Below are 110870 nucleotides of genomic sequence, written 5' to 3' on the forward strand. Positions count from 1 at the left end.
AGTCCGCCCCGAGGGCCGCGTAGTGCCGTGCGGCGACGTCTGGGCCAGGCCGGGACAGCGCGATCGTCGGCATGTGCGGCACGCCGTCGCGGGCGAAGCAGGCCACCGTGACGTCCTTCTCGGTGGCCGCGCGCCAGGCCGCTGCGTCGGTGCCGAGCGAACGGACGCCGTGGACGCGCAGCAGCCGCTGGCAGTGCGCGAACGCGGGGCGCCGGTGCGGCGGGATCTCGTAGACGACCACCGTGTCCGTGATCACGGCGCGCCCGTCCGCCTCCAGCCGTACGAGGCCGTTGCCGCCGGCCTCGATGCGGCCGGTGCCGCCGAGCCCGTCGGCGTCGTCCGTCATGAAGTGCCGCGCGTCCACCAGGACGGGTTCCCGGCCGGTCAGCCTCCGGACGGCGGTGGCCATCGCGTCCCGGGTGCCCTCGGTCGAGCCGTGGTCGGTCAGAAGAACGAATTCTCGTCGGCTCATGCCGTCATGGAAGCGATGCGGGCGCGCACGGGACAAGGAGGCCTTGTGCGCCATTCACGCGTCGCGGTGGCCGAAATCGCATCCGCCGTGAGCCCGATCCGGCCCGCCGCCGTTAATCCGGATGCGGGCCCCCGCCCGCCCGGGTACCCTCGGCCCCATGTCCACGCCCCGAATTTCCTAGCTGACGGACCCGCCTCCACGCCACCCGTGTGTCCGTTCGCTGTTTCGGAGCGTTATCCCATGATCACCACCCGTGGTGTCGACGTGCGCGTCGGCGCCCGTCTCCTCCTGTCCGACGTCAGCCTGCACATCGCCCCCGGCGACCGGATCGGCCTGGTCGGCCGCAACGGCGCCGGCAAGACGACCCTGCTCGCCACGCTCGCCGGCGAGCTGGCCCCCGCCGCCGGCACCGTCACCCGCACCGGTGCGGTCGGCTACCTCCCGCAGGACTCCCGCGCCGCCGACCCCGCCGTCACCGTCACCGACCGCATCCTGTCCGCCCGCGGCCTCGACGCCGCCGTCCGCGCCCTGCGCACCGCCGAGGAGGCGATGACGCTGGCCGAAGGACCGGCCGCCGAGCGGCGGGCGATGGACGCCTACGTGCGGGCCGAGGCCGCGTTCCAGTCGCGCGGCGGCTACGCGGCCGAGGCCGAGGCCGCCCGGGTCGCGGCCGGGCTCGGGCTGCCCACCCGCGTCATGTCCGGCCCGGTCGGCGCGCTGTCCGGCGGCCAGCGGCGCCGGGTCGAACTGGCCCGGATCCTGTTCGCCGACCACGGCACCCTGCTGCTCGACGAGCCCACCAACCACCTGGACGCCGACTCCGTCACCTGGCTGCGCGGCTTCCTGGCCGGCCACCCCGGCGGACTCGTGCTGATCAGCCACGACATCGGCCTGGTCGCCGACACCGTCAACCGGGTCTTCCACGTCGACCCGCAGCGCGCCACCATCGACGTCCACAACACCGGCTGGCGGGCCTACCTCACCCAGCGCGAGGCCGACGAGCGCCGGCGCGCCCGCGAGCGGGCCAACGCCGAGCGCAAGGCCGCCTCGCTCAACGCCCAGGCCGACAAGATGCGGGCCAACGTCGCCACCGCGACCGCCGCCCGCAACATGGCCCGCCGCGCCGACCGGATGCTCGCCGACCTGGAGCCCGTCCGCCAGGCCGAGCGCGTCGCCCGGATCCGGCTGCCCGAGCCCGAACCGTGCGGCCGCATGCCGCTCGGCGCGGTCAGCCTCGCCAAGGCCTACGGCGGCCGGCCCGTCCTCGGCGGACTGGACCTCGCCGTCGACCGCGGCTCCCGGCTGGTCATCCTCGGCCTCAACGGCGCCGGCAAGACGACCCTGCTGCGGATCCTGGCCGGCCACGTGACCCCGGACTCGGGCCGCGTCGTGCCCGGCCCCGGCCTGCGGCTCGGCTACTTCGCCCAGGAACACGACACCCTCGACCCGGCGCTCACCGTCCGGGACAACCTCGCCCTGGCCGCCCCCGCCCTCACCGACGGCGAACTGCGGCGCGTGCTCGGCGCGTTCCTGTTCAGCGGTGACGACGCCGACAAGCCCGCCGGCGTCCTGTCCGGCGGCGAGAAGACCCGGCTCGCGCTGGCCGGACTCGTCCACTCCGGCGCCAACGTGCTCCTCCTCGACGAGCCCACCAACAACCTCGACCCGGCCTCGCGGGCCGAGGTCCTGGGCGCCGTCGGCACGTACCCGGGCGCGATCGTGATGGTCACCCACGACCCGGGCGCCATCGAGGCCCTCCGCCCGGACCGCGTCCTCCTCCTCCCGGACGGCGACGAGGACCTGTGGAGCGACTCGTACCTGGATCTCGTCGGCCTCTCGTGACGCCGGCGCCCGGCGGCCCCGGTCCCGCGACGGACCGGGGGCGCCGGGCTCGGGGTCACTCGGGCTCGGGCCTTGCGGGCTCGGGCCTTCCGGGCTCAGGCCCTGCGGGTTCGGGCCTTGCGGGCTCAGGCCTTCCGGGCCTCGATGAGGAAGCGGGCCGAGTGCGCGACGAACGGTCCGTCCGTGCGGATCAGCGCGTCCAGTTCGCGCAGGCGCTCGTGGTACGCCTCGACGGTGAAGCCCGGGACCATCCAGATCACCTTGCGAAGGAAATACACCACCGCGCCGACGTCGAAGAACTCCATCCGCAGCCGCTCCGAGCGCAGGTCCACGACCTCCAGCCCGGCGGCCCGCGCGGCGGCGCTCTCGTCCTCGGGGCGGCGGCTCCTGCGCGCCTCGGGCTGCGGGCCTATGAAGTACTCGACCAGCTCGAAGCCGGAGGCCGGCCCGACGTGCTGCGCGAGGTAGGTGCCGCCGGGCCGCAGCACCCGGGCGATCTCCGCCCAGTGCACCCTCACCGGGTGCCGGCTGCTGACCAGGTCGAACGCCCCGTCCGCGAACGGCAGCGGCGGCTCGTCCGGGTCGGACACGACGACAGCGCCGAGCGGGTGCAGCAGCTTCGTCGCCCGCGCCACGTTCGGCGGCCACGACTCGGTGGCCACCATCACCGCCGGGAAGTTCCCCGCCCCGGCCAGCACCTCACCGCCGCCCGTCTGGACGTCGAGCGCTGCGTCGACCCGCGCCAGCCGCTCGCCCAGCAAGCGCTGGTAACCCCAGGACGGCCGCTCCTCGGTGGCCCGCCCGTCGAGCCAGGAGAAGTCCCAGCCGTCCACGGACACCGCTGCGGCCTCAGCGATCAGATCCTCGAAGGTGCGCATGCCCGTATCCTCGCCCGCACGCCGCCGCCCGGCCAGCCGGTCGTGCCGTCAGGCCCCCGCCGCCGCGCTGATCCTGCTCACGAACCCCGGCACGATCCGCAACCCGCCCGCCGCGATCAGCCCGGACACGTCCTGCGCCCCGCCGGCGTCCGCCTCGAACGCGACCACGACCGCCGGCACCTCACCGCAGCTCCGCTCGACCAGCCGCAGTTCCTCCGGCGTCGGTGCGCGGAACACCGGATCGTGGAAGTCCGCCGGGCACGCGACGTAGAGGGGATCGTCGAACACCAGCTCCAGCCCGTGGTGGTAGCCCAGGTCGTACCCGGCCGCCAGCCGCAACTGCCCAGGCCGCCAGGAGAACACGTCCCAGTCCCACCAGGACCCCTCCGGCAACTCGATCGTGTCCAAAACCGCTGTCCTCCGCCCCTCGACCGGGAGAGGATGATCCCATGTCGAACCAGCAGCCCGAAGAACCTCCGTACGGCCACTGCGTGGTGGCCAACGTGGCCGGGCAAACCACCCACGGCAGGGGCGGGCTGGACCTCCAGCGCGGCCTGAAGCACTTCGCGCCCGGTGCCAAGCTGTGGATCGCCCCGCCGCGCTGGGACCTCGGCGGCGGCCAGGTCGTGGTCGCCGGGCGGCACCGGGCCAACAGCCGGCGGTACGTCACGCTCGTCACCGACATGCGCCACCTGGAGAACTTCCGGTCCCAGGAGGTCTTCAGCCCCGCCCTGCTGCGCGCGCTGACCCGACAGGGCCCCGGCGAGCCCCGTGGCCTGTGGACCGCCGAGCGGGCCGAGGAGTTCGCGACCCACCACAACGTCCCGCGCCTGGAGGTCCGACTCGACGGCCACTACACGGCAGCGTTGGCCACCGTCCCGGAACCGCCGCCGATGGAGCTGGAGCACGACGGCAGGACGTACTACCTCGCCCACCTCAACGCCAACAGCGCCCGGTACTCGAGCCTGCCTCCGCCCGAGGAGCCCGCATGTCGATGAGCCGATCCCCCACCGGCCGGTTCTACGACGAGTTCGCGGCGGGCTACCACCTCCTCTACCCGGACTGGGAGGCCTCCGTCGCCCGGCAGGGCGCCGCCCTGGACGGCCTCGTCCGCGACCGGCTCGGCGACCGCCCGGCCACCGTGCTCGACTGTGCCTGCGGCATCGGGACCCAGGCGATCGGGCTCGCCGCCCTCGGCCATCACGTCACCGGGACCGACCTCAGCCCGGCCGCCGCCGCACGCGCCACCCGTGAGGCCGCCGGCCGCGGTCTCCGGCTGCCCGCCGCCGCTGCCGACATGCGCCGGCTCCCGTTCCCCGACGCCACGTTCGACGTCGTCGTGTGCGCCGACAACGCGCTCCCGCACCTCCTCACCGCCGACGACGTCCGCGCCGCCCTCACCGACATGCGCCGCACCCTCCGCAGCGGCGGCCTGCTCCTCCTCACCACCCGTCCCTACGACGACCTGCGCCGCGGGCGCCCGACCTCCACCCCGCCCCAGACCACCGAACGCGACGGCCACCGGTCCGTCATCTTCCAGCTCTGGCACTGGCACGAGGACGGCGAGCGCTACGACCTCGAACTCTTCCGGATGGCCCCGGACGCCACCGGCGAGTGGCGCACCGAAGTACACCGCTCCACCTACTGGGCGCTCACCCAGTCCCAGTTGACCGCCTTCGCCGCCGAGGCGGGCTTCATCGACCCGACCTGGGCCCCGCCGGAGGAGACCGGCTTCTTCCAGCCGGTGCTCATCGCCCGCGTGCCCTGACCTGAGCCGGCAGCCCGGCGGCTGCCCCCCGCCCCCCGGTTTGCCGGATCGCCGGATCGCTCCGCGCCTCTGCTCATCGCCTCCCGTCCACGAGGGCCGCCACCGCCTCGGCCACGCGGGCCGCGCCCTGCTCGCCCGCCATGCGCCGGGCCGCCGCCTCCGCACGCGTGCGGTGTGTCCGGTCGTCGACGGCCAGGCGAACGGCCGCCGCCAGGCGCTCCGCCGTCAGGTCGGCGTACGGGACCGGTCGCGGGGCCGCGCCGGCGGCGGCCAGACGAGCGGCCCAGAAGGGCTGGTCCGGCGGGGTGGCGGGGCGGCTCAGGTCTCGCGCTGCGGGTGGTACTCGGACTCGGGTATGCCGAACGTCCACGCGACCCCGGCCCGGGCGGTGCGGGTACTGGGCGGCACCCGCAGCCAGTAGGTGCGGAAGGTGCCGTCCGGCTCGGCCGTGGAGTTGACGACCTCGACCATGACGACGGGCTCGTCGCCGGGCATGACGATCCGCCACAGGACGCCGGTCTCGTCGCGGTGGAGCGGCTCGGCGCCGGCGTCGGCGAGGTAGCGGTCGTAGCCGTAGTGCTCCAGCAGGACCCGGCGCAGTTCGGCGTTCTCCTCGGTGCGGATCCGCTCGACGGTGATGTCGGCGAGGCCGGCCAGGAACTCGGCGGGGACGGGCATGCCGCGCCAGGCGTACAGGGCGAAGCCGTCGGGGTGGGCGAGGGCCGGGCCGTCGGCGCGGTCGAGGCGGCCGGCCTCGTCGCGGTGGAGCTCGACGGGCCGCTCGCTGATCAGCACGACGTCCCCGTAGGGCCACCACCAGCCGGCCGTGCGGGCGGCCTCGGCCAGCGGGGCGACGGCGCCGTCGAGCGCCCCGGCGGCCTCGAAGGCGGCGAACCAGGGCGCGTCGTGCGGTCCGCGGACGGCGTCGAGCAGCGCGAGGCGGACGGTGGTGCGCCGGGCACGGGCCGTCCGTTCGTCGTCGGACGGCGCGCCGGGATCGGTCTCGGGGGCGAGCCGGTCGAGGACGGCGTTGCGCACGCGGTCGGCGAGCGGGGTGGTGACCGGGCCGAGTTCGCCGCCGGTGAGCGCCCAGTGCGCCGCCCAGCCGGCCGCACCGACCCGCTCGACAGCACGCCTCCGGGCCTCCTCCCAGGCCCGGGTGCGGACGGCCTCGCGGACGCTCACCGCGCCGGCCTCCCGCAGCTCCAGCGCCGCCTCGGCGGCGGCGAGCGGCGAACCGTACCAGCGGACGCCGGCGGGCTCTGGCAGCCCGGCCGCGCGGTAGGCGGCGCGGACGGCGCGCTCGGCCGCCGCGCGGTCGTCCGGGCCGGTGGCGGCCGCCGCCGCGCGCCAACGGGCCGTCGCCTCGGCGGGCCCGACAACCAGGTGGGTCGCGCTGTTCTCCATCACGTGCTCCGATCCCGGCCGGGCTCCCCGCCCGGCCGTCTGCGTCCGTACCGTCCTTCCGTCCACCGGCCGACCGCCGTGCGGTCAGTCGGCGACCACCCGCACCGCGCCCGGCGCGTACTCGCGCTGGCGCACCACCCGGTACCAGCCCTTGGGCAGCGGGATCGCCGCGTGCTCCTCGTGCACGACCCGCCCGCCCTCGGGCAGGTGCAGCCAGCCGGCACCGAACGGCCCGGCCTCGCGGCGCAGCGCCCCCGGCCCGACGACGGCGTGCGCGTGGCCGGTGACCTCGCCGAGGGCGAGCACCATCCGGCCGCGGGCGTCCCGCGGCTGCACGGCCAGCCCGGCCACCCGCGCCGGCACGGCGGCCTCCCCGACCGGCACGATCAGCACGTCACCCTGGCGGTACATCGGCTCTCCTCCCCCACTGCACGACGGACACCGGCGAACGCCGGAATCCGAGGCTCCACCGTCACTCTCCGGAGCCACAACCGGAACATAGGGCAAGGGTCTGACATCGACGCGGAATCTGCGGTGCTGGATGCGCATCGGAACCTCACGGGAGAATTCGGACGGAACTCGTCGAAACGTGAAATCGCCCACGCGAGAGGCCATTTCCGGCGCAGCGGAACCGGTGCTTCGCCCCCCGACGAACAGCGATCGCGGCATCCTGACCGGACGGTTCCGGCCCCCGGCGGCCGGGGCCCGCGCGCTCACGGGTGCCCCCGCTGCGGCGGATTGTCGGACCCGACTGGTAGACACGTGTTCGGCCCGACACCCGAGGAGCAGCGCCATGACCGTCAACGACCACATCGAGGAGTTCCACGGCCTCCCCGTCTTCGACTTCGCCGAGGCGGTCGAGCGGGAGGAGGCGGCCGCCGGAACGCTGCCGCAGGCCACCGCGGTGGCGTGGAAGGTCGGTCTGGACTACGACTCCGAGGGCACCTTCGGCGAGCGGTGGCAGCGGTTCCTCGACACCGTCGACACCGCCCGGGTCACGGCCGTCGTGATCGGCCAGTGGTTCACCGAAGGCCCCGAGCCGTTCAGCGACGACGCGCTGGCCGCGATCACCGGCTCGGCCCACCGGCTGCCCGCCCTGCGCGCGCTGTTCGTCGGGGACATCACCTACGAGGAGAGCGAGATCTCCTGGCTGGAGATGTGCGACGTCACCCCGCTGCTGACGGCCTTCCCCCGGCTCACCGAGCTGGTGGTGCGCGGCGGCACGGACCTCGAACTGGAGCCGGTGCGCCACGAGGCGCTCACGGCGCTGCGCTTCGAGGCGGGCGGCCTGCCCGTCGAGGTCGTCCGCGCCGTCGCCGCCTGCGAACTGCCCGCGCTGGAGCGGCTGGAGCTGTGGCTCGGCGTCGAGAACTACGGCGGCGACGCCACACTCGACGACCTCGCTCCCTTCCTCGACGGCTCGCGCTTCCCCGCGCTGCGCCACCTCGGCCTGCAGAACAGCGAGTTCCAGGACGACATCGCCGCCGCCGTGGCCCACGCGCCGGTCGTGGCCCGGCTCGCATCGCTCAACCTGTCGATGGGCGGCCTCTCCGACCAGGGCGCGGGCGCGCTGCTGGAGGGCCAGCCGCTCACCCACCTCCGCGTCCTCGACCTGCACCACCACTACCTCACCGACGAGATGCAGCAGCGCCTGCGCCAGGCCCTCCCCGACGTCGAGATCGACCTGTCCGGCGGCGGCGACCCGGGCGGCCGCCGGCGCTACGTCGCCGTGGCCGAATAGCCCCGGCCGAGCAGCCGTCACCACCACCCTCCACCACCCGACCCCGCCAGGAGCGGACATGACCGTCGACCACCACCCCGGGCGCTTCCACGAGCTGCCGATCCACGACTTCGAGCCCGGCGCCGCGAAGCGGCCCGCCGCCGGCGCCGTCGCGTGGCGGCTCTCCCTGGAGTACGACGCCCCGCACGACTTCGCCGCCCTCTGGGAGACGTTCCTCGACACCGTCGACCCGGCGGCCGTCCGGGCACTGGTGATCGGTTCCTGGTGGCAGCGGGACTACGAACCCGTCAAGGAGGCCGTCGGCCTCCTCGCCGACGCCGCCGAACGCCTGCCCGCCCTGGAGGCGCTCTTCCTCGGCGACGTCACGTTCGACGAGTGCGAGATCTCCTGGCTGGAGATGTGCGACGTCACCCCGCTGCTGACGGCGTTCCCCGCCCTCGGCGAGTTCACCGTGCGCGGCGGCACCGGCCTGGCGTTCAAGCCGGTGCGCCACGACCGGCTCCGGTCCCTGCGCTTCGAGGCCGGCGGCCTGCCCGCCGAGGTCGTCCGCGCCGTGGCCGCCTGCGAACTGCCCGCGCTGGAGCGCCTGGTGCTCTGGCTCGGCGTGGACGAGTACGGCGGCGACGCGACCCTCGACGACCTCGCGCCCTTCCTCGACGGCACGCGGCTGCCGGCGCTGCGCCACCTCGGCCTGGCCAACAGCGAGTTCCAGGACGAGATCGCCGCGGCCGTCGCGCACGCACCCGTCGTGGCCCGGCTCGAATCGCTCGACCTGTCGATGGGCGTGCTCACCGACGAGGGCGCCGCGGCCCTGCTGGAGGGCCAGCCGCTCACCCACCTGCGCGCCCTCGACCTGCACCACCACTACCTCACCGACGAGATGCAGCAGCGCCTGCGCCAGGCCCTCCCCAGCGTCGAGATCGACCTCGGCGATGCCGAGGACGCCGACGAGGACCCCGACGAGCGCTACGTCGCGGTGGCCGAGTAGCGGGCGGGTGACGGCACGATGACGACGCGGCTGACCGTCCTCGGCAATCCGGGCCACCGGCGGGTAACACTGTTCGCCGCCGCGGCCCGGGCCGCCGGCCTGCCCGAGCCCGCCGTCCTGCCCTGGCTGGACGTGCTGCGCGGCGGGTACCGGCTGCCCGAGGGCGCTCTGCTGCGGATCGAATCGCCCGGCGAGGAGCCGGCGGTGGACGAACTGCTGCGCGGCCCGGCACTCGGCCCGTCCTACGCGCCCACCCGCGTGGAGGGCACGGCCGCCTGGTACGCGGGCGTGATGTCCGCGCTGCGCGCCCTGGCGGCCCGACCCGGCGTGCGGCTGCTCGGCGATCCCGAGGAGATCGCCGTCATGTTCGACAAACGCCGGGCGCACGCGGCGCTGGCCACCGCCGGGGTGCCGGTGCCCCGCGCGCTCGACACCACCGGCCTGACGGGCTGGGGCGAGCTGCGCGAGCGCGTGCGCGGGGCCGGCCTGCACCGGGTCTTCGTCAAGCCCGCGCACGGCTCCTCCGCCTCGGGGGTGGTGGCGCTGGAGTTCGGTCCGCGCGGCCAGGTGCAGGCCACCACGTCCGTCGAGCCGGCCGGCGGCGAGCTGCACAACTCGCTGCGGGTGCGGCGCTACCGCGGCGAGGCCGAGGTGGCCGCGATCGTCGACCGGCTCGCACCGGACGGGCTGCACGTCGAACAGTGGGTCCCGAAGGCGGCGCAGTCCGGCCGCTCGGCGGACCTGCGGGTCGTCGTGGTCGCCGGCCGGGCCACCCACGCCGTGGTGCGCACCAGCGCCCAGCCGATGACCAACCTGCACCTCGGCGGCGCCCGGGGCAGCCTCGACCTCGCCCGCGAGGCCGCCGGGCCCGCCTGGCCGGCCCTCCTGGAGACGGCCGAGCGCGCCGCCGCCTGCTTCCCCCGCTCGCCGATGGTCGGCGTCGACGTCCTGCCCGTCACGGGCTGGCGACGCGCCGTGGTCGGCGAGGTCAACGCCTTCGGCGACCTCCTGCCGAACCTCACCGGCCTGCCCGGCGGCCCCGCCGAGGGCCTCGACACCTACGGCGCCCAACTGGCCGCCCTGACCGCCACCCCGACCGCCGCCCACCCCGGAACGACAGAACGATGAATCACCAGACGCCCGGCACGCACGCACACCCGGACCCCGACATGAACGCCGTCGTGGGCACCCACGACCTCCTGCTCGTCACGCTCGACACCCTCCGCTTCGACGTCGCCGAGGAGCTCGCCGCCGCCGGCCGCATCCCGCACCTCGCCGCGCACCTGCCCGGCGGCCGCTGGGAGCGCCGCCACGCGCCCGGCAGCTTCACGTACGCCTCCCACCAGGCGATCCTGGCCGGCTTCCTGCCCACCCCGGCCGCGCCCGGCGGCCCGCACCCGCGCCTGTTCGCGGCCCGCTTCGCCGGCTCGGAGAGCACCGCCCCGCGCACCTGGGTCTTCGACGCCCCCGACCTGCCGACCGCGCTCGGCGCGGCCGGCTACCGGACGGTGTGCATCGGCGGTGTCGGCTTCTTCAACAAGCAGGGCCCGCTCGGCTCGGTGCTCCCCGGCCTGTTCCAGGAGAGTCACTGGACTCCGGAGATGGGCGTGCCCTCGCCGACGTCGTTCGAGGCGCAGGTCGCCCGGGCCGAGCAGGTCGTCGCCGAACAGCCCGCCGGACAGCCGCTGTTCCTGTTCCTGAACGTCTCCGCGCTGCACCAGCCGAACTGGTTCCACCTGCCCGGCGCCACCCGCGAGCACGGCGACTCGCGCGCCAGCCACGCCGCCGCGCTGGAGTACGTGGACGCCCACATCGGCCGCCTGCTCGCGGCGATGAGCGCCCGCCGCCCGTGCTTCGCGATCGTCTGCTCCGACCACGGCACCGCGTACGGCGAGGACGGCTACACCGGCCACCGGATCGGCCACGAGGTGGTCTGGACGGTCCCGTACGCCCACTTCACGATCCCGCGCCGCTCCGCGGTCCCCCGCGACTCCACGATCCCCCACCACACCGCGGTCCCCCGCACGAGCACCACCGAGGAGCCCGCGGCATGACGACGGCACCCCCACGCACCGAATCGCCCTACCAGTCGTACGTCTACGCCTACCCGCACAAGACGGCGTACCGTCCGCTGCCCGAGCGCCCGGCGCTGGCCGAGCTGTGGGCGGGCGAGGCGCAGCACGCGCTCTCGCTCTACCTGCACATCCCGTTCTGCGAGGTGCGCTGCGGCTTCTGCAACCTGTTCACCCGGATCGGCAGCCCGGAGGGCCTGACCACCGCGTACCTGGACGCGCTGGAGCGCCAGGCCGACGCCGTCCGCGGGGCACTGGACGCCGACGCCCGGTTCGCGGTGGCCGCGTTCGGCGGCGGCACGCCCACGTACCTGACGGCGGGCGAGCTGGAGCGGCTGTGCGACATCGCCGAGCGGCACATGGGCGCCGACCTGCGGGCGATACCCCTGTCCGTGGAGGCCTCCCCCGCCACCGCGACGGCCGACCGGCTGGAGGTCCTGGCCGCCCGGGGCACCACCCGGCTGAGCCTGGGCGTGCAGTCCTTCGTCGACGCCGAGGCCCGCTCGGCGGTCCGCCCGCAGAAGCGCGCCGAGGTCGAGGCGGCCCTCGGCCGGATCCGCGCGGCCGGTTTCCCGGTGCTCAACATCGACCTCATCTACGGCATCGACGGCCAGACCGAGGCCAGTTGGCTGCACTCGCTGGACGCCGCGCTCGCCTGGCAGCCCGAGGAGCTGTACCTCTACCCGCTGTACGTCCGCCCGCTCACCGGACTGGCCCGGCGCGGCGAGCAGGAGAGCCTCTCCTCCTGGGACGCCCGCCGGCTCGCGCTCTACCGCACCGGTCGGGACCACCTCCTCGCGCACGGCTACGAGCAGGTGTCGATGCGGATGTTCCGCCGCGCCGCGTCCCCGCAGGCGGGCGTGAGCGAGTACGCGTGCCAGACGGACGGCATGGTCGGCCTGGGCTGCGGGGCGCGCTCGTACACGTCGCGGCTGCACTACTCCTTCGACTACGCGGTCAACGCGACCGAGGTGCGCGGCATCATCGACGACTACGTCGCCACGGCGGACTTCCACCGGGCCGAGGTCGGACACGCCATGACCGGCGACGAGCCACGCCGCCGCCACCTCGTCCAGTCGCTGCTCCAGGCTCAGGGCATGCCGCTGGCCGACTACCGGGCCCGGTTCGGCGGCACGCCCGCCGAGGACTTCCCCGCCGAGCTGGCCGAGTTCGCCGAGCGCGGCTGGCTGGCCGGGGACGATGCGCGCCTGGTGCTCACGCCGGAGGGGCTGGCGCACTCGGACGCCGCCGGGCCGATGCTGTTCTCGCCCGGGGTCCGGGCGCTGATGGCGGGCTACGAGGCGAAATGACGTTCCTCGGCATGCCGTCCCCGCCTGCCACCGAACCTCCCGCCGACGACTCTGCGGGCGACTCGGCGAACGCCGCCACCACCGGCGCCCCGCGGGACCTCACCCTCCTCTACCGCGGCCCGCTCGCCTCCTGCGACTACGACTGCCCGTACTGCCCGTTCGCCAAGCGGCGCGACACGCCCGAGCAGCTGCGCGCCGACCGCGCCGCGCTGGAGCGCTTCACCGCCTGGGCCGCCGGGCGGGCGGGCACCGGCGACACGCTGTCGCTGCTGTTCACCCCGTGGGGCGAGGGCCTCGTGCGGTCGTGGTACCGCCGCGCGCTGGCCGAGCTGAGCCGGCTCCCGCACGTCCGCCGCGTCGCGATCCAGACCAACCTCAGCTGCCGCACCGACTGGCTCGCCGAGGCCGACCTCGACAGCCTCGCCCTGTGGGTCACCTACCACCCCGGCCAGGTCACCCACGACCGCTTCCTCGCCAAGTGCCGCGAGCTGGACGCACTGGGCGCGCGCTACAGCGTCGGCGTGGTCGGCCAACCCGAGCACCTCGCCGAGGCGCAGCGCCTGCGCGCCGCGCTCGCCCCGCACGTCTACCTCTGGATCAACGCCGCCGAGGGCCGCACGTACACCGACGCCGAGGCCGCGCAATGGGCCGCCCTCGACCCGCACTTCGGCTACAGCCGGCACGCGCACCCGAGCGCCGGGCTCCCCTGCCGCACGGGCGAGTCCGTGCTCTCGGTGGACGGCGACGGCACGGTACGCCGATGCCATTTCGTCCGGGACGTCCTCGGGAACCTCTATGACGGCAGCTACCGCGCCCGACTCCGCTCCCGCACCTGCCCGTTGCCGGTCTGTGACTGCCACATCGGCTACGTCCACCTGGAGACGCTGCCGCTGTACGAGGTCTTCGGCGCGGGTGTCCTGGAACGGGTGCCGGCGAAGTGGCCACCGGCAGCGTGAAGCGTCGCCGGAGCGCGTGCGCGCCCACGCTGCGCGACGTCCCGGCGACACCCCGCGCACACCTCACGCACACCCCACGCACACCCCGCAGCGGCGCTCCGCAGCAGCGTTCCGCCCGCCGCGCGGCCACGCCCGCACCTCCCTAGCCTGGTAATCAGGAGGAGGCGAACCACCATGCTTGGAGACGGACCGCTGCAGGCAGTCATCCCCGCCAGCGACCTCGGCCGCGCCAAGGCCTTCTACACGGACGTGCTCGGCCTCAAGCTCACCAGGGAGGACGAGGAGCAACTCACGTGCGATTGTGGCGGCACCGAGTTCACGATCTACCACACCCCCAGCGGCGGCCAGTCCGCCCACACGCTCGCCAGCTTCAAGGTCGGCGACCTCGACGGCGAGATGGCCGCTCTGCGCGAGCGCGGCATCACGTTCGAGGAGTACGACTTCCCCGGCCTGAAGACCGTCGACGGCGTCGCCGAGCGCGACGACATGCGCGCCGCCTGGTTCAAGGACAGCGAGGGCAACATCCTCTGCGTCGCCCAGCGCACCGACACCTGATCACCACCGCGCGATTCACCCCCGCGAATCACCCCTGCGAATCACCCCTGCGAACCCCTGGAACTGGCACGACCTGCCGGACTGCCGTCCCCGGAAGCCGATCGCGCTCCCGCGGACGGCGGTTCGGTAGGGTCGGGCCATGAGCGAGCAGATCGTCCCGCCCTTCGGCAGGTTCCCCGTCGTCCGCGCCGCGCTGGACGTCCACGACGAACTCGCCGCGCCTGTCGCGGACTCGCTGAAGAACTGGGACGCCCACGAAGACGGCCAGGAGGCGGCGCGCTCGGTGCTGTACGTGGACACCGACCCCGACAAGGCGGACACCGCCGTCTTCTGCGAGACCTACGGGACACCGCTCGAATACTCGGCGAACTGCGTGGTGGTCGCCGCCAAGCGCGGCGGTGAGGTCACGCTGGCCGCCGCCGTCGTCCTCGCGACCACCCGGCTCGACGTCAACCAGGTGGTGCGGAGGCACTTGGGGGCGCGCAAGGCGTCGTTCGCGCCGATGGACACCGCCGTCGCCGAGACGGGCATGGAGTACGGCGGCATCACCCCCGTCGGACTGCCCGCCCACTGGCCCCTGCTGATCGACGCGGCCGTGGCCAAGGCCCCGCACGTGCTCATCGGCAGCGGCCGACGCCGGGGCAAGCTGATCCTGCCGGGCCCCGTCCTGGCCCGCCTCCCGCACGCCGAGGTGCTCCCCGGCCTCGCGACCTGAGCCCGCCCGCACGGGACGGAGCACCCTCCGCACGCCGATAGGCTGCCAACGTACTGCCGGACACCGGCAGGGGCCCGACACGGGGCTTCGGTCGGACGACGAAGGCGGAAGGCACGATGGAAGACCTCGGCGACAAGGTGCTGCGCGTGCTGGCGCGGCTGCGCCTGACCACCGTCTACGTCCTGCTGCTGACCGCGACCGCCGCCTGGCTCGCGAGCCAGAGCCATGCCGGCCGGGCCCGCTTCGTCCGGCACAACAGCAGCAACGTCCACCACATGGAAGTCGGCAAGTGGTGGACCCTCTTCACCAGCGGCCTCGTGGTCGACGGCGTCCCCGCCTGGGCCGGGATCGCCGCCGTCGCCGCCGTGCTCGGACTCGCCGAGTGGCGGTGGGGCGCGCTCCGGGCGGGCGCGGTCTTCGCCTTCGGGCACCTCGGCGCCACGCTGCTCACCGAGGGCGCGATGTGGGTCATGATCACCACCGGCATCCCGGGCGCGCTCTCCCGCGCCCGTGACGTCGGGATCAGCTACGGCCTCGTCGCCACCGGCTCCTGTCTGCTCGCCCTCGGCCCCAAACCCCTGCGCCGGTACGGCCTTCCGGCGCTCGCCGTCGCCCTCGCCGCGGCCTGGGCCGTGGACCAGGAACTCGCCGACGCGGGCCACCTCATCGCCCTCGCCCTCGGCGTGCTGGCCTCCCGCCGGCCCTGGCTGCGCAGGCGCGCCGTCCGGGCACCCGCCGGAGCCGCCCCCAGGCGCCTCCACCGCGCGGCCGCCGGGTAGTCGACGGGCACCCGCGGTTCACCTCCCGCCGCAGCTCGGCCGCTATCATGCGCGGACGTTCGATTGGCTGCACCGCCCCGCCGGATGACAGCCGCTCAGCACAGTGGAGGGGACCGGATGTTCAACACCGACGGCACCAGTGGGACGGACGTCCCGACCGATCTCCGGACGGACCGCCCGCACCCGGCGCGGATCTACGACTACTGGCTCGGCGGCAAGGACAACTTCCCCTCGGACCGGGCCGCGGCCGAGCACGCCATCGCCGCCGCGCCCGACATCCCGCAGGCGGCCCGCGAGAACCGCGCCTTCCTGCGCCGCGCCGTGCGGCTCTGCGTCGAGGCCGGCGTCCGGCAGTTCATCGACATCGGCTCCGGCCTGCCCGCCCGCGGCAACGTCCACGAGGTCGCCCAGGAACTCGCCCCGGACGCGCGCGTCGTGTACATCGACAACGACCCCATCGTCCTCGCCCACGGCCGGGCCCTGCTCGCGGACAACCGCAGCACCACCGTCCTGACCGGCGACCTCCGGGACATCGAGGAACTGCTGGACCGCTCCGAACTGCGCTCCCTGATCGACCTGTCGCAGCCCGTCGCCGTGCTCATGCTCGCCGTCCTGCACTTCGTCGACGACGCCCAGGCCGCGTCCGCCGTCCGGGCCGTGCGCGAGAGAGTCGCCCCGGGCAGCTACCTGCTGGTGTCGCACAGCACCGCCGAGGGCAACCCGCAGCGGGCCGAGGAGGTCGGCAAGACCTGGCAGAACGCGACGTCCCGGATCAACGGGCGCGGCCGGGCCGAGGTCGAGGCCTTCTTCGACGGCTGGGAGCTGCTGGAGCCCGGCGTCGACTTCGTCCCGCTCTGGCGCCCGGACGGCTCCACCGCGAACACCACCCGCTGGATGTACGCGGGCGTCGGCCGCAAGTCCTGACCCCGGCGACCACCACCGCGGCCCCGCCCGACGGCACCGACCACCGCCGCGACCCCGCCCGACGGCACCGGTCCGCCGGGCGGACCCGGCCGCCACTTTCGTATTGTCTTGCGCTACTCTGCAAACCTATGCCAGGGTGACGGTGTCGGACACCAGTGCCGAAACGTCCCACACGTCGCTAGTTCGAAGGCCCGCGCGCCGCGGGTCCAGGGGTGCACGCATGTCGAAGGTCTTGAGCAAGCTGCCGGTCGGTGAACGGATCGGCATCGCATTCTCCGGTGGGTTGGACACCTCCGTCGCGGTCGCGTGGATGCGCGAGCACGGCGCCGTCCCCTACGCGTACACGGCGGACATCGGCCAGTACGACGAGCCGAACCTCTCCGACGTGCCCGCGCGCGGCCGCGCCTACGGCGCCGAGCAGGCCCGCCTCGTGGACTGCCGGGCCGCGCTGGTCGAGGAGGGCCTGGCCGCGCTCGCGTGCGGCGCCTTCCACATCCGCTCCGCCGGGCAGACGTACTTCAACACCACCCCGCTCGGCCGCGCCGTGACGGGCACCCTGCTGGTCCGCGCCATGCAGGAGGACGAGGTCTCGATCTGGGGCGACGGCTCCACCTACAAGGGCAACGACATCGAGCGGTTCTACCGCTACGGCCTGCTCGCCAACCCCAGCCTGCGGATCTACAAGCCGTGGCTGGACCAGCGGTTCGTCTCCGAGCTGGGCGGCCGCAAGGAGATGTCCGAGTGGCTCGCCGAGCGCGACCTGCCCTACCGCGACTCCGCCGAGAAGGCCTACTCCACCGACGCCAACATCTGGGGCGCCACCCACGAGGCCAAGCGCCTGGAGTACCTGGACGCCTCGATCGAGATCGTCGCCCCGATCATGGGCGTGCCGTTCTGGGACCAGTCCGTCGACATCCCGGCCGAGGACGTCACCGTCGAGTTCGAGTTCGGCCGCCCGGTGCGGATCAACGGGCGGGTGTTCGCCGACGACGTCGAGCTGGTGCACGAGGCCAACCGCATCGGCGGCCGGCACGGTCTCGGCATGTCCGACCAGATCGAGAACCGCATCATCGAGGCCAAGAGCCGCGGCATCTACGAGGCGCCCGGCATGGCCCTGCTGCACACCGCCTACGAGCGGCTGCTCAACGCCATCCACAACGAGGACACCCTCGCCACCTACCACACCCAGGGCCGCCGCCTCGGCCGGCTGCTGTACGAGGGCCGCTGGTTCGACCCGCAGGCGCTCATGCTGCGCGACAGCCTGCAGAAGTGGGTCGGCCAGGCCGTCACCGGCAGCGTGACCCTGCGCCTGCGCCGCGGCCAGGACTACTCGGTGCTCGACACCCAGGGCCCGAACTTCAGCTACCACCCCGAGAAGCTGTCGATGGAGCGCAGCGTGGACGCCGCGTTCGTCCCGGACGACCGCATCGGCCAGCTGACCATGCGCAACCTCGACATCGCCGACTCGCGCAGCAAGCTGGAGCAGTACGCCACGCACGGTCAGCTCGCCCCCTGGAGCGGCCTGATCGGCGAGCTCGCCCCGGGCGGCGCGGCGCCGATCGCGGCGGCCAGCCAGGACGCCGGGGCGGTCGCGGCCGAGGCCACCGCGCTCGATCAGGCGGCCATCGAGTCCGGCAACGACTGATCCCCGCACTTCCCCGCCCGAGGGCCGTGGCACCGCGTGTGCCACGGCCCTCGGCCGTGTCCGAAGCCGCCCGCGCGTACCCGCGCAAGACGTCGCGCCGGCGTCTCGCCGGCGTCGTGCCGACGTTGTGCCCACGGCGGCCCGGGGCGGACCATGGACGGAGGAGGACCCCGTCGTCCAGAGCGGGAGCGGGGATGGGTGAGGCAGTCGGTGCGATGCTGGCGTCGGCCGCGGGCATCGCGATCGGCCCGCGTCCGCTGATCGCGGCGATCCTCATGCTGGCCGCTCCGCGCGGTCGCGCCAACGCGCTCGCCCTGACGGCGGGCCGGGCGGCCGCCCTGGGCGCGATCGTGGCGGTCGTCGTGGCGGTCGCCGTGACGGCCGGCAGCAGGCCGGCCCCCGGAGGCGAGCCCACCTGGTCGTCCTGGCTCAAGCTCGCGCTGGGCACGCTGCTCGTGCTGCTGGCGCTCGGGCAGTGGCGGGACCGGCCGCGCGAGGGCCACGTCACCGCGCCGCCGGGCTGGATGCGCTCGGTGCGCCGCTTCACCGCGGGTCGATCGGCCCGTCTCGGGGCGGCCCTCGCCGCCGCGAGCCCGAAGGACGTCGTCCTGGCCGTCGGCGGCGCCGCCTCCGTCGCCGCGAGCCCGACGAGCGGCGCGGGCAAGGCGGTGGCCGGCACGTTGTTGGTGCTCATCGCCTCGCTGTGCACGCTGCTGCCGCTCGCGGTACACCTCCTGGGCGGCGACGGCTCCGCGCGCACCCTGGGCGAGTGGAAGGCCTGGATGTCCGCCCACCACACCGCGATCACGACGACGGTCCTGGCCGTGCTCGGCACCACCTACCTCGGCGACGCCCTCACCGGCCTCGCGTGAACCCGCGCGAGCCGGGCAGACCCCGCGCGAGCCCGCAGACCCCGCGCGAGCCGGGCAGACCCGCCGTTCCCGAACGACGCCGCTCCCCCAAGAGCCGCGCGGTGGCCCGTATCCACCACTTCGACCGAATGTGCGCGGGTCTGACGGTTGATGACATACTCCTCTGCGCAATACCCGGCGCTGCCGTTACGACGCCGGGCCGACATCCACGGGGGACACGAACGTCCATGTCATCGATACGTCGTACCCAGCGCACCGCGCGCGCCGCCCTCGCGGCGTCCACGCTGACGCTGACGCTCCTCGCCACCTCCGCCTGCGGGCCGGACAACAGCTCCAGTGACGCGGCGGCCACCACGGCCGCGACCGCGGCCGCCACGAGCGCCGCGGCCACCGCCGCCGCGAGCGGCAAGGCGCCCGGGCTCGGGCTGCCGGCCAACCTCGACGACCTCAAGAAGTGGAAGACCGCCGACTGGGAGAAGTGGGCCAAGGACTACGCGGCCCCGGCCGTCGCCAAGGGCTACTGGACCGTCGAGAAGCTCCTCGCCGCCAAGCCGGTCGACCAGCTGAAGCCGCCGGCGACCACGCCCACCGGCCAGCCCACCCAGGCCCCGCAGCCGACCGCGCAGCCCACCGGCGCGAGCACCCAGCCGCCCGCCGACGGCGGCAACGACGCCCCGCCGCAGAGCGTCGAGGCCCAGGCGGACGCCCACCCGTACGCCAAGAACCTGGCCGTGTTCGGGAAGATCTTCTTCGACAAGCCCGGCGCCGCGACCCTCGACCCGGGCAAGCTCGGCCAGCACTACGTGTGTTCGGGCACCGTGGTCGCCGACCCGGCGCACCCGGGCAAGAGCAACCTGGTGTGGACCGCCGGGCACTGCGCCCACCAGGGCAAGGGCTCGACGTTCAACGAGAACATCGTCTTCATCCCGGACTTCAACGCGGGCGGCGCCGTCAGCGGCGGCAAGCGTCCGACCGACGTCTCGCAGTACGCGCCGTACGGCGAGTGGGGCGCCGTCAACCACGTGACCTCCCCGGTCTGGGAGGCCGAGGGCGGCGAGGTCGGCCCGGCCGCCCAGTACGACTTCGCGATCCTGCGGGTGAAGCCGGAGAACGACACGGGCAAGTCGCTGGAGGAGACGGTCGGCGGCGCGGTGCCGGTCTGGTTCAACGCCCCGCGCGACCAGCTCAACATCACCAACTACGGCTACCCGGCCGCTCCCCCGTTCGACGGGCTGGAGCTGAACCACTGCCCGGGCGGCAAGCCGTCCCGGATGTCCTTCGACCCGTCGCGCCCGCCGATGCTGGCGATCGGCTGCTCGATGACCGGCGGTTCGAGCGGCGGCGGCTGGCTGTCGACCAAGGACGGCAAGCCGGCCCTGGTCAGCAACGTGTCGGTCGGCAACGACGCGCTGAAGTACCAGGCCGGTCCGTACCTGGACGACGTGGCGGCCGGTCTGTTCGACTTCATCTCCAAGAAGGGCTAGCCACCGGCTGCCCACGGCGATCGGCCCCCGCCCCCACGTCACGTGCGGGCGGGGGCCGTCGTCGTCAGCGGATCCGCGCCGGCCCCCTCCCCCGCACCGCCCGCACGCCCAGCCGGCCGTCGTCCGCCCGGGGGCTCACCGCGGCCGGTATCTCCCGGAGCGTCAGCACGATCTCGCCGTCGAAACGTTCCGCCAGCAGCCGCACCAGCTCCGCGGCCCCGTCCGGCCGCACGTCGGGGGCGAGGGCGGGCAGCCGGCCCGGGGCGCTGAGGTCCTGCGCCTGGACGGCCCAGCGGGCCGCGTCGCCGTCCTCGCCCTCGGCCGCGTAGTGCACCGCCAGGCAGTGGACGGCGAGTTGGTCGCCGTACTGCGCGGCGATCCGCCACCAGAAGACGGCGTCGGCGGTGCGGTCCATGCCGTACAGCAGGCAGCCGAGGGTCCGGAAGGCCGCCTTCTCGGCGAGCTCCAGGTCCAGCGCGAGTTCGCACGGCTCGACCGTGCCCGCCACGCCCCAGCACAGGTGCCGCAGGTCGCGCCGGAGTTCCGCGCGCCCCGCGCCGTCCCGGCGGGCCGCGCCGGTGCGGCGGCCGGCGGCCGGGCGGACGGTGCGGTCCCGGCCCGTGCCCGGCCGCTCGGCGGCCGGGCGCCCGCCCTCGGGGCCGTCGGCCGCGAGCCGGTCGGCGAGGCGCCGGGTGAAGTCCGCCGGGTCGTGGTCGCGGAACTCCCTCTCCAGCCCGGCGGAGTCCGCCCGCAGCAGGTCGCCGAGGTTCATTCCGCCGCCCGCCCCTCGCCCGACTCGCCGCCGCTGGCGTGCTCCAGCAGGTACTCCAGGTGCCGCCGCCCGAGGCTGTAGTAGGTGCGGGCGGTGGTGTGCGCGATGCCGAGCGCGCGGCCGATGTCCGGGTAGGAGAGGCCCGCCTGCCGCAGCCGGACGACGTCGGCCTGGACCGGGGCGCTGCGCGCGAGTTCGTCCATCGCCCAGTCCAGGGCGTCGAGTTCGGCGAGTTCCTCCAGCTCGTCCTGGCTGGTGTCCGGGCGCCGCTGGGCGATCACCCGGAGCCGCTTGCGCTCGGCGCGGTGGCGCTCGCGCAGGACGTCCACGATCGCGTCCTTGAGGACCTTGAACGCGAAGGCCCGCGGATCGGCGCTGGCCAGGGCCCTGCGCCAGTTCTGGTAGAGCACGGCACCGGCGTTCTGGACGGCGTCCTGCGCGTCCTCGCGGTGGCGCAGCCGCTGCTGCGCGTACCGGAGGTAGCCGGGGTTCTCGCGGGTGAAGAAGGCCTCGAAGTCGGCCGGAAGGCCGTCGAGCGGGTCCGTCCGCACGTCGTGCTCCTCGCCCGGCCCGGGGGTGGTCGGCACGCGCTTCCCCTTTTCGGTGAGTCGGTCGGCCGGCCCACCGGTTGGCACGCCGACGGCCCCGCGGGGGGCTCGTGGTGTAACCGTCCCGGAGCAGCGGGTTGTTGACCCGAAGCGGTGGGCAATAATCGACCGCTTCCGTTCACTTCCGGACACCCGCGCTGACCTGCCGGTTCCGGCCCGTCCGACCTACCGGCCCGACGGTACAGTGACGCAGATCACACTCAAGGGTTTCGCCGACTTGACCCGCGGCGCGCGGCCCCACTCGACCGACCACACCGGACCCGGCAGGGCCGGGCCTACTCGACCGGTTCGACGGCCGCCGAGTCCAGCGCCGCGGTCACCTGGTCCAGCAGGACGCGCAGCGCGGCGAGGTCCTCGACGGGCATCCCGGTCGCGGTGAGCAGCCGGCGCGGCACCTGCCCGGCGCGCTCGCGCAGCGCGACGCCCTCCGGGGTGAGCGCGACGGTCACCGACCGCTCGTCCTCCGGGCTGCGCTCGCGGCGCACCAGGCCGGCCGCCTCCAGCCGCTTGAGCAGCGGCGACAGCGTGCCGGAGTCCAGCCGCAGGCGCTCGCCGATCCGCTTGACCGGCAGTTCGCCGTCCTCCCACAGGACGAGCATGACGAGGTACTGCGGATAGGTGAGCCCGAGGTCCTTGAGCAGCACCCGGTAGACGCCGCCGAAGGCGCGGGAGGCCGCGTTCAGCGAGAAGCAGATCTGCTGGTCGAGGCGGAGCAGGCGCTCGTCCGACGCGGCGGGGGGTCCGGGAGGCGTGGTCATGCACCCATGGTACCGATCGGGTTCACGCGATTGAGTTGTGCGCAATTGAATTGCGTGCTCTACTTGTCATCGGCAGGACGCCGCAGCGGAGCACCGCAGCGGGAGCGAAGCCGGAAGAAGCAGACCAGCAGGAACAGCAGAAGGGAACGCATCATGGACGCGCTCTACACCGCAGCCGCCACCGCGAACGGCCGTGAGGGCCGCGCCGTCAGTTCCGACGGGCAGCTGGACCTCGCCCTGGCGATGCCGCCCGCACTCGGCGGCAGCGGACAGGGCACCAACCCGGAGCAGCTGTTCGCGGCCGGCTACGCGGCCTGCTTCGCCAGCGCGCTGGGCCTGGTCGGCCGGCAGGCCCGGGTCGACACCAGCGAGGTCTCGGTGACCGCCGAGGTCTCCATCGGCAAGGACGGCGCCGGCTTCGGCCTCTCCGTCGTGCTGCGCGTCGAGCTGCCCGAGTCGCTCGCGGGCGAGAACGGCGAGCTGCTGGTCAAGCAGGCGCACGAGGTGTGCCCGTACTCCCGCGCCACCCGCGGCAACATCCCGGTCGAGCTCGTCGTCGAGTAGTCGTCCGGCCGCCGCCCCGCCCGATCACCCGATCACGGCAGCGAGCAGCCGCGGCGAACCGCCGCCACGGACCTCCGGGGCCCGCCGCACACCCCCGATGCGGCGGGCCCCGGCCCGTACCCCCGCCTCACCCGCCCGGACCCGGACCCGGCCCGTTCGCGGACCGCAACGTGTCCAGTCTGAGCCGGTACTCGTCCGCGTCGATCTCCCCGCGGGCGAACCGCTCGGCGAGCAGCTGCTCCGGGGTCGGCCCCGTCATCCCCGCGCGAGGCGCTCCGGCGGCCGCCGCGCCCTGCGGCAGCGGCCGGTGCGAGCGCGAGACGTACCGGGACAGGGCGACGGCGGCGAGCACCAGCAGCACCAGGACCAGCAGCATCACGAGCACCATCAGGCCGATGCCCCAGCCGCCCAGCCCGTGGTGCACGTACCCGTGCCAGTGCCTCATCGGGACCTCCTCCTCCGGCCACGGCGGGCCTGTCGAGGTGACTGTCGCCAGTACCACCATCGTGCGCCCGCGGACCCCCGAAGCGCGCTGAGGAAAGCGTGAGAAAACGTTCCGGCGCCACCGGCGCTCCGGGCCGGGGTAGCGTTCGGCCCATGGACCACCACACACCGGCCGGCGAGCGCTCCGCCGAGCAGCTCGTCGCCGCAGGGGTGCTCCGCCGCCACCCGGACGGCCGCCCGCACCCCGCGCTCGGCCACTCGCCGATCTCGTACGTCTCCGCCGCGCTGTGGGCCGAGCTCACCGCGCTCGCCATCGCCCCGGCCGCCGCCGAGGCCACCGCCCGCGCGCTGCTGGACACGATCGCCGCCGACGCCGTGGACGCGGCCCTCGCGCCGGGCAACGAGACCGCCCCGCGCGACGACCTCTACGTGACGCACCCCGCGCACATCGGCCGGCACCGCCGGGTCGTCTGGTTCCAGCGCTCCGGCCCGCGCGGCCCGATCATCGCCACGTTCCCGCCCGAACACCGACCGAGCTGAACGCCCCGAGCACCCCGAACACCCCGACGGCTCCGGGGCTCATCTCTCCACGGTCAGGCTGTGGCACACCCAGCTGAGCCGGTCCGGCCCGCCGACCGCCGGCCGGTCGTGGTACACCCCGTCCGCGACCGACAGGTTGACGATCAGGTACGCGTGCCAGCCCGCCCCGACCCCGTGCAGGTCGGCGTACACGAGCTCGTCCCCGACGTACCAGTCCACCGAGTGCGCGCCGAACACCACGCGCATCCCGAAGGTCGCGCCCGGGCCGATGCCGCTGCCCTCGCCGTGCCAGTACCGGAACCCGCCGCGGACGTGGTTGGAGACCTCCAGGAGGTCAGGGTGGTCCGGGTGGTACTCGAAGACGTCCACCTCGTTGCCGCCGTCCCGCCAGGTCCAGATCGCCGGCCACGCGCCGACGTCGACGGGCAGCGTGACGAGTGCCGACAGCTCGTCCCCGGTGCGGACCTGGAAGCCCTCGGGACTGCCCTCGGTGGTCAGCAGGCTGCACGTCCACAGCCCGCCCGCGTGCCGGCGGGCAGCCGTGAAGACGCCCCCGGGGCAGTACGAGCGGCTGAGGTAGTCGAGTTTGTGGTCGCTCCGGTTCGTCGGCCCCATCCGGGGATACGCGCTGCTGCGCCCGGCGATCCACTGCCTGGTCGAAGTGAAGTCCGCGTCGAACACGACTGCCACGGCCGCCTCCCCGGTGCTCCGCCGACCCGGCAGTCCTGCCCGCCGGGCACACAGAGTGAGTTACCCGATACGCTCCGCAGTATGCGGAGGTGAACCGGGCTATCCGGGCCCTTCCCACGGGCACCGTCAACTCCAGCTTTCCCGCCCGGAGTTGACGGCGAACCATCAACCGACGACGGCGGTCGCGCCCCCGGAGTCGAGCCGGTCGGTCACCGACACCACGCCGTCCACCGAGCGGCACAGGTTCAGCACGATCGGCACGAGGTGCGGCTCCGGCACGGTGCCGCTGAGCACCACCCGGCCCTGGTCGACCTCCACGCCGATCTCGGCCGGGCTGACGCCGTCGATCCGCCCGAGCACCTCCTCGACGATCTCGCGCCGGATCACCCGGTCCTCGCGCAGGAACACCCGCAGGAGGTCCCCGCGGCTCACCATGCCGATCACGCGGCCGTCCTCGTCCAGCACCGGCAGGCGCTTCAGCCCGTGCCGGCTCATCAGCCGGGCCGCCGCGACGACGCTGGTGCCGGGCGTGGTGCAGACCGGCTGCGTCGTCATCAGGTCCGCCGCCGTGACGGTGCCGCCGGGCCCCGCCTGCGCCGACTCCGGGGCCGGCAGCAGGCTGCCCGTGTCCTCCTGGGCGGCGAGGGTGCGCAGCAGGTCCGCCTCCGAGACGACGCCCAGCGGCCGGCCGTCGGCGTCGACCACCGGCACGCCGGTGATGTCGTAGTCGGTCAGCAGCGCGACGATCTCCCGGAAGCCGGTCTCGGGCGCGACCCGGACCACCGGGCTGGTCATCACTGATTCGACGGTGGCATGCCGCAACGCAGGTTCACCTCGTCCAACGGGTTCCTCCGGACGGTTCCTTCCGGCCGGTACCCGCAGCATGGCCCCCGACGGCGGCGATCGCCAGGGGCCAAGGGGCCGAACGGGTGGGACCTACGGCCCCCGGTCCGAACGCGGTGCCGACAGCGGAGGGCCGGGCCCTCGCCCCCGGGCCCCGCGCACCGGTCCGCCCGCCCGAGCGGCGATCCGCCGGCCCGAACGGCGCAACCATCACATGATCGACTCGTTGGACCGTCCACCACGACACGATCATGCTCCGGGGAGGGCACGTTGGCAGGACCGACGGACACCGCCGCGCAGCCGTCCCGGCACCCGGTGGCCCAGGCCGAGGCCGCCCTGGTCCGCCACTACCGGCGGCTGGCCCGGCTCGCCTACCTCGCCCTGCCCGCCGACCGCGACCGGCACAGCCGGGTGCTCGCCGCACACGCCGCCGTCCAGCGCGCGCTGCCGTCCCGCTGGACCCGCCGCTCCGGTCCGGCGGACGGCGTCGACGACGACCCCGTCTACGGCGAGCTCCGCCACCGCGTCCTGCTCGCCGCCCTGCGCCCGCACCCCGCCCACCGGCTGCTGGTACCCCGCGCGTGGGGACTGCGGCTGTTCACCCCGCACGGCGACGAGGCGGACGCGGAGCTGGACCGGGCGCTCGCCGGGCTCGCCGCGCCGGCGCGGGTGGCGTTCGCCCTGCGTGCGGTCGAGGAGCTCACGCCGGAGCGCGTGGCGGAGGTCCTGCGCCGTGCGGGAGTCGAGCGCCCGGAGGACGCGATCGAGGCCGCCGCCGGCCTGCGCGCGGACACGGAACCGCCCTCCTTCGACCCCTGCGCCGTCCGCGTCCAGGCCACCGACCTGCTGCGCCGTCGCCGCGCCCGCACCGCCGCGCTCGCCGTGGCCGTCCTCGGCCTCACCACCACCGCGGCCGTCCTCGGCGGCGGCTCCGGCGTCACCCCGCCGAGCCGCCCGCTGGTCGTCGCCCCGGCCGGCTCGGTCGTCGACCCGGCCAAGCTCGGCCACGTCCCGGCCGACCAGTGGCAGCACACCGCCCGGCTCGACTTCACCGCCTGGCCCGCGCGCGGCGACCGCCGCGACGACGACGCCCTGCTCGGCCGCGCCCTCGCCGCCTGGACCCACCCCGGCGCCCGGACCCGTGTCGAGCCCGGCGCGGACGCCACGCCGCCCGCCACCACGCCGAGCCTGCTGTTCGCCGGCACGGTGGACGGCACCGCCGTCGTCGTCCTGTACGACGGCCCGCACCTCGCCCGCTACACCGACGGCCCCGGCGGCGGCCTGGACCTCGCCCGCGCCGACGACTCCGACGTGACGACGGCGGGCGCCGTCGTGCTGCGCCGCCAGGGCACCACCGCCCGCTATCTCCTGGCCCCCTGGGTGGACGCCGCCGAGACCCGACGGATCGACCAACCCGACGCCCCCGCACACGCGTTGGACCACCCGGACGGCATCACCGCGGCGGCACCGACCGGCGCCCTCGCCGATTGCCAGGGTGCCACCGTGCTCCAGCTGCACTCCTCCCCCGTGGTCGCCGAGAAGCACACCTTCCTCCTCGCCGACGTCGGCGGCCTCGTGCCCGCCCACCTCACCTACACCCCGCCGCCCGCCCAGGGCACCCCCACCCCCACCGGCGGCCCCGGCCCTGCGCGCGCACCGCGCGAGGCCACCGGGCCGGACGCGCTCGTCGCCTGGGCGCACGGCGGGTGTGCCGTCCCGGACGCCACACCCGGTGTCAAGCAGCTCGAACTCTGGGCGTTCGCCGTCCAGCCCCTGCCGCAGAACGCGGGCACCGCGGCCTGGACGTGCCTGCGCGCCGACCGCTGGAACGGCGACGGCAGCGCCGCGACCACCGTCCTGCTGCCCTCCGCCCGCGGCCCCCAGCGCACCGGCGGCGGCCAGGGCCGGGCGTGCAGCCGCTTCGAGCAGGACACCGTCGGCTCCACGTGGTGGCGCTCCCCGCAGGGCACCCAGTTCCTCCTCGCCGCCGGCAGCCGCCGCGTCACCCGGCTCACCGTCAAGGGCCCCGACTGGTCCGCCGACCGCCCCGCCCCGGACCACACCCTCGCCCTCGAACGCCCGGCCCCCGCGACCGCCCAGGTCGAAGCCGTCCTGGACAACGGCGCCCGCATCACACCACTGCGCTGACGGCCCTTCCGCCGGCCGACCTCAGCGCCCGACCGCCGACTCCGCCTCGTAGTCCGGCAGCTCGACACTGCTCACCTGCTTGCCCAGCGCCAGCATCCGGTCCAGCACCCACCGCCGGTTCAGCAGCGCGTTGCGCACCCGCAGACCGGCGGCGGTGCGCGGCGCCAGGAACGGGCCGGTGCGGTCCCCGCCCTTCTGGCACCCCTGGGCATAGCCGCGCAGCAGGCGCTCGTAGCGGGCGAAGGCGGTGCGGTGGTCGCCGCGCGCCCGGGCCAGCTCGCCCGCGAGGACGTACGCGGCCACGACGGCGGTGCCGGTGCCCATCCCGCCGATGGTGGCACCGCAGGCCGCGTCGCCGAGCAGGCCGATCCGCCCGGCCGACCACTCGGGGACGTCGGCCCGGCTGATCGAGTCGAAGTACAGCTCGGGCGCGGCCCGCAGGCTCTCCAGGAGCCGGGGCACCTCCCAGCCCAGGCCGTCGAACGCGGACCGGACGAATTCCTTCTGCTGCCCCGGGTCGTGGCGGTCGTGAACGAGCTCGGGGGACGCGAAGAGGAAGAAGGCGCCGGCCCGGGTCGGGTCGCGGTGGTCGGCGCCGACCGCGGCGAGCCGGCCGGGCACGTTCAGCCCGACCGAACCGGGCGCCAGGCCGGTGTCGTTGGGCAACTGCCAGGTGGCCGCGTAGTAGCCGAGGTGGCGGACGTACCGATCCTCGGGGCCGAAAGCGAGGCGCCGGACGGTGGAGTGCAGCCCATCGGCGCCGATCACGAGGTCGAACTCGCGCTCCGCGCCGCGCCGGAAGGCCACCCGGACCCCGTTCGGCGTCTCCTCCAGCGCGGTGATCGAGTCACCGAAGACGTACTCGGCGCGGTCGGAGCTGCGCCGGTGCAGCAGTTGGGCCAGCTCGCCGCGCGGGACCTCCACGTCGCCGCCCGCGAACTCGGCGGGCAGGTGGAGGAGCCTGCGCCCGTCCGGGCCGACGAAGGTGATCGGACTGCCACCGGTGCCGAGCGCGCGCAGCTCGTCGAGCACGCCCATCCGTTCCAGCACGGTCAGGTGGGTCGTGCCACGGAAGTCGACGTCCTGCCCGCCGCCGCGCAGCGCGGGGGCCAGCTCGACGACGGTGACGTCGAAGCCGTACCGGCCGAGCCAGTGGGCGAGGGCAGGGCCGGCGATGCTCGCGCCCGAGATCAGGACCTTGGTGCTCACGGGAAACCACTCCGTCCGGAACGAGTCCACAACTGCGTCCATCAGACACAGTTACATTGCTGTGTACGGTAGACACAGTTGATTCCGGACGCAAGAGCCCGAGGAGCGGACGTGGCGGCAGACGTGGACGAGCCGGCGAACGAGACCGTCCGGCTCCTCTGGGGCCCGCCGGCCAAGCCCACGCGCGGGCCGAAGCCGGCCCTCAGCCTGGAGCGGATCGCCGCGGCGGGCATCGAGGTCGCGGACACGGAAGGCCTCGGCGCCGTCTCGATGCAGCGCGTCGCCGGTCTGCTCGACTACACGAAGATGGCGCTCTACCGGTACGTCCCCGGTAAGGCCGAACTCGTCGCACTGATGGTCGAGTTCGCTGTGGCCGAGCCGCCGGCCGGACCGGCGGACGGTCACTGGCGGGACCACCTCGCCACCTGGGCCCGGGAGTTGACACGGTCGTTCGTCGCCCACCCGTGGCTGCTCGACGCCACCGTCGGACCCCGCGTGATGGGCCCGAAAGAACTCGCCTGGCTGGAGCGGGTCGTGTCCGCCCTGGACGGCCACGGTCTGACCGGCGCCGAGCGCATGGACGCCGCCGTCCTGCTCGCCGGACACGTCCGCGGCATCGTCCAGCAGGCGCGCGCCGCCGGGGCGGAGGGCTCCCCCGAGGCCCGACTCCTGACCATCCTGGGCGGGCTGGTCCGGCAGCATGCCGACGACTACCCCGCCCTCGCCGCCGCGATGGCCGAACCGGGCGGCCGGGACAACGCCCTGGACTTCGGCCTCGCCCGGATCCTGGACGGCCTGGCGGCCCTGATCGAGCAACGCGCCGCCCGGCCGTAAATCCATTCGAAGCGGCCGGGGAGCGGTCGCTACGATGCCGCCCCATGGCGATGTTCGTGCACCTGACCTCGACCGCGGACGCACCGCGGGTCCGCCGCGCCGGCATCCGGGCCGACAGCCGCGGCCAGGGCGGCGCGCGCGGCGTGTACTGCTTCCCCGTCCTGCCCTCGTACACCCTGACCCACCAGTGGCTGCGCGAGCTGGCCCGGTTCGGCAGGCCGGGCGGGCTCGTCGCGGTGCACGTCCGCCTGCCCGACGACGAACCGGTCCTGGCCGGCCACTACCGGGACCGCGCCAAGGACGCCCAGCTCCCGATGACGGCCGCCGAGGCGGTGCACCGGATCCGCGCACTGCCGGACCCGCGCGGCTGGGAGGTCTTCCTCTCCCGCGCCGTGGCCTCCCGCGAGATCCACCGGATCCGCACCGCCCCGCAGGTCACCGGCTGGCGCTACGTCCCGAACGCCCACGGCACCCGCCCCTGCACGTGCTACGGGTGCCGGGTCCTCGGCGGGTACGGCAGCCGCCGCCTGCGCGAACGCAATCCGCACCCCCTGGACGGCCCGCCCCCACCCGCACGCGTCCTCCTCGCCCGCATCGACGCCGCCGGCACCCCGGGAGACCCCGCCCGGCTCCGCGACACCCTCCACTGGTTCTCCCTGCGCCGCCGGGGCCCTGTCGAGCGCGTGGCCCACCTGGCCGACCACCCCGCCCCCGAGGTCCGCCAAGCCCTCGTCCAGGCCCTCAACGCCTGGTCCACCCCCGGCGCGCGCGAGCTCGTCACCACCCTGGCCGCCGACCCCCACCCCGACGTCCGCGAGGCAGTCGCATGGGCCGCCTACAACTGGACCACCCCCGGCACGCGCGAACTCCTCACCACCCTGGCCGCCGACCCCCACCCCGACGTCCGCGCGGCGGCCGAGGCGGCCCTGGAGGACTGAACCCGTCAGTACCCCTCCCGCACCTCGAACACCCCGCCGCTCCAGTACACGGTGGGGTCGTCGGCGTCACTCGGCCAGTCGCTCTGCAGGTAGCGGCGGCCGCGGCCCAGGGCGCCGGCCTGGTGCGGGGTCAGGCGACCCTCCATCAGGTCGGCGGCCTCGGCGTCCGTGACGGGGAGCACGGTCCGGTACTGGGCGTCGTTGGAGGCAGCCCAGTCGACGTACTCGGTGAAGACACTCACGAAGGCCTGCGAGCAGAGCTCGCAGCGCTTGACGGAGACGATGAAGTGCGAGTCGTCCTGGATCATCTTCTCGATCCGGACCCCGCTGTAGCTGTGGTGGTGCTCCCGCGCCACCAGCGCGTCCTCGGCGCAGCACGCCTCACACCCGAAAGTCGCGAACTCCGTCATGCCGGCCCCCGTGAACGCTCGACCCGTTGGGGGCACATCGTACTCAGCGGGGCGCGCGCACTGCCGCCGCGCAACCGCCGGTCGGCGCCACGGCCGCGAAGTCCTCGTCCGTGCACGTCCGTTGCCCTAGCGTGGCGGGACGCACGCCGTCGAGCCCGGGGTCGTCCGGGGGTTCCGGGAGTGACATGCCGAAACGCCGTTGCCCGCGGCCGCAGTTGGTGCTGCTCGCGTTCCTGCTGACCGCCTGCGGCGGCACCGGAAGCGCCACCACCGGCCCGGCGACGCTCGACTGGTACAACTTCCCGGACGACTCCGGCGCCCTCCAACAGGCCGCCGACGCCTGCAGCCGGGCCTCCGGCGGGCGCTACACGATCCGGTACGACAAGCTCCCGCGCACCGCCGACGGCCAGCGCCAGCAGCTCGTCCGCCGGCTCGCCGCGCACGACGCGGGCGTGGACATCATGGGTCTGGACGTCACGTGGGCCCCGGAGTTCGCGGAGGCGGGCTGGATCCGCGAGTGGACGGGTGCGCAGAAGGACGAGGTCACCGCCGACACCCTCCCCGCCGCACTGGAGACGGCCACCTGGAAGGACCGCCTCTACGCCGCACCGTACAACTCCAACACCCAGCTCCTCTGGTACCGCGACGACCTGACCCCCACCCCGCCCCATACCTGGACCGAGCTGCTCGCGCAGGCGGACGCCCTCGCCAAGCAGGGCAAGCCGCACTACGTCGAGGTGCAGGGCGCCCAGTACGAGGGCCTGACCGTCTGGTTCAACACCCTCGTGAGCAGCGCCGGCGGCTCGGTCCTCACCCCCGACGCGAGCGCGCCGGCGCTCGGGCCGCCCGCCGTCACCGCGGCCGGCGTCATCCGCGACCTCGCCCGCTCCCCCGCCGCCGACCCGTCGCTCGCCAACCAGATGGAGGACCAGGACCGGCTCGCCCTGGAGTCCGGCACGGCGGCCTTCGAGGTCAACTACCCGTTCGTCTACCCGGCGATGAAGGCCGACCGCCCCGACCTGTTCCCCCACTTCCGCTGGGCGCCCTACCCCGCCGTCACCCCGGACCGCCCGGCCGCCGTCACGATCGGCGGCATCGACCTCGCCGTCGGCGCCTACGGCCACCACCCGGACCTCGCCCACGAGGCGACGCTCTGCCTGCGCAACCACGACAACCAGCTCGTCAACGCGCTCAAGGGCGGCCTGCCGCCCTCCCTCCGGAGCCTGTACACCGCGCCGGAGCTGACCGGCAGCTACCCCTTCGCCGCCGACGTCCTCACCGCCCTCGACAACGCCTCGCTGCGCCCGCGGACGCCCGCCTACCAGAACGTCTCGATCGCCATCGCCCACGCGCTGTCGCCGCCGTCCGCCGTGGACCCGGAACGCACCGTCGCCGACCTGTCCGGCCAGATCAAGGACGCACTCGGCTCGAAGGGGCTGATCCCGTGACCGCACCGCCGCCCACCGCACCGACGCCTGCCGCACCGCCGCCCGCCGCACCGACGACCACCGCGGCCAAGGCGTCCGCCGGCTCCCGCGAGGAGCGCCGCCTCGGGTGGCTGCTGTGCGCCCCGGCCGTCCTCGTGATGGCGGCGGTCACGGCCTACCCGGTCGGCTACGCCGTCTACCTCTCGCTCCAGCGCTACGACCTGCGCTTCCCGCAGCACGCCCGCTTCGTCTGGTTCGACAACTACGCCGCCGTGCTGTCGAGCCCGTACTGGTGGCAGGCGCTGTGGGTGACGGTCGTGATCACCGTCGTCTCGGTGACGGTCGAGCTCGCGCTCGGCCTCGCGCTCGCCCTGGTGATGCACCGGACGGTCCTGTGGCGGGGCACCGTCCGCACCGCCGTCCTGGTGCCGTACGGCATCGTGACGGTCGTCGCCGCGTACTCGTGGCAGTACGCCTGGACGCCGGGCACCGGCTACCTGGCCGCCCTGCTCCCGGCGGGCAGCGCACCGCTCACCGACCACTGGCAGGCGATCGGTCTGATCATCCTCGCGGAGGTGTGGAAGACGACGCCGTTCATGGCGCTCCTGCTGCTCGCGGGCCTCGCCCTGGTGCCCGAGGAGACGCTGCGCGCCGCCCAGGTGGACGGCGCGGGCCCGGCGCAGCGCCTGCGCCTCGTCGTCCTGCCGCTGATGAAGCCGGCGATCCTCGTGGCGCTGCTGTTCCGCACGCTCGACGCGTTCCGCGTCTTCGACGACATCTACGTGCTGACCGGCGGCTCCGACAACACCGGCTCGGTCTCGATCCTCGGGTACGACAACCTGTTCACCGCCCTCAACCTCGGCATCGGCTCGGCGATCTCGGTCCTCGTCTTCCTGTGCGTGGCGGCCATCGCCCTCGTCTTCGTCACGGTGTTCGGCGCGGCGGCGCCGGGCGCCGGGGAGGACGGCCGGTGAACGCCGACACCCGCCGCCGGTCCGCGTGGACGATCGTCAACACCGTCGTCGTGCTCTACGCGCTGTTCCCGGTCTGGTGGATCGCCGCGCTCTCCTTCAAGGATCCGAGCACCCTCACCGACGGCGACTTCGTGCCCCGCCGCTGGACGCTGGAGAACTACCGCGGCATCTTCCGCACCTCCGAGTTCACCCGCGCGCTGCTCAACTCGGTCGGCATCGCCGTCATCGCGACCACCGTCGCCGTCGTGCTCGGCACCATGGCCGCCTACGCCGTCGCCCGGCTGCGCTTCCCCGGCAAGCGGCTGCTGATCGGCATGTCGCTGCTGATCGCGATGTTCCCGCCGATCTCGCTGGTGTCGCCGCTCTTCGACATCGAGCGCGTGCTGGGCCTGTTCGACACCTGGCCCGGTCTGATCATCCCGTACACGACCTTCTCGCTGCCGCTGGCGATCTACACCCTCTCCGCGTTCTTCCGGGAGATCCCGTGGGACCTGGAGAAGGCGGCCCGGGTCGACGGCGCCACGCCGTGGCAGGCGTTCCGGCTGGTCATCGCCCCGCTGGCGGCGCCCGGGGTGTTCACCACGGCGATCCTGGTCTTCATCTTCTGCTGGAACGACTTCCTGTTCGCGATCTCGCTCACCTCCACCCGCGCCGCGCGGACCGTCCCGGCGGCGATCGCGTTCTTCACCGGCAGCTCGCAGTTCCAGCAGCCGACCGGGTCGATCGCCGCGGCGGCCATGGTGATCACCGTCCCGATCGTGGTCTTCGTGCTGCTGTTCCAGCGGCGCATCGTGGCCGGCCTGACCGCCGGCGCAGTGAAGGGGTGACGGATGGCCGAGCTCGTCCTGGACGGACTCACCAAGCACTACCCGGACGGCGCGGTCGCCGTGCGGGGCGTCGATCTGACCATCGCGGACGGGGAGTTCGTGATCCTGGTCGGCCCGTCCGGGTGCGGCAAGTCCACCACCCTCAACATGATCGCGGGCCTGGAGGACATCACCGCGGGCACCCTGCGGATCGGCGGCCGGATCGTCAACGACCTCGCACCGAAGGACCGGGACATCGCCATGGTGTTCCAGAGCTACGCCCTCTACCCGCACATGACGGTGCGTCAGAACATGGGCTTCGCCCTGCGGCTGGCCGGGGCGGACAAGGCGGAGATCGCCCGCAAGGTCGAGGAGGCCGCCCGCGTCCTCGACCTCACCGAGCACCTGGAGCGCCGCCCGGCACAGCTCTCCGGCGGACAGCGCCAGCGGGTCGCGATGGGCCGGGCGATCGTCCGCGCGCCGAAGGCCTTCCTGATGGACGAGCCGCTGTCCAACCTGGACGCCCAACTGCGGGTGCAGATGCGCACCCAGATCTCCCGCCTCCAGCGCCGCCTCGGCACCACGACGGTCTACGTCACCCACGACCAGGTCGAGGCGATGACGCTGGGCGACCGCGTCGTGGTGATGCGCGGCGGCGTCGTCCAGCAGGTCGGCCCACCGCAGGAGCTCTACGACCGCCCGGTGAACCTGTTCGTCGCCGGCTTCATCGGCTCGCCCGCCATGAACGTCCTGGACGCGACCCTGGAGGAGGGTGTGCTGCGCACCGCGCTGGGCGAGCTGCCCCTCGACGACCGGCTGCGGCGGCGGCTGGAGGAGGCCGAAGCGCCGCGCCGGGTGGTCGTGGGCATCCGCCCCGAGCACTTCGAGGACGCTGCGCTGCTGGAGCAGCGGCGCGGCGGGCGGACGGTGACGGTGGGCGTCGAGGTGCTGGAGTCGGTCGGTTCGGACGTGTTCGTGCACTGCACCGCGCGGAACGGTGCCGGTTCGGGCGCCGGGGCCGGCCCCGAGGTGGTGGCCCGGATCGGCACCGCGACGCGGGCCGCCGAGGGCCGCCCCCTGGAGCTGTGGGTGGACACCGCCCGGATGCACGTCTTCGACCCCGGCACGGGCGCCGCGCTCACCTCGGCGGCCCGCTGACCAGCGGCGCGGCCCGCCGAGGTGCCCGTCCGGCCGAATCGGGCGATCATGGGACGGACCCCGACGGGGCGGCCCCGCCCGAAAGGTGGACTGCGATGTTCCAGCTCCTGTGGATTCTGCTCATCGGCTTCGTCCTGGGCGTGCTGGCCAAGCTCATCCTGCGCGGGCCGCAGTCGATCCCGTGGTGGCTGACGATGCTGCTCGGTGCCGCCGGCGCCTGGCTCGGCAACGCGGTCTCCGGCTGGGTCGGCGTGCGCCACACGTCGGGCATCGACTGGATCCGGCACATCCTCCAACTGGCCTTCGCGGTGGCGCTGGTGGCCTTCGTCGCACCGGCCTGGTCCAAGTCCCGGCCGAGCCGTTAGGGGCCTCGTCCGGCTCCCGGCCGAGCGGCCCGTCAGCCGACGTGCACGGCCGGGCGGCGGCCGCGGTCGGGCTCGGCCTCGCGCAGCACCTCGCGGGTGACCGGCGCGATCTCGCCCTGCCCGAGCAGGAAGAACCGCAGGAACTGGGCGAAGGGGTTGCCCTCCGTCCACTCGAAGTAGATGTGCGGCTGCTGCCCGGTCAGGTCCCTGACCCGGAGCAGCAGCGCCGCCAGCGCGTTCGGCACGCTGGAGCTCTCCAGCGCGAGCACCCGGTAGCGCTCGTGCAGCACCTCGCCGTGGACGGTCAGTTCGGCCTCGAAGTCGGACGGGTCGAGCACGGTGACCTCGACGAAGACGAGGTCGTCCTCGGCCGGGATGTCGTTGTCGGCGCGGATCTGGCGGATCTTGTCCCGGTACTCGGCGAGGTCGCGGCTGTTCGGCTCGTTGGCGATCAGCCGCAGCGGCCGGTGGGTGTAGTCGCGCACGAAGCGCTCGGCCGTCTCGTCCAGGACGACGTCGGTGACGCGCAGTTCGAAGGCGCGCTTGAGCCGGGAGAGGAAGGAGACCAGCATGATCCCGGCGATGAAGCAGGCGCCGATCTTCACGCCGTCGGACCGTTCGACGACGTTGACGACCGTGGTGTAGAGGAAGACCGCGGCGATCACCGCGAAGATGACGGTCCAGCGCTTCTCCCTGGCCTTGCGCGCGGCGATGGTGACGGCGACGGCGGCGGAGCTGATCAGCACCAGCACGCCGGTCGCGTAGGCGCCGCCCTGCGCGTCGACGTTGGCGTCGAAGATCCAGGTCACGAGGAAGGCGATCAGGGTGAGCACGATGACCGTCGGCCGCACGGCGCGCGCCCAGTGCGGGGCCATGCCGTAGCGGGGCAGGTAGCGCGGCATGAGGTTCAGCAGCCCGGCCATCGCGGAGGCGCCGGCGAACCAGAGGATGGCGATGGTCGACAGGTCGTAGACGCTGCCGAAGGCGCTGCCCAGGTTCTCGTGGGCGAGGTAGGCGAGCGCCCGCCCGTTGGCCGGGCCGCCGGTCTTGAAGGCGTCCTTCGGGATGAGCAGCGTCGTGATGAGGCTCGTGGTGATGAGGAAGACGCTCATGATCACGGCCGCGGTGGTGAGCAGCTTGCGGGCGCCGCGGATCCGCCCGATCGGCTTCTCCTCGGTGTCGTCCGGGTCGCCCTCGATGTGGGGCATCACGGCGACACCGGTCTCGAACCCGGAGAGGCCGAGGGCGAGTTTGGGGAAGACGATGAGCGCCACGCCGATCATCGCGAAGGCGTTGCCGTGCTCGGCGGTCAGCCCGTCGGTCCAGTCGCCGAACACGTGCGGGGTCTTGAACAGGTGCCAGATGCCGTTGACGACGACCACGACGTTGAGCGCGAGGTAGACGGCGACGAGCACGACGGCCAGGCCGATCGCCTCGCTGAAGCCCTTGAGGAACACCGCGCCGAGCAGGGCCACCAGGATCAGCGTGAGCAGCACCTGCTTGCCGGACAGGGCGCTGTGCAGGTGGGGGTTCTCGATCAGGTGCGCGGTGGCGTCGGCGGCCGACAGCGTGATGGTGATCATGAAGTCGGTGGCGGCGAAGCCGAGCAGCGTCAGCACGAAGAGCTTGCCCTGCCAGAACGACAGCAGCCGTTCCAGCATGGCGATCGAGCCCTCGCCGTGCGGGCTCTCGACGGCCACCCGGCGGTAGACCGGCAGCGCGCCGCAGAGGGTGACGAGCACCAGCACGACCGTCGCGACCGGCGAGAGCAGGCCGGCGGCGAGGGCCGCGATGCCGGGCTGGTAGCCGAGGGTGGAGAAGTAGTCGAGGCCGGTCAGGCACATGACGCGCCACCAGGCCGCGCCCTTCTCGTGCGGGGCCTGCGCGTGCGGCCCGGGGTGCTGCTTGGCCATGTCCGCCAGGCCTTCCAGCATCCAGGCCCGGAACCTCGTGCCGCGTGTCGGAGGGGCCACCCCCGGGTCGGCCGTACCCGACGAAACCACGTACACCCCTGTCCATGACTCGTGTCGATGTGTCGATGACGCGGCCGGGCCGCCACGGCTCCTGACCCCCTGGCCGCCGGGCGGACGGCCCGGTCAGGCTAAGGGACCGGACCGCCGCCGCCGCGGAGCCGCACGACCGGACGCGCCGGGGAGCCCCCGGACGGCCCTCTCCGGTGGCGCACGGGCGCGGGACGTGCGGCGAGGGCGCGCGAACCCGTCGCACGCCCGGCGCGGCGGGTGCGAGACCATGACCGGAAAGAGTGAGGATGTGCGCGCGCCTTGACGCACGGGCGAGCGGGTAGAGAACACCGAGACGGGCAACCGGGAGGCCGACGTGGCGGACCAGCGGGCGGAACCGAGCCGACGAGGGGTCCTCGGTCTGGGCCTGATGGCCGCGGCCCTCACCTCCTGCGGCACCCACCACTCCGACGAACCCGCGAGCCCCGCGCCCTCCCCCGACCCCGCCGGCGCGACCCCGCAGCGGGCCGGCCTCAAGGACGACCACCGGCCCGAGCAGTCACTGCCCGGCAACGCCGACTGGGAGATCACCAACCCCGGCCCGGCCGGCGCCATCGAGGGCTTCGCCGACCGCGTCAGCGTCCTGCCCGGCGAACCCGTCGGCCTGCACGTCTCCACACCGGCCGCCGCGTTCACCGTCTCCGCCTACCGGATCGGCTGGTACGGCGGCGCCCGCGCCCGCCTGGTGTGGCGCCGCGAACACGTGCCGGGCGCCAAGCAGCCCGCGCCGCACGTGGACGGCACGACCCGCACCGTCCTCACCGGCTGGCAGCGCACCCTCGCCGTCGACACGGCCGGCTGGCCCGAGGGCGCGTACCTGCTGCGCCTGGACGCCGAGGACGGCTCCGGCCAGCGCTACGTCCCGCTCACCGTCCGCTCGGCCGTCACCGCCGGGCGGACCGTCGTGGTGAGCGCCCCGGCGACGTGGCAGGCCTACAACGAGTGGGGCGGGTACAGCCTCTACAACGGCCCGACCGGCGGCCTCGCCACCCGCTCGCTGAAGGTCGTCTTCGACCGCCCGTACGACTACGACCACGGTGCCGGGCTGTTCCTGGTCTACGAGGCGCCGCTGGTCTCCTTCGCCGAGCAGCTCGGCATCCCGCTCGCGTACACGACCGGGATCGACGTGGCCCGCGAGCCCGCGCTGCTGCGCGGCGCCACCGCCGTCCTGTCGCTCGGTCACGACGAGTACTGGTCCCCCGAGCAGCGCGCCAACGTCGTCGCGGCCCGGGACGCCGGCACCAACGTGGCCTTCCTGGGGGCGAACTGCTGCTTCCGCCGGGTCCGGTTCGAGCCCACCGACCTCGGGCCGGACCGCACGGTGGTCTGCTACAAGGACGCCTGGGCGAGCGACCCCGGGTACCAGGCGGGCGCACCGGCCACCACCGACTTCCGTACCGGCCCGAGCGCCGACCCGGAGAGCTCGATGCTCGGCGTCATCTACGACGGCTACCCCGTGGACGCGCCCTACGTCGTCGGCGCGCCCGACCACTGGGCCTTCGCGGGCACCGGCGTCGCCGCGGGCGCGTCCTTCCCGCACCTGGTCGGCGTCGAGTACGACAAGGTGGACACCGCCTTCCCCGTCCCGCGCCCGATCGAGGTCATCGCCCACTCCCCCGTCGTCTGCGAGGGCCGCCGCTCGCACGCCGACACCGCCTACCACACCGTCCCGAGCGGCGCCGGGGTGTTCGCCACCGGGACGATGCGCTGGGTGGAGACGCTCGACGCGCGCGGCCCCGGGGGCACCGGCGCCGACCACGGCATCGACGCCAAGGCCGGCGACCTGGTGCGCAAGGTCACCGAGAACGTCCTGCGCGCCTTCGCCGCCGGCCCGGCCGGCCGCACCCACCCCGCGAGCGACAACCTCGCCGCCGTCTACGGCGGGAAGTAGCCCCGGCGGTCCATCGTGGTCGAACCGACCTCCGACGCCGCCTCACCCGCCCGCCGGCCGGGGCCCCGGGACCGGGCCGTCCCCCGGCACGGCTACACTCGCACGGTCCGATCAGCAGATCACGGACGCCCGTGAGGCGGGGCACGGGGTCCGGCCGGAGAGCGCGGGTAGGGAACAGAGCATGGTCGAGGCCTCCCCCAAGGTCGTTGTCGTCGTCCCCACGTACAACGAGCGGGAGAACCTTCCGGTCCTGGCGGGCCTGCTGGCACAGCTGCCGGTGCCGAACCTGCACCTGCTGGTGGTCGACGACAACTCCCCGGACGGCACCGGCGAGCTGGCCGACAAGCTGGCGGCCGGCGCGGACGGCCGGATCGGCGTCCTGCACCGCACCGAGAAGGACGGCCTCGGCCGCGCCTACCTCGCGGGCATGGCCCGCGCCCTCGACGAGGACGCCGACGTCGTCGTGCAGATGGACGCCGACCTGTCGCACCCGGCCACGGCGATACCCGAGATGGTCCGGACCCTCCTCACCGGCGACACCGCCGTGGTGCTCGGCTCCCGCTACGTGCCCGGCGGCTCGACCGCCTCGGAGTGGCCGTGGCACCGCAAGGCCCTCTCCGCGTGGGCCAACTTCTACGTCAACACCATCCTCGGCCTCGGCGTCCGCGACGCCACCGCCGGCTTCAAGGCCTGGCGGGCGGACACGCTGCGGGCCATCGACCTGCCGACCGTCCAGAGCAACGGCTACTCGTTCCAGGTCGAGATGAACTACCGCGTCGTCAAGCGCGGCATGACGATCCGCGAGGTCCCGATCCGCTTCGAGGAACGCGTCGAGGGCGCGTCCAAGATGAGCATCGGCGTCCAGGTCGAGTCCGCCCTCGCCCCCTGGAAGCTGCGCCTGGACCGCCGCAACCCCTGACGCGGCCGTTTCCCGACCCCGCAGCGGGCAACCGGGTGCCCTCCGGCGCGATCGGCGGTGTGAACACCGGCTGCGGGGAAAGAAGGGCCTCATGGCCATCCTCCCGGAGTCCCTCACGGCCGCCGTCCGCCGTGGCGCCCGAGAACCGTTCGTCGTCCAGACCGTCCGGGCGACCGTGGCGGCCACCCTGTCCTACGCGGTGGCGACGCGGCTGAGCAGCGAGCCGGCCCCGCTCACGGCGCCGCTCACCGCGCTCCTGGTGGTGCAGGTCACCGTCTACTCGACGCTCAAGACCAGCATCCGCCGGGTCAACTCGGTGGTCGTCGGCGTGCTCATCGCGATCGGGTTCAGCGCCGTCGTCGGACTCTCCTGGTGGAGCCTCGGGCTGATCATCCTGGCCTCGCTGACGATCGGCCGCTTCGTGCGGGTCGAGGAGTTCGTCCAGGAGGTCGCGATCAGCGCGATGCTGATCCTCGGCGTCACCAAGCTCGCCTCCCAGGCCTGGGACCGGGTCCTGGAGACGCTGATCGGCGCCGCCGTCGGCCTCCTGTTCAACCTGCTGTTCGCCCCGCCCGTCTGGGTCGACACCGCCGGCGCCTCGATCGAGGACCTCGCCCGGCGCGCCCGGCAGCTGCTCCTGGACATCGCCGAGGAGCTGGGCCGCCCCACCCCGGTCGCCGTCGCCGCCGAACGCCTCCACGAGGCCCGCCGCCTGGACCAGGCGATCGCCGAGGTCGACGCGGCCCTGCGCCAGGCCGAGGACAGCCTCCGCTTCAACCCCCGGATCAGCGAGGGACTCCTCTCCCGCCTGGTGCTGCGCACCGGTCTGGACACGCTGGAGATCTGCGTGGTGGTCATCCGCGTCCTGGCCCGCTCCCTGACCGACCTGGCCAAGCGCCGCGAGCCCGGCGAGCGCCTGTTCGAACCGGAGGTCGCCGTGGCCCTGGAGGAACTGCTGGCCCACATCGGCGGCGCGATGGTCAGCTTCGCCGTCCTCGTCACGACCCAGGTGAGCCGCAACGCCGAGGAGGCCGAGCAACGCCTGGCCGCCGAACTCGCGGCCGCCTGGACCTGCCGGGAGAACGTCGCCCAGCTCCTCCTGCGCCAGGTCCGCGAGCACCCCGAGGCCTGGCAGCTGCACGGCGCGCTCCTGGCCGAGGTGGACCGCATCCTCGACGAGATGGACCTGGAGCACCGCGGCCGCCGCCTGATGGAGGAACTGGACCGCGCCTCCGTGGCCAACCGGGCCCGCTTCTCCCGCTTCGCCGGCCTCCGGAGGTGGCTCCGCGGCGAGCGCCCCCGCCCGGCCACGAGCACCGGGCGATAGCCGCTAAGGCATGAGCCACGGTTGCTGCGGCAGCGGGTGGCCGGTTTCGAGGTAGGTCTTCAGGTTGGCGAGGACGGCCGACCAGCCGGCGGCGGCCTGCTCCGCCCCGGTCTCGTCGGCGAGGTCCTCGTGGGTGACGGTGAGGCGGGTGAGGTCCTGCCAGCCCTCGATCCCGAAGGTGACCCGGGACGGGCCGGCCGGGTCCGGGCTGCCCGGGGAGTACCAGGTGGTGACGAGGTGGTGGGGGCGGGTGGCGGCTTCCACGGTGCCGGTGACGTCGGCGGTGCCGGAGTCGTCCGTGCGCCGGTGCTCCCAGGGGGCGCCGGGGAGCCAGGTGGAGACGTTGCGGTGGCCCCAGTAGACGGCGGACTCGTCGGCGCTGGTGAGGGCGTGCCAGACCCGCTCGGGGGTGGCGTGCAGGTAGACGGTGGTGCGGACGGCGGCGGGGGTCATGGCGCCTCAGCCCTCGGCCGCGGCGAGCAGCGGCCGGATCTCGATCTTCCCCATGGACATCATCGCCGCCATCACCCGGCCGGCCTTGGCGCGGTCGGGGTCGGCGATCAGGTCCAGCAGGACGCGCGGGGTGATCTGCCAGGAGAAGCCGTAGCGGTCCTTGAGCCAGCCGCAGGGGCCCGCCTGGCCTCCGTCGGCGGTCAGCTTGGCCCAGAGCTCGTCGATCTCCTGCTGGTCGTCGCACTCCACCTGGAGCGAGACGGCTTCGGTGAAGGAGAACTGGGGCCCGCCGTTGAGGGCCGCGTACGGCCGGCCGTCGAGTTCGAACTCGACGGTCATGACCGAACCGGCGGGCGCCGGGCCGCCGTCGAGGTAGTGGGTGACGTTGGTGATGCGGGAGTCGCGGAAGAGCGACGTGTAGAAGGCGGCGGCCTCTTCGGCCTGCTGGTCGAACCAGAGGAAGGTGGTGATTTTCTGCATGGACCCGACGCTAGCGGCGGGGTCCGACGGTCCGGCCGAGCCACGGCCGGGGGTCACCGGTTCGGCGCCCGCGGCCGTGGCTCGGGTCGGGTCGGGTCGGGTCGGGTCAGTGGTCAGTGCACCCAGCCCGCGTAGCGGCGGACGAAGCGCTGGCCGGTGTGGGCGGTGACGACGACGTCGTAGCGGCCCTGCTTGTCCAGCGGCCAGGCGATGTTGGCCTGCTTGCCGGGCTTGACCCACACCGTCTGCGCGGTGCCCGCGAAGTCGTTGGGCTCGGCGGTGAAGGCGACGTCGGTCAGCCCGTCGTTGGCCACCTGGAGCGTGAGCTTGACGTCGCCGCGCAGGTCGGCGGTGACGATCGGCACGCCGATGTCGTTCTGGCCGCCCTGCCCGTCGCGGACGACGGTGCCGGCGAAGCGGCGGACGAAGCCGTCCGGGCCGTGCACCGTGAAGTCGTAACGGCCGTTGGTCGCCGCGGCGTCCCACACGTAGGTGGCGGTGGCGCCGGGGGCGACGGTGAACGGCGTGCCGGCGAACGGGAGGACGATGTTCGGGTAGACGGTGTACGGGAAGGCCACCGAACCGTCGTTGCTCATCGTGCAGGTGACCTTGCCGCTCCTGCGGTCCACCTCCGCGTCGGCCCACGGCTGGTAGGGCAGCGGGCGGTGCGGGCGGTCGCCGCGCTCCGGAACGGGCATCGACTGGGCGCCGACGGCCGGCAGGGCGACGCCGGGCAGCTTGGCGCCCGCGTCGGCCCTGGCCATCAGGGCGTTGGTGTCGGGCAGCTTCGGGATCGAGAAGTCCGGTGCGGCGAAGTCGAAGCAGCTCGTGAGGTCGCCGCAGACGGCCCGGCGCCACGCCGAGATGTTCGGCTCGGCGACCCCGGTGACGACCTCCATGAAGCGCAGCACCGAAGTGTGGTCGAAGACCTGGGAGTTGACCCAGCCGCCGCGCGACCACGGGGAGGCGACCCACAGCGGCACGCGGTTGCCGAGGCCGATCGCCCGGCCCTGGGTGAACTCCTCGGGCGTGCCGGCCTCGGGGGTGGGCGGGACCATGTGGTCGAAGTAGCCGTCGTTCTCGTCGTACATGACGAGGAAGACGGTGTGCTGCCACACCTCCGGGTTGGACATCAGCGACTGGAGCGCCATGTCGACCCAGTGCGCGCCGTAGGCCGGGCCGGCCGCCGGGTGCTCGGAGAAGAGGTAGGGCGCGACGAGCCAGGAGATCGTCGGGAGGGTGCCGTCCTTGCAGTGGCGGTCGAAGTCCGTCGGGTCGAACTTCGTCATCGCGTTGACGTACCGCGGGTCGTCCGCGGGGAAGTCGTGGAACTGCTTGAAGTAGGACAGCGCGTTGTCGTCGTAGTCGCCGGTGCGGTCGTCCTTGCTGGGGTTGTGGTAGACGCGCCAGCTGACGCCCGCCTTCTCCAGGCGCTCGGCGTAGGTGGTCCAGTCGGCGACGGGGTTGTCGGTGACCGGCGTGTTGTCGATCCAGGGGCCGGTGGTGCCGTCGCGGCCCGGACCGGCGGTGCCGGTCCACAGGTAGAGGCGGTTGGGGTCGGTCGGCCCGGCGAGGGAGGTGAAGTAGGCGTCGCAGAGGGTGAACGCGTCGGCGAGGGCGTACTGGTAGGGGATGTCGTCCCGGGTGAAGTAGCCCATGGTGCGCTCGCCCTTGGCGGCGATCCACTTGTTCATCGCGCCGTTGTTGATCGCCTGGTGGCCGGTGGCCCAGTCGTGGGCGAGGCCGCCGGCGTTCTGCGCGTTGTACTTGGAGGTGTCCATCCGGTACGGCAGCATCGCCCCGCCGTCGCTGCGGCGGGCGTCGGGCTGGCGGAACACGTCGGTGCCGTCCGGGAACTGGAGCGCCTGCTTGTCGCCGTAGCCGCGGACGCCGTTGAGCGTTCCGAAGTAGTGGTCGAAGCTGCGGTTCTCCTGCATGAGGACGACGACGTGCCGGACGTCCTTGACGGTGCCGGTGGGCGCGTCGGCCCCGGCCGCGGGGGCGGCGTCGGCGGGGGTCGTCGCGAGGCCGGTGAGCGCGACGGCGCCGGCCGCCGCGGTGGCGCCGACGAAGGTGCGACGGGAAAGTTCGGACATGGCGGACCGGCCTCTCAGAGCTGGAAGGTGGCGACGGCGGCGGCGGTGTCGGACGGCCACTCGTTGGCCGCGGTGTTCGGCTCGGGCTGCGGCCAGTCCGCCACGAGGGTGTGCGCCTCGACGAGCTTGAGCGCGCCCGCGTACTGCACGTAGTCGATGCGGTCCTGCGGCTCGGGCTTGGCACCGCGCTGCTTGCGGGTGGGCGACCAGGTGGCGGCCGGGACCTTGACCGGGTCCGGGCTCTCCTCGCGCAGGGTGTCGGTCAGGCCGGCGGCCTGGAACTCCTTGGAGACGGGCCAGTTGACGGCTCCGACGTTGCCGTGCGCCGCCGCGGTGGCGGCGGTCCAGTCCAGGTGGGAGGGCGAGGAGAGCGCGCCGGCGAGCACCACCGGGGTGTGCTTGGCGACGTCGGCCCGGACGGCCGCGGCCAGCGCCTTGGCCTGCTTGAGTCGGACGGAGGCGTTCTCGGCGGCCTCGGCCTGCGCGGCGGTGCGGCCGTCCTGGACGCCGTACGGGCCGTAGTCGCTCTCGTCGAGGTGCGCGGCCCAGAAGCGGACGGTCCGTCCGCCGGGCAGCCGCACGGTCGCCGCGGCGGCGGGCAGGTCGGCGGTCACCGGGGTGACGTCGGCCAGCGGGTGGCGGCTGAGGACGCCGACGCTGCCGGGGCTCTGGTAGGCGTACCAGCCGAGCGCGGTGGCGAGGGTCTGCGCCTGGGTCCCGGCCGTCTCCTGGAGCGCCACGACGTCGAGGCCCTGGGCGAGCACCACGCGCACCTGCTTCTCCAGCGCGTCGGTGTAGCCGCTGCCGGCGTCGTGCAGGTTCCAGCTCGCGGTCTTCAGGCGCAGCGGCCCGGCCGGGTCGGCGACCGGGACCAGCACGGTGATCGTGTCGGTCGCGCCCGCGCTGTCCTTGACCCCGACGACGACGATCTCCGGGTTCTGGCCGGCCTTGGGGGCGGTGCCGGTGAGGGTGCCGTCCGCGCTGACCGAGGCCCAGGCCGCGCCGCCGGCCTTGCGGAAGGTCGCGGTGCCCGCCGGGTTGCCGGCCGGGCGCGACCACAGGCCGCCGAGCTTGACGGACACCGCGGCGCCGGGGGCGACGGGGGCGGTGGTCAGCGAGTCCACGGCGGCGTGCGGGCGCACGACGGCGGGCCTGGGGCGGAAGCTGAACGGCTCGGTCCGGGCGAGGACGCCGTAGCCGTCCTTGGCCAGCAGGTAGGCGGTGTACGGGCCGCCGGTGAGCGCCGAGGTGTCGAGCTGGAGGTCGCCGGAGCCGCCCGGGGTGTACTTCCACAGCAGGGAGGATCCGTTGCCGGGCTTGCGGCTGCCGTCGTAGATGCCGACCCAGTTCTTGGCGTCGGGGGCGTCGGTGGTCCAGTGGAAGGTGAGCCGGTCGCCTTCGGTCGGGTTGGCGGGTGCGGTGAGGTTCAGGGCGCTGCCTGCGGCCACGGTTGTCCTGTCCGCCGCCGGGGAGGCCGGGCCCGCCCGGAGTCGCCGGGGATCGTCGGGATCACCGGGATCGGCGGGGCCGGTTCCGCGCGCGGCTGGTCACGGAGGCTGAGGGGGGAGCCACAGTTGGCTGTACAACTGTGGGCGCCCTCATTCACCCGAAGGCCAGCGACCGGAACGTGAACGACGCGTGACGCACCATCGGGAGGTTCGGGAACTCCGGGACTTGCGGGTGTTCGAGCGGCCTTCGGAGGATCTGCCCGGATTCCCCCGATACAGCCCCTGACCTGCGGCGATCCCGGCGGTATTCCACTGGCGGAGGCCCCGGCCGCCCCACTAGGCTCGGCGCGCCCGCCCCGCTCGGGGCGACGGCCCGACCGACCGGAGCGCGACGTACGCGCCCGGCGGCCCCCCCAGGAGTGGACCGATTCTGATGATGTGTGCGGTGTGCGGGGCTCGCCCTGCGGCGATCCCGAACCGGCGCTGCCCGAGCTGCGCCGAGGCCGACCCGACGTGGCCGAGGGCGTACCGCTCGCCCGTCGTACCGGCGATCCTCGCCTACGTGGCACTGGCCTTCAACATCCTGCTGGCCGTCCTCGCCGTCGGCGCCGACGTCACCGCCCTGGTCTTCCACTCCCTTGCGCAGGACCCGGGTTCGGACGTCTCGCTCGGCGACTTCGACACGCTGGAGAGCCTGGCCAAGGGGCTGGACGGGGTCGCCTTCCTGCTCCTCGCCCTGGGCGCGACCGCGTTCATCATCTGGTTCTACCGCGTACGGCGGAACGCCGGCCTCTTCCTGCCGCTCGGCCACCGGCGCGGCACGGGTTGGACGATCGGCGCCTGGATCACGCCGATCGTCCAGTTCTGGTTCCCGCAGCAGCTCATGGCCGACAGCTGGGACGCGAGTGCGCCGGTGGACCGGGACGGCCGGCGCCGGCCGGTCGGGCACGGGCTGGTCTCGGCCTGGTGGACGGCGTGGCTCGTCTCGCTGCTCCTCTCCCGCATCGCCGACGATCTGGCCGGCCACTCCTTCGGCACGGTCGACCCGCAGGCCCTGCTCGTGGTCGACTCCGCCGCCGGGACGGTCCGCGCCGCGGCGGCCGTGCTGGCGATCCTCGTGGTGCGGCGGCTGACGGCGATGCAGGAGGAGCGGCGGGCGATGGTGAGTCCGTACGCGGCCGCGGCGGACGCCTCGGAGTTCGCGTTCGGGATCGGGCCGGTCGAGGAGGTCGTGCCCCCCGCGGACGACGCGAGGCCGACGGACGACACGAGGCTGACGGACGACGCGAGGCTGACGGACGACGCGAGGCCGGCGGACGACGCGAGGCCGACGGACCCCGTCGGCGGGCACTGAGCCCGGAGACGGCGGCGGCCCGGCAGGGGATCGACTCCCCTGCCGGGCCGTCGTTGTGGCGTCAGGGCCGCAGGGTGGGGGCGGTCACGATCGCCTTCAGGTGGTCCAGGTCGAGCGCGGGGTCGCCGGGCCGGTAGGTGTAGGCGTTCTCGCCGTTCCACTCCGAGATCCGCACCTGGCCGCCGTCCGGCGTGTGCACCGCGGCCGTCCAGTGCAGGATCGGGTTCGTCGCGGTCTTGCCGTTGCCGAAGCGGTTCGTGACGACGAGCGTCCCGTCGGGCTGCTTCTCCCGGACCTCCAGCGGGGTCGGCAGGTTGTCGTCCATCGACCCGAGGTCGTCCTGGCCCCGCCTGGACGGTGCGTCCCCGCCGACCATCAGCATGCTCGTGCGGCCGTCCACGGTGACGGTCAGCACGCCGTGTTCCGGGTCCTGGCCCTCGACCTTCGCGCCGGCGGGCAGCAGCGGGACCACCTTCGCGAGCAGTTCCGCGTTCGACGGGGCGCTCGCGGACGGGGTCGGCGCCGGGGCGGCGCCCGGTGCCGGCGCGTCCTTGACCGGGCTGAGCGCGGCGAACACCCGGAACCACTCCATCGAGCACACCAGGGCGGTCAGTTGGGCGTCGTTCAGCGGCGGGTCCGGGCGGTTCGCCGTGGCGGGCTGCCCGTTGTACTCGATGACCTGGATCCGGTTGCCGTCCGGGCGCGCCAGGGTGGCCCGCCACTCCCGTCCGCCCGGGGTGGTGGTCGTGCGCAGCTTGTCGATCGCGATCGCGGCTCCGTCGGGCCGGACGGTGCGCCGGCAGGAGTCCTGCGGCGTCTGGAACGGGTCCATGCAGACCGCTCCCGCCTCGGGCCGCAGGTTCGTCCGGTCCACGAAGGCCTCGATGATGCTCGCCCCCGCCCCGTCGTCGAACAGCAGGGTGACCGCGGTCTGGTGCCCGTGGAGCATCGTCGTCGGATCGCCGCCTCCGAGCGGCGTGACGGTGCCCTTCGGCAGCAGGCCGCCGACCAGCGCGACCAGTTCGTGCGCCGACATCGGCTGCTCCGGCGCCGGGTCGGCGGGCCCGACCGCGCCGCGGGACGCCCCCCGGTCGACCGCCGCGAAACCGCCCACCCCGGCCAGCACCAGCACCGCGAGGGCGCTCGCGGCGACCGCGCGCCGGCGGCGGCGCCAACGGCGGCCGCGCTGCTCGGCGACGGCGGCCAGGGTGTGCTGCACCGGCTCGGGGGCCAGCTCGGCGGCACCGCGCAGGGCGCGGGCGAAACCGTCCTCGAACATGTCGTCAGTGGGCATGGCGCAGCACCGCCTTCTCGGAGGAGGGGTTGGGTCCGCCGGTTCCGTTCGCACTTCTCGTCGTACCGGTGCCGGCCGTGTCGGTGGATCCGCCGAGGACGGCGTCGATGTCGTCGCCCAGGACCCCGCGCAGGCGGGCGAGGGCCCGGCGGCAGCGCGCGCGGACGACGGTGCCGCTCAGCCGAAGCGCGGCGGCCGTCTCCTCGACGCTGCGGTCCTCCCAGAAGCGCAGCACCAGCACGGCGCGGTCCGACGCCGGGAGTTCGGCGAGGGCGCGCAGCAGCGTCAGCCGCAGCGCCGGGTCCGGGTCCTGCACGCCGACCTCGGGGAACTCGTCGGTGACGCGCTCGGAGGCGCTGCGCTTGCGGCGGTACGACAGGAACGTGTTGACCAGGACGGTCTGCGCGTAGCCGCTGGGGTTGTCCAGCCGGGAGATCTTCCGCCACTTGACGAAGATCCGGCCGAGCGCCTCCTGCACGAGGTCTTCGGCGAGGTGGACGTCACCGCCGGTGAGGAGAAAGGCGGTCCGGTGGAGGTGCCGGGCGCGGGAGGCGACGAAGTCCGGGAAGTCCGGCCGGTGTGGCTCGGCCGGGGCGTCCGGATTCGATGATTGATCCATACCTTGGTAACGCGGTGGGGGCCGGGGCGTGTGACAGCATGATCGTCAGACGATCGTACGGATGTGCGTGCACCCCGAAGTGCGCACACATCCGTACGTCCGGGCCAGGGGTCGGGCCGGGGCTGAGGCCGGGGGTCAGGTCACGGTTCAGGCCGGGAGACGGGCCGGGGTTCGGGCCGGGGCTCAGGCCAGGGCGAGGAACAGCTTCTCCAGCTCCGCCTCGGTCATCGGCGCACCGTCCTCGTCGGCGGCCGCCATGCACTGGCGCATACCGCTGGCGACGATCTTGAACCCGGCCCGGTCGAGGGCCCGGGACACCGCGGCGAGCTGGGTCACGACGTCCTTGCAGTCGCGGCCCGCCTCGATCATCGCGATCACACCGGCCAGCTGGCCCTGCGCGCGACGCAGCCGGTTCAGGACCGCGCCGACCGCCTCCTCGTCCACCTGCATGTCCGGGCCACCTTTCACGTCGGCTGTCGACTGGCCAGTGTACCCGGTGGGGTATCCGGGCCGGGGCCCCGGCCGGCCACCGCCCTCAGCGCCTCGCCAGGCGCCGCTCGCCGCCGGCACCGGTCGCGTACGGGAGTTCGTAGTGCGCGAAGACGGCGGGCTCGTCGACGGCGGGCAGGACGTCGTCCGTGCCGATCGCGGGCGCCTGCTTGACGACGCTCTTCGGGAACGCGACCTTGACGTAGCCCGGTCCGACCACGGCCCCGTCCAGCGGGACGAAGACCAGCCGGCGCCCGGACATCACGCCGACCGTCACGGTCGCGAAGAAGGGCTCGTCGGTGGACGTCTCCACGTACACGGACTCCAGCGAGCCGATCCGGCCGCCCTTCTCGTCCACGACCGCCTGGCCGCGCCACTCCCGGATGTCCGCCATGCCGATCACCATGACCCGTCCGCCTTCCCGTCGACGACCTGGGACTCCCATCCTCCGCCGGAAGCCCCGGCTACGCCCGACGAGCGATCCGCTCACCCGAGCGGGTGACAGCACGGGCACGGAGTCGGCGGCGGGAGCAACACGGGGAGCACGGGCGATCGGTGCTCGCACGACCGCCGGCCCTGAGTGCGGGACCACCTACCGCCGGGCCCAGTCCGGGGCCCAGGTGGGGCCCTCGGGGCGGGCGTCCGGGATGGCGGCGAGGTGGGTGCGGAGCGCCCGCAGGGCGGGGTGCGGGTTGTCGCGGTGCCAGATCAGCGAGTGCGGGTAGACCGGGACCGGGTCGTGCACCGGGACGCGGCGCAGGTCGTGGCCGGCGGGCCAGACCAGGCGGGTGCGGGCTCCGGCCAGGGTGGCCAGGCCCGGGGTGTCGGCGATGACGTCGAGCAGCGCGTCGGAGCCGAAGTTGGGGCCGGTGCCCTCGATCGTGAGCCCGAACGCGGCGCAGAGGTCCTCGTAGTACGCGCCCCACTCGGTGCCGGGCGCGCTGCCGGGGATCCAGATGCGGTGGCCGGCGAGCCCGGCGAGCGTCACCGAACGGGCGTTCGCGAGGGCGTGGCCCGGGCCGGTGAGCAGGTCGTGGGGCTCGTCGAGGACGTGCGCCGTCGCGATCTCCTCGGGCAGCTCCCGGCCGGGGGCGAGGACGGCGCGGAAGGAGGCGTCGATCGTCCCGGCCAGGAGCGCGGCGACGGCGTCGTCGGCGGTGTGCAGGTGCACCACGTCGAGCTCGACGTCCGGGCGGGCGCGGTGGAAGTCCCGCAGCAGTCCCGACGGTGCGATCCGGGAGGCGATCACGTCGACGCGCAACGCGCGGCTGCCCGGCCGCACCGAGGCGGCGGCCCGCTCCGCGACGCGCAGGAGCTCGCGGGCGTGGGGCAGGAACGCCTGTCCGTCGATGGTGAGTTCGGCGCCGCGCGGGGTCCGGTGGAACATCCGCACCCCGAGGCCCTGCTCCAGCGCGGCGACGCGCTTCGAGACGGCCTGCTGGGTGACGGCCAGCTCGGCGGCGGCGTCCTGGAAGCTGCCCGCCGTGGCCGCGGCCACGAAGGTCCGTACGGCGTTGAGGTCCATGCCGCGAAGCCTAAGGGCACAACGGATGGTTGTACCGTGCCGGGCCCGCGGTTGTTTGATCCCTGGTGGGGCGGGCCGGTTTGATGCTCCCGGTCGCCATTCGGTTGTACCGCCGGTGGTTCCGGTCCGAGAGGGGTGCGCGGGGGATGTGGGGCAGGAAGTCCTTGGGCGGGCAGTCCTTGAACGGGCAGTGCTTGAGCGGGCGGTCCTTGAGCGGGAAGGCGCAGGGGAGGCAGTCGCTCGGGAGGGCGTTCGGCTGGCTCTGGGCCGCGTACGGCACGAGCGCGATGGGCACCCGGCTGGCGTTCGGGGCGTTCCCGTTCATCGCCGTCCACCTGCTGCACGCCGGGGCGTCGGCCGTCGCCGTGCTCGCGGCGGCGGGCGCGGCGGTCGGCGCGGTCGTGGCCGTGCCACTCGGGCCGTGGGTGGAGTTCCGGCGCAAGCGGCCGGTCATGATCGGGATGGACCTGCTCCGCTGCGCGGCGCTCCTGAGCATCCCCGCCGCCCACGCGCTCGGGTGGCTCGGTTTCGGCCAATTGCTGGCGGTGTCGGTGGCCGTCGCGGCGGCGGACATCACCTTCGGGGCGGCCTCCGGCGCGTACCTCAAGAGCATCGTCCCGCCGGAGGGGCTGCTGGCCGCCAACGCCCGTTTCGAGTCGACGATGTGGACGACGACCGTCCTCGGGCCGCCGCTCGGGGGCGCGGCGGTCGGGCTGCTCGGCCCGGTCGCGACCGTCGCGGCGGACGCGGTCAGCTACCTGCTCTCGGCCCTCGGCATCCGGGCCATCGGCGGCCGGGAGGCGCGGCCCCCGCGCGGCGGCTCCGCGCGCCTGCGGGCCGGGGACCTGCTCCAGGGCTGGCGGTTCGTGCTCGCCGATCCGGAGCTGCGGCCGCTCTTCCTCAACACCGTGCTGGTGAACGCCCTGATCATGGCCACCGAGCCGGTGCTCACCGTCCTGCTGCTCGGGCCGCTCGGGTTCGCGCCGTGGCAGTACGGCCTCACCTTCGCCGTCCCGTGCCTCGGCGGGCTGGTCGGCTCCCGGTTGTCCGGGCCGCTGGTCGCCCGGTTCGGGCGGCGCCGGGTCCTGCTCGTCTCCGGGACGCTGCGGGCGTGCTGGCTGCCGGGGCTGGTCCTCGTCGGTCCCGGCGGGCCCGGGATGCTGCTGGTGATGGCCGTGGAGTTCGGGATGATCCTCTGCATCGGGGTGTTCAACCCGGTGTACTCCACCCACCGGCTGGAGCGGGTCGCGCCGGACCGGGCCGCCCGCGTGCTCACCGCGTGGTCGGTGAGCGCCAAGGCCGCGACGGCCGTGCTCACCGCGCTGTGGGGCGTGCTCGCCGGGGTGACCGGTCCGCGGGCCGCGCTCGGCCTCGCCGGGCTGTGCCTGCTCGCGACCCCGTTGCTGCTCCCCCGGCGCGGGCGGGCGGCGGAGCCCGTACCGGCGGCGTCGGCGGTTTCGGGAGCGCCGGGGGCTTCGGGGGCGCCGGGGACTTCGGGGACTTCGGGGACTTCGGGGGTCTGAAGGCTGCGCCGGCCGGTGGTGCCCGGTCGTGCTGTCGGGGGCCTGGGTACCGGTCCGATGGTGGTGCCTGCTCCAGGGGAATTGGGGGGCTGGCCCTATCGCCCCGGGCTTGGCGGCGCGACTACCGTCCCTCGTGTACGGAATTTCGGACGACAGGGGGTTGGACATGGGGTCGCAGCACCGGTACGCCGGGGCGGTCGTGGTCGCCGGGGCGGTCGCACTGGCCGTCGCGGCTCTCGGCGGCTGCTCGCCGACGAAGAGCAGCTTCCAGGACGACGCGACGGTCTCCGACCGGATCACCGCCGTCCGACTGGACACCGACGCGGGGAACGTCACCGTGGAGGGCAGGCCGGGGGCCGCGCAGGTGTCGGTCCACCGGTCCGTCGAGTACGGGCACGGCAAGCCCGAAGGCACCACGCGGGTGGACAACGGCACGCTGGTGCTCGGCGGCTGCGGGGACGACTGCTCGGTCAGCTACACGGTCGAGGCCCCGGCCGGGCTGCCGATCAGCGGCCGGACGTCGGCCGGGGAGATCCGGCTCTCCCGGGTCGGCGAGGTCGCCGTGCACACGAGCGCCGGTGGCATCACGCTCGACGACGTCGGCGGGCCGGTCGACGTCCACACCTCCAGCGGCAGCATCGTGGGCACCACCCTGCGGGGCGAGCGGATCCAGGCCCGCACGAGCAACGGCGACATCCGGCTCACCCCGGCCACCGCGCAGGACATTACGGCCAGGACGTCCAACGGCGCCATCACGGTGACGGTCCCGGCCGCCGCCTACCACGTGAGCACGTCGACGAGCCACGGGAACATACGCGTCGGGGTCGGGGACGACCCCGGCGGCCGCTACCGGCTCGACCTCACCACGTCCAACGGCGACATCACCGCGGCGACGGGCTGAGGAGTCCCCCGGCGACGGGAGCCTCCGCGGCACCGAGGAACTCCTCGACCAGGCCGACGAACCGATCCGGCTCCTCCACCCACATCCGGTGGCCGGAGCGGGCCAGCACCTCCAGCCGGGCCCGGGGGTGGCAGGCGGCCACGGCCCGGGCCGGGTTGGTGCCGATCATGCCGTCGAACGCACCGGCCAGGACCAGGACGGGCGTCGCGGCGGCGGTGAAGCGGGCCAGCCGGTCGCGGAGTTCCTCCGGGGCGGCGGAGCCGGCGTAGAAGGCCTCGCGGTACCACGGCAGCGAACAGGCGTGCTCCGGACGGTACTCGGCGGCGGTGTCCGCGGTCCAGGTGTGCCAGAAGAAGGGCAGGATGCGGCGCTGCAGCGCGGCCGGTCCGGCGGCGCCCGCACCGCCCTCGGCGAGCAGGCGGTCGGCCTCGGCGGCGTCCGCGTACCAGGGCTCGCCGGAGCGCGAGGCCCGCAGGGCCGCCAGTTCGGCCTCGTCGGCCTCGCGCGCCGCCCTGCCGACGGGTGCGGCGAGCACGGCCCGGCGGACACGGTCGGGGTGGGCGGCCAGGTACTCCTGCGCGGTGAGACAGCCCGCCGAGTGGGCGAGCAGGTCGATCCGTTCCAGGCCGAGGTGCCGGCGCAAGGCCTCGACGTCGCGCGCCTGGTGGACGAAGGACACGGTGTCCCGGTCCGCCGGTACGTCGGAGTGCCCGGTCCCGCGCGGGTGCACGAGCACCAGGGTGCGCCGCCGGCCGAGGCCTCCGAGGTCGCCGAGGTACCCCGGGGCCATCCCGGGCCCGCCGGGCAGGACGACCAACGGCTCGCCCCGGCCCGCACGTTGGCAGCTGATCCGGGACCCGTCGTAGGAGGTGTACGAGAGGAAGGTCGACATACGGCAAACGATCACACGCCGGGGCCGCGGCCGTCCCCGCGTTCCACATATTGGTCCAGACCATCAGGCGGTCAAGGGCTGATGACGGACCTTCAGAGCCAGCCTCGCTCCTTGGCGCGGAGACCGGCCTCGAACCGGCTGCGCGCGCCGAGGCGGGCCATCAGGGCGGCGGTGTTGCGGCGGACGGTACGGACGGAGAGGGCCAGCCGGTTGGCCACCGCCTCGTCGGTCAGGCCCTGGCTGAGGAGGTCGAGCAGACCGCGCTCGTGACGGGTGAGTTCGTCGCTGCGCGGGCCCGGCACGGCCTCGCCCCCGGCGACGCCGGCAGCGCCACCGGGGGCGACCAGCGGCTCGGCCGTCTCCCAGACGGCCTCGAACAGGGCCCGCAGCGCGGCGACCACACCGGGGGCGGTGATCAGGACGGCGTCCAGGCAGTCCGGGTCCAGCGTCGCCGGGACGATCGCCGCCGTCCGGTCGAAGACCAGCATCCGGCGCAGCGGCGTGACCGGGACGGTGCGGATCTCGGCGCCGTGCGCGGTCAGGACCCGGGCGTAGGCGAGGCTCGGCTCGTGCCGGCGCACGCTGTCCGGGTACACCGAGCGCATCCGGATGCCGCGCGCGAGACCATCGAGGGTGAGCCCCAGTGCGTTGGTGGTCGCGACGGCGCCGCCGGTCCGGGTCTGGAACGAGATCGTCTCGAACCGGTTCCCGCGGGCGAGTTGTTCGATGCGGGCGACGACGGTGTCCTGGCCGATCAGCCGCTCGGTGTCGCGGTGGCGGATGCCCGGTTCGGCCATGGCGTACTCGGTGAGGAGCCGGGTGACGGTCGTCCGGGTGCGGTCGAACTCCGCCTGCTGGGCGAGGAGTCGGGCCTCCTGGCGGGCCAGCAGCGCGCGCAGGCCCTCGCTGGGGTCGGCGAGGCACAGCGGGCCGGCGTCCGCCGGGTCGGCGCAGCCGGCCCCGGAGCCGGCGGGCGGCGAGACGGCGGGCGGCGCGGTGAGTGGCTCGCTCGGTGGCTGGGCCGGCGACTCTGCGGACGGCGGGTCGGCCGGCGGGTCGGCCGGCGGATCGGCTGGCGGATCGGCCGGCGGATCGGCCGGCGGATCGGCCGATGGCCATGCGATCGGTTCCGGCCGCGTCCGGATGGACGGCCTGAGCAGCCCCGCCGCGACGAGCCGGTCCAGTGCGTCCCCGACCTGCCCGGCCGTCAGGCCCAGCCGCGCGGCGATCTCGGCGTGGTGCGTCACGCCCTCACCCAGCATCAGTCCGTACACGGCCCCGGCGTCCCGCCCGAGGCCCAAGCCCTCGTACACCCTCTGACCTCCCCCGATGTCCCCCGCTGGCGCGATCCTGCCACTGGCCGGATGCTGCCCGCCGGCGATCTTCCCACAGCACGCCACGGGCCGTCAGACTCTCGTCCGCCGCCAACCGCACCCTGGCGCGGCACGCCCGAAGGCCGTAGGAGGAAGTCCCATGTCCCAGCCCGCCTCAAGCCCCGCCCCCAGGCCCGGACGCGCCCTCCGGGTGCTGCTGGACTGGGGGCCGACGCTGCTGTTCAACATCCTCGCGCCGGTGCTGACGTTCAACGCGCTCAGCGGGCACGGCACGTCGGACGCCAACGCCCTGCTGATCTCCTCGGCCTGGCCGGTCGCCGACCTCGGCGTGTACTTCCTGCTGCACCGCAGGCTCGACGAGTTCGGGATCTTCACCCTGGTCACGCTCGTCCTCGGGGCGCTCAGCGCGCTCGCGTACAACACCACCGAGCTGATCTTCATCAAGGACTCCGCGCTGACCGGTCTGATCGGCCTCGGCTTCCTCGCCACGCTGTTCGCGCCGCGCCCGGCGATGTTCTACTTCGGCCGCAAGTTCGCCGCCGGCGGCACCGCCGAGGGCGTTGAGCGCTGGAACGGCCTGTGGGTGCACGAGGGCTTCCGGCGGGGCCAGCGGCTGCTGACGGTCATCTGGGGCGTCGCGTTCGTCGTGGAGTCGGCGCTGCGGATCGCGCTGACCTACGTGCTCTCGACCAAGGCCATGGTCACCGTGAGCAGCGTCATGCCGTGGGTGTTCCTCGGCGGCCTGATCTTCTTCACCATCACCTGGGGCCGCCGCCGCCAGGCCCGGATGCAGGAGACCCTGGGCCTGTCGGACGACCGGATGCCCGCCCCGCCTGCCGCCTGAGCCGCCCGGCCGCCGTGGCGCGGTGGTGCTCGGCGTACCGGCGGAGCACCGGCTGGAGGTAGTCGACCCGCGGGCCGGCCAGTGCGGCGGCCTCCTCGGGCGTGGCGATGAGGGCCATCCCGTCGAACTCCGGCTCGACGCCGCGCGAGCGCTCGTCGGCGAGCATCGCCTCGAAGTCCTCGCGCAGCGCGACGGCCGAGCGCGGCGGGGCCAGGTAGAGGACGCCGACGTTGCCGTTGGTGGTGTGGACGACGATCCACCGGCTCAGCGCCCCGGGGTCCGTGTCGCCGCCCGTCTCCTCCAGGAGTTCACGGGCGGCGTGGCGCTGGAGGGCCGGTTCGTCGAGGAGGTCGTCGCCGGTCGGCGGTTCGACGTTGCCACCGGGCAGGCCCCAGCGGCCGGGGTGGGCGGTCGGCCCCGCCATCCGGCCGACCAGCACACGGCCGTCGTCGGCCGGCTGGACGACGGCGACGAACAGGGCCGGCAGCCAGCCGGTCGCACCGGGCACCCGGCGCAGGACGAACTGCCGGTAGGTGGTACGGGCCCAGCCGAGTTCGAGGTCCTGCGGACCGTCCGACCGCAGTCCCGCGCAGACGGCGACCGGGCCGTCGAAGAACGTCGGGTTGGCCCGCACCGCCTCGGCCCAGGCGCGGTCCATCGCCGTCCGTTCCTCCGGTGTGAGGTCGGGGGCGGCGGTCTCGACGAGGCGGATCCCGGTGGGCGCCAGGATCTCGACCTCGGCGGGGGCGGGCTGTCGTTCGGTCACGCGGCACATGCTGGCACAGGCCGTGCCACCCGGCCGAACCCGGCGTGGAGCGCATGCGGCCGATCACCGCGCCCGCGCGGCGATCGGCGCGCGAACCGGCGCAGTGCGACGGGCCCGCACGGGCGCAGCGCAGACGCACACCGCCCGGCGCGGCGCAGACACATCACGCCCGGCGCACGCGGCGCCCGCTCCGCGCGCACCCCCACCGAGCACCGGTCCCGCTTTCCCCCGACCCGATCCATACGGCACCCTGATGTCGTCCCCCTTGCCCGCCCGCGCAACGCTTTGCCACCGTGGTGAGGTGAGCGCGGCGGAACGGGGTGGACGTATGAACGGGCTCGGCGAGCGGACGGCCCCGGTCGTCGACCCCACGGACACCCCGCGGATCACGATCCTCGACGGGCGGTACCAGCTGGCCGTCCACGGCCTGGCACGGGCGGACGACGCGTTCGCCGTCGCGTACTCGGTGACCCCGCCCATGCCCGGCGACCTGCACATCCCCTCCCCCGTCGCCTCCCGGCTGTCCCTCCGCCTGGAAGCCGACGACGACCTCGGCCACCGCTACACCGGCACGGGCGGCGCCCACGGCCTGAGCGCCGACGGGCTGCGCACGGAGGGGACGGTCTCCGGGCAGCCCGCCGTCGCCGCGGAGGCCGCGGAGCTCAGGGTGCGGCTGGTCTTCCGCCGCGGCCCGGAGGAGTACGCCTACCGGCTCGCGTTCCCGCTCACACTCCCGCTCCCGCTCCCGCCGGAGGCCTGAGCGGCGGCCGAGACCCGGCCCGCAGCACGCCGAAGGCCAACGCCCTTTGTCAGAGGGCGACTTGGGTCTCGGCGCGCTCACGGATGTACTCGTCCGGGTGCGTTCTGGCGATCTCCACCGCGCGCTCCACGAGCGGGTGCAGCTCGGCCGGGTACGCGCGCGGGACGAGCGGCAGCCCGGGGAGGATGCTGCGGCGGACGTCCTGGTCCTCGTTGGCGACGAACTCCCGCAGCGCGGCCTCGTGCCACGCGTTGCGCACGCTCGCGCCGTCGTCCGGGTCGGTCCAGCGGTCGCCGGCCGACAGCGCCGTCCAGTACCAGGCCCGCGCCGCCCCCGCGCGCTCCTCGTCCGTGCCGGTCCGCAGCCGGGCGAGCAGCGCCATCCGGACCCGGCGCCGGCCGAAGCCCGTCAGGGCGGGCTCGACGAACCGCCGGTTGAAGCTCGGGTTCGGGTCGTAGACCGCGGCGTTCAGCAGCGCCTCGAAGTACTCCTCGGGGAGTTCGGCCCGTCCGGCGAGCGCCTTGTGGACCTCCCAGCGCCCCGCGTCCGTGAAGTCCGCCCCCGGCGCGACCTCGATGTCGAGCAGTCGGAGCAGGTCGGCCAGACGTTCCTCGAACGCGCGTGATCCGCGCCTCGCACTCCCCGGCCACGGCCGGAGACCCCGCACCTCGCCCGCCGTTTCGTTCGCTTCCACGAGCCCCTCCTCATTCTGAGTCACCGGCACACTACTCGCTGCACATCCGTTCGGAGGGTGTTTTCGCGCAGGCCGGGGGCCCGATCGGCGCCGCCGGACCGGGATTGACGAGCCCTCGCCCCTTCCATCACCCTTCCACTAATCGAATAGTGAAAGGGTACTTTCCCGATGCACGCGGTCCTCTCGCCAGCCCGCCCGATCCACCCCGACCCCCAGCCGTTCCCCGGCCTCCTCGCGCGGCGGCTCGCCGTCCTGCGCCGCCCCGCCGCCCTCGCCTGGGGACTGGCCGCCGGCTTCGCCGCCCTCTACGCGTGCGTCGGCGTCAACCGGCACCGCCGCGGCCTCACCAAGGCCTACGACCTGGGCATCTTCGAACAGGCCATCCGCGCCTACGCACACGGCCGGGCGCCGGTCGTGCCGCTCAAGGGGCCCGGCTACCACCTGCTCGGCGACCACTTCCACCCGCTGATCGCCACCCTCGCCCCGCTCTACCGGGCCTTCCCGACCCCGGTCACGCTGATCGTCGCCCAGGCGCTGCTCATGGCCCTGGCCGTCGTCCCGCTCACCCGCTGGGCGCACGAAGCGGCCGGACCGCGGGTGGCCCTCGCCATCGGCTGCGCCACCGGGGCCTCCTGGGGGATCGTCCGGGCGGCGGCCGACGACTTCCACGAGATCGCCTTCGCCGTCCCGCTGCTCGCCTTCGCCGTCACCGCGCTCGGCCGGCGCCGCCCGCTGGCGGCCGCGCTGTGGTCGCTGCCACTGCTGCTGGTCAAGGAGGACCTCGGCCTGACCGTCGCCGCGGTCGGCGCGCTCATCGCCTGGCAGGCCCGGCAGGACCGCCGCAGCCCGGCGCCCGGCCTGGCCCTCGCGGCGGCCGGCCTCGCCGCGACCGCCCTCACCGTGCTCGTCATCCTGCCGTCGTTCAACCCCACCGGCGGCTTCGACTACTGGCAGCAGGTGGACGGCGGCGGACACCCCTCGGCCGGAGCCATGGCCGCGCGGCTGGTCTGGCCCCCGGTCAAGTGGCTGCTGCTGTTCCTGCTCGCCGCCACCGCCGGCTTCCTCGGCCTGCGCTCGCCGCTCGCCCTGCTCTGCGTGCCCACCCTGGCCTGGCGCCTGCTGTCCGCCAACCCCAACTACTGGGGCGTCAGTTACCACTACAGCGCGGTGCTGATGCCGATCGCGGTCGGCGCCCTCATCGACGTCATCCGGCGGGCCGACCGCCGCCGGATCCGGCGCGCGCTCGCCGTCAGCGCGCTGGTGACGGCCGTGACACTGCCGCTCTACCCGCTGCACGAGGTCGTGATGCCCGAGGCCTGGCGGACCTCGCCGCGCCTCACCGAGACCCGGGCGATGCTCGGCCTGATACCCGACGACGCCACCGTCGCATCGTCCAACCGGCTGGCGGCGCAGCTCACCGATCGGGCGGTCGTCACCCTGGTCTGCCGGCCGCCGGACGGCCCGGGCCCGGAGTGGGTCGCCGTCGACCTGCACGACCCGACCGTCCAGTCGCCGTGCGCCATCGCCGCCACGCTCCACATGGTGACGGAGTACCGGGAGCGCGGGTACCGGCCGCTGATCGACCAGAACGGCCTGCTCCTGCTGAAGCGGCCGTGACCGGCCGCAGCCGCGCCGATCGACCCGAGCCGCCGTCCGACCGGAGGCTCTCCCGGACCTCCCGGGTCCGGCTTGACCCGCGCGCCGCGGTGGGCCACCATTCCACTATTGAACTAGTGAAAGGCCGCAACGGGGTGATCGAGTACCGCATCGAGCGGCGCAGCGGCGTCTCCACCTACCAGCAGATCGTGCAGCAGACCAAACAGGCCCTGCGGCTGGGCCTCCTGCAGCCCGGGGACAAGCTGCCGACCGCCCGTGAGGTGGTCGAGCTGACCGCGATCAACCCCAACACCGTGCTGAAGGCCTACCGCGAACTCGAACGCGAGGGCCTGGTCGAGCCCCGGCCGGGGCTCGGCACCTTCGTCCGGCGCTCGCTCGCCCGGCCGGAGGCGGCCGCCGACGGGCCACTGCGCGCCGACCTGGTCGGCTGGGTGGACCGGGCCCGGGAGGCCGGGCTGGAGCGCGAGGACATGGCCGCGCTGATGGCATCCGTTCTGGAGCAGCGCTTCGGCACCGGGGTCTCCCCGGCACCGCCGAACTGAGAACTACCTGTGGGGGACCGGGTGAACGACCCGATGAACATACCGCCGGCCGAAACGCCCCTCGAAGCGGCGGCAGCCGAACCGGCGGCATTGGAGGCCACCGGCCTCGGCAAGCAGTACAAGGGGGAATGGGCGCTGCGCGGCTGCGACTTCACCGTCCCGGCCGGCCGGATCTGCGGGGTGGTGGGCCCCAACGGCGCGGGCAAGAGCACCTTGCTCGGCCTCGCCGCCCGTCTGGTCGCCCCGACCGAAGGCGGGCTCCGGGTCTTCGGCGAACCCGGCGCGACGGCCTCACTGCGCGCCCGCGTCTCGTACGTGGCGCAGGACAAGCCCCTCTACCCGGGCTTCACGGTGGCCGAGACGCTGCGGATGGGCCGCGAGCTCAACCCCGCCTGGGACGACGAGGTGGCCCACCGGATCGTCGAACAGGGCGAGTTGAGGATGCGGGCGCGGATCGGCTCGCTCTCCGGCGGCCAGCGCACCCGGGTCTCGCTGGCGCTCGCCCTCGGCAAGACGCCCGACCTGCTGCTGCTCGACGAGCCGATGGCCGACCTCGACCCGCTCGCCCGCCACCAGCTCATGGGCACGCTCATGGCCGAGGCCGCCGACCGCGGCACCACCATCGTGCTCTCCTCGCACATCCTCCCCGAACTCGACGGCGTCATCGACCACTTGCTGCTCGTCCAGCGCGGCCGCATCCGGCTGGCCGGGGACCTCGACGACATCCTCGACGGGCACCGGCTGCTCACCGGCCCCGCCGAGGCGCCCGCCCCGCCCGCCGACGTCCTGGTCGAACGGCGCGTCGGCGGACGCCGGGCCACCGCGCTCGTGCGCACCGACGCACCGCCGGACGGACCGTGGGAGGGCGAGCGGCCGAGCCTGGAGGACCTGCTGCTCGGCTACCTCCGCTCCCCCGCCGCCGGACAGCCGTCCGCCACCCTGAATGACGAGGCCGCCGCATGAGCGAACGAAGTGAGCGAATCATCAAGAGGTGCGCATGGGCGAAGGCCCCTGCCGAGCGAAGCGAGGCGGGGGCATGAGCGAACGAAGTGAGCGAATCATCAAGAGGTGCGCATGGGCGAAGGCCCCTGCCGAGCGAAGCGAGGCGGGTGCATGAGCACGAACGTCCTGCCCGACCGGGCCGCCACGTCCACGGCCCCGCGCCCGGCCGCCGGGCGGATACGCGGCCTGACGTGGGTGGTGCTCCGCCAGAACCGCGCGCTCCTCCGGACGATGGGCGCCCTGCTGGTCCTGGCGGCCGCCGATCTGCTCTGGATCCACATCGCCAGCCAGCACACCATCGGAATTCTCCGGAGGACCGGCTGCTACAGCCCCGCGAGCTGGAACAGCACCCAGTGCTGGACCCTGCTCGCCCCCATCAACCGGCCGACGTTCTGGTACATGCAGGTGCTCCAGCCCGTCGTCACGGCGATCCCGCTGCTGGTCGGCGTCTTCGTCGGCGCGCCGATGATCGCCCAGGAGCACGAGCGCGGGACGATCCGCCTCATCCGCTCGCAGTCCGTCCACCCGCTGCGGTGGCTCGCGGTCCGGCTCGCCGTGCCCGGCCTCGCCGTGCTGGCCACCACCGGCGTCATCGCCGCGCTGATGAGCTGGGTCTGGTGGACGGACGTCGTCCACGGCCCGATCGCCTTCGACCCGCCGTTCCAGTTCTTCACCTACCCTGCCCTCGGGCCGGCGCCGGTGGCCTGGTCCCTGTTCGCCCTCGCGGTGGGCGCGCTGCTCGGCCAGTTGCTGCGCCGGACGCTGCCCGCGATGTTCGTCACGGCGGCCACGGTCGGAGCCGCCTTCGGCGCCATGAGCTGGGCCCGCCGGTACCTCTACCCGATCACGGACAAGGTGGTGCCGCTGCACGAGGCGCAGCCGACCAACGCGTGGCTGATCGACCACGGCGTGGTCATGGCCGACGGCACCCGGGTCAACGACGAGGTGTGCATCTCCGCGGACCACGCCTGTGACGGCGCCACCGCCTCCTGGATCAAGTACCACCCCTCCGCCGACCTCGTCCCCGTGCAACTCGTGGAGGCCGGGATCCTGCTGGCCCTCACCGCCGCCGTCCTGGTGACCGTCTTCCGGCTGGCCCGGAAGTAGCCCGCCCGGGAGCCGTGCCGTCCCGACGCCCCGACGGCAGTGACACCCCGACGGCCGTGGCACTCAGGCCGGGCGGCCGGGCGGGACGAGGCCGGACTGGTAGGCGATCGCGACGAGTTGGGCGCGGTCGCGGGCGTCGAGCTTGGCCATCGCGCGGTGCACGTGGGTGCGGACCGTGAACGGGCTCACGTACATGCGCTCGGCGATCTCCTCGTTGGTCAGGCCGGTGGCGGCCATCGACATCACCTCGCGTTCGCGGGCGGTGAGGACGGCGAGGCGCTCGGCGGTGACGGCGGCGGAGGCGGCCGGGTCGGGCTGGGCGAGGAACTGGTCGATGACGGCCCGGGTGGCGGCGGGCGAGAGCAGGGCGTCGCCGGCGGCCACGGTGCGGACGGCGGCGAGGAGCTCCTTCGGGTCGGCGCCCTTGCCGAGGAAGCCGCCCGCGCCCGCGCGCAGCGCCTGGGCCACGTACTCGTCGATCTCGAAGGTCGTGAGGATGAGCACCCGGGTGCCGGCCAGTTCCGCGTCGCCGCAGATCGCCGCCGTCGCGCCGAGGCCGTCGGCGCCGGGCATGCGGATGTCCATCAGGACGATGTCCGGCTTGGTGGCGCGGGCGAGCTCCACCGCCTCGCGGCCGTCGGCGGCCTCGCCCACGACCTCCATGTCGTCCTCGGCGTCGATGAGGACGCGGAAGGCACCGCGCAGCAGGGCCTGGTCGTCGGCGAGCAGTACGCGGATGGTCATGGGCGGTCCTTGTCGGGTCGGGCGGAGTCCCGTCGGACGGCGTCGCACCAGCCGGCGACGGGACGGGCGGCGTCGGAGCGGCCGGTCTCCGGGTGGGAGGCATCAGGGAGGGCCGCCTCCGGGCCCGGGTCGCGGGCGCCGGTGCGCAGCGGGAGTTCGGCCGTGACGAGGAACCCGCCGCCGGGGCGCGGGTCGGCGGCGAGGCGTCCGCCGACGGCGCCGGCGCGTTCGCGCATGCCGATGAGGCCGAAGCCGCCCTCGCCGGGGACCTGGCTGGGCAGCAGCACGGTCCGGCGGGCGGCGACGGGCGGCGGGCCGCCGTTGGCGACGGTCAGGGCGAGCCGGCTCTCGGTGTACCCGATGGTGACCTCGGCGCCGGCACCGCTCGCGTGCTTGGCCACGTTGGTCAGGGACTCCTGGAGGATCCGGTAGGCGGTGAGGTCGACGCCGGGCGACAGCGGCCTGGCCTCGCCCCGGACGCTGAGCCGCACCGGCAGGCCGGCCCGCTCGAAGGCGTTGATCAGGTCGGGGAGGCGGTCGAGGCCGGGGGTGGGTTCGAGCGGGGCCGGCTCCTCGGCACGGCGCAGCAGGCCCACGGTGGCGCGCAGTTCCTGGAGGGCGGAGCCGGTGGCGTCGGTGATGTGGCTGAGGACCTCGCGGGCCTGGGCGGGGTGGCGGTCCATGAGGTGGACGGCGATGCCGGCCTGGGCGTTGGCGAGGGCGATGTGGTGGGCGACGACGTCGTGGAGGTCGCGGGCGATCCGGATACGCTCGTCGGCGACGCGGCGGCGGGCCTCCTCCTCGCGGGTGCGCTCGGCGCGTTCGGCGCGCTCCTCGATGGCGGCGAGGTGGGCGCGGCGGTTGCGGATGGAGTCCCCGAGGGCCCCGGGCAGCAGGGCCCAGGCGAGGACGCCGAGCCGCTCGCCGAAGTGGCCGCCGGCGTCGACGGCCAGCGAGGTCGCGGTGAGCACGACGGCCGTGACGATGGAGGCGCGCAGCGCGGTGGTGCGGTCCGTGCGGACGGCGAGGAAGTACAGCGCGCAGAGCAGCGGGGTGGCGAGGGCGGGGGTGAGCTTGGGGGTGGTCGGCGTCAGCAGGACGGAGCAGACGAGCGTGACCGCGACGACCGCGAGCGGGTGGCGGCGGTGGGCGAAGACGGCGACGACGGAGACCAGCGACAGGACGCCGGTGAGCGGGTTGAGGCCGTGGAAGTGGCCGCTCTGGTCGAGCGTCGCCCCGAAGGCGGTGGAGGTGACGAGAGCGGCGCCCCCGACGACGTCCATCAGTCGGGGGTGGTTCTGGCGCAGGCGCTGCCAGGTGGTGGTCATGGGTGCTCTCCGGGTCGCGGGTCGGGGGCCGTCGGCCCGAGCGGCGGTGCGCTCGGCGGCGGCCCCCGACTGCAACGGTAATCGGTGGGCGTTCGAATCGGTGGCCGTGGAATCCGTGACCCTGGACCCGGCGGCCGTTCGAATCGGTGACTGCGCTAGACGCCGACGGACTCCCGGACCGGGACCGGCTCGGGGGCGGCGGTGTGCAGCTTGCTGCCCTCGACGTCGATGTCAGGTATGAGGCGGTCCAGCCACTTCGGCAGCCACCAGGCGCGGCGGCCGAGCAGGGCGAGGACGGCCGGGACGATCGTCATGCGGACCACGAAGGCGTCGAACGCGACGGCGGCGGCGAGGCCGAGGCCCATCATCTTGATCATCGGCTCGCTCATGCCGATGAAGCCCGCGAAGACGGCGATCATGATGAAGGCGGCGGCAGTGACCACCCGGGCGTTGTGGCGGAAGCCGGTGACGATGGCCTGGCCGGGCTGCTCGCCGTGCACGTAGCCCTCGCGGATGCGGGTGACCAGGAACACCTCGTAGTCCATGGCGAGGCCGAAGACCACCCCGATCATGAAGATCGGCATCATGCTCATCACCGGCCCGGTCTGCTGGACGCCGATCAGGTCGGCGAGCCAGCCCCACTGGAAGACCGCCACGACGGCGCCGAGCGCGGCGGCCACCGAGAGCAGGAAGCCGAGCGCGGCCTTGAGCGGGACGAGGACGGAGCGGAAGACGACCAGGAGCAGGAGCACGGCCAGGCCGACGACGATCGCGAGGTAGGGCACGAGCGCGTCGGTGAGCTTCTGCGACACGTCGATGTTCATCGCCGTGGTGCCGCTGACCAGGACGCTCGCCCCGGTCTCGGCCTTGAGGCCGGCCGCGTGGCCGCGGATGGCGTGGACGATGTCCTTGGTCTCGGCGGCGGCCGGGCCGGTGGCCGGGATCGCGTTGAGCAGGGCGGTGTCGCCGGCCTTGTTGAACATCGGCGGGGTGACGGTGATGACCCCCGGCAGCGCGGACAGCGTCTTGGCGACCTCGCTCGCGGCGGCCTTCGGGTCGGGCGCGCCCTTGGCGTCCACCAGGACGGTCAGCGGGCCGTTGAACCCGGGACCGAAGCCCTCGGAGAGCAGGTCGTAGGCGCGGCGCTGGGTGGTGGAGGTCGGCTTGGCCTCGTCTCCCGGCAGGCCGAGCCGCAGGTCGAGCGCGGGCGCGGCCAGCACGCCGAGGCCGATCACGCCGCCGAGCAGCACGGCGACCGGCCGGCGCAGGACGAACCGGGCCCAGCGGGCGCCGCCGTTCTCCTTCGCGGACGCGGGGGCCGGGGAGGCCCCGTCGGCGTTCCCGGCGCTCTTGCGGACCTTGCGCGGCAGCACCCGCTTGCCGATGAAGCCCAGCAGGGCGGGCACCAGCGTGAGCGCGACCAGGACGGCGATGACGACCGTGCCGGCCGCGGCCATGCCCATCTTGGCGAGGAGCGGGATGCCGACCACCGAGAGCCCGGCGAGGGCGATCACCACCGTGAGGCCCGCGAACACCACCGCGGAGCCGGCCGTGCCGGCGGCCCGGCCGGCCGCCTCCTGCGGGGTGCGGCCCTCGGCGAGCTCGGCGCGGTACCGGGAGACGATGAACACGGCGTAGTCGATGCCGACCGCGAGGCCGAGCATCATCGCGAGCGTGCCGGTGGTGCTGGACAGGCCGAGTACGCTGCCGAGCCCGGTGATCAGCGCCATGCCGAGGCCGACGCCGACGACGGCGGTGAGCAGCGGCAGCCCGGCGGCGACGAGCGAGCCGAAGGTGATCGTCAGGACGACCGCGGACAGCGCCATGCCGATGGCCTCGCTGCTGCCGCCCGCCTCGGGCTTGGCCGCCAGGGCGGTGCCGCCGATCTCGACCTTGAGCCCGGCGTCCCGGCCGTGCTGGGCGGCCTGCTCCAGGGCGCTGGTGGCGCCGGTGGACAGCTTGCCCGCCTTGACGGAGTAGTTCACCGTCGCGTACGCGGTGGTGCCGTCCTTGGAGATCGTGCCGGCCTTGAACGGGCTGACCGCGCCGGTGACCTCCTCGGCGTGCGCGAGCTCGTCGACCGTCTTCTCGACGACCTGCTGGTTCGGCCCGGCGGTGATCTTCTGCCCGGAGGGGGCGACGAACACCATGCGGGCGGAGGCGCCGTCGGCGTGGCCGCCGGGGAAGCGCTCGTTCATCAGGTCGAAGGCCTTCTGGGCCTCCGTGCCGGGCATCGCGAAGCCGTCGTCGGGCGCGGCGGGCGCCTTGGCCGCGAGGACCCCGCCGACGGCCAGCAGGGCGACCCACAGGAGGGTCACCAGCCGGCGCCGGACGAAGGCCCATCGGCCCAGGCGGTAGAGCAACGTGGCCACGGGAGAGCGGCCTCCTTCGGATCGCGGTCTTCGACCTGGTGCGGAACACGCCGCGGAGGGCCGGGCGCCGGTCGGCGCGGTCCTTCCGCAGCGTGACCAATCCTTCGTCGCCGGCCCCTGCTCCGTCGTCATCCCTGCGCAGACACTTCCCGTACTGCGTACGCAGTAGGTCACCTCCCCGGACGGCGGAGCGCACGCCCTCCCCTCGAAGCAGTCCCGGGTGCTTCCGACGGCGTACCCGACGTGCCCCCAGTGGCGGGCGCCACCCGTGCGGGGGCGTCACCCGTGCGGGGGCGACAACGGGCCGGTCACGGGCGGCCGAAGTAGCGTGATGTGCCTGGCCCGGCCGTTTTCGGACGCCCGGACCGACCCCACCCGATCGGTGCTGACCCCAGCCCGCCGCCGGAGGTGCCCCATGGGCGTACCCGCCGCCCGCATCGTGTTCGACGAGAGCGACCGCACGGCCGTCGCCGAGGCGGTGGCGGAGATCCTCGCCACCGGTGCGATGACGCTCGGCCCCTGGACCGAGCGCTTCGAGCAGGCCTTCGCGGCCGAGCACGGCGCCTCGCACGCCGTCGCGGTGTCCAGCGGCACGTCGGCGCTGGAGATCGTCCTGCGCACCGTCGGCGTGCGGGACCGCGACGTGGTCGTGCCCGCCGTCACCTTCTACGCCACGGCCGGAGCCGTGCTGCACGCGGGCGGCCGTCCGGTGATCGCCGACGTCGACCCGGCCACCCTCGCGCTGTCCCCCGAGACCCTCGCCGCGGCCCTCACCCCGGATACGGCAGCCGTCGTACTCGTCCACATCGGCGGGCTGATCACCCCGGCCGTCGACGACCTGCGCGCGCTGTGCAACCGGCACGGCGTCCCGCTGATCGAGGACGCCGCACACGCCCACGGCAGCAGCCTCAACGGACGCGCCGCCGGGTCGTTCGGACTCGCCGGGGCGTTCTCGTTCTACCCGACCAAGGTCACCACGAGCGGCGAGGGCGGCATGATCCTCACCGAGTCGCCGGAACTGCGCGACGAGGCCCGGATCTACCGCGACCAGGGCAAGGGCTCGTTCAGCACCAACCACCACGTCCTGCCCGGCTACTCCTGGCGGATGAGCGAGCTCAACGCCGCCGTCGGCGCCGTCCACCTGCGCCGGCTCAAGGAGTTCATCGAGACCCGCCGGGCCGTCGCCCGCCGCTACGACGAGGCGCTGGCCGGACTGGCCGGGCTGGAGCCGGTCGCCGAACCGGTCGGCTGCCGCAGCAACTACTACAAGTACGTGGCCCTGCTGCCGCGCGGCGTCGACCGGGCCGACTTCAAGCGGATCGCCGCCGAGGAGCACGGCGTGCGGCTCTCCGGCGAGGTGTACGACCTGCCCCTCCACCTCCAGCCGGTGCTCGCCCCCTACCGGCGCGGCCCGCTGCCCGCCGCCGAGGACGTCTGCGCGCGGCAGGTCTGCCTGCCGGTGCACTCCGACATGACCGAGGACGAGATCGAGCAGGTCGTCGAGGCCGTCTCGGCGGTCCTGCGGCGGCTGGCCTGACCGCGGCCGGCCGGCCACCCGCACCGATCCGTCGCCCGACCGACCGCCTCATCGACCGCCTCACAGACCGCTCGACAGACCGCTCAGACCGCTCGACAGATCAGCCGAAAGACCGCCCGACAAGGAGAGAGACCGTGCGGATAGCCGTCACCGGGGGATGCGGATTCATCGGCTCGCACGTCGTGGACCGGCTGGTCGCGGCCGGGCACGACGTCCTCGCGATCGACACCGCCGACAAGTACCTCAACCCCGAGGCCGAGCACGCCAGGATCGACGTCCTCGACCTGCCCGGCCTCACCGCCGCCCTGGCCGGGAGCGAGGTCGTCTACCACCTGGCCGCGATGGCCGACGTCGACCAGATCCGCACCGACCCCCTGCGCGCCGTCCGCGTCAACATCGACGGCACGGCGACCGTCCTGGAGGCCGCCCGGCGCAGCGGCCTCAGCCGCACCGTGCTCGCCAGCACCGTCTGGGTGTACGGCGCCGCGCTCGGCGCCGAGGACCAACTGGGCGGCGACGAGCAGGAGCTGGACGAGCACGTGCCGATCGAGCTGGAGCGCAGCGGGCACCTGTACGTGGCCACCAAGCTCGCCGCCGAGATGCTCGTGCACAGCTACCGCGAGCTGTACGGCCTGCACTTCACCATCCTGCGCTACGGCATCCCGTACGGGCCGCGGATGCGCGACGAACTGGTCGTCGCCCGCTTCGTGCAGGCGGCCCTCGCCGGGCGGCCGATCACCATCGCCGGCGACGGCCGGCAGAGCCGCAACTTCGTCTACGTGGAGGACCTGGCCGACGGCCACGTCCGGGCCCTGTCCCCCACCGCCGAGGACCAGACCTTCGCCCTGGAAGGCTCGACCGCCGTCTCGGTGCGCGACATCGCCGACACCGTCGACGGGCTGCTCGGGCCGGTGTCGATCGAGCACATCGAGGCCCGCACCGCCGACTACGCGGGCCGGCGGATCTCCTCGGCGCAGGCCAAGCGGCTCCTCGGCTGGTCGCCGCGGACGAACTTCGCCGACGGCGTGCGGCGGTACGCGGACTGGTACCGGGCCTCCCTCGGCTCCTGAGGCGCCGCTCGTGCCGCACGCACTGCTGATCTCCGGCTCCCTCGGCCAGGGCCACGACGTGATGGCCCGGGCCTGCGCCGACACGCTCCGGGAGCGCGGCTGGACCACCGACACCGTCGACGCGATGGCGCTGCTCGGCGAGCGCTCCGGCGCGGCCGGGGAGGCGGTGTTCCGGCGGCTGCTCGACCTGCCGGGGGTCTACGACGCCTTCCACTTCTCCGCGCTGCGGCCCGGCGCCCGCATCGCGCTGCTCGCCGACGCGGCGGCCCGCTCCCGGCTGGTGCCCGCACTGCGGGAACTGACCGCCCGGCAGCGGCCGGACCTGGTCGTGTCGGTGTTCGCCACCGCGACCTCGGCCGTCAACCGGCTGCCGGGGCGGGACTTCAGGCACTTCGTGTTCTGCACCGACGTCACCCCGCACCGGCTGTGGGTGCAGGAGGGGACGGACCTCTTCCTCGTCACCTCCGAGGTCGCCGCCTGCGCGGTGCGGCGCTACCGCCCGGACGCGGAGATCGCCGTGCTGCCCGCCCCGCTGCGCGCGCCGTTCTACCGCCCGCCGGGGCGCGCCGCGGCACGGGCGGAGCTGGGCGTGCCGCCGGACGCCCGGTGCGTGCTCCTCATGTCCGGTGCCTGGGGACTCGGTCCGCTCGCCCGGACCGCCGGCTCCCTCGCGGCCGCCGGGCCGCACGTGCTCGCGGTGGCCGGGCGCAACGCGGAGCTCGAACGGCGGCTGCGGCGGGCCGCCGCCCGCGAACCGCGCCTGCACCCCTTCGGGTACACCGAGCGGATCCCGGCGCTCATGGCCGCGGCCGACCTCGTCGTCACCAGCTCCGGCGACACGTGCAGCGAGGCCCGGGCGCTGGGGCGGCGGATGCTGTTGCTCGACGTCGTCCAGGGGCACGGACGGGACAACCTGCAGCACGAGCTGGAGCTCGGCCACGCCGACGTGACGAACGCCCACCCGGCCGACGTGGTCCGCAACGCCCTGGCCGCGCTGACTCGCCCGGAGCCCGCGCCGTCCGTCGGCGCGACGCCGGACGCGTGGCGCGCCGGGTTCGGCGCGGCGCTGGAGAAGGCGGGGCTGGGGTGAGGGCGCGACTGGGATACGGGACGAGGCCGGGGTAAGGCGCCGCAGTGTCAAGGGAGTTCGCGACGCACCAGCGCCTTGTGGGCCGGCTCGCCCGTCCTGCGCGCATGGGCGAGCCGGGCCTTGACCTCGGGCAGGGTGCGCGGGCGGTAACCCGGGCCGCCGCAGCAGCTCTTGTGGAAGCCGATCCCCGCGTTCAGCAGCACGGACAGCGTCCGCCAGGCCGCGGTGTCGCGGCGGCGGGGCGCGGCGAAGGCGGAACCCGCGTGGAACATCGGTGCGGCGCAGCGCGGGCAGATCCGCTCCAGCGCGCCGTAGGGCTTCTTGTACGTGGCCCGGCAGGGCAGGCAGACGTACGAGGTCTTCGCGTGGGCCATGGGCCGAGGGTATCGAGCGCGCGGCCACCGGGCCGAGCGATTTACCGGCCGCTCAGGACGGCGGCCGGTCCGGGGGCACCGCGTGGTCGCGGAGGGGGCCGAGGGTGAGGGCGTGCGCGCGGCAGTGGGCGGCGATGAGGGGGAGGGCGGCGAGGGTGGCGCGCCAGGAGCCGGGGGCGGAGGTGCAGTCGGAGTCGTGGAGGAGGAGCGTCGCGCCGCCGGTGAGGCCGGGGCGGGCGGTGGCGTGGACGGACTCACCGGTGGCCTCGGCCGTCCAGTCGCGGCCCCACGCCGTCCACAGGACGCTGCGCAGGCCGAGGCGGCGGGCGGCCAGGGCGGGGCCTGCGGTCAGCACGCCGTACGGCGGCCGGTACCAGAGCGGGCGGGCACCGCACAGATCGGTCACCGCCTTGGTGGCGCGCCGGAGTTCACGCAGGTCGCGGGCCGGGGCCGGGTACCACTGCTGCCGGTGGTGCCAGCCGTGCACGGCCACCTCGTGGCCGCGGACGACGAGTTCGCGGCCGAGGTCGGGGGCGCGGTCGAGCATCGCGCCGAGGAGGAAGAACGTGGCGCGGGCGCCGAGTTCGTCGAGCGCGTCGAGGACGTACGGGGTGCTGCGCGGGTCCGGTCCGTCGTCGAAGGTCAGGGCGACGTGGCCGGGGGCCGTGCCGAACCCGGCCGTTCGGCGCGCCACCGTGCGGCGCAGCACCGGGAGGCGGACGGCGGCCGGGGCCAGGTGGAGGAGCTCGACGGCGGCCGCGGCCGCGAGGAGGTGGCGGGCCGTCACCCGAAGCGGGACGCCATGCGGCGGAACACGCCCGGCGCGGCGCCGTGGATGCGGGCCGGGACGCCCAGCCAGTGCGGCACGAACAGGCGGTCGCGCTCGGTGCGGATCGTCGCCACGACGGTGTCCGCGACCCGCTCCGCCGACACCGGGCGCGGGCGGTCGCGCTGGTACGGGGTGCCGCGGCGGTCGAAGAACGGGGTCTCCACCGCGCCGGGCAGCACCAGCCGCACGCCGACCCCGGTGCCGCGCAGCTCGTACCAGAGGCTCTCGGCGAACATCGCGAGGCCGCCCTTGGTCGCCGAGTAGCCGGACTCGTCGCGCACGCCGACCTGGCCGGCCATCGAGCCGAGCAGGACGATCCGCCCGTGCCGGCGTTCCAACATGCCCGGCAGGAGGAGGCGCACCAGGCGCAGGGGGGCGGCGAAGTTCACCTCGATCATCCGGTCGAGGGTGTCGGACGGGGTGTCCTGGAACGCGCCGCGCCAGCCCAGGCCCGCGCTCGCGACCAGCACGTCCACCCGGCCGGCCGTCTCCAGCGCGGCCTCGGCGAGGCGGGCCGGGCCGTCCGGCTTGCTCAGGTCCTCGGGCAGGGCGACGCCGCCGGTGCGGGCGGCGAGCTCGTCCAGCCGGGCGCGGTCGGTGCCGGAGAGCAACAGCCGCCAGCCGGCCTCGGCCAGGCGGGTCGCGGTGGCCAGGCCGATGCCGGAGGACGCGCCGGTGATCAGCACCACGGGGCGTTCGGGCGCCCCCGGGTGTCGGGACCCTCGGTGGGCTTCGTCCGCCATCGCGCACCTGCCGCTCTGCTGTCCTACGTGGACGCCGTCCGTTTTGTCCGGCAAGCCACCTTCGCACGGCGGCGCCGCGCGGGCTACCGGGAGGGCCCCGCGGGGCACACTGCCGTGGCACTGGCGGGGCGGGACTAGCGGGGCGGGACCGCCGGCTCCGCCCGCGTGCCGGCCTCGGGGGCGAGCGCCCCGGCCGACTCCCCCTCCAGCTCGCCGAACCGGGACAGCACGAACGTGCCGCCCACCGCCACCGCGAAGCCCGCCAGCGCACACCATTCGAGGCCCGGCCGGGCGGCGTCGCCGAGCGCCACCACCCCGACCAGGGCCGGGCCGAAGGTCTCGGCGACCGTCCCGGCGGCCGTCGCGGCGGTCACCGTGCCGCGCTGCAGCGCGAGGGCGTACGCGAGGTAGCCGCCGAGCCCGCCCAGCACGAGGGCGTACGCGGCGGGGTCGGCGAGCACGGACGTCAGCCGGTGCGCGTCGAGCACGCGGACGGCGAGGCTGGTCACGCCGAACCCGACGCCGGCGAGCAGGCCGAGGCCGGCCGCGGCGACCGTCCCGTTGCGCCGCACGAGGACGACGGTGAGCAGCACCATGACGACGGTCGTGCCGAGCAGCGCCCAGTGGAACGCGGCCGGCGCGTACTCGCGGCCCTCCTTGCCCGAGCCCAGGCCGAGCAGCGTCAGGCCGAGGACCACCGCCACGATCCCCGCCAGGTCGCCGCGGCGCAGCCGCGCGCCGAGCAGCCAGACGGCGGCGAGGGCGGTGACGGCGAGGCTCGCGTTGGTGACGGCCTGCACGAGGAAGAGGGGGAGGCTGCGCAGCGCCACGATGCTCAGCACGAAGCCGAGGATGTCCAGCAGCGTGCCGAGGACGAACTGCCACGAGCGGACGAGCGCCGCCAGCAGGCCCGCCCGCACCCGGTCCGCGCGCGGCGCCGACCTGGCCCCGCGCGCCTGGAACACCGCCCCGAAGCCGAAGCAGACGGTCGCGACCAGCGCCGTCGAGAGTCCGAGCAGCATGCTTCTCCCAGCCTCGGGGGCAGCATCGATCCACCACCAGTCTGTGACAGGAGGGGCGGGGCCGCACGGTCCACGGGGGCGGGGCATGACGGGACGGGGGCGTGGTCGAGAAGGGTGAGCGACGGAGGACCCGCCCGGCTCACCCGGACCGGCTCACGGTTTCAGGGCCACACCCGAGTAGCATGCGGCCTCGGTGTCGGTGACGGCCGGGTCGTCGGGGGCCGGCCGCCAGCGGGGGGTGGGGACGATCGTCGGGGCGATCAGGGTCCAGCCGTCGAAGAAACGGGTGAACTCGGCCCGGGTGCGGGGCTGGGTGGCGGTGCCGGCCGCCGCGTAGATGTGGATCAGCCGGGCGACCTCCTCCGGGGCGAACTCCGGGCTGACGTGCGTCATCACCAGCGCGCTGCCGGGGGCGAGCGCCGACTTGAGGTGCTCGACCACCTCGCGCGCGCCGTGCGCGTCCGGGACGAAGTGGAACAGCGCGTTGAGGGAGAGCGCGACCGGGCGCGCGAGGTCGAGGGTCTCGCGCAGGCCGGGCGCGGCGAGCAGGCCGGCCGGGTCGGTGACGTCGGCCTCGACGTAGGCGGTGCGGCCCTCGGGGGTGCTGGCGAGCAGGGCCTGGGCGTGGGAGAGCACGATCGGGTCGTTGTCCGCGTAGACGACCCGGGCGCGCGGGTTCACCCCCTGGGCGGTCTCGTGCAGGTTGGGCGAGGTGGGGATGCCGGTGCCGATGTCGAGGAACTGGTCGATGCCGGCCAGCGCGAGGGCGCGGGTCGAGCGGTGGACGAAGGCGCGGTTGGCGCGGGCGGCGGCGCGCAGCCACGGCGCGATCGCGAGCGCCTGGCCCGCGGCCTCGCGGTCGGCGGCGAAGTTGGTGAAGCCGCCGAGGTAGTAGTCGTACATCCGGGCCGAGTGCGGGACGTTCAGCCGAAGGTCCACCCCGTCGTACCGGTTCATCGCTCTCCTCTGTGCGGCGCCTGCTGCGCAACGTGATCGATTGCTGCCCAGGCCGGCCGGAGGTCAACCGCGGTCCCGTCCCGCTCAGCCTTGTACGCAACCAGACACTCATTCCCATGAGATGACAATCTGTATTCGCTTTGCAGCCTGGAGTGACAGGGCTGATGGAATGAGGATGGGCGCACACAGCCCGACCCTCGGGTGGCCCGGCGACCGGCCGGTGCCACGGAAAGCAGGCTCGATGACGATCGACAGGGGTGGCCGCGAGGCCCTCGCGGTGCCGGGCGAGTCCGTCAACGTCCGGATGGGGCTGGCCTATTCGGCGTTCTGCGAGACCCACGAACCCGCCTGGCACGCCCTCGCGCTCACCCGGATAGGCAACCGCGCCGACGTCACGCTCGTGGTGGAAGCGGTCAAGGAGGACCTCGCCCGGTGCTGGTCCCAGGTGCTGCGGTTCGAGGAGCCCGCCGCGTACGCCTGGCGGCTGGCGAACCGGCACATCGCCGACTGGGTCGCGGGCGAGGAGCCGGTGGCGGTCGAGGCGGTCACGTTCGCGGCCGTCATCGGGGCGTTCAAGCAGGTCGCGAACGGGCTGCTGCACAGCGAGGCGGACGAGGTGCGGCTGTACGCGGCGATCCTCGAACTGCCGGACCGCCAGCGGGACGTGATCGTCCTGCGCTACCTGCTCGGCCTGCACGTCAAGGTGATCGGGGCCTACCTGGACCGGCCGGTGGCCACCGTGCACTCCAACCTGCGGCACGCCCGGGAGCGGCTGGCGCGGCGGCTCGGGGTGGGCGAACTCCCGGACAGCGAGGGCGCGCAGTGACGCTCCGGCCACGACCCGAGTCCGAGCCGCACCCGCCGGTCGACGGCCCCGGTACTCCCCCGCCCGACGGGGCGCGGAGTGCCGGGCAGGGGCGCGCGCCGTTCCACGTGCCCCGACCCGAACGCGCCCACGCCGAGCGGATCGCCGCCCTGCGTCAGGCCCGACTCACCGCAGGACCGCCCCACCTGCCGACCGAGCACGAGCAGGCCGCCTTCGAACTGGGCCTCGTGGTGGCCCTGGTGCTGGGCGCGCCGGACGCCTCGCGCGGGCTCGACCTGCTGGTGAACGCACGCCGCATCCAGCCCGAGGGGGCCGAGGTGTTCGGCGCGCTGCTGTACGCGACCGGGCGGGAGGAAGGCGCCGAGTTCTGGTGGCGCTTCGCCGCCGGGTCCGGGAGCGGGACCGCCGCGTACTGCCTGCACCTGCACCACCTGATGCTCGGCGAGACCGACGACGCGGACTACTGGCGCGCCTGGTCGGACCAGCTCGCCGCGGCCGAACGCACGCGCGGGCCGCGGCCGTTGCGGGTGAGCCGGCCGCTGCTGCCGGACGACGTGCGGCGCGACATCCTGTCCCGCTGCCACCGTGGGCTGGCACCGCAACTGCCGCCCGCGCTGGTCGCGGTGATCGACCGGCTCCCCGTCCAGGACGGCGACGGGGAGCCGCACGAGGTGCCGAGCCCGTGGGAGCTCACCTCGGGGGCGACGGCGGAGTGCTCGTGGGAGTGGGAGGACACGCAGGGGTGAGGCGACGGGCGCTCGGTCTTCCTCCGTTCAGGTGAGCCGGGGCAAGTGCGGCGTCCGGGCGGGTACGGGGTTCAGGCGGGTGCCGCGTCCGGGCGGGTGCGGGCTTCAGGCGCGTGCCGCGTCCGGGCAGGCGCGGGGTCCAGGCGGGTGCGGCGTCCGGGCAGGCGCGGGGTCCAGGCAGGTGCGGGGTCCAGGCAGGTGCGGGTTCAGGCGAGTCCGACGAGGCGCGCGGTGATCGCGGGGTCGCGGCCGTCGCCCTCGGTCGTGCCCCCGGGCCCTTGGACGACGTAGTGGTGCGGCGCCATCACCGTGTCCCGGCCGGGCAGCACCGCGACCACGGCCCGGTGGGCGACGGCCGGGGTCAGCGCGGGGTCGCCGGTGGTGAGGCGGGCGACGAGCCGGCCGTCGACGCATTCGACGACCGCGGCGGCGCCGAGGACCTCGGCGAGGACCGTTCGGAGGGCGGCCAGGTCGATCCACGAGCCGTCGACCTGCCGCCACTCCCCCGCCCGCAGGGTCGCCGGCCGGGCGGCCAGCGGGACCGGGCCGTGGGCGGCGGCGGCCAGGAGGGCGAGCAGGCCGCGGGCGAAGTCCTCGGTCTCGGCGGCGTCGAGCACCTGCGGACAGGCGGACAGCACGAACTCCAGCACGCCCCCGTGCCGCAGGACCGTGAACATCAGGCGGACGCCGATCGGCTGGTCGGGCAGCCTGATCAGCTCGGGGTCGGCGGCCGGGGCCGGGCGCGTGTCGAGCACGGCGTCGGGGACGGCCTGGCTCACGTCGTTCACCACCAGCCGGCGGGGGTACCGGGCGCCGCGCAGGTGCGCGGTGTCCTCGACCAGCCGCCAGACCTGCTCGGCGTCGAGCGTGCTGTGCCAGTACGCCCGCAGCGCGGCCGACTTGGCACGGCCGACCAGCCGGTCGAAGTCGGCGACGCCGGTGTCCAGGAGCAGCAGCGCGTCCTGCGCGAGGGTGCCGACGTGGTCGGCCATCGCGGCGCGCTGCCGGTTCGACGAGAGCGCCGAGATCATCAGCTCGTGGCTGCCCGCCCGCTGGGCGGCCAGGGCCGCGAAGGCCGCGAGCACGACGACGGACGGCCCCGCGCCGGTGCGGCGGCAGACGGCGGCGAGGTCGCGGGCCCCGGCGGCGGACCGGACCAGCACGGCCCCGACGCGGTCCGGCGGGCCTGCGATCCGCGCGTCCGCGAAGGGCGTGAGCGGACCGGTGGCGAGCAGGCGCGCCCAGTGCCGCAGGGCGGCGTCGGTTCTTCGCAGGCCACGCGGGCTCCGCTCGACGGCGGCCACCCGGAGCGGGGTGGGGGCGGTGACGGGCGGGAGCTCCTTGCCGGCCGCGAGGTCGAGCCAATCCTCGATGAGCACGGCGGTGGCCGCTCCGTCGGCACCCGCGTGGCACACGACGGCGATCAGCCGCAGCACACGGTCACCGTCGGCGAGCAGGATGAAGCGCAGCCGGGGAGCGGCGGCGACGTCGAACGGCAGGGCCACGTCGGCGCGTCCCAGCGCCTCGGCGAGCGGATCGAGCCCGGCGGCCGGAACGTCGTCGGCGTCGACGACCGTAACGTCGAACTCGCCTTCCGCGTGCACCACTTGGCGGTCCGGGAAGCCGTCTTCCGCCAACCCCCGGGGGAAGGACGTGCGCAACGACTCATGCCGCTCGACGAGTTCACGCAGGGCGCGAAGGGCCTGTGACACGGTGACGCCGTCCGGCACCGGCCAGACGGACTCCCGATTGATCGCCGCGGGGGCGTCGTTGCGGATGCAGCGGAGCATGTTGTCCTGGCCGAGCGTGAGCGGGCCCGTGCCGCTGCTCGCGCCGTCGTACCGGACGGTGATCCGTCGGCTGGTCCGTGTCACGTCGCACGCGCCTCTCGGCCTGCCCGGATCGGACCGGGGGGCGGGAATGTGTCCCGGACGCTACCAGCGGCCTCAGCGACTGGTCCAGACCACATCGCACATCGGATTCCGCTCTCAATTCCCTTGCCATACTTCGTAGTTGACATGACAAGGCGACTCGCCGAGAACGGCGAGGGCGGCACGGAACGGCCCCGGAACCGGGACGTCGGACAGCCACACCGGCCCAGGCCCGAGCGCGCCCGCATCCGCGAGCAGCAGCGGCGACGGACCGTCGACGGGCAGGCCGAAGGACTGCACGAGCCGGCCACCGTACGCCTTCGCACAGGCCTCCCGCCGGCACCACAACTCCGTGAAGCGCTCGGCCGATTCCAGGACGGCCCGTGCCTCGGCGGCCGGGAAGAAGCGCGCCGCCACCCGCCCGGCCACTCGCCGGTCGTGGATCCGCTCGACGTCGACGCCGAGCGGCCGCCCGTCCGAAAGGGCCAGCGCGGCAAGGGAGTCGGAGGCGGAGTAGTTCACCTCCAGCCCGTCGGCCCGCTCGGGCAGCGGCTTTCCGTGCCGGCCGCGCCGCCACACGACATCGGCCGGACGCACGCCGAGCCGGGCGCCGACCAGTTGGCGGACGGCGCCGTGCACGACGGTGAAGCGTCGGCGCACCACCGGGTCCGCCCCGGCACACCGGGCGCGCTCGCTCTCGTCGAGGAGGTGCCACAACTCCTCTGCCACTGATGCCGGTTGGTCGGTCGGGATGAGCCAGACGTCGACGGTCACGGGAGCGCGAGCGTGTTCAGCACGCCCAGCCGGCGGTCGAAGCTCGCGACCAGGACGGGGGTGCGCTGCGGTAGCCCCTCGGCGAGCTCCGCCCACACGCCGGTGAAGGGCTGGGCGATCGGACCGCCCACGCCGGGGCCGCGCACGAGCGCCGTTCCCGGCTCCAGCGACTCGGCGAGCATGCGGACCTCCTTCTCCGGGTCGTCCGTGCACGGCATTTGGCGGATGTCCATCGACTCCCCCGGAGCCTCCTCGCACACCAGCACCACCGCACCATGCCGCTCGGGCAGTCGGACCGGTGCGCCGGGCGCGTAGTGCAGCGCCGTCTGCTCGGCAACGACCACCACCGCTCGGCGGCAGAATCCGGTGCGGTGGTGCTCGGCGGCCAGTCGCAGCGCGGTGAAGGCGGCGCCGAGCCCCTGGTCGCAGACCGCGAACGCGAGCGGCGACCCCGGACAGGAGCGGCTCAGCGCCAGCGAGGACGGCGCGCCCGGACGGACGTCCGGCGAGTCGAAGGCCAGGATCAGCAGGTCGACGGGCTCGTCGTCGGCCAGCTCCTCGCGCAGCAGGCCCGCCGCCATCTCCTCGTAGGAGTGGCCGACGCCCGCGCGCAACAGGTCCTCGCGCACCAGCAGGCCGTACGGGCGGGTGAGGTCGGTGACGAAGACGCGCAGGTCCGGGTCGAGCGACAGTTCCGACCGGCCGTCGAAGCGCCGGGCCCGGGCCCGGGTGATCCGCAGGTCGCGCGTGGCCACCCGGTCAGTCCTCGGGGATGACGTGCCCGGCGACGTAGTCGGCGAGGCTGGTGACCGAGCGCAGGTCCTCCTCGGTGATCTGCTCGACGTCGACCTGGATGTCGAGCGACTCCTCCAGTTCGAGGATCAGCTCGATGGTGCCGGCCGAGGTGAGGCCGAGGTCGTCGAAGAGGCAGGCGTTCTCGGGGATCTCCGGCAGCTCGCGCTTGAGGACGCGCGGCAGGAGCTCTCCGATGCCGTGCAGGATCCGCTCGCGCAGCTCGGGGTCAGTGGTCTGGACCACGGGTTCCGACATGGGTGAACCGTCCCGTCGTACGTGGGAAGTGGCTGAAGTGACTGATGACGACCAGGGGAAAAGGCTGACGGACTGTCAGCACTGGACCGTCATCGCGGAGAAGGTGGCTCCGATCCCGGCGGCGGCGATCAGGTAGCGGTCGCCGCGGCGGAGCAGCCCCCGCGTCGTGGCGGTGTGGAGGTTGATCAGGCTGTCCGCAGCGAAACTGTGCCCCACGGACGGCACGTTGTCCAGCACCACCTTCTCCACCGGGAGCCCGATCCGGCGCGCCAGCATCCGCCAGGAGGCCTGGTTGACGTTGTGCGGAAGCACCGCGGCCAGGTCCGAGAGGTCCAGACCTGCCTGGTCCAGGGCGGCCTCGATCGCCTCGGTCAGCACGACCGGGTACTCGCGCTGGTAGCGGGCGAGGAGGTCCGGGTCCTCGGCCAGCCGGCCGTCGAACTCGGGGCGCTGGCGCACCGCGAAGGACAGCACGCGGTGCCGCTCGCCGGTCGCGCGGACCAGGCAGGCGGCGGCACCCTCGGCGAAGACGCCCGTCTCGGGCACCACCTGGGCGTCCCTGGTGAAGGTCTTCTCGCCCGCGACGACGAGGGCCAGCGCCTCCGGGTCCGGGTCGCCGGCCAGCAGGCGGCCGGCCAGGTCGATCGCCAACAGGCCCACCGCGCAGGCGTGGTGGGTCACCGTGAAGGCGTTGGCGTGGGCGAGGCCGCGCCGGGCGATCAGGTCGTGCAGGGGGTTGAGCGGGTAGGGCACCGCCACCGGCATGCTGCGGGCGTGGATCACGAAACGGACGTGCCGTTCGCGTCCGCGCAGCTCCGTGAGGTTGTCGACGGCGGCGTCGAGCAGGTCGGGCAGCGTCCCGTCCGGGTCCAGTCGCAGCTGGTCCAGGCCGTGGAAGCGGCGGAAGAGTTTGAGTTGACGTGGGGTCAGGCCGATGCGCTCGCCCACCGCCTCGATGGGCACGGCGTGTGGGGGGAGGTGAACGGCCACTGCCTCCAGTGCGGTCACGCGGGCTAGTATTCCCACGCCCGGACCGGTCGCACAAGTGATCGCGGGCTCCTTCTCTTCGCATTCCCCTCGCGCTTCTCGCATTCCCTTCGCTTTTCCTCCGCACTGGCCACCGCCGCCGGTCGCGCCCGCCCTTTGCCGTCGAGCAGGTGGAGCCTTCCCGTGAACGATCCCGAACTTCCCGCATGCGCGGGGGCCGCATCCGTCCGCCCCGACCTCGTCGCACTGCTGGTCGAGGCCGCCGCCGCACCACCCGGGTGGGCGTCCCGCGTGACGCCGGACGCCCGGCTCGACGGCGACCTCCTGCTCGACGAGACCGAACTCGCGGCGCTGGCCGATGGTTTGCGCGAACGGTTCGGAGCGAGGGCCGATCTCGCCGCGCTGCGCGCCCGGTTGGACCTCGCCGCGCTGGAGGCGCTCACCGTGGGCGACGTGCAGCGACTGATCTCCGGGGAGGCGGGAGCATGAGCCGGTTCCTCTTCGTCATGCCGCCGCTGACCGGGCACGTGAACCCGGCCGCGGGCATCGCCGCCGAGCTCGCGCAGCGCGGCCACGACGTCCTGTGGACCGGCACCGAGACCGTCCTGCGTCCACTCCTCGGGCCCGGCGCACACGTCCTCGGCACCGGCACCCGGGCGTTCCGCGCGCAGGGCGGGCACGGGCTCGCCGCGCTGCGCTCGCTCTGGGAGGGCTTCATCGTGCCCTACGCGCGGTTCACCGCGAAGCCGCTGGACGCGATCGTGCGCGAGCACCGGCCGGACGTCGTGCTGGTCGACCAGCACACCCCGGCGGGCGCGATCGTCGCACACCGGCACGGGCTGCCCTGGGCGAGCTTCGCACCGGGCGCGATGGAACTCGGCCGACCGTACCGGGCGTTGCCGCAGGTCGAGGCCTGGATGACCGGGCTCCTCCAGGGTCTGTGGGAGCGGGCCGGGCTTCCCGTGGAGGAGTTCACCGACCCGCGCTTCTCCCCCGCGCTGGTGCTCGCGACCACCGGGCCGGCCCTCACCGGCGCCGGCGCACACCCACCGGAGTACGCGCTGGTCGGGCCGGTGCACGGCGAGCGGCCGGCCGACCCGTCGTTCCCGTGGGAGCGGCTGCTGCCCGGGCGCCGGCGCGTCCTGGTCACCATGGGCACGCTGGCCGGCGAGCTCGGTGCGGACTTCCACGCCCGGGCCGTCCGGGCGCTGGAGCTGTGCGGGCAGGACGTGCAGCCGGTGTTCGCGGCGCCACGCGAGCTCCTGCCCGAACTCCCGCCGCACGCCGTCGCGGTGGACCGCGCACCGATCCTGGAGATGATGGCGCGCGGCACCCTGGACGCGGTGCTCTGCCACGGCGGGATGAACACCGTCGGCGAGGCGCTCGCGCACGGGATTCCGCTGGTCACCGCGCCGATCCGGCACGACCAGCCGTTCGTCGCGGCGCAGGTCGAGGCCGCGGGGGCGGGGCTGCGCGTGCCGTTCGCGCGGGTCTCGCCGGAGGGGCTCGCCCGGGCGGTGCGCGGCGTCCTCGACGACGAGCGGTACCGGGCGGCGGCCGGCCGGGTCGGCGCCGGGCTGCTGGCGGGCGGCGGAGCCCGTACGGCGGCCGACCGGCTGGAGGCGCTGCTCGACGGGCCCGCGGCCGGGTCCCTTTAGCAGACCGGAAGATCGCACGTCCATTGGTCTAGGCCATTGTCTCCGCCCGGCCGACGCCCTAGGGTGGCGCCCGACAGCGGCCCGGCCGCACCTGGACCGGTGTGCCGGCCGCCCATCCCCGCACGGGAGTTCCGGTTGATCGAGACCACGGGACTGCGCAAGTCCTACCGCAAGAAGACCTCCCGCAGGAGCGGTGAGGACACCACCGTCGACGCCGTCCGCGGCATCGACCTCGCCGTCGACGCGGGCGAGATCCACGGCTTCCTCGGCCCCAACGGCGCCGGGAAGACCACCACCCTGCGCATGCTCGCCACCCTGATCCGCCCCGACGGCGGCCGGGCGACCGTGGCCGGCGCCGACCTCTTCGCCGACCCGGCGGAAGTGCGGCGCCGGATCGGCTACGTCGCCCAGGGCGGCGGCACCACCGACGGCGTCAGCGCGCGCGAGGAGCTCGTCCTCCAGGCCCGGATGCACGGCGCCCCCAAGGCGCGTGCCGTCCGGGCCGCCGAGGACGCGCTCAAGGCCTTCGACCTGGGCGAGTTCGGCGACCGCCCGTGCGCGACGTACTCCGGCGGCCAGCGCCGGCGGGTGGACATCGCACTCGGAGTGATCCACGAACCGCGCGTGCTCTTCCTCGACGAACCCACCGTCGGCCTCGACCCGGCCAGCCGGGCGCACGTGTGGGCGGAGATCAAGCGGCTGCGCTCCGAAGGCATGACCGTCGTCGTCACCACCCACTACCTCGACGAGGCCGACGCGCTGTGCGACCGGGTGGCGATCGTCGACCACGGCCGGGTCGTGGCCGAGGGCACCCCCGAGGCGCTCAAGCGCGAGATCTCCGGGGACGTCGTGCTGGTCGGCCTGGCCGACACCACCGAGGGCGCCGCCGAACGCGCCGCCGAGGTCCTGAGGACCCAACCGTACCTGCACCGACTGGAGTTGCGGGGGGAGGACGGGCTGCGGCTCTACCTCGACGACGGCGCGGCCGCGATTCCGCGACTGCTGCGCGCACTGGACGGCGCCGGCGTCACACCCGGCACCGTCCAGCTCCAACGGCCCAGCCTGGACGACGTGTTCCTGGCCCGCACCGGCCGCTCGCTGGAGCAGACCGCCTGAGCCGCCACCTGGAAGGAGTTCGCGTGAAGCTCGCCCGTGACACCTGGCTGGTCTTCCAGCGGCAGTTGCTGCTGATGATCCGCACCCCGGTCTGGATCGCCGTCGGGATCATCCAGCCCCTGTTCTACCTGCTGCTGTTCGCGCCCCTGCTCAAGAAGGTGCTCGCCCCCGAGGGCGCGAGCAGCTACGCCGACGCCTACCAGGTCTACGTGCCGGGCCTGTTGGCGGTGCTGTGCATCTTCGGCGGCCTGTTCACCGGCTTCAGCCTGCTCGGCGAGCTCAAGGCCGGCATCATCGAACGCTCCCGGGTGACGCCGGTGAGCCGGCTGGCGCTGCTGCTCGGGCGCGCGCTGCGGGAGATGGTGGCGCTGCTGGTGCAGGCCGTCCTCATCACGCTGATCGCGCTGCCGTTCGGGCTGCGGGTGAGCCCGCTCAACCTCCTGCTCGCCTACCTGCTGCTCGGCCTGCTGGCGCTGATGACCTCGGCGATCTCCTTCGGCATCGCGCTCATGGTGCCGACGGACGCGGCGATGGCACCGGTCGTGAACACCATCGCGCAGCCGATCGCGCTCCTGTCGGGCGTGCTGCTGCCGCTCACCCTCGCGCCCGACTGGCTGCGCTCCGCCGCTCACTGGAACCCCTTCTACTGGGCCGTGGAGGGCATGCGGGCGCTGTTCTCGGGGCACGCCGGCGACGCCGTGGTCTGGCAGGGGCTGCTGGTCGTCGTCGTGATGACCGTCCTGTCGGTGTACTGGTCGGCGCGGCTGTTCTCGACCCGCGTGCGCTGACGAGCGGGACGACGAGAAGGGCCCGGCCGTCACAGGCCGGACCCTTCTCTTCGTTCCGCTCAGCAGGACGTGATGAAGGCGGCCAACTTTGCCACCCCCTCGATGATCTGACGCTGCGTCACCCCACTGATCGAGAGCCGCAACAGGTGCTCTCCGCCGCCCGCCGGGTAGAACGGCGCCATCGGCGTCCAGAGCACGCCGTACTCCCGTGCGCACCGCTCCATCGCCGCGTCGTCCGCCGTGAACGGCACGGTGAGGACGGCGAAGAAGCCGCCCTCGGGCCGGTTCCAGGACACCCCCAGGCGGCGGCGCGCGGACGCCGGGAAGTGCCGTTCCAGCTCGCGCAGCAGCGTGTCCATCCCGGCCGCGTAGTGGGCCGTGGCGGCGGCGTTGGCGGCGCGCAGGCGGCAGTCGTGGCGCAGCAGCATGCCGCCGATGACGGCCTGGCTGAGGGCGGGGGTGTTGACCGTCGTCATGCTCTTGAGCCGGGCCAGCTCGTCCGCCAGCAGGGTGCGCCGGCCTCCCGGGCCGGTCACCTCCTGGTCGGCGACGACGTAGCCGAGGCGGGCCCCGGGGAAGCAGGTCTTGGCGAAGGAGCCGAGGTAGACGACCCGGCGGTGGCGGTCCAGCGCCTTGAGGGTCGGCCGTTCGCCGCACGCGCGGACGAAGAAGCCGTACGGGTTGTCCTCGATGACGAGCAGGTCCTCGTCCGCCGCGACGGCCAGCAGCCGGGTGCGGGCGTCGACGGGCATGCTGGTGCCGGACGGGTTGGCGAAGTCGGGGACGACGTAGAGCGCGCGCGGGCGCCGGCCCCCGGCGCGGACGGCCCGGGCCGCGGCGCGGACGGCCTCCGGGTCGGGCCCGCCGGCCGGCCCCTCGGGGACGGGGCGGGTGGTGAGGTCGAGCAGCCGGGCGGCGCCGGTGACGCCCACGTAGCAGGGCGAACTGACCAGCAGGACGTCGTCCGGCGTGGCGCACAGCGCGCGCAGGGCGAGCAGCATGCCCTCCTGGGCGCCGACGGTCAGCACCAGGGCCTCGGGGTCGACGGTGAGGCCCTCGTCGTTGGCGAGGGTGCGGGCGACGAGGTCGGCGATGATGCCCTTGGTGGGGCCGTACTGGAACAGCGCGGTGCGGACGGCGTCCCGGTCCAGGCCGCGGGCGGCCAGGTGCGCGAGGTAGGCGTCCAGGTGGGCCGGGACGTCCTCGGGCTCGAAGAAGCCCTCGTAGGGGCGGCCGGGGGCGAAGGAGACGGCGTCGGGGTAGCGGGTGGTCACCTCGTTGAGGAAGGTCATCGCGTCGAGCAGCGGGTCGGAGAGGGAGGCGTGCAGGTCCGCCAGGTCGAGGGTCATCGCAGGGCCTCGCGCAGGCGCTCGGCGGCGTACCGCTGGGCCTCGGCGGCGGCGTCCAGGACGCCCGTCATGGCGAAGAAGCCGTGCGGCACGCCCTCGTACCGCCGTGCGCCGACCGGGACGCCCGCGGCGCGCAGGGCCTCGGCGTACTGCTCGCCCTCGTCGCGCAGCGGGTCGTACTCGGCGGTGATGACGGTCGCGGGCGGCAGGCCGGCCAGGCTCGGGGCGCGCAGCGGGGAGGCGTACGGGTCGGCGCCGTCGGCCGGGTCGGCGAGGTAGTGGCCCCAGTACCAGGCGGCCGAGCGGCGGTTGAAGAGCAGCGGGTCGTCGTGCTCGCGCAACGAGGGGGTGTCGGCGCCGTGGTCGGTGTTGGGGTAGACGAGCAGCTGGTGGCGCACGGCCGGGCCGCCCTCGTCGCGCAACAGGAGGGTGAGCGCGGCGGTGAGGTTGCCGCCCGCGCTGTCGCCGCCCACGGCGAGGCGGGCGGGGTCCAGGCCGAGGCTCTTGGCATGGGCGGCCAGCCAGTGGACGGCGGCGCGGCAGTCGTGGAGGGCGGCGGGGAAGGGGTGTTCGGGGGCGAGCCGGTAGCCGACGGAGACGGTGGCGCAGCCGACGGCGTTGGTCAGGCGGCGGCAGATCGCGTCGCCGGTGTCGAGCGAGCCGAGGGTCCAGCCGCCGCCGAACAGGTAGAGCAGGACGGGAGGTTCGCCGTCGGCGGCCGGCCGGTGGAGGCGGAGGGCGAGGTCGCCGCCGGGGCCGGGGACGGTGAACTCCTCGACGGAGGCGACCGGTTCGGGTGTGCCCGCCGCCGCGCGGATGTCCGCGAGGTCGGCGGCGCGGGCCTCGGCGAGGGTGAGGGTGTAGAGGGGCGGGGCGCCGGAGCTCGCGCGGCGGGCGCGCAGGGCCTCGGCTTGGGGGTGGAGGGGCATGGGGGGGACTCCTGTGGTCAGCGGTCGGCCTCGACGTAGATGGTCTCGTCGGTGCGGAAGGCGGTGTCGAGGTCGGCGACGTCGGCGCGGGCGCCCTCGCGGTAGGCGCAGTGGCGGATCCGCCCGGCCTCGAAGCCGGCCAGGCCGAGCACGTGCCGGAGCTCGTCGAGGTCGTAGATCCACTGGTGGCCGTAGTGCCGGAAGATCTGGTTGACCAGGAAGGCGGGGCGCGCGGGCATCGGCGGGCCGAAGCCGAGGGTGGTCAGGCGGCGGCGGTGCTTGGCGAGGAAGCCGTCACCGGTGGCGTAGCCGACCAGGTAGCGGGCGAGGTCGGGGGTGGTGATCCGCAGGACGCCGCCGGGGCGCAGGACGCGGCGGGCCTCGCGCAGCCAGCCGGCCGCGACGGGCAGGGTGACGTGCTCGATCAGGTGCTCGGCGTAGACCCAGTCGACGCTGGCGTCGGCGAAGGGCAGCGGCCGGGAGACGTCCAGCTGGGTGAACCAGCGGTCGCCGTCGACGCGGTAGAGCGTGCCGGGCTCGGTGGCGGCGTCGGGACTGCGCAGGGTGGCGAGGTCGGTGCCGAGGCCGTGCGGGTGTGCCGTCCGGAATGCGGCGAACTCGATCCCGGTCAGGCCGAGTTCGCGGAAGCCGGCGTGGTCGCGGGGCAGGCCGCCGGGTGCGGCCTCCAGCTTCGCGCAGGTGGCGACGTCCGCGCTGAAGTCGTCGAGGCGGGCGGTGAGGCCCTCGGGGTCGTCCCAGTCCCAGCCGGGGAAGCGGTCCGCGTTCTTCGTCATGAGGGAGTTCTCCCAGTCGGGGTCGAACGGTCTCGGGGTTGAACCCGGTTCCGATTCGGCATTGTCGATATTCGGACGCCCGGTAATGAACCCCCGCGGGACTCTTGACCGTTGAACATTCACCGGTGCGGCGGCCACGGGGTGACGGCCGAGCGGTCCAGGTCGGCGAGCCGGGGGCGGCCCAGCAGGGCCAGGGTGTGCTCCAGCTCCTCGTGCAGGAGGTCGAGGACGCGGCGCACGCCCGCCTCGCCGCCGGTCGCGAGGCCCCAGAACGCAGGGCGGCCGATGAGCACGGCAGCGGCGCCGAGGGCGAGGGCGAGGGCGATGTCCGCGCCGGTGCGGACGCCGCCGTCGAGGAGGACGGGCAGCGTGCCCGGCACGGCGTCGGCGACCTCCGGGAGGGCGGCCAACGCGGGCACGGCACCGTCCAGTTGCCGTCCGCCGTGGTTGGACACCACGACGGCGTCGGCGCCGTGCTCGACGGCGAGCCGGGCGTCCTCGGCGGTGAGGACGCCCTTGAGGACCAGCGGCAGCCGGATGCGCTCGCGCAGCCAGCCGAGGTCGGCCCAGGTCAGCGAGGGGTCGAACTGCTCGCGCGCGTGGTCGGAGATGCCCGAACTCCCGCTCGCGGCACGGTGGCTGGCCGCCATCAGGGCCGGGTCGAGGTTGACGGCGCGGACGGCGGGCGGGATCGCGAAGCCGTTGCGCAGGTCGCGCAGGCGGCGGCCGATCCTGGGGGCGTCCACGGTGAGCACGAGGGCCGATATTCCTGCCGCCTCGGCCCGTTCGACCAGGGCCGCGAGGGCCGCGCGCTCGCGCAGCCAGTACAGCTGGAGCCAGACCGGGCCGGTGGCGGCGGCCGTGATGTCCTCCAGGGTGCGGCTCGCGAACATGCCGGCGACGAGCAGGGCTCCGGCCGCGCCGGCCGCCCGCGCGGTGGCCGTCTCGCCCTCGGGGTCGACCAGCCGGTGGTAGGCCATCGGGGCGATGCCGACCGGGAGCGCGAGCGGGCTGCCGAGCAGGGTGGTCGCGGGCGAGCAGGCCGAGACGTCGACGAGCGTGCGGGGCCGGAACGCGTAGCGGGAGAACGCCTCCCGGTTCGCCGCCAGGGTGCGTTCCGCGCCGCTGCCGCCTTCGATGAAGTCCCAGATCTCGCGGGGGAGATGTGCGCGCGCGGCGCGCTCGATCCCGGCCAGCGTGGTCACTCCCACGGGCAGCTCCAATTCCCGGACGGCCACGCGCGGACCGCTCCCGGTTCGGCAGCGTAGGAGCAACAACCACATTGGTATAGACCTTGATTTGACCAATCGTCTGTGCCAAGGTCTGGCCACGGAATTGACCGTTTTGGTTGTTCACGGCGTCCATGTCAAATCCCCTCACTATGTGGAGTGGTGTTGACCGCCTTTTCAAGCTCTTCACTTCCGCTCGCGGATCGGATGCTCCCCGCGCAGCCGCACGCCGATGCCCCGCCCGACTGGATCGACCGGCTCCTGCTGGCCGGCGACGGGGGCGAGGAGTGCCTGCACTTCGGCGGCCCGATCGACCGGGCCGCCCTGCGCGCCCTCGTCGACGAGCAGACCGCTCGGCTCGCCGCCACCGGTCTCGGCGCGGGCGGCACGGCCGCCCTGCGGCTGCCGCCCTCGGTGGCGTTCGTCGCCGTACTGCTGGCAGCATGGCGGCTCGGCGCCCAAGTGGCGCTGCTCGACCACCGGTTGACCGACCACGAGGTCGACGCGGCGGTGGCCCGACTGGCCCCGCAGGTGCTGGTGGGCTCCGCCCACCGGTCCGCGGCGGCACTGCGCGGGTTCTCCGACGTGGAGCCGGTGGCCGTGCGGCTGCCGGACGGACGGCCGGCCCGGACCGGGCACGCGCTGGTCCAGCTGAGCTCCGGGTCCACCGGCCCGGCCAAGGTGATCGCCCGCACCGCCGCCGACCTGCTGCGCGAACTCGACTGCTACCGCAGGCTGGTGGACTTCCCCGGCGAGGGCGAGCGGGTCGTCCTGCTCTCCTCGGTGGTGCACGTGCTCGGCCTGGTCGGCGGACTGCTGAACGCCCTGTTCGCCCGCGCCGCGCTGACCGTGCCGGAGCGGATGACGGCCGCGGGCATCCTCTCGGCCGCCGCCCGCGGCGACCGGCCGGTCACCGTCATCGGCGTCCCGTTCCACGCCGAACTGCTGGCCGGCGCGGTCGCGCCGCCGCCGCTGCCCCGGCTGCGGCGGATGGTGGTGGCCGGCGAGCTGGTCCGTCCGGGCCTGGCCGCGCTGTTCACGGACCGGTACGGCGTCCCGCTCGGCACGATGTACGGGATGACCGAGACCGGGGTGATCGCCACCGACCTCTCGGGCGGGCTGCACCCGGCCAAGCGGCCCGTCCACGGCATGCGGCTGCGGCTCGTCGGGGGCGAGCTGCGGATCGCGGCGGGCACCTCGCCCTACCCGGGGCTGGACGACCCGACCCGCTGGTCGGACGGCTGGCTGCACACCCGGGACGCCGCCCTGCTCGACCCGGACACCGGCGAGGTCACCGTCCTCGGCCGGCTGGACTCCCAAGTGTCCATCGGCGGCCTCAAGGTGGACCTCACCGAGGTCGAGCAGACGCTCACCGCTCTGCCCGCCGTCCGCGAGGCCGTCGTGGTCTTCGAGGACGGCGCCATCGAGGCGTACCTCGCCCTCGAAGCCGGCGCCGACCCGGCCGCCGTCCAGGACGGGCTCAACCGCCGCCTGGCCGCCTACAAGCGGCCCCGCCGGCTCGCCCTCCTCCCCCGACTCCCGCGCACCGCGACCGGAAAGCTGCTGCGCGACCCGACCGCCCTGCGCGACGCCGCCACGGCCACCACCGCCCGCTGACCAGCGCGCCTTCCTCTCCTAGGAGCCCTCCATGCAGGACCGCATCCGCGACTTCGTCCTCTCCGCCCTCGCCCAGATGCAGTACGACGTCTCCGGGGTCACCGGCGACACCGACCTCGGCCCGGCCGGGCTGGACCTCGAATCGCTCGCGCTGGCCGACCTGTCGGTCCAGGTCGAGGACGAGTTCGGGGTCAAGTTCGACCTCGACGAGATGGAGACCACCGCGATGATGACGCTCGACGAATTCACCGCCGACGTCGTCCGGCGCATCGCGGCCGCCGGGGCCCAGGACCCGGCCGGCGCGGCCGCCGGCAGCGCCGCGTGACGCGCGCCGGCCTGCCGGACCGCGCCGAGGTCGTGGACATGCTGGCGGCGTTCGGGCAGCGCGCCGCCGACACCGTGCCCGACGAGCTCGGATCGCTGGAACTCACCTGGCTGATCGCCGAGTTCGAGCAGCGCTACGGCATCGAGGTCGACCTCGACGACGAGCGCTTCGCCGCCGTGCGGACCGTCGACGACGCCACCGGACTGCTGCGCGAGGCCCTCCTGGCGAGCACCTCCCCCGGAGCCGCGCAGCCATGACCGCCGTCCTCCCGGCCGCCGCCCGTCCGGTGGTCAGCGGCGTCGGCGTGCTCAGCGCGGCCGGGCGCGGCCTCGGCGAACTCACCGAGGCCACCGCCCACGGCAAGGCCGCCTTCGGTACCGTCACCCGCTTCGACGTGAGCGCGTGCCGCACCACCCGGGCCGCCCTGCTGCCCGCGCCGGTGCCGCTCGCCGACGCGGTGCTGGACGCGGTCGGCCAGGCCTGCCGCCAGGCCGGGCTCGGCGCCGCCGACGGCGCGGCGACGCCCGTCCTGCTCGCACTGCACGGAGACCTGCGCACCCGTGCGACGGCCGACGCCGTCGCGGCCGGACTCGCCAGCGCCTGGGGACTCCACGGCGTCACCCGCGTCTACACGGGTGCCTGCGTGGCGGCGGCGACCGCCGTCGCCGACGCAGCCTCGCTGGTCGCCGCCGGGCGGCACGAGCGGGTGCTGGTGGCCGCCGGGCACCTCGTCGAACCGGGCGTGTTCGCGGTCTTCGACGCGGGCCGCGCCCTCGCCCGCGACGGCGAGCTGCGCCCGTTCAGCACCGGCCGGACCGGCACGCTGCTGGGCGACGCGGCGGCCGCCGTCCTGGTCGAGGCCGCCCCGGCCGCCGAGCGGCGCGGCGCCACCGCGCTCGCCCGGCTGGCCGGCTGGGGCCGCACCGGGGACGCCCACCACGTGTGCCGCCCGGAGCCCGACGGCGCCGGCGTGGCCCGCGCCATCGGGGCCGCGCTCGCCCGCGCGGGCGCCGGGCCGGCCGACGTCGGCTACGTCAACGCCAACGGCACCGGCTCCACGCTGGCCGACCGGGCCGAGGCCCTGGCGCTGCACCGCGTGTTCGGCGCGCACACCGCCCGCCTGCCGGTCAGCTCCAGCAAGTCCGTCCACGGCCACGCCCTGGAGGCGTCCGCGCTGCTCGAACTCGCCGTCACCATCGGCGCGTTGCGCAGCGGACGGCTCCCGGTGAACGCCGGCTGGCTCGGCCCGGACCCGGACGTCGGCCTCGACCTCGTCCTGGACGGACCGCGCGCCGCCGCACCGCGCTACGCCCTCAGCCTCAACTCCGCCTTCGGGGGCGCCAACACCGCCCTCCTCGTGGCCCGCGCATGAGCGGCGACCGTCAACCGGTCGGTGCGCAGGCAGGCTTCGGGCCGACCCCTCCGAACACCCGGCCGGGTCCGGAGCGCCGGGCACCCCGCCCCGGCTCCACCCGCGACGCGCCCGTCGCACAGCCCCGCCCGACAAACTCCCGCCCACCCCGGCGCCGCCCGGCTCCACACCGCCGGCCGTCCCCGGTTCCCTCCGCCCACACCAGGACCGCCCCGCCCATGCTCCTGCCGCCGCCCCTGCGCATCCTCGCCGAGGCCCACTGGCCCGATCCCGACCGGGCGGACGACCCCTTGCCGCCCCTGCCCGGCTTCGCCGCCTCCACCTTCAACCCGCTCGTCGCCCACACCGCCGAACGCTGCCTGCGCGCCCACCACGGAGACGCACCCGCGCCCGGGCGCACGGCGCTGCTGCTCGCCAGCGCGAGCGGCGACCGCGCCACCGCGCGGGCCATCGACGAGGGCGCCGCACCCGGCCGCCGGACGGCCCCGCTGCTGTTCTTCCAGTCCAACCCCAACGCCGTCCTCGGGCACATCGCCGCCCGCTGGGGCCTGACCGGCCCCGTAGTCGCGATCAGCCCGGCCGAGCCCGCCGCACCCGGCACCGTCCCCGCGGACGCGCTCGACCTGGCCGCCCTGCTCCTCACCGACGGCGACGCCGACCGGGTCCTCGTCCTCGCCGCCGAACAGGAGGAGGACGGCGACCGGGCCGTCGCCCTCCTCGTCGCAAGCTGAACCGACCTGCCGCCGGCCGCCGTTGCCGGCCACGCCGGGCACACCTGCGCCCCCGCCTCCGTCGCCCGGGCCCACACACCCGGGCACAGCCGCCCGAACCCGCACACACACCCGGGTCAGGACACCCGGGACAGCCGCCGTCGCCGCGCGCGCTCGCGGCCTGAGCGCCCAGCCCCAAGCCCACCGCCGGGGCCAACCCCGGCACCGAGGGAGGGATCCGCCCCCGTGACCACCCCCCGCACGACCGCACGCACCACGCCTGCCACGACGAGCCGCGTCCGCGGCCTCCTCGCCGACGACCCGGACGTCGGCGCCGGCTCCGTACTGACCAGCCGCCTCGCGCTCGGCCTCGGCCTGGACGACCCGCTCCTCACCTTCGACACGCGGGTCGACGAGCACCCCGCCTGGCACGCCCTCAGCCTGCGCGAGCTCGACCGCGCCGTCCGCGCCCGCGCCGCCGCCCTGCACGGCCTCGGCATCGGGCGGCGCGACCCCGTCGTCGTCTACGCGAGCGACGCCGCCGACCACGTGCTCGCCTTCCTCGCGCTGGCCCGCCTCGGCGCGATCCCCGCCCTGCTCAACCCGCACCTGGACGGCGAGCGGGCCGCCCGCTACACCGCCCGCCTCGGCGCCGCCGGCGTCCTCGCCGACCCGGCCCACCTGGCCGCGCTGGCCGGCCACGAGCCCGGCGCCCGGCTGCTCCCGGAGATCGCCACCCTCGGCGCCGGCGACCCGGACGCCGCACCGGAGCCCTACCGGCACTGGTCCGACGACCCGGTCGCGATCACCCACTCCTCGGGCACGACCGGGATGCCGAAGGCCGTCGTCCACTCGCACGCGAGCCTGTACGCGGCGATCCGCCACCGGCTGCGGCTGCCGCGCCCGCAGGGGCAGGACCGGATGCTCAGCGCGCTGCCCGCGCCGCACGCGGCGACCCTGATCGCGGTCAACCTCGCCCTCAGCTCGCATACTCAACTCGCGCTGCTGTCAGGCCAGTCCGGCGCTGGTGTGCTGGACGCGATCGAGCGCTGGCAGCCGTCCGGCGTGGTCGGCTTCGCCGCCACCTGGGCCGACCTCGCCCGCCACGACCTGGCGGCGCGCGACCTCGCGTCCGTCGCCCTGTGGTGGAACACCGGCGACTGCGCCCACGAGACGCACATCCGCCGTCTGATCGCCACCGGCAGCCGGGAGACCGTCACCCGCGCCGGCCGCACCCGCGAACCCGGCTCGCTGTTCGTCGACGGGCTCGGCTCCACCGAGATGGGCCACTCGCACTTCTTCATCACCCACGGGCCCGGCACCGACCGCTACGGGCGCTGCGTCGGGCGCCCGCACGCCTTCGTCGACTGCGCCGTCGTCGGCCCGGACGGCGAACCGCTCGGCCCCGGCGAGATCGGCGAACTCGCCACCGCCTCGCCGACCCTGGCACTCGGCTACTGGAACGACTCGGCGACCACCTTCCGCACCAGGATCCGCGGCCGCTTCCTCACCGGCGACCTCGTGTACCGGGACGAGGAGGGCTACTACTACCACGTCGACCGGGCCGTCGACTCCGTCGAACTCGGCGACGGCTCACGGCTGTTCACCGCGATGTCGGAGGAACGTGTGCTGGCCGCGTGCCCGGACGTGACGGACTGCACGGTCGTCGCCGTCCGGGACGGCGAGCGCGTCGTCACCGACGTGCTGCTCCTCCTCTCCGACGGCGCCGACCCGGCCGCCGACCGGACGAAGGACGTCGTCGCCGCCCTGGACGAGGCCGCCGCGGCGACCGTCCGCCGGGTGCTCGTGGTCCGCGCCGACGACCTCCCGCTCGGCCCGACCGGCAAGGTCCGCAAGGTCCTGCTGCGGGAGCGCCACCTGGCGGAGGTGCGGGCATGAGCGTTGTCGTCACCGGCCTCGGGCTCGTCTCGCCGCTCGGCCGCAAGCCCGCCGACGTCTTCGACGCCCTCGCGGCGGGCCGCTCGGGCCTGAGCGCCGTGCCCGAGGGACATCCCGCCCACGGCTGGCTGCCGGTCGCCGGGATCGCGCCGCCGGTGGACGGCCGCGAGGTGCTGCCGCCCACCGAGACCCGCTGCGTGGACAGATTCGTGCTGCTCGCCCTGGCCGCCGCGGACGACGCGCTCGCCGACGCGGGCCTGGTCGTCGGGCGGGACGTGGACCCGCACCGGACGGCCGTCGTGCTGGCCACCGGCGGGGGCGGACTCGAAACCTTCGAGCAGCAGTCGCACCGCCGCCTGGAGCGCGGGCGCCCGGGCGTCAGCCCGTACCTGCTGCCGGGCATGCTCTCCAACATGGCGACCGCCCGCATCGCCATCAAGCACGGGATCCGCGGCTACAGCTCGGCCGTCGTGACGGCCTGCGCGGCGGGTGCCCAGGCGGTCGCCGAGGGCCTGCGGCTGATCCGGGCCGGGGACGCGGACGTGGTGGTGTGCGGCGGGACGGAGTCCTCGCTGCACCCGACGATCGCCGCCGCCTTCACCAACGCCCGTGCACTGGCTAAGAGTTGGGACGATCCGGAGGAGGCGAGCCGGCCGTTCGACGCCCGCCGCAACGGCTTCGTGCTCGGCGAGGGCAGCGCCGTCCTCGTCCTGGAGCGCGCCGGGCACGCCGACGCTCGCGGCGCCGCCGGGTACGCGGACGTCCTCGGCTGGGGCGCCTCCACCGACGCCCACCACCCGACCATGCCCCGCCCCGACGGCGCGGGCGCCGCCGACGCGATGCGCGCCGCGCTGGCCAACGCGGGCCTCGCGCCCGGCGACATCGACTACGTGAACGCGCACGGCACCGGCACCAGGCTCGGCGACGCCGCCGAGACCGCCGCACTGCGCGCCGTGTTCGGGCCGCAGCCGCCGGCGGTCTCCTCCACCAAGGGAGCGACCGGGCATCTCCTGGGCGCCGCAGGCGCGTTGGAGGCCGCGGTGACCGCGCTCACGGTGGCACGGGGGACGCTGCCGCCGACCCGCAACCTGGCCGACCCCGACCCGGCCTGCGACCTCGACCACGTCCGGGGCGCGGCCCGGACCGCGCCGGTGCGCGCGGCGCTGAGCAACGCCTTCGCCTTCGGGGGCCACAACCTCAGCCTGATCCTCGGCCCGGCGTCCACCCGGCGCGCCAAGTAGCCCACGGCCACCGGCCGTTACCCGTTCTTCGTCGCTCCCGAGGGGGAGATCCCGTTGTCCATCCAGACCATCACCCATGTCGAGTTCGCCTGCGCGGACGCCGACAAGACGGCCGCCGGGCTGTGCGCCGACTACGACTTCGCCGCCGACGCCCCGCAGACCTCGCCCGACGGACTGCGCACCGTCCGCGTCCACCAGGGCGACATCCGCATGCACCTCGTTTCGGCGGCCCGACCGGGCCACCCCGTCGCCGAGTTCGTCACCCGCCACGGTGACGGCGTGGCCGTCCTGGCGCTCGGCTGCGAGGACCCGCAGGCCGCCATGGAGCGCGCCGAGCGGCACGGCGCCCGGGTGCTCGACCGCGGCGGCAAACTGGTCGCCGGCTTCGGCGACGTCGCGCTGCGGTTCGTGCCGCTCGGCGCCGGAGCACCCTCTCCCGGCCTGCTGGACGCCCTCGACCACGTCGCGATCTGCGTCCCCGGCGGCCAACTCGCGGACGCCGTAAGGTTCTGCGAGGCGACGCTCGGCCTCCACCGGATCTTCGGCGAGTACATCGAGGTCGGCGAGCAGGCCATGGACTCCAGCGTCGTGCAGAGCGCCTCCGGCGAGGTCACCTTCACGCTGATCGAGCCGGACACCGGCCGGCGCCCCGGCCAGATCGACGAGTTCCTCGCCGCCAACGAGGGCGCCGGCGTCCAGCACCTCGCCTTCCGCACCACCGACATCGCGACCGCCGTCCGCACGATCCGGGCCCGCGGCGTGGAGTTCCTGAGCACCCCGGACGCCTACTTCGACGCCCTCGCCGAGCGGTTCGGCGAGACCGCCATCCCGGTGGGGACGCTGCGCGAACTGCACGTCCTGGTCGACCAGGACCACGGCGGGCAGCTCTTCCAGATCTTCGCCCGCTCCACCCACCCCCGGCGGACGTACTTCCTGGAGCTCATCGAGCGCCAGGGCGCCGGCACCTTCGGCACCGCCAACATCAGGGCCCTGTACGAGGCCGTCGAGCGGCAGAGCTCGGCCGCCGCCCGGTGACCGACCGGCCTCGAAAGGCACGCCCGGCCCACCCTCGAAAGGCACATCAGTGACCACCGCAGAGTTCCACCTCACCGACGCCGAACGAGCGCTGCTGCCCACCCCCGACGACGTCGACCACTACCGGACGTACGGCTGGTACCTGTCCCACAGGCTGTTCAGCGACGCCGAGCTGGACTCCCTCCAGGCCGCCACCGAGCTCTACTACGCGGGCCACCGCGACCGCGAACTCCCCGTCCGTCCGGCCCGGTTGGCCTCCTGGACGCCGGCGGACGGCCCGGTCCAGCGGCACAACGACTACGTCCACTACGAGAGCGACGCGATCGGCGCGGTCCTGCGCAAGCCGCTGGTCGGCGCCGTCGCCGCGCTGCTCGCCGGGGCCGAGGAGATCCGGATCTTCCAGGCCACCCTGATCTACAAGCCGCCGGTGCCCGAGGAGCCCACCAACCGGGTGCCGTGGCACTTCGACAAGCACTACTGGCAGACCTGCACCTCGGAGGAGATGCTCACCGCGTTCATCCCGTTCCACGACTGCGGCGACGAGAACGGCACGATCACCATGATCGACGGCAGTCACCGCTGGCAGGAGCTCGCCTCCGGCGAGGACTCCACCCGGCACTTCGCCGACCGCGACGGCTCCGAGCTGGAGGCCATCCTCGCCGCGAACGCCGCCCACAACGGGCAGCAGGTGCGGAAGGTCCCGATGCCGATCCCGCGCGGCCACATGAGCTTCCACCACTGCCGCACCTACCACGGCAGCGGCCCCAACCTGGCGTCCTTCCCCCGCCGGGCCGTCTCCCTGCACCTCCAGGACGGCGCCAACGCCTACCGCCACCACGAGCGGCCGGACGGCGGCCCGGTGGTCTACAACCACGACGTGCTGGTCCGCCGCACCGCCGACGGCCGGCCCGACTACGCCGACCCGGACTTCTGCCCGGCGATCTGGCAAGGGGCGCTGTGACGGGCACGGCCGCCGCGACGGCGCCGCTCGACACGCCCGCCGAGCGGTACCGGATGCTGCGGCTGATCCGCGGCTTCGAGGAACTCGCGCTCGCCCTCGTGAAGGCCGGCGCGATCCCCGGCGGCATCCACCCGTACATCGGACAGGAGGCCGTCGCGGTCGGCGTCTGCTCCGCGCTCGGCCCCACCGACCGGCTCACCAGCACCCACCGCGGCCACGGCCACGTGCTCGCCCGGGGCGCCGCGCCGCACCGACTGCTCGCCGAACTCGCGGGCCGGGTGGACGGGTTGAACGGCGGCCGGGGCGGCTCGATGCACGCCGCCGACCTGTCGCTCGGCATCCTCGGCGCCAACGGCATCGTCGGCGCGGGCGCGCCGATCGCCGTCGGCGCCGCGTGGGCGGCCCGGCAGGCCGGCGGCGGCCGGGTCGCGGTCGCGTTCTTCGGCGACGGCGCGCTCAACCAGGGCGTGGTGCTGGAGTCGTTCAACCTCGCGGCGATGTGGCGGCTGCCGGTGGTCTTCGTGTGCGAGGACAACGGCTACGCGACCACCCTGCCCGCCGCCGCGGCGGTCGCGGGCAGCGCGACCGGCCGGGCGGCCGCCTTCGGCATCCCCGCCGAGGAGGTCGACGGGATGGACACCGAGGCCGTCCGCGCCGCCGCCCGCCGCGCCGTCGACCGGGCGCGAAGCGGCGGCGGCCCGGCCTTCCTGGAGTGCCGCACCTACCGCTTCGAGGGCCACCACACCATGGAACGCCGGATGAAACCGCGCTACCGCACCCCCGAGGAGGTCGACGCCTGGCGCACCCGCGACCCGCTGCCCCGGGCCGCCGCCCTGCTCGACCCCGCCGCGGTCGCCACGATCGACACGGAAGTCTCACAACTCCTCTCCAGTGCCGAGGATTTCGCGCTGGCATCCGCACACCCCGACCCGGCCGGCGCCGCCGACCACCTGTACGCCGACGGGCTGCGCCCCAGAGCAGGAGCGGTGGCATGACCCGCCTGTCGTACACCAAGGCGCTCAACCGGGCGCTCGCCGACGAGCTCGCCGCGGACCCTGCGGTCTGCGTGTTCGGCGAGGACATCGGCGCCGGCCTGGCCGGCCCCACGCTCGGGCTGCAGGACCGCTTCGGCCCGGAGCGGATCGTCGACACCCCGCTCTCCGAGCAGGCGTTCACCGCGATGGCGATCGGCGCCGCGCTCGAAGGGCGGCGGCCCGTGCTGGAGTTCCAGATCCCCTCGCTGCTGTTCCTGGTCTTCGAGCAACTCGTCAACCAGGCACACAAGTTCTCCCTGATGACCGGCGGCCAGGCGGGCGTGCCGCTGACCTGCGTCGTGCCCGGCTCCGGCTCCCGGGACGGCTGGGCGGGCCAGCACTCCGACCACCCGTACAGCCTCTTCGCGCACGCCGGGGTGAAGACGGTCGTGCCCGCCACCCCGACCGACGCCTACGGGCTGCTGCGCTCGGCCATCCGCGACCCGGACCCGGTCGTCCTGTTCGCACCCGCCGCCGCCCTGCCCGTCCGGGAGACGGTGACGTGGGAGCTCGCGCCGGTCCCGCTCGGCCGGGCCCGGATCCACCGCTCCGGCACCGACGTCACCGTCGTCGCCGTCGGCCACCTCGTCCACGACGCGCTCGCGGTGGCCGAGGAGGTCGCCGGGGAGATCTCCGTCGAGGTCCTCGACCCGCGCACGCTCCATCCGCTCGACTGGCCCGCGCTCGCCGACTCGCTCGAACGCACCGGCCGGCTGGTCGTGTTCGACGACTCCAACCGCAGCTGCGGCTTCGGCGCCGAGGTGCTCGCCACCGCCGCCGAGGAGCTGCGCCTCACCGCCCCGCCGCGCCGGGTCACCCGCCCGGACGGCGCCGTCCTGCCGTTCGCCCCCGCCCTCGACCGCGCCCTCCAGCCGAGCCGCGACCAGCTGCGCCGCGCGCTGTACGCGGTACTCAAGTAGCCCCTCCCCTCTCCCCCGAAAGGACTCCGCATGTCCACCAACCGCTACCACTGGGACCGTTCGCACCCCGGCCTGACCGGCCTCCAGCAGGCCGTCGACCCGCTGCGCCGCGAGGTGGTCGGCCACACCGTCTACGGCGGGCTGACCGGCCTCGGGAGGGTCCGCACGTTCCTGGAGAGCCACGTCTTCGCCGTCTGGGACTTCATGTCGCTGCTCAAGAGCCTCCAGCGCGACCTGACCTGCGTCGACGTCCCGTGGGTGCCGGCCGGCCCGACCGCGAGCCGGCGGCTGATCAACGAGATCGTGCTGGTCGAGGAGAGCGACGAGCTCGGCGAGGGCTACACCAGCCACTTCGAGCTGTACGTCGACGGGATGCGCCGGGCGGGCGCCGACACCGGCCCGGTCGAGGCCTTCCTGGAGCTGCTGGGCGCCGGCACGGCCGTCCCGGAGGCACTGAAGGCGGCCGGGGTGCCGCAGGCCGCCGCCGACTTCACCGGCACCACCTGGTCGATCGTCGAGAACGCGCCCGTGCACTGCCGGGCCGCCGCCTTCGCCTTCGGCCGGGAGGACCTGATCCCGGACATGTTCGCCCAGGTGGTGCGGATCGACGACCCGGACGGTGCGCTCACCGTCTTCAAGGACTACCTCGTGCGGCACATCGAGGTGGACGGCGAGCAGCACACCCCGATGGCCATGCAGATGCTGATCGACCTGTGCGGCGAGGACGACGCGAAGTGGGCGGCGTGCGCCGAGACCGTCCGGCTCGCCCTGCGGGCCAGGGCGCAGCTCTGGACGGCCATCGAGAAGGCTTTCTGACGAAGTTCCGACGGATCGTCAGATCACTCGGGGCACGGCCGCGGCCGGCGGGGGCAGTTCGTCGGCCGGGTCGCGGAAGCGGTGCAGCGCCGCCCGGCCCTCCGCCCCGCGCACGCGGGCGGCGAGCCGGGCGGGCAGCACGACGGTGGCCAGGAGGCCGGTGCCGCGGAAGCCCTCGACCGTCCAGCAGACCCACGGCAGCGGGTAGTTGGCGGCCGGGCTGAAGTACACCGGCCGCTCGCCCTGGAAGCGGACGTCGTACGCGCCGAAGCGGCTCCAGTTGGAGAAGCTGAAGCGGCGGGCCGCCGGGTCGAAGCCGACCGGGACGCAGTCGCCCAGCCGGTCGCGGCCGACGGCCGCCAGGAAGCGCAGGTTGGCCCGCAGGTTGAGGTGCTCGGCCGGGAAGTCGGCCACGGCCGTGCGCAGGGCGGCGGCGAGCGCCGCGGGCCCGTCCTTCGCGGAGTGCATGAGGTGCAGGTCGCTCAGCAGGTTGCCGACGTGGGCGGGCGAGAGGCCGAGCCAGCGGCGGGCGTTGACCGGGACGGTGAGCATTCGCTCGGCTTCGTCGCCGTCCAACTCCCGGACGGTGCACACGACATGGGCGCAGAGGACGTCCCCGGCGGAGAGCCGCCGTCCGGCCGCCGCGCCGAAGTCGGCGCGCATCCGCTCGATCTCGGCGTCCCCGAAGTAGATCTGGACGGTCCGGTTGGCGCGCGGCCCGGCCGCCACCTCGCGGGCCAGGAACGCGGCCTCGGCCGGGTCGGGCAGCCGGAAACCGGGCCGTCCGCAGTCCTCGGCGGGGAGCACCTCGTCGAGCAGCGCGTCCTGGTCGGCGACGAGTTCGGCCTCCGGCAGCGGCTCGCCCTCGACCGCCGCCGACCATGCGCGCATCAGCAGCATGAAGCTCTGCAGGTCCCCTACGGCGTGGTGCCAGGAGCAGCCGAGCACGGTGCCGCCGTCCGCGGTTCGGGTGACCCGGACGGTGAACAGCGGCCCGCCGCCGGTGCGCGCGGCCGGGGCGTCCACCGGGTCGACCAGTTCGGCGCCGGCGGCGGCGACGCGGCCCATCGCCCCGGCGAGCGTGCCGTCCACGGCGTGCACGTCGAAGGGCACGCCGGCGTCGTCGCAGACGGCCTCCAGGGCGCCGCCGGCGGTGGTGCGCAGCCGCCCGGCGAAGACCGGGACCCGGTCGAGGGCGCGGGCGAGGCCGGCGGCGAGCCGCTCGTCGTCGAGCGGCCGGTCGAAGAAGAGCACGACCGAGACGGCGAGGTCGGCCAGCATGGTGTCCATCAGTCCGCAGCGCAGGACGGTGCCGGGCGCGCGGCCCGCTCGCACGATCCGGGAACGGCGCAACTCCGGCCAGGCGTTCATGCGTTCCGTCCCCGGGTGGTCGGCGGATGGCGTGCGGGCACGCCGAACGATAGTGGCGCGCGGATCCAGTGGTCCAGTCCAATCACCGGGCGAGAACGCGCCCCCCGACACCCCCGGCGATACAATGCCGACCATGGGAGAGCGCCTGGCCGCACCCGTGGCACCGCCCCTGATGGTGGTCACCGACACCGACTCGCAGCTGATCGATCCGGGCCGGTCCTACCACGTCGGCCGCGACCCGACGAGCGAGATCGTCCTGGACGACCCCCGCGTCTCGTGGCACCACGCCGTCCTGCACGCCATCGGCGACCACTGGGAGCTGGAGGACGTCGGCAGCACCAACGGCACCTACGACGACGGGCGCCGGATCAGCGCCGAGGACGTCGGTCCCGGCACCCGGGTGCGCTTCGGCAACCCCTCCGACGGCCCGTCCGCGACCTTCGCCGGCCTCCCCCGGCCCGCGCCCGGCGAACGCCCGTCCCTGGTCGCCCCGCAGTCCTCCGGCACCTTCCGCAGCCCCAGCGCCGTGCTGCCGCTGCCCGCCCGGGCCGTGCGGATCGGCCGCTCGCCGGACAACGACCTCGTCCTGGACGACCTCGTGGTCTCCCGCCACCACGCCGAACTGCGCGAACTGCCCAGCGGCGGACACGAGATCGTCGACCTCGACAGCCACAACGGCACCTACCTCAACGGCAGCCCGGTCCGGCGCGCGCCCGTCGGCCCGGCCGACATCATCGGCATCGGCCACTCCGCGCTGTGCCTGTCCGACGGCCACCTCGTCGAGTACACCGACACCGGCGAGATCTCCCTCGACGTGCAGGACCTCGTCGTCCGCGTCGGCCCCGACCACCGGGTGCTGCTCGACCGCGTCGGCTTCCCGCTCCCCGAGAAGGCGCTGCTCGCGGTGGCCGGCCCGAGCGGCGCGGGCAAGTCCACGCTGCTCAACGCCCTCACCGGGCTGCGCCCCGCCGACGAGGGCACCGTCCTGTACGACGGGCGCGACCTCTACCGCGACTACGCCGAACTGCGCCGCCGGATCGGCCTCGTGCCGCAGGACGACATCCTGCACACCCAGCTCACCGTGCGCCGCGCCCTGTCCTACGCCGCCGAGCTGCGCTTCCCCGGCGACACCGACCCGCACGAGCGCGAGGCGCGGGTCACCGAGGTGATCCACGAGCTCGGCCTGGACGAGCGGGCCGACCAGGTCATCGCGAGCCTCTCCGGCGGCCAGCGCAAGCGGGTCAGCGTGGCCCTGGAGCTGCTGACCAAGCCCTCACTGCTCTTCCTCGACGAGCCGACCTCCGGCCTGGACCCGGGGATGGAACGCTCGGTGATGCACATGCTGCGCGGGCTGGCCGACGACGGCCGCACGGTGGTCGTGGTGACGCACAGCGTGCTGAGCCTGAGCGTGTGCGACCGCCTGCTGGTGCTCGCCCCCGGCGGCCGGACGGCCTACTACGGGCCGCCGCAGGAGGCGCTGGCGTTCTTCGGCTTCGACGAGTGGCCGGAGGCGTTCGAGGCGTTCGAGAGCGACGACCGGGGCGTCTGGCAGCAGCGCTTCCGCGCCTCGCCGCAGTACCACCGGTACATCGCCGCCGAGGCCGCCGCGGCCGTCCCCAGGGGACCCGCCGGCCCGGGCTCTCCCGCCATCGGCCGGGAGAAACCCCAGGGCTGGTTCGCCCAGCTCGGCACCCTCGTGCGCCGCTACACGGCGGTGCTCGCCGCCGACCGGCTCTTCCTCACCATCATGGTCGTGCTGCCCTTCGTCATCGGCGGCATGTGCCGGGCGATCGCGGGCACCCGGATCTCCCAGGAGAACGCGATCAACTGCCTGATCACGCTCTGCCTCGGCGCCCTGCTGACCGGGTCCGCGAACTCGGTGCGCGAGCTGGTCAAGGAGCGCGCGATCTACCGGAGGGAACGCGTGGTCGGACTGTCCCGGTCGGCGTACGTTGTCTCGAAGGTCGTGGTCCTCGGCGCGGTCACGGTCGGTCAGGCCGCGCTGCTGACCGTGGTCGGCATCGCCGGGGTGAGGATCGAGCCCAAGCTGCCGCCGGGCGCACCGCCCGCGGTGACCACCGGCGTCGTGATGCCGCAACTGCCCGAACTGATCGTCGCGGTGGCCGTGCTCGCGTTCTCCGCGATGATGCTCGGGCTGCTGGTCTCGGCGCTGGTGGCCCAGGAGGAGGCCACCATGCCGCTGCTCGTGCTCGTCTCGGTGGTCCAGATCGTCTTCACCGGCCTGATGCTCAAGCTGCACGGCGTGCCCGGCCTGGAACAGGCGTCCTGGCTCGTGCCGTCCCGGTGGGGCCTGTCCGCCATGGCCCGCACCGTCGACCTGCGCAACCTGTCCTTCCCGACCGTCCTCACCGCCGACCCGCTCTTCCGCCACGAGCGCCGCGGCTGGCTCCTCGGCATGGCCGCGCTGGCCGCGCTCTCGGTGGCGTACGGCCTGCTCGTCCTGGCCCTGCTGCGCCGCCACGAGCCCGCCGTCATGCGGAAGTAGCCGGCGCCGCCGCGCCGGGAAGCCCCGGCCCGCCGCCGGTAGAGTGGGAACCGACCTGTGGTGCGAGTGCCGCACGCAGCCCCCGCCCCGGGGCCCGATCCCCGGGCGCCGGCCCGCGCGGCGGAGGAAATGTGCCGCGCATGGACGAGTTCGCGTTCCGCCCCACCCACATCGCCCCGCCCGGCGGGATGGCCACCTGGGCGGCCCCCGACCCGGCCCGGCCGTCGGCCCGGCTGGACGAGCTGCTCCCCGTGCGGCTCGTCGCCCGGCAGGGCGACTGGGCCCGCGTGCTGTGCTCCAACGGCTGGACCGCCTGGGTCGACGCCCGCCTGCTGATCACCCTCCCGGACGCCCCGCCGGTCGCCGGCGGTCCGCCCGCCCGCACCGCCGACCCGCGCCCGGCCCTCGCCGACGCGGCGGCCGCCCTGGAGCGCCACCGGGCGCTGCTGGAGCGGCTGGCGGCCGGCGCCCTGGACCTGGAGTCCTTCCGGGAGCAGACGCGCGGCCTGCGCGTCGGCCTGGTCGTCGACGGCGAGGCGCTGTGGGTGTTCGACCCGGTGCACGACCGCTGGTGCTACTGCGACGGGCTCCAGCTCCAGACGTACGCGGCCACCGACCGGGTCGAGCCGGAGCCCGCCTCCCCCGCCCCCGCAGAACCCGCCTCCCCCGCCCCCGCGGAGCCCGACGACTACGCCCGCACCCGGGCGGCCGAACCGTGATCCCGTCCGGACCGGGCACCGGCCCGCCGCCCGAGAGCCCGATGGGACCCGCCGAGGCCGCCGGCCTGCCCGCCGGGATGGTCGGGCGCGAGGTCGCCGGCTACCGCCTGGAGGGCGAGGTCGGGCGCGGCGGCATGGCCGTCGTCTACCGCGCGAAGGACCTGCGGCTCGGCCGGACCGTCGCCGTCAAGCTCCTGGCCCCCGAACTGGCCCGCAACGAGGTGTTCCGGCAGCGGTTCATGCACGAGTCCGAGGCCGCCGCCGCGATCGACCACCCGCACATCGTGCCGATCTTCGAGGCCGGGGAGCACGAGGGCATCCTGTTCATCGCGATGCGCTACGTCGACGGCGGCGACCTGCGCGCCCTGATGGGCCGCAGCGGGCCCTTCCCGGTCGACCGGGCCGCCCGGCTGGCCCTGCAGATCGCCTCCGCCCTGGACGCCGCGCACGACCACGACCTGGTCCACCGTGACGTCAAGCCCGGCAACGTGCTGGTCGCCGCCGGCACCGACAGCGAGCACCCCGAGCACCTGTACCTCGCCGACTTCGGGCTCACCAAGAAGTCCCTGTCGCTCAGCGGGCTGACCAGCGTCGGCCAGATCGTCGGGACGCTCGACTACGCGGCGCCCGAGCAGATCTCCGGCCGCCCGCTGGACGGGCGCTGCGACCAGTACGGCCTCGGCTGCGTGGTGTTCGAGATGCTGGCCGGCGCGCCGCCGTTCCGCCGCGAGAGCGACCTCGCGCTGCTCTGGGCGCACCTCAACGACCCGCCGCCCCGCGTGCGCGAGCACCGCCCCGACCTGCCCGAGGCCGTCGACGCCGTGGTCGCCCGGGCGCTCGCCAAGGCGCCCGAGGACCGGTACGCGACCTGCCTGCAGTTCGTCGCCGAGCTGCGCGCGGCGGTGGCCTCCGTCGCCGCGCCCGCCGCCTGGACGGGCGGCGGACCGCCGACCCGGGTGGTCCCGGCGGTCGCCGCGGTCTCCTCCGTGCCCGAGCCGCCCGCGTGGGCCGCGCCGGTCGTCCACCCGCCGCCGCGCGGCGGAGAGGAGCGGTACGCCCCATGAACGCCGTCAGCCAGGTCTTCGCCATGCTCGCCGCCGCCGTCCACATCATCGCGTGGCCGCTGGAGAGCTTCCTGTACGGGCACCCGCGCGTGCGCTTCCTGCTCACCGGCAGCACGGCGGACGCCCCGGAGGTGCGGGTGTGGCGCTTCAACGTCGGCTTCTACAACCTGTTCCTCGCGCTGGGCCTGGTCGTGGGGCTGGTCCTGCTGCACACCCGGCACGACACCGCCGGTCGGGCGATGATCACCTACGTCAGCACCTTCATGATCGCCGGCGGGGTCATCCTGTTCGTCTCGGAACCCAAGGTCTGGCGCGGCGCCCTCGCCCAGGCGCTGCCGCCGGTGGTGGTCCTGCTGGCCGAGGCGTTCTGAGGCCCCGATCTGAGGCCCCGACCGGTCACACGCTTCAGCCCTCTTCCGGCACCTCGCCCCGGCGTCCGACGCGCGCCGCGAGCAGCGCGCCGAAAGCACCGGCCAGCAGTCCCCAGCCGGCCGCCAGGGGCACGGCCGTCCACAGGTACGGGTGGAGCGTGAGGCTGCCGTTGCCGAGCCCGGCCAGGGGGCCGCCCGCACTGCCGAGGACGGAGCCCAGGAGGCCGCCGAGCCCGCTGTCGCCCACGCCGACGCCGAGCACGGACAGCCCGTAGTCGGCGTCCACCCGGGTCCACGCCCCGATCAGGGCGACCGCCACGGCCGTGGCCAGCGCCAGCCGGACGGCGTGCTGCCACAGCGGGACGGTCCTCGGCGAGCGGTAGGCCGCGAGGAAGCCGGCCGCGAGCAGCAGGACGGCGGCGATCGGCAGCAGCCACCAGCTGCGCGCGTCCTGGTCGGCGAGGGTGCCGAGGCTCACCGTCGCCTCGTGGCCCTCCGGTGCGCGCAGCACGTCGGCGAGCGGCTTGGGCACCGGCAGGCCGAGGGCCCCGGAGAGCCGGCCGTGCCACTCGGCGCCGAGCCCGACGCCGAACGCCAGCCACCCGAGGTTCGGCAGGGCGAGCAGCACGACGGCCATCGTCTGCCGCCCGTTGCCGTGCGCGAGCGCCGTCACCACGCCCGCCACCACGCCGATCGCGACGTACCCGAGCAGCACCGTCCAGAGCGCGAACGCGGCCGGGCGCACGGCCTGTTGGTAGGGCAGCAGCGCGCGCGGCAGCGGCGCCCGCCGGGACACCGCGAACGTGCCCGCGAGCACCACGAGCAGCCACGCCAGCCCGATCCCGACGGTGGTCGGCCCGTCCGCGTGGAAGCCCACCTCGGGGGTCAGGCCGAGCGCGTTGCCGATGGCCTGCTCGATGCCGCCGCCGAGCGGGACGGTGAAGGTGTGCGAGGCGCCGAGGGTGAGCAGGACCAGGGCGAGCAGCCAGAGCACCACCGTCCGCACGATCCGGCCGAGCAACTCGGTGCCGCCGGTCACCGCGCGGAAGCGCAGTTGACGCAGGAACACCTCGGCCATCACCACCGCGCCGGCCAGCCCGACGGACAGCGGCATCGCGCTGATCCCGGCGTCCACGGCGGCGAACTGACCGGCCCCGCCGTCCAGTTGGACGGACCCGCCGACGGCCAGCGCCACCGTGGCGGCGAGCACCGACGGGAACCCGCCGTCCGGGAGGTCGCTCGCGCCGGCCAGCCAGAGGCCGAGCGCGGCCACCGCCGCCATCGCGGCGAGCCCGGCCACGACGACGGCGAGCGCGTCCAGCCACCCGCGCACGGCGCCGGGCGCTCCGGCGGGGGCGGTCGCGGCCTGCTGCATGTCGCCTCCTGCTGTTCCTGCGGGTGCCGGACGGCTTCCGGTGTGCCGGACGGCTTCCGGCCTGTCGGACGGTCCGGGTGTGCCGGACGACTTCCGGTGCGCCGGACAGTCCCGGCTCTGCCGGACGGCTTCCAGCCTGGCCGAAGCGGCGTCGGCACGCGCGGCGACGGTGCGCGTGCCCGCTGTTGCGACATCCGGGGCACGGGGGGAGAAATGGAACCCAGCGGCAGAAGCGTTCCCCGCCGGCCCTCTGCGCCGGCCGCCTACGAAACGGAGCCGCCATGAGTTCCCAACCCCCTCCCTCCGGCCCGCCCGTCGGCCCCCCGTCCGGCCCGCTCTCGGGCGGCGGCGCGGCCGGCCCGCCCTCCGTCCCGCCACCGCCCTCCGGGCCGCCGGGACAGTCCGGACCGCCCACCGGCGGCCCAGGGCGCGGGCCTCGCCGTCCGTGGTGGCGCTCCGGACGCGGCATCGCGGTGGGCGCGGGGGTGCTGGCGGCGGCCGTGGTGGCCACCGTGCTGGTCGTGAACAACCAGAGCGGCGGCAGCAAGAACGAGATGGTGCCGACCGCCAACGAGGTCGCGCTGCAGGCGCCGGCCGACTCGGGCCCCGACCCGTTCACCCAATCGGTCGAAACCACCCCGGTGAGCGCCCCGGCCCCCGCCCCGGTGACCTCCCCCGCGCAGCAGCCCGGCCACAGCGCCTCGCCGGCCGCCCTCCACAGCGTGCAGGGGACGTCGAGCGGGGTCTACGGCGGGACGATGTCCAAGCCGAGCTGCGACACCGAGCGGCTGATCGCGATGGTCTCGACCGGCGACGTCGGCCGGGCCTGGGCGTCGGCCGCGGGCATCGACCAGGGCGCGATCCCGTCCTACCTGCGCTCGCTCACCTCGGCGTACCTCCGCGTGGACACCCGCGTGACCAACCACAACTACAAGAGCGGCGTGGTGACGGAGTACCAGTCCGCGCTCCAGGCCGGCACCGCCGTCCTGGTGGACGCGCAGGGCGTGCCCCGGGTGCGCTGCTCGTGCGGCAACCCGCTGAAGGCGCCGGTGCTGGTGGCCAACGCCAAGTACATCGGCAGGCCCTGGCAGGGCTTCGAGCCGACCACGCTGATCATCGTCGTGCCGGCGCCGCAGCCGGTGACCGAGATCATCCTGGTCAACATCCAGACGGGCGGCTGGTTCTCCCGTGTGACCGGACGGCTCGAAGTGATCGACCGGCCCGTGGGGCCGCCGAAGGAACCGCTCGTGCCGTGGATCCCGCCGCCCACTCCGTGGAAGCCGGGCACGCCGTCGGGGACGGCCTCGACATCGGCCTCGGGGACCGCGACATCGGGTTCGACGACGTCCGGCTCCACCACCTCCGGGTCCACGACCTCGGGTTCGACGACGTCCGGCTCCACGACGTCCGGCTCGACCACCTCCGGGTCCACGACGTCCGGCTCCACGACGTCCGGCTCGACCACGTCGGGCTCCACGACCTCCGGGTCCACGACCTCCGGCTCGACCACGTCGGGCTCCACGACCTCCGGGTCCACGACCTCCGGCTCGACCACCT

The 110870-nt window shown here is 74.5% G+C and carries 109 protein-coding genes and 1 pseudogene (1 of these 110 running past the window's edge); 64 read left to right on the forward strand and 46 right to left on the reverse strand.

Annotated elements, in window-relative coordinates; translation table 11 throughout:
* Positions 1-472: pseudogene (locus ACFXDE_RS18360) on the reverse strand (alpha-L-glutamate ligase); the annotation flags it as partial.
* Between the two features lie 240 nt (positions 473-712).
* Between ACFXDE_RS18360 and ACFXDE_RS18365 the strand changes: the two are divergent.
* The gene (locus tag ACFXDE_RS18365) at positions 713-2314 is read left to right on the forward strand and encodes an ABC-F family ATP-binding cassette domain-containing protein (RefSeq protein WP_380445771.1); all 1602 of its coding nucleotides are present in this window, start codon (positions 713-715) and stop codon (positions 2312-2314) included.
* Positions 2315-2439: 125 nt separating this feature from the next.
* Here the strand turns inward: ACFXDE_RS18365 and ACFXDE_RS18370 are convergent, their stop codons facing one another.
* Together ACFXDE_RS18370 and ACFXDE_RS18375 are read right to left on the reverse strand one after the other, a co-directional pair.
* Positions 2440-3192, reverse strand: coding sequence for a class I SAM-dependent methyltransferase (locus tag ACFXDE_RS18370; RefSeq protein ID WP_380495448.1), 753 nt, complete (start codon positions 3190-3192; stop codon positions 2440-2442).
* Between the two features lie 48 nt (positions 3193-3240).
* Positions 3241-3600 carry a hypothetical protein gene (locus ACFXDE_RS18375; RefSeq protein WP_380495451.1) on the reverse strand — a complete coding sequence of 120 codons (360 nt, stop codon included), beginning with the start codon at positions 3598-3600 and terminating at the stop codon, positions 3241-3243.
* A 41-nt stretch (positions 3601-3641) separates the two neighbouring features.
* On the opposite strand from ACFXDE_RS18375, the gene ACFXDE_RS18380 reads away from it, so the two are divergent.
* Positions 3642-4190, forward strand: coding sequence for a hypothetical protein (locus ACFXDE_RS18380; RefSeq protein ID WP_380495453.1), 549 nt, complete (start codon positions 3642-3644; stop codon positions 4188-4190).
* Positions 4187-4960 (forward strand): class I SAM-dependent methyltransferase, encoded by a 774-nt coding sequence (locus ACFXDE_RS18385; RefSeq protein ID WP_380495632.1) that lies wholly within the window; start codon positions 4187-4189, stop codon positions 4958-4960. The genes ACFXDE_RS18380 and ACFXDE_RS18385 overlap by 4 nt, the downstream gene beginning before the upstream one ends.
* 318 nt (positions 4961-5278) lie before the next feature.
* On the opposite strand, the gene ACFXDE_RS18390 is transcribed toward ACFXDE_RS18385, so the two are convergent.
* Together ACFXDE_RS18390 and ACFXDE_RS18395 are read right to left on the reverse strand one after the other, a co-directional pair.
* Positions 5279-6367 carry a DUF6745 domain-containing protein gene (locus ACFXDE_RS18390; RefSeq protein ID WP_380495455.1) on the reverse strand — a complete coding sequence of 363 codons (1089 nt, stop codon included), beginning with the start codon at positions 6365-6367 and terminating at the stop codon, positions 5279-5281.
* A gap of 84 nt (positions 6368-6451) precedes the next feature.
* Positions 6452-6778: a hypothetical protein gene (locus ACFXDE_RS18395; RefSeq protein WP_380447466.1), complete on the reverse strand. Its 327-nt coding sequence runs from the start codon at positions 6776-6778 to the stop codon at positions 6452-6454.
* A 382-nt stretch (positions 6779-7160) separates the two neighbouring features.
* On the opposite strand from ACFXDE_RS18395, the gene ACFXDE_RS18400 reads away from it, so the two are divergent.
* The 13 genes from ACFXDE_RS18400 to ACFXDE_RS18460 all read left to right on the forward strand — a co-directional run bounded on the left by ACFXDE_RS18400 (position 7161) and on the right by ACFXDE_RS18460 (position 20408).
* The gene (locus ACFXDE_RS18400) at positions 7161-8108 is read left to right on the forward strand and encodes an STM4015 family protein (protein ID WP_380495457.1); all 948 of its coding nucleotides are present in this window, start codon (positions 7161-7163) and stop codon (positions 8106-8108) included.
* Between the two features lie 58 nt (positions 8109-8166).
* Positions 8167-9096: an STM4015 family protein gene (locus tag ACFXDE_RS18405; protein ID WP_380495459.1), complete on the forward strand. Its 930-nt coding sequence runs from the start codon at positions 8167-8169 to the stop codon at positions 9094-9096.
* A gap of 18 nt (positions 9097-9114) precedes the next feature.
* Positions 9115-10224 (forward strand): STM4014 family protein, encoded by a 1110-nt coding sequence (locus ACFXDE_RS18410; RefSeq protein ID WP_380495461.1) that lies wholly within the window; start codon positions 9115-9117, stop codon positions 10222-10224.
* Between the two features lie 41 nt (positions 10225-10265).
* A complete protein-coding gene (locus ACFXDE_RS18415) occupies positions 10266-11150 on the forward strand; it encodes an STM4013/SEN3800 family hydrolase (protein WP_380495635.1) in 885 nt (294 codons plus the stop codon).
* Positions 11147-12478, forward strand: a complete 1332-nt coding sequence (locus tag ACFXDE_RS18420) for an STM4012 family radical SAM protein (protein WP_380495463.1) — start codon at positions 11147-11149, stop codon at positions 12476-12478. The genes ACFXDE_RS18415 and ACFXDE_RS18420 overlap by 4 nt, the downstream gene beginning before the upstream one ends.
* A gap of 11 nt (positions 12479-12489) precedes the next feature.
* Positions 12490-13434, forward strand: coding sequence for an STM4011 family radical SAM protein (locus ACFXDE_RS18425; RefSeq protein WP_380495465.1), 945 nt, complete (start codon positions 12490-12492; stop codon positions 13432-13434).
* Between the two features lie 174 nt (positions 13435-13608).
* Positions 13609-13989 (forward strand): VOC family protein, encoded by a 381-nt coding sequence (locus tag ACFXDE_RS18430; protein WP_380495467.1) that lies wholly within the window; start codon positions 13609-13611, stop codon positions 13987-13989.
* Between the two features lie 139 nt (positions 13990-14128).
* The gene (locus tag ACFXDE_RS18435) at positions 14129-14704 is read left to right on the forward strand and encodes a YbaK/EbsC family protein (RefSeq protein ID WP_380495469.1); all 576 of its coding nucleotides are present in this window, start codon (positions 14129-14131) and stop codon (positions 14702-14704) included.
* A 116-nt stretch (positions 14705-14820) separates the two neighbouring features.
* Positions 14821-15483 carry a rhomboid-like protein gene (locus ACFXDE_RS18440; protein WP_380495471.1) on the forward strand — a complete coding sequence of 221 codons (663 nt, stop codon included), beginning with the start codon at positions 14821-14823 and terminating at the stop codon, positions 15481-15483.
* A gap of 117 nt (positions 15484-15600) precedes the next feature.
* Positions 15601-16407, forward strand: a complete 807-nt coding sequence (locus ACFXDE_RS18445) for an SAM-dependent methyltransferase (RefSeq protein WP_380495473.1) — start codon at positions 15601-15603, stop codon at positions 16405-16407.
* Between the two features lie 220 nt (positions 16408-16627).
* Positions 16628-18052: an argininosuccinate synthase gene (gene argG / locus ACFXDE_RS18450; protein ID WP_380447485.1), complete on the forward strand. Its 1425-nt coding sequence runs from the start codon at positions 16628-16630 to the stop codon at positions 18050-18052.
* A gap of 194 nt (positions 18053-18246) precedes the next feature.
* Complete coding sequence (locus ACFXDE_RS18455; RefSeq protein ID WP_380495475.1) at positions 18247-18924, forward strand: GAP family protein; 678 nt, start codon at positions 18247-18249, stop codon at positions 18922-18924.
* A gap of 227 nt (positions 18925-19151) precedes the next feature.
* The gene (locus tag ACFXDE_RS18460) at positions 19152-20408 is read left to right on the forward strand and encodes a hypothetical protein (RefSeq protein WP_380495477.1); all 1257 of its coding nucleotides are present in this window, start codon (positions 19152-19154) and stop codon (positions 20406-20408) included.
* Between the two features lie 64 nt (positions 20409-20472).
* Here the strand turns inward: ACFXDE_RS18460 and ACFXDE_RS18465 are convergent, their stop codons facing one another.
* The 3 genes from ACFXDE_RS18465 to ACFXDE_RS18475 form a co-directional block, all read right to left on the reverse strand.
* Positions 20473-21180, reverse strand: coding sequence for a hypothetical protein (locus tag ACFXDE_RS18465; protein WP_380495479.1), 708 nt, complete (start codon positions 21178-21180; stop codon positions 20473-20475).
* The gene (locus ACFXDE_RS18470; RefSeq protein ID WP_380439737.1) at positions 21177-21767 is read right to left on the reverse strand and encodes an RNA polymerase sigma factor; all 591 of its coding nucleotides are present in this window, start codon (positions 21765-21767) and stop codon (positions 21177-21179) included. The genes ACFXDE_RS18465 and ACFXDE_RS18470 overlap by 4 nt, the downstream gene beginning before the upstream one ends.
* Before the next feature lie 296 nt (positions 21768-22063).
* Positions 22064-22546, reverse strand: a complete 483-nt coding sequence (locus ACFXDE_RS18475; RefSeq protein ID WP_380495481.1) for a MarR family winged helix-turn-helix transcriptional regulator — start codon at positions 22544-22546, stop codon at positions 22064-22066.
* 153 nt (positions 22547-22699) lie between these two features.
* On the opposite strand from ACFXDE_RS18475, the gene ACFXDE_RS18480 reads away from it, so the two are divergent.
* Entirely contained in the window at positions 22700-23110 is a 411-nt protein-coding gene (locus ACFXDE_RS18480) for an organic hydroperoxide resistance protein (protein ID WP_359958273.1), read from the forward strand.
* A 127-nt stretch (positions 23111-23237) separates the two neighbouring features.
* Here the strand turns inward: ACFXDE_RS18480 and ACFXDE_RS18485 are convergent, their stop codons facing one another.
* The gene (locus ACFXDE_RS18485) at positions 23238-23555 is read right to left on the reverse strand and encodes a hypothetical protein (protein ID WP_380495483.1); all 318 of its coding nucleotides are present in this window, start codon (positions 23553-23555) and stop codon (positions 23238-23240) included.
* A 152-nt stretch (positions 23556-23707) separates the two neighbouring features.
* Here ACFXDE_RS18485 and ACFXDE_RS18490 point away from each other — a divergent pair, with 152 nt between their 5' ends.
* The gene (locus ACFXDE_RS18490; protein WP_380439743.1) at positions 23708-24094 is read left to right on the forward strand and encodes a hypothetical protein; all 387 of its coding nucleotides are present in this window, start codon (positions 23708-23710) and stop codon (positions 24092-24094) included.
* 39 nt (positions 24095-24133) lie between these two features.
* On the opposite strand, the gene ACFXDE_RS18495 is transcribed toward ACFXDE_RS18490, so the two are convergent.
* Both ACFXDE_RS18495 and ACFXDE_RS18500 read right to left on the reverse strand, forming a co-directional pair.
* Positions 24134-24784 carry a beta-glucanase gene (locus ACFXDE_RS18495; RefSeq protein WP_380439745.1) on the reverse strand — a complete coding sequence of 217 codons (651 nt, stop codon included), beginning with the start codon at positions 24782-24784 and terminating at the stop codon, positions 24134-24136.
* 165 nt (positions 24785-24949) lie between these two features.
* On the reverse strand, positions 24950-25579 hold the full coding sequence (locus ACFXDE_RS18500; protein ID WP_380439746.1) for a CBS domain-containing protein: 630 nt from the start codon (positions 25577-25579) through the stop codon (positions 24950-24952).
* A 318-nt stretch (positions 25580-25897) separates the two neighbouring features.
* Between ACFXDE_RS18500 and ACFXDE_RS18505 the strand changes: the two genes are divergently transcribed.
* Positions 25898-27775: a hypothetical protein gene (locus ACFXDE_RS18505; RefSeq protein WP_380495486.1), complete on the forward strand. Its 1878-nt coding sequence runs from the start codon at positions 25898-25900 to the stop codon at positions 27773-27775.
* A gap of 21 nt (positions 27776-27796) precedes the next feature.
* Here the strand turns inward: ACFXDE_RS18505 and ACFXDE_RS18510 are convergent, their stop codons facing one another.
* Positions 27797-28984, reverse strand: a complete 1188-nt coding sequence (locus ACFXDE_RS18510) for an FAD-dependent monooxygenase (protein ID WP_380495488.1) — start codon at positions 28982-28984, stop codon at positions 27797-27799.
* A gap of 111 nt (positions 28985-29095) precedes the next feature.
* Between ACFXDE_RS18510 and ACFXDE_RS18515 the strand changes: the two genes are divergently transcribed.
* Complete coding sequence (locus tag ACFXDE_RS18515) at positions 29096-29818, forward strand: TetR/AcrR family transcriptional regulator (protein ID WP_380439752.1); 723 nt, start codon at positions 29096-29098, stop codon at positions 29816-29818.
* Positions 29819-29862: 44 nt separating this feature from the next.
* Entirely contained in the window at positions 29863-30756 is an 894-nt protein-coding gene (locus ACFXDE_RS18520) for a HEAT repeat domain-containing protein (RefSeq protein ID WP_380495490.1), read from the forward strand.
* A 5-nt stretch (positions 30757-30761) separates the two neighbouring features.
* Here the strand turns inward: ACFXDE_RS18520 and ACFXDE_RS18525 are convergent, their stop codons facing one another.
* Positions 30762-31166, reverse strand: a complete 405-nt coding sequence (locus tag ACFXDE_RS18525) for a hypothetical protein (protein WP_380495493.1) — start codon at positions 31164-31166, stop codon at positions 30762-30764.
* A gap of 185 nt (positions 31167-31351) precedes the next feature.
* Between ACFXDE_RS18525 and ACFXDE_RS18530 the strand changes: the two genes are divergently transcribed.
* The 5 genes from ACFXDE_RS18530 to ACFXDE_RS18550 all read left to right on the forward strand — a co-directional run bounded on the left by ACFXDE_RS18530 (position 31352) and on the right by ACFXDE_RS18550 (position 35896).
* The gene (locus ACFXDE_RS18530) at positions 31352-32614 is read left to right on the forward strand and encodes an ABC transporter substrate-binding protein (RefSeq protein ID WP_380495495.1); all 1263 of its coding nucleotides are present in this window, start codon (positions 31352-31354) and stop codon (positions 32612-32614) included.
* Positions 32611-33567 carry a carbohydrate ABC transporter permease gene (locus tag ACFXDE_RS18535; protein WP_380495497.1) on the forward strand — a complete coding sequence of 319 codons (957 nt, stop codon included), beginning with the start codon at positions 32611-32613 and terminating at the stop codon, positions 33565-33567. Before ACFXDE_RS18530 ends, ACFXDE_RS18535 begins: the two co-directional genes overlap by 4 nt.
* 32 nt (positions 33568-33599) lie before the next feature.
* On the forward strand, positions 33600-34394 hold the full coding sequence (locus ACFXDE_RS18540; protein ID WP_380495637.1) for a carbohydrate ABC transporter permease: 795 nt from the start codon (positions 33600-33602) through the stop codon (positions 34392-34394).
* A gap of 3 nt (positions 34395-34397) precedes the next feature.
* Complete coding sequence (locus ACFXDE_RS18545) at positions 34398-35531, forward strand: ABC transporter ATP-binding protein (protein ID WP_380495499.1); 1134 nt, start codon at positions 34398-34400, stop codon at positions 35529-35531.
* A 95-nt stretch (positions 35532-35626) separates the two neighbouring features.
* A complete protein-coding gene (locus ACFXDE_RS18550) occupies positions 35627-35896 on the forward strand; it encodes a GlsB/YeaQ/YmgE family stress response membrane protein (protein ID WP_380495501.1) in 270 nt (89 codons plus the stop codon).
* 32 nt (positions 35897-35928) lie between these two features.
* Here the strand turns inward: ACFXDE_RS18550 and ACFXDE_RS18555 are convergent, their stop codons facing one another.
* Positions 35929-37830, reverse strand: a complete 1902-nt coding sequence (locus tag ACFXDE_RS18555) for an amino acid transporter (RefSeq protein ID WP_380495503.1) — start codon at positions 37828-37830, stop codon at positions 35929-35931.
* Between the two features lie 403 nt (positions 37831-38233).
* Between ACFXDE_RS18555 and ACFXDE_RS18560 the strand changes: the two genes are divergently transcribed.
* The 3 genes from ACFXDE_RS18560 (at position 38234) to ACFXDE_RS18570 (ending at position 42054) form a co-directional block, all read left to right on the forward strand.
* A complete protein-coding gene (locus ACFXDE_RS18560) occupies positions 38234-39808 on the forward strand; it encodes a N,N-dimethylformamidase beta subunit family domain-containing protein (protein WP_380495505.1) in 1575 nt (524 codons plus the stop codon).
* Between the two features lie 181 nt (positions 39809-39989).
* Positions 39990-40727: a polyprenol monophosphomannose synthase gene (locus tag ACFXDE_RS18565; protein WP_380495507.1), complete on the forward strand. Its 738-nt coding sequence runs from the start codon at positions 39990-39992 to the stop codon at positions 40725-40727.
* Positions 40728-40818: 91 nt separating this feature from the next.
* Entirely contained in the window at positions 40819-42054 is a 1236-nt protein-coding gene (locus ACFXDE_RS18570; RefSeq protein WP_380495509.1) for an aromatic acid exporter family protein, read from the forward strand.
* A gap of 3 nt (positions 42055-42057) precedes the next feature.
* Here ACFXDE_RS18570 and ACFXDE_RS18575 read toward each other — a convergent pair whose 3' ends face one another.
* The 4 genes from ACFXDE_RS18575 to ACFXDE_RS18590 form a co-directional block, all read right to left on the reverse strand.
* A complete protein-coding gene (locus ACFXDE_RS18575; RefSeq protein WP_380495511.1) occupies positions 42058-42507 on the reverse strand; it encodes an SRPBCC domain-containing protein in 450 nt (149 codons plus the stop codon).
* Positions 42508-42513: 6 nt separating this feature from the next.
* The gene (locus ACFXDE_RS18580; RefSeq protein WP_380439776.1) at positions 42514-42987 is read right to left on the reverse strand and encodes a VOC family protein; all 474 of its coding nucleotides are present in this window, start codon (positions 42985-42987) and stop codon (positions 42514-42516) included.
* A 113-nt stretch (positions 42988-43100) separates the two neighbouring features.
* Positions 43101-45083: a phosphocholine-specific phospholipase C gene (locus tag ACFXDE_RS18585; RefSeq protein WP_380495513.1), complete on the reverse strand. Its 1983-nt coding sequence runs from the start codon at positions 45081-45083 to the stop codon at positions 43101-43103.
* Between the two features lie 14 nt (positions 45084-45097).
* Positions 45098-46531: an endonuclease/exonuclease/phosphatase family protein gene (locus ACFXDE_RS18590; protein ID WP_380495515.1), complete on the reverse strand. Its 1434-nt coding sequence runs from the start codon at positions 46529-46531 to the stop codon at positions 45098-45100.
* Between the two features lie 445 nt (positions 46532-46976).
* On the opposite strand from ACFXDE_RS18590, the gene ACFXDE_RS18595 reads away from it, so the two are divergent.
* Complete coding sequence (locus ACFXDE_RS18595) at positions 46977-47885, forward strand: DUF4328 domain-containing protein (RefSeq protein ID WP_380495517.1); 909 nt, start codon at positions 46977-46979, stop codon at positions 47883-47885.
* A 61-nt stretch (positions 47886-47946) separates the two neighbouring features.
* Here the strand turns inward: ACFXDE_RS18595 and ACFXDE_RS18600 are convergent, their stop codons facing one another.
* The 5 genes from ACFXDE_RS18600 to ACFXDE_RS18620 all read right to left on the reverse strand — a co-directional run bounded on the left by ACFXDE_RS18600 (position 47947) and on the right by ACFXDE_RS18620 (position 51812).
* Positions 47947-49179: a hypothetical protein gene (locus tag ACFXDE_RS18600; protein ID WP_380495519.1), complete on the reverse strand. Its 1233-nt coding sequence runs from the start codon at positions 49177-49179 to the stop codon at positions 47947-47949.
* On the reverse strand, positions 49169-49798 hold the full coding sequence (locus ACFXDE_RS18605; protein ID WP_380495521.1) for a SigE family RNA polymerase sigma factor: 630 nt from the start codon (positions 49796-49798) through the stop codon (positions 49169-49171). The genes ACFXDE_RS18600 and ACFXDE_RS18605 overlap by 11 nt, the downstream gene beginning before the upstream one ends.
* A gap of 183 nt (positions 49799-49981) precedes the next feature.
* Positions 49982-50248, reverse strand: coding sequence for a metal-sensitive transcriptional regulator (locus ACFXDE_RS18610; protein ID WP_329931520.1), 267 nt, complete (start codon positions 50246-50248; stop codon positions 49982-49984).
* A gap of 85 nt (positions 50249-50333) precedes the next feature.
* Positions 50334-50681 (reverse strand): PRC-barrel domain-containing protein, encoded by a 348-nt coding sequence (locus tag ACFXDE_RS18615; protein ID WP_380439788.1) that lies wholly within the window; start codon positions 50679-50681, stop codon positions 50334-50336.
* A 198-nt stretch (positions 50682-50879) separates the two neighbouring features.
* Complete coding sequence (locus ACFXDE_RS18620) at positions 50880-51812, reverse strand: LysR family transcriptional regulator (protein ID WP_380495524.1); 933 nt, start codon at positions 51810-51812, stop codon at positions 50880-50882.
* Positions 51813-52021: 209 nt separating this feature from the next.
* Between ACFXDE_RS18620 and ACFXDE_RS18625 the strand changes: the two genes are divergently transcribed.
* Complete coding sequence (locus ACFXDE_RS18625; RefSeq protein ID WP_380495526.1) at positions 52022-53335, forward strand: MFS transporter; 1314 nt, start codon at positions 52022-52024, stop codon at positions 53333-53335.
* A gap of 166 nt (positions 53336-53501) precedes the next feature.
* A complete protein-coding gene (locus ACFXDE_RS18630) occupies positions 53502-54236 on the forward strand; it encodes a DUF4097 domain-containing protein (protein ID WP_380495528.1) in 735 nt (244 codons plus the stop codon).
* Here ACFXDE_RS18630 and ACFXDE_RS18635 read toward each other — a convergent pair.
* Both ACFXDE_RS18635 and ACFXDE_RS18640 read right to left on the reverse strand, forming a co-directional pair.
* Entirely contained in the window at positions 54217-55128 is a 912-nt protein-coding gene (locus tag ACFXDE_RS18635) for an alpha/beta fold hydrolase (protein WP_380495530.1), read from the reverse strand. The genes ACFXDE_RS18630 and ACFXDE_RS18635 overlap by 20 nt on opposite strands.
* A 92-nt stretch (positions 55129-55220) precedes the next feature.
* Positions 55221-56441: a LuxR C-terminal-related transcriptional regulator gene (locus tag ACFXDE_RS18640; RefSeq protein WP_380495532.1), complete on the reverse strand. Its 1221-nt coding sequence runs from the start codon at positions 56439-56441 to the stop codon at positions 55221-55223.
* Between the two features lie 160 nt (positions 56442-56601).
* On the opposite strand from ACFXDE_RS18640, the gene ACFXDE_RS18645 reads away from it, so the two are divergent.
* Positions 56602-57306 (forward strand): VC0807 family protein, encoded by a 705-nt coding sequence (locus ACFXDE_RS18645; protein WP_380495533.1) that lies wholly within the window; start codon positions 56602-56604, stop codon positions 57304-57306.
* On the opposite strand, the gene ACFXDE_RS18650 is transcribed toward ACFXDE_RS18645, so the two are convergent.
* Positions 57221-58072, reverse strand: coding sequence for an NUDIX hydrolase (locus tag ACFXDE_RS18650; protein ID WP_380495535.1), 852 nt, complete (start codon positions 58070-58072; stop codon positions 57221-57223). The two genes, ACFXDE_RS18645 and ACFXDE_RS18650, sit on opposite strands and share 86 nt — an antisense overlap.
* A gap of 328 nt (positions 58073-58400) precedes the next feature.
* Here ACFXDE_RS18650 and ACFXDE_RS18655 point away from each other — a divergent pair, with 328 nt between their 5' ends.
* Complete coding sequence (locus ACFXDE_RS18655) at positions 58401-58832, forward strand: hypothetical protein (protein ID WP_380495537.1); 432 nt, start codon at positions 58401-58403, stop codon at positions 58830-58832.
* 49 nt (positions 58833-58881) lie between these two features.
* Here the strand turns inward: ACFXDE_RS18655 and ACFXDE_RS18660 are convergent, their stop codons facing one another.
* Complete coding sequence (locus ACFXDE_RS18660) at positions 58882-59526, reverse strand: hypothetical protein (protein WP_380439805.1); 645 nt, start codon at positions 59524-59526, stop codon at positions 58882-58884.
* Between the two features lie 168 nt (positions 59527-59694).
* Here ACFXDE_RS18660 and ACFXDE_RS18665 point away from each other — a divergent pair, with 168 nt between their 5' ends.
* The 4 genes from ACFXDE_RS18665 (at position 59695) to ACFXDE_RS18680 (ending at position 63794) form a co-directional block, all read left to right on the forward strand.
* Entirely contained in the window at positions 59695-61143 is a 1449-nt protein-coding gene (locus ACFXDE_RS18665; protein WP_380495539.1) for a DUF2079 domain-containing protein, read from the forward strand.
* A 134-nt stretch (positions 61144-61277) separates the two neighbouring features.
* Positions 61278-61685, forward strand: a complete 408-nt coding sequence (locus ACFXDE_RS18670) for a GntR family transcriptional regulator (protein WP_380439913.1) — start codon at positions 61278-61280, stop codon at positions 61683-61685.
* Positions 61686-61718: 33 nt separating this feature from the next.
* Positions 61719-62648, forward strand: coding sequence for an ABC transporter ATP-binding protein (locus tag ACFXDE_RS18675; protein WP_380495541.1), 930 nt, complete (start codon positions 61719-61721; stop codon positions 62646-62648).
* A gap of 150 nt (positions 62649-62798) precedes the next feature.
* Positions 62799-63794: a hypothetical protein gene (locus ACFXDE_RS18680; RefSeq protein WP_380495543.1), complete on the forward strand. Its 996-nt coding sequence runs from the start codon at positions 62799-62801 to the stop codon at positions 63792-63794.
* Positions 63795-63857: 63 nt separating this feature from the next.
* On the opposite strand, the gene ACFXDE_RS18685 is transcribed toward ACFXDE_RS18680, so the two are convergent.
* From ACFXDE_RS18685 to ACFXDE_RS18695, 3 genes are all read right to left on the reverse strand, one after another.
* Positions 63858-64538 (reverse strand): response regulator, encoded by a 681-nt coding sequence (locus ACFXDE_RS18685; protein ID WP_380495545.1) that lies wholly within the window; start codon positions 64536-64538, stop codon positions 63858-63860.
* Positions 64535-65866: a sensor histidine kinase gene (locus ACFXDE_RS18690; RefSeq protein WP_380495547.1), complete on the reverse strand. Its 1332-nt coding sequence runs from the start codon at positions 65864-65866 to the stop codon at positions 64535-64537. Before ACFXDE_RS18690 ends, ACFXDE_RS18685 begins: the two co-directional genes overlap by 4 nt.
* Positions 65867-66021: 155 nt before the next feature.
* The gene (locus tag ACFXDE_RS18695) at positions 66022-68238 is read right to left on the reverse strand and encodes an MMPL family transporter (protein WP_380495549.1); all 2217 of its coding nucleotides are present in this window, start codon (positions 68236-68238) and stop codon (positions 66022-66024) included.
* 415 nt (positions 68239-68653) lie between these two features.
* On the opposite strand from ACFXDE_RS18695, the gene ACFXDE_RS18700 reads away from it, so the two are divergent.
* The 3 genes from ACFXDE_RS18700 to ACFXDE_RS18710 all read left to right on the forward strand — a co-directional run bounded on the left by ACFXDE_RS18700 (position 68654) and on the right by ACFXDE_RS18710 (position 71935).
* Positions 68654-69775, forward strand: coding sequence for a DegT/DnrJ/EryC1/StrS family aminotransferase (locus tag ACFXDE_RS18700; protein WP_380439819.1), 1122 nt, complete (start codon positions 68654-68656; stop codon positions 69773-69775).
* Positions 69776-69909: 134 nt separating this feature from the next.
* Complete coding sequence (locus ACFXDE_RS18705; protein ID WP_380439821.1) at positions 69910-70845, forward strand: NAD-dependent epimerase/dehydratase family protein; 936 nt, start codon at positions 69910-69912, stop codon at positions 70843-70845.
* A gap of 10 nt (positions 70846-70855) precedes the next feature.
* Positions 70856-71935 (forward strand): hypothetical protein, encoded by a 1080-nt coding sequence (locus ACFXDE_RS18710; RefSeq protein WP_380495553.1) that lies wholly within the window; start codon positions 70856-70858, stop codon positions 71933-71935.
* A gap of 47 nt (positions 71936-71982) precedes the next feature.
* Here ACFXDE_RS18710 and ACFXDE_RS18715 read toward each other — a convergent pair whose 3' ends face one another.
* The 5 genes from ACFXDE_RS18715 to ACFXDE_RS18735 all read right to left on the reverse strand — a co-directional run bounded on the left by ACFXDE_RS18715 (position 71983) and on the right by ACFXDE_RS18735 (position 75860).
* Positions 71983-72309 (reverse strand): deoxyxylulose-5-phosphate synthase, encoded by a 327-nt coding sequence (locus tag ACFXDE_RS18715; RefSeq protein ID WP_380439825.1) that lies wholly within the window; start codon positions 72307-72309, stop codon positions 71983-71985.
* A 52-nt stretch (positions 72310-72361) separates the two neighbouring features.
* Complete coding sequence (locus ACFXDE_RS18720; RefSeq protein ID WP_380495556.1) at positions 72362-73096, reverse strand: polysaccharide deacetylase family protein; 735 nt, start codon at positions 73094-73096, stop codon at positions 72362-72364.
* The gene (locus ACFXDE_RS18725; protein WP_380439829.1) at positions 73093-73827 is read right to left on the reverse strand and encodes an SDR family NAD(P)-dependent oxidoreductase; all 735 of its coding nucleotides are present in this window, start codon (positions 73825-73827) and stop codon (positions 73093-73095) included. Before ACFXDE_RS18725 ends, ACFXDE_RS18720 begins: the two co-directional genes overlap by 4 nt.
* Before the next feature lie 188 nt (positions 73828-74015).
* Positions 74016-74903, reverse strand: a complete 888-nt coding sequence (locus ACFXDE_RS18730) for a hypothetical protein (protein WP_380495560.1) — start codon at positions 74901-74903, stop codon at positions 74016-74018.
* Positions 74904-75056: 153 nt separating this feature from the next.
* Positions 75057-75860 carry an SAM-dependent methyltransferase gene (locus tag ACFXDE_RS18735; RefSeq protein ID WP_380495562.1) on the reverse strand — a complete coding sequence of 268 codons (804 nt, stop codon included), beginning with the start codon at positions 75858-75860 and terminating at the stop codon, positions 75057-75059.
* A gap of 241 nt (positions 75861-76101) precedes the next feature.
* Here ACFXDE_RS18735 and ACFXDE_RS18740 point away from each other — a divergent pair, with 241 nt between their 5' ends.
* Both ACFXDE_RS18740 and ACFXDE_RS18745 read left to right on the forward strand, forming a co-directional pair.
* Positions 76102-76686, forward strand: coding sequence for an RNA polymerase sigma factor (locus tag ACFXDE_RS18740; protein ID WP_380439835.1), 585 nt, complete (start codon positions 76102-76104; stop codon positions 76684-76686).
* Positions 76687-76793: 107 nt separating this feature from the next.
* On the forward strand, positions 76794-77432 hold the full coding sequence (locus tag ACFXDE_RS18745; RefSeq protein ID WP_380495564.1) for a hypothetical protein: 639 nt from the start codon (positions 76794-76796) through the stop codon (positions 77430-77432).
* A 206-nt stretch (positions 77433-77638) separates the two neighbouring features.
* Here the strand turns inward: ACFXDE_RS18745 and ACFXDE_RS18750 are convergent, their stop codons facing one another.
* The 5 genes from ACFXDE_RS18750 to ACFXDE_RS18770 all read right to left on the reverse strand — a co-directional run bounded on the left by ACFXDE_RS18750 (position 77639) and on the right by ACFXDE_RS18770 (position 82135).
* Complete coding sequence (locus ACFXDE_RS18750) at positions 77639-79306, reverse strand: condensation domain-containing protein (RefSeq protein WP_380495566.1); 1668 nt, start codon at positions 79304-79306, stop codon at positions 77639-77641.
* Positions 79307-79420: 114 nt separating this feature from the next.
* Entirely contained in the window at positions 79421-80077 is a 657-nt protein-coding gene (locus tag ACFXDE_RS18755) for a 4'-phosphopantetheinyl transferase family protein (protein WP_380495568.1), read from the reverse strand.
* Positions 80074-80832, reverse strand: coding sequence for a hypothetical protein (locus ACFXDE_RS18760; protein ID WP_380495570.1), 759 nt, complete (start codon positions 80830-80832; stop codon positions 80074-80076). Before ACFXDE_RS18760 ends, ACFXDE_RS18755 begins: the two co-directional genes overlap by 4 nt.
* Positions 80833-80836: 4 nt before the next feature.
* Complete coding sequence (locus tag ACFXDE_RS18765) at positions 80837-81127, reverse strand: phosphopantetheine-binding protein (protein ID WP_380495572.1); 291 nt, start codon at positions 81125-81127, stop codon at positions 80837-80839.
* Positions 81128-81202: 75 nt separating this feature from the next.
* Positions 81203-82135 carry a 3-oxoacyl-[acyl-carrier-protein] synthase III C-terminal domain-containing protein gene (locus tag ACFXDE_RS18770; protein WP_380495574.1) on the reverse strand — a complete coding sequence of 311 codons (933 nt, stop codon included), beginning with the start codon at positions 82133-82135 and terminating at the stop codon, positions 81203-81205.
* A 162-nt stretch (positions 82136-82297) separates the two neighbouring features.
* Between ACFXDE_RS18770 and ACFXDE_RS18775 the strand changes: the two genes are divergently transcribed.
* From ACFXDE_RS18775 to ACFXDE_RS18790, 4 genes are all read left to right on the forward strand, one after another.
* Complete coding sequence (locus ACFXDE_RS18775) at positions 82298-82603, forward strand: hypothetical protein (RefSeq protein ID WP_380495576.1); 306 nt, start codon at positions 82298-82300, stop codon at positions 82601-82603.
* Complete coding sequence (locus tag ACFXDE_RS18780) at positions 82600-83772, forward strand: glycosyltransferase (RefSeq protein WP_380495578.1); 1173 nt, start codon at positions 82600-82602, stop codon at positions 83770-83772. Before ACFXDE_RS18775 ends, ACFXDE_RS18780 begins: the two co-directional genes overlap by 4 nt.
* 135 nt (positions 83773-83907) lie before the next feature.
* Positions 83908-84888 (forward strand): ATP-binding cassette domain-containing protein, encoded by a 981-nt coding sequence (locus tag ACFXDE_RS18785; RefSeq protein WP_380439853.1) that lies wholly within the window; start codon positions 83908-83910, stop codon positions 84886-84888.
* Between the two features lie 23 nt (positions 84889-84911).
* Positions 84912-85676 (forward strand): ABC transporter permease, encoded by a 765-nt coding sequence (locus ACFXDE_RS18790; protein ID WP_380439855.1) that lies wholly within the window; start codon positions 84912-84914, stop codon positions 85674-85676.
* A gap of 59 nt (positions 85677-85735) precedes the next feature.
* Here ACFXDE_RS18790 and ACFXDE_RS18795 read toward each other — a convergent pair whose 3' ends face one another.
* The 4 genes from ACFXDE_RS18795 to ACFXDE_RS18810 form a co-directional block, all read right to left on the reverse strand.
* Positions 85736-87025, reverse strand: coding sequence for a PLP-dependent aminotransferase family protein (locus ACFXDE_RS18795; RefSeq protein ID WP_380495580.1), 1290 nt, complete (start codon positions 87023-87025; stop codon positions 85736-85738).
* Positions 87022-87954 (reverse strand): alpha/beta hydrolase, encoded by a 933-nt coding sequence (locus ACFXDE_RS18800; RefSeq protein WP_380495582.1) that lies wholly within the window; start codon positions 87952-87954, stop codon positions 87022-87024. Before ACFXDE_RS18800 ends, ACFXDE_RS18795 begins: the two co-directional genes overlap by 4 nt.
* Positions 87955-87971: 17 nt before the next feature.
* The gene (locus ACFXDE_RS18805; RefSeq protein ID WP_380439861.1) at positions 87972-88748 is read right to left on the reverse strand and encodes a class I SAM-dependent methyltransferase; all 777 of its coding nucleotides are present in this window, start codon (positions 88746-88748) and stop codon (positions 87972-87974) included.
* A 119-nt stretch (positions 88749-88867) separates the two neighbouring features.
* Positions 88868-89959, reverse strand: coding sequence for an alpha-hydroxy acid oxidase (locus ACFXDE_RS18810; RefSeq protein ID WP_380495585.1), 1092 nt, complete (start codon positions 89957-89959; stop codon positions 88868-88870).
* A gap of 225 nt (positions 89960-90184) precedes the next feature.
* Between ACFXDE_RS18810 and ACFXDE_RS18815 the strand changes: the two genes are divergently transcribed.
* The 12 genes from ACFXDE_RS18815 to ACFXDE_RS18870 all read left to right on the forward strand — a co-directional run bounded on the left by ACFXDE_RS18815 (position 90185) and on the right by ACFXDE_RS18870 (position 101907).
* Positions 90185-91594, forward strand: a complete 1410-nt coding sequence (locus ACFXDE_RS18815) for a class I adenylate-forming enzyme family protein (protein WP_380495587.1) — start codon at positions 90185-90187, stop codon at positions 91592-91594.
* A gap of 31 nt (positions 91595-91625) precedes the next feature.
* Positions 91626-91919 (forward strand): phosphopantetheine-binding protein, encoded by a 294-nt coding sequence (locus ACFXDE_RS18820; RefSeq protein ID WP_380439866.1) that lies wholly within the window; start codon positions 91626-91628, stop codon positions 91917-91919.
* Positions 91916-92176 (forward strand): acyl carrier protein, encoded by a 261-nt coding sequence (locus tag ACFXDE_RS18825; RefSeq protein ID WP_380495589.1) that lies wholly within the window; start codon positions 91916-91918, stop codon positions 92174-92176. Before ACFXDE_RS18820 ends, ACFXDE_RS18825 begins: the two co-directional genes overlap by 4 nt.
* Positions 92173-93291: a beta-ketoacyl synthase N-terminal-like domain-containing protein gene (locus tag ACFXDE_RS18830; RefSeq protein WP_380495591.1), complete on the forward strand. Its 1119-nt coding sequence runs from the start codon at positions 92173-92175 to the stop codon at positions 93289-93291. Before ACFXDE_RS18825 ends, ACFXDE_RS18830 begins: the two co-directional genes overlap by 4 nt.
* 218 nt (positions 93292-93509) lie before the next feature.
* On the forward strand, positions 93510-94022 hold the full coding sequence (locus tag ACFXDE_RS18835; RefSeq protein WP_380495593.1) for a hypothetical protein: 513 nt from the start codon (positions 93510-93512) through the stop codon (positions 94020-94022).
* A 225-nt stretch (positions 94023-94247) separates the two neighbouring features.
* Positions 94248-95900: a class I adenylate-forming enzyme family protein gene (locus ACFXDE_RS18840; RefSeq protein ID WP_380495595.1), complete on the forward strand. Its 1653-nt coding sequence runs from the start codon at positions 94248-94250 to the stop codon at positions 95898-95900.
* A complete protein-coding gene (locus ACFXDE_RS18845; RefSeq protein WP_380495597.1) occupies positions 95897-97141 on the forward strand; it encodes a beta-ketoacyl-[acyl-carrier-protein] synthase family protein in 1245 nt (414 codons plus the stop codon). The genes ACFXDE_RS18840 and ACFXDE_RS18845 overlap by 4 nt, the downstream gene beginning before the upstream one ends.
* A gap of 54 nt (positions 97142-97195) precedes the next feature.
* On the forward strand, positions 97196-98176 hold the full coding sequence (gene hppD, locus ACFXDE_RS18850) for a 4-hydroxyphenylpyruvate dioxygenase (RefSeq protein WP_380495599.1): 981 nt from the start codon (positions 97196-97198) through the stop codon (positions 98174-98176).
* A gap of 49 nt (positions 98177-98225) precedes the next feature.
* Positions 98226-99137, forward strand: coding sequence for a phytanoyl-CoA dioxygenase family protein (locus ACFXDE_RS18855; RefSeq protein ID WP_380495600.1), 912 nt, complete (start codon positions 98226-98228; stop codon positions 99135-99137).
* Positions 99134-100132, forward strand: a complete 999-nt coding sequence (locus tag ACFXDE_RS18860) for a thiamine pyrophosphate-dependent dehydrogenase E1 component subunit alpha (RefSeq protein ID WP_380495602.1) — start codon at positions 99134-99136, stop codon at positions 100130-100132. The genes ACFXDE_RS18855 and ACFXDE_RS18860 overlap by 4 nt, the downstream gene beginning before the upstream one ends.
* Positions 100129-101091 (forward strand): alpha-ketoacid dehydrogenase subunit beta, encoded by a 963-nt coding sequence (locus tag ACFXDE_RS18865; RefSeq protein WP_380495604.1) that lies wholly within the window; start codon positions 100129-100131, stop codon positions 101089-101091. Before ACFXDE_RS18860 ends, ACFXDE_RS18865 begins: the two co-directional genes overlap by 4 nt.
* A 30-nt stretch (positions 101092-101121) precedes the next feature.
* Positions 101122-101907, forward strand: a complete 786-nt coding sequence (locus ACFXDE_RS18870; protein ID WP_380439886.1) for a DUF3050 domain-containing protein — start codon at positions 101122-101124, stop codon at positions 101905-101907.
* 18 nt (positions 101908-101925) lie between these two features.
* On the opposite strand, the gene ACFXDE_RS18875 is transcribed toward ACFXDE_RS18870, so the two are convergent.
* Positions 101926-103278, reverse strand: coding sequence for an acyltransferase (locus ACFXDE_RS18875; RefSeq protein ID WP_380495607.1), 1353 nt, complete (start codon positions 103276-103278; stop codon positions 101926-101928).
* Between the two features lie 133 nt (positions 103279-103411).
* Between ACFXDE_RS18875 and ACFXDE_RS18880 the strand changes: the two genes are divergently transcribed.
* From ACFXDE_RS18880 to ACFXDE_RS18895, 4 genes are all read left to right on the forward strand, one after another.
* Positions 103412-105784 (forward strand): FHA domain-containing protein, encoded by a 2373-nt coding sequence (locus ACFXDE_RS18880; protein ID WP_380495609.1) that lies wholly within the window; start codon positions 103412-103414, stop codon positions 105782-105784.
* Between the two features lie 140 nt (positions 105785-105924).
* Entirely contained in the window at positions 105925-106503 is a 579-nt protein-coding gene (locus ACFXDE_RS18885; protein ID WP_380495611.1) for a hypothetical protein, read from the forward strand.
* Positions 106504-106544: 41 nt separating this feature from the next.
* On the forward strand, positions 106545-107567 hold the full coding sequence (locus tag ACFXDE_RS18890) for a serine/threonine-protein kinase (RefSeq protein ID WP_380495613.1): 1023 nt from the start codon (positions 106545-106547) through the stop codon (positions 107565-107567).
* A complete protein-coding gene (locus tag ACFXDE_RS18895; RefSeq protein WP_380495615.1) occupies positions 107564-107938 on the forward strand; it encodes a DUF1304 domain-containing protein in 375 nt (124 codons plus the stop codon). The genes ACFXDE_RS18890 and ACFXDE_RS18895 overlap by 4 nt, the downstream gene beginning before the upstream one ends.
* 34 nt (positions 107939-107972) lie before the next feature.
* Here ACFXDE_RS18895 and ACFXDE_RS18900 read toward each other — a convergent pair whose 3' ends face one another.
* The gene (locus tag ACFXDE_RS18900; RefSeq protein ID WP_380495617.1) at positions 107973-109313 is read right to left on the reverse strand and encodes a streptophobe family protein; all 1341 of its coding nucleotides are present in this window, start codon (positions 109311-109313) and stop codon (positions 107973-107975) included.
* 281 nt (positions 109314-109594) lie between these two features.
* Between ACFXDE_RS18900 and ACFXDE_RS18905 the strand changes: the two genes are divergently transcribed.
* Positions 109595-110870: the 5' portion of a DUF6777 domain-containing protein gene (locus ACFXDE_RS18905; protein ID WP_380495619.1), read on the forward strand. Its footprint extends 311 nt past the window's final position; 1276 of the gene's 1587 nt are visible here — the first part of the coding sequence; it begins with the start codon at positions 109595-109597; its stop codon lies off the right edge, out of view.

It is taken from the genome of Kitasatospora sp. NPDC059408 (assembly GCF_042751525.1).
In the GTDB taxonomy this organism is placed as follows: Bacteria; Actinomycetota; Actinomycetes; order Streptomycetales; family Streptomycetaceae; genus Kitasatospora.

Coding starts and splice junctions, on each gene's coding strand:
- ACFXDE_RS18365 (WP_380445771.1), top strand. CDS start 713: ATGATCACCACCCGTGGTGTCGACGTGCGCGTCGGCGCCCGTCTCCTC.
- ACFXDE_RS18370 (WP_380495448.1), bottom strand. CDS start 3,192: ATGCGCACCTTCGAGGATCTGATCGCTGAGGCCGCAGCGGTGTCCGTG.
- ACFXDE_RS18380 (WP_380495453.1), top strand. CDS start 3,642: ATGTCGAACCAGCAGCCCGAAGAACCTCCGTACGGCCACTGCGTGGTG.
- ACFXDE_RS18385 (WP_380495632.1), top strand. CDS start 4,187: ATGAGCCGATCCCCCACCGGCCGGTTCTACGACGAGTTCGCGGCGGGC.
- ACFXDE_RS18390 (WP_380495455.1), bottom strand. CDS start 6,367: ATGGAGAACAGCGCGACCCACCTGGTTGTCGGGCCCGCCGAGGCGACG.
- ACFXDE_RS18395 (WP_380447466.1), bottom strand. CDS start 6,778: ATGTACCGCCAGGGTGACGTGCTGATCGTGCCGGTCGGGGAGGCCGCC.
- ACFXDE_RS18400 (WP_380495457.1), top strand. CDS start 7,161: ATGACCGTCAACGACCACATCGAGGAGTTCCACGGCCTCCCCGTCTTC.
- ACFXDE_RS18405 (WP_380495459.1), top strand. CDS start 8,167: ATGACCGTCGACCACCACCCCGGGCGCTTCCACGAGCTGCCGATCCAC.
- ACFXDE_RS18410 (WP_380495461.1), top strand. CDS start 9,115: ATGACGACGCGGCTGACCGTCCTCGGCAATCCGGGCCACCGGCGGGTA.
- ACFXDE_RS18415 (WP_380495635.1), top strand. CDS start 10,266: ATGAACGCCGTCGTGGGCACCCACGACCTCCTGCTCGTCACGCTCGAC.
- ACFXDE_RS18420 (WP_380495463.1), top strand. CDS start 11,147: ATGACGACGGCACCCCCACGCACCGAATCGCCCTACCAGTCGTACGTC.
- ACFXDE_RS18425 (WP_380495465.1), top strand. CDS start 12,490: ATGCCGTCCCCGCCTGCCACCGAACCTCCCGCCGACGACTCTGCGGGC.
- ACFXDE_RS18430 (WP_380495467.1), top strand. CDS start 13,609: ATGCTTGGAGACGGACCGCTGCAGGCAGTCATCCCCGCCAGCGACCTC.
- ACFXDE_RS18435 (WP_380495469.1), top strand. CDS start 14,129: ATGAGCGAGCAGATCGTCCCGCCCTTCGGCAGGTTCCCCGTCGTCCGC.
- ACFXDE_RS18440 (WP_380495471.1), top strand. CDS start 14,821: ATGGAAGACCTCGGCGACAAGGTGCTGCGCGTGCTGGCGCGGCTGCGC.
- ACFXDE_RS18445 (WP_380495473.1), top strand. CDS start 15,601: ATGTTCAACACCGACGGCACCAGTGGGACGGACGTCCCGACCGATCTC.
- argG (WP_380447485.1), top strand. CDS start 16,628: ATGTCGAAGGTCTTGAGCAAGCTGCCGGTCGGTGAACGGATCGGCATC.
- ACFXDE_RS18455 (WP_380495475.1), top strand. CDS start 18,247: ATGGGTGAGGCAGTCGGTGCGATGCTGGCGTCGGCCGCGGGCATCGCG.
- ACFXDE_RS18460 (WP_380495477.1), top strand. CDS start 19,152: ATGTCATCGATACGTCGTACCCAGCGCACCGCGCGCGCCGCCCTCGCG.
- ACFXDE_RS18465 (WP_380495479.1), bottom strand. CDS start 21,180: ATGAACCTCGGCGACCTGCTGCGGGCGGACTCCGCCGGGCTGGAGAGG.
- ACFXDE_RS18475 (WP_380495481.1), bottom strand. CDS start 22,546: ATGACCACGCCTCCCGGACCCCCCGCCGCGTCGGACGAGCGCCTGCTC.
- ACFXDE_RS18480 (WP_359958273.1), top strand. CDS start 22,700: ATGGACGCGCTCTACACCGCAGCCGCCACCGCGAACGGCCGTGAGGGC.
- ACFXDE_RS18485 (WP_380495483.1), bottom strand. CDS start 23,555: ATGAGGCACTGGCACGGGTACGTGCACCACGGGCTGGGCGGCTGGGGC.
- ACFXDE_RS18490 (WP_380439743.1), top strand. CDS start 23,708: ATGGACCACCACACACCGGCCGGCGAGCGCTCCGCCGAGCAGCTCGTC.
- ACFXDE_RS18500 (WP_380439746.1), bottom strand. CDS start 25,579: ATGACCAGCCCGGTGGTCCGGGTCGCGCCCGAGACCGGCTTCCGGGAG.
- ACFXDE_RS18520 (WP_380495490.1), top strand. CDS start 29,863: ATGGCGATGTTCGTGCACCTGACCTCGACCGCGGACGCACCGCGGGTC.
- ACFXDE_RS18525 (WP_380495493.1), bottom strand. CDS start 31,166: ATGACGGAGTTCGCGACTTTCGGGTGTGAGGCGTGCTGCGCCGAGGAC.
- ACFXDE_RS18530 (WP_380495495.1), top strand. CDS start 31,352: ATGCCGAAACGCCGTTGCCCGCGGCCGCAGTTGGTGCTGCTCGCGTTC.
- ACFXDE_RS18545 (WP_380495499.1), top strand. CDS start 34,398: ATGGCCGAGCTCGTCCTGGACGGACTCACCAAGCACTACCCGGACGGC.
- ACFXDE_RS18550 (WP_380495501.1), top strand. CDS start 35,627: ATGTTCCAGCTCCTGTGGATTCTGCTCATCGGCTTCGTCCTGGGCGTG.
- ACFXDE_RS18555 (WP_380495503.1), bottom strand. CDS start 37,830: ATGCTGGAAGGCCTGGCGGACATGGCCAAGCAGCACCCCGGGCCGCAC.
- ACFXDE_RS18565 (WP_380495507.1), top strand. CDS start 39,990: ATGGTCGAGGCCTCCCCCAAGGTCGTTGTCGTCGTCCCCACGTACAAC.
- ACFXDE_RS18570 (WP_380495509.1), top strand. CDS start 40,819: ATGGCCATCCTCCCGGAGTCCCTCACGGCCGCCGTCCGCCGTGGCGCC.
- ACFXDE_RS18575 (WP_380495511.1), bottom strand. CDS start 42,507: ATGACCCCCGCCGCCGTCCGCACCACCGTCTACCTGCACGCCACCCCC.
- ACFXDE_RS18580 (WP_380439776.1), bottom strand. CDS start 42,987: ATGCAGAAAATCACCACCTTCCTCTGGTTCGACCAGCAGGCCGAAGAG.
- ACFXDE_RS18585 (WP_380495513.1), bottom strand. CDS start 45,083: ATGTCCGAACTTTCCCGTCGCACCTTCGTCGGCGCCACCGCGGCGGCC.
- ACFXDE_RS18600 (WP_380495519.1), bottom strand. CDS start 49,179: ATGCCCACTGACGACATGTTCGAGGACGGTTTCGCCCGCGCCCTGCGC.
- ACFXDE_RS18605 (WP_380495521.1), bottom strand. CDS start 49,798: ATGGATCAATCATCGAATCCGGACGCCCCGGCCGAGCCACACCGGCCG.
- ACFXDE_RS18610 (WP_329931520.1), bottom strand. CDS start 50,248: ATGCAGGTGGACGAGGAGGCGGTCGGCGCGGTCCTGAACCGGCTGCGT.
- ACFXDE_RS18615 (WP_380439788.1), bottom strand. CDS start 50,681: ATGGCGGACATCCGGGAGTGGCGCGGCCAGGCGGTCGTGGACGAGAAG.
- ACFXDE_RS18620 (WP_380495524.1), bottom strand. CDS start 51,812: ATGGACCTCAACGCCGTACGGACCTTCGTGGCCGCGGCCACGGCGGGC.
- ACFXDE_RS18630 (WP_380495528.1), top strand. CDS start 53,502: ATGGGGTCGCAGCACCGGTACGCCGGGGCGGTCGTGGTCGCCGGGGCG.
- ACFXDE_RS18635 (WP_380495530.1), bottom strand. CDS start 55,128: ATGTCGACCTTCCTCTCGTACACCTCCTACGACGGGTCCCGGATCAGC.
- ACFXDE_RS18645 (WP_380495533.1), top strand. CDS start 56,602: ATGTCCCAGCCCGCCTCAAGCCCCGCCCCCAGGCCCGGACGCGCCCTC.
- ACFXDE_RS18655 (WP_380495537.1), top strand. CDS start 58,401: ATGAACGGGCTCGGCGAGCGGACGGCCCCGGTCGTCGACCCCACGGAC.
- ACFXDE_RS18665 (WP_380495539.1), top strand. CDS start 59,695: ATGCACGCGGTCCTCTCGCCAGCCCGCCCGATCCACCCCGACCCCCAG.
- ACFXDE_RS18675 (WP_380495541.1), top strand. CDS start 61,719: ATGAACATACCGCCGGCCGAAACGCCCCTCGAAGCGGCGGCAGCCGAA.
- ACFXDE_RS18680 (WP_380495543.1), top strand. CDS start 62,799: ATGAGCACGAACGTCCTGCCCGACCGGGCCGCCACGTCCACGGCCCCG.
- ACFXDE_RS18685 (WP_380495545.1), bottom strand. CDS start 64,538: ATGACCATCCGCGTACTGCTCGCCGACGACCAGGCCCTGCTGCGCGGT.
- ACFXDE_RS18690 (WP_380495547.1), bottom strand. CDS start 65,866: ATGACCACCACCTGGCAGCGCCTGCGCCAGAACCACCCCCGACTGATG.
- ACFXDE_RS18700 (WP_380439819.1), top strand. CDS start 68,654: ATGGGCGTACCCGCCGCCCGCATCGTGTTCGACGAGAGCGACCGCACG.
- ACFXDE_RS18715 (WP_380439825.1), bottom strand. CDS start 72,309: ATGGCCCACGCGAAGACCTCGTACGTCTGCCTGCCCTGCCGGGCCACG.
- ACFXDE_RS18730 (WP_380495560.1), bottom strand. CDS start 74,903: ATGCTGCTCGGACTCTCGACGGCGCTGGTCGCGACCGTCTGCTTCGGC.
- ACFXDE_RS18735 (WP_380495562.1), bottom strand. CDS start 75,860: ATGAACCGGTACGACGGGGTGGACCTTCGGCTGAACGTCCCGCACTCG.
- ACFXDE_RS18740 (WP_380439835.1), top strand. CDS start 76,102: ATGACGATCGACAGGGGTGGCCGCGAGGCCCTCGCGGTGCCGGGCGAG.
- ACFXDE_RS18765 (WP_380495572.1), bottom strand. CDS start 81,127: ATGTCGGAACCCGTGGTCCAGACCACTGACCCCGAGCTGCGCGAGCGG.
- ACFXDE_RS18780 (WP_380495578.1), top strand. CDS start 82,600: ATGAGCCGGTTCCTCTTCGTCATGCCGCCGCTGACCGGGCACGTGAAC.
- ACFXDE_RS18795 (WP_380495580.1), bottom strand. CDS start 87,025: ATGACCCTCGACCTGGCGGACCTGCACGCCTCCCTCTCCGACCCGCTG.
- ACFXDE_RS18800 (WP_380495582.1), bottom strand. CDS start 87,954: ATGCCCCTCCACCCCCAAGCCGAGGCCCTGCGCGCCCGCCGCGCGAGC.
- ACFXDE_RS18805 (WP_380439861.1), bottom strand. CDS start 88,748: ATGACGAAGAACGCGGACCGCTTCCCCGGCTGGGACTGGGACGACCCC.
- ACFXDE_RS18815 (WP_380495587.1), top strand. CDS start 90,185: ATGCTCCCCGCGCAGCCGCACGCCGATGCCCCGCCCGACTGGATCGAC.
- ACFXDE_RS18820 (WP_380439866.1), top strand. CDS start 91,626: ATGCAGGACCGCATCCGCGACTTCGTCCTCTCCGCCCTCGCCCAGATG.
- ACFXDE_RS18830 (WP_380495591.1), top strand. CDS start 92,173: ATGACCGCCGTCCTCCCGGCCGCCGCCCGTCCGGTGGTCAGCGGCGTC.
- ACFXDE_RS18835 (WP_380495593.1), top strand. CDS start 93,510: ATGCTCCTGCCGCCGCCCCTGCGCATCCTCGCCGAGGCCCACTGGCCC.
- ACFXDE_RS18845 (WP_380495597.1), top strand. CDS start 95,897: ATGAGCGTTGTCGTCACCGGCCTCGGGCTCGTCTCGCCGCTCGGCCGC.
- ACFXDE_RS18865 (WP_380495604.1), top strand. CDS start 100,129: ATGACCCGCCTGTCGTACACCAAGGCGCTCAACCGGGCGCTCGCCGAC.
- ACFXDE_RS18870 (WP_380439886.1), top strand. CDS start 101,122: ATGTCCACCAACCGCTACCACTGGGACCGTTCGCACCCCGGCCTGACC.
- ACFXDE_RS18875 (WP_380495607.1), bottom strand. CDS start 103,278: ATGAACGCCTGGCCGGAGTTGCGCCGTTCCCGGATCGTGCGAGCGGGC.
- ACFXDE_RS18880 (WP_380495609.1), top strand. CDS start 103,412: ATGGGAGAGCGCCTGGCCGCACCCGTGGCACCGCCCCTGATGGTGGTC.
- ACFXDE_RS18885 (WP_380495611.1), top strand. CDS start 105,925: ATGGACGAGTTCGCGTTCCGCCCCACCCACATCGCCCCGCCCGGCGGG.
- ACFXDE_RS18890 (WP_380495613.1), top strand. CDS start 106,545: ATGGGACCCGCCGAGGCCGCCGGCCTGCCCGCCGGGATGGTCGGGCGC.
- ACFXDE_RS18895 (WP_380495615.1), top strand. CDS start 107,564: ATGAACGCCGTCAGCCAGGTCTTCGCCATGCTCGCCGCCGCCGTCCAC.
- ACFXDE_RS18900 (WP_380495617.1), bottom strand. CDS start 109,313: ATGCAGCAGGCCGCGACCGCCCCCGCCGGAGCGCCCGGCGCCGTGCGC.